Raw genomic sequence first — 114,377 nt, 5'->3', positions numbered from 1 at the left:
CCGCTTCACCCATTACGATCTCAAGGAACAACGCGCCGGAACGATCATCGAGGTGTCGTTGAATGCGGTGAACAATGTCCGCCTGATGACGGCCCCGAATTTTCAGCGGTTTACTGAGGTTCTCGATTTCAAATATATCGGCGGCGTGGCACGCAAATCGCCGATCAAGATCGCCGTTCCGGAAAGCGGTCACTGGCATGTCATCGTCGATATGGAAGGTCATCACGGGCTTGCGGAATCGTCCGTCAAGGTGATCGCCGCGCCGGCAAATCAGAAGACGCCGCGCGCCTCCTGAGGTTCGCCGGGCTTCAGCGCGGATTACGCTCTTTGCGAAGCTTCGCCCACCATTCCAGCCGCTTGCGGATATCGCGCTCGAAGCCGCGTTCCGGCGGATCATAGAAGATCTGGCGTCCCATCTTCTCCGGGAAATAATCCTGGCCGGAAAAGGCATCCGGCTCGTCGTGGTCGTAGCGATAGCCGTCGCCGTAACCCTCACCCTTCATCAGCTTGGTCGGCGCGTTGAGGATGTGCTTCGGCGGTAGCAACGAGCCGTTCTGCTTGGCGGCCTGGCTTGCCGCCTTGAAGGCGGTGTAGACGGCATTCGATTTCGGGGCGGTGGCGAGATAGACGCAGGCCTGGGCAAGCGCCAGTTCGCCTTCCGGCGAGCCGAGATACTCATAGGCATCCTTGGCGGCATTGCAGATCACCAGTGCCTGCGGATCGGCAAGACCGATATCCTCCACAGCCATGCGCACCAGCCGCCGGCCGAGATAGAGCGGGTCCTCGCCGGCATCGAACATGCGGGCGAGATAATAGAGCGCGGCATCGGGATCCGAGCCGCGTACGGATTTATGCAGTGCCGAGATCAGATTGTAGTGGCCATCCTGCGCCTTATCGTAGACCGGGGCACGGCGCTGGACGATGCGCGTCAGGCCTTCGGTATCGAAGCTCTCGCCTTCGCGCGCCGCGCGCCAGACTTCTTCGGCGAGCGTCAGCACGGCGCGGCCATCGCCGTCGGCCATGCGGATCAGGCTCACGCGGGCATCCTCCGTCAGCGGCAGCGGCTTCTGCTCGATCGTCTCGGCACGCTTCAGCAGTTCCTCAAGGCTTTCCTCGTCATGCGACTTGAAGGTGAGCACGCGGGCACGTGACAGCAGAGCGGCGTTGAGCTCGAAGGATGGGTTCTCGGTGGTGGCGCCGACGAGGATGACGGTGCCATCCTCCATGACGGGCAGGAAACTGTCCTGCTGGGCGCGGTTGAAACGATGGATCTCATCGACGAAGAGCAGCGTCTGACGGCCGTCCATACGCCGCAAACGGGCTGTCTCGAATACCTTCTTCAGATCGGCGACGCCGGAAAAGATCGCCGATATCTGCTCGAAGGCCAGGCCCGCCTCGCCCGACAGCAGCCGTGCGACCGTCGTCTTGCCGGTGCCGGGCGGACCCCAGAAGATCATCGAGCCGAGCGAGCCGCTTTCGATCATTCTTTTCAGCACGCCGTCCTCACCGGTCAGGTGTTCCTGACCGGTGACATCGGCAAGCGTCTTCGGCCGCAGCCGGTCGGCAAGCGGCCGCCTGGCGGCGACCTCCTCCGGAACGCGCGGCGCGAAGAGATCGTTGCTCATCGGAAAAATTGCCGGATGCGCTGGCCGTCACGCTCGATCTCGACCCGCCAGAGGCCGGGGTCACTATCGGCGATCTCGGACAGTTCGCTGGTCGTCTTCACATCGGTGCCGTTGATCGAGACGATGATATCCTTCTGTTCGAAACCGAGACGGGCTGCAGGCGAATCCTCCTTCACCTCGGATACGACGACGCCTGCCGATTCCGGCGGCATGCGCAGCTCGTCGGCGACCCGGGGCGACAGGTTCTCGACGACAGCACCGGTGAACGGCGTGTGCCCGCCGATCGTGCGCTGGTCGCGCGGCGAGGTTTCCGGGGCACGGGCGAGCGTCAGCGGCAGTTGCTCCTCGCGGCCGTTCTCAATGACGGTGAGCTTGACCGAATTGCCGAGACCGGCCGTCGTCAGCCGGTAGAGCAGCGCATCCGGGTGCTCGACGGAAATTCCATCGACGGCGGTGACGATTCCGCCGGCCTTCAGCCCGGCCTTGGCCGCCGGCCCACCTTCCGAAACCTTGACGACGAGCGCGCCGCGGGCCTTGTTCAGCCCCAGCGCCTCAGCCACTTCCGAGGTCACGGCATCGAAGCTTGCGCCGACATAAGGCCGCTCGAAGGATTTGACGCCGGCATCGGCCGACGCGAGGAAGACCTTGACCAGATTGGCAGGGATGGCGAAACCAATGCCGTTCGATCCGCCGCCGCGCGAGAAGATCGCCGTGTTGATGCCGATCAGCTCGCCCTTCATATTCATCAAGGCGCCGCCGGAATTGCCCGGATTGATCGAAGCATCGGTCTGGATGAAGAAACCGAACTCGTTCTTGATCACCTGGTTGCGGGCAAGCGCCGAGACGATACCGCTCGTCACCGTCTGGCCGACACCGAAGGGATTGCCGATTGCCAGCACGAGATCACCGACCTCGACCGTATCGGAATTGCCGATCGGCAATGTCGGAAAGCTTTCCTTGGTGTCGATCTTCAGCACGGCAAGATCGACACGGTCGTCGCGCAGCACCACCTTGCAGGGGAATTCGCGGCCGTCCGAGAGCGCCACCTTGATATCGTCGGCGCCCTCGATGACGTGATTGTTGGTCACGACAGTGCCGTTCGCCTCGACGATGACGCCGGAGCCGAGCGAAGACTGCTTCTCCGAACGGTTCGGCATCTGCTGGCCGAAAAATTGCTCGAAGAAAGGGTCGCCAGCAAAGGGCGACTGCCGCTGGACGGTCTTTTCCGCATAAACGTTGACGACGGCGCCTGACGTCTGTTTGACGAGCGGCGCGAAGGAGAGCTGCATCTGCATCTGGCTCTCGGGTACGGTCTTTGCCGTCTGCGCATGGGCCGCAGCCGTCAGAACGAGCATGAGAGCGAATAGCGAGACGGAGGCGCGCTTGAACAGGCCTTGCATGGGTATCCCTTGTGAATCCTCTTGAGGAACGTTTTAGAGCATGATGCCGAAAAGCGTGAGCGGTTTTCGGACGACATCATGCTCTAACTATTTAATTGCGAACAGGATTCAGATTTTAGGCCGAACCGGCCTAAAACCATCCTGTTCTGCGGCCCGACGCTAGAAAGGAAAGAGGGCGGAAGCATGGAAGAACAAGGCGAGAGGGCGTCTTAGGAACCGGTTGAACTCCATTATGAATTTGATTCAGGAAGATTGGCCATGCAACTGATATCAAAAGCCAAAAACTGGGCGAAGTCACTGAAGCGTGACATCGTCGCCCTATGGCTTGCCGCCCGCGATTCCCGCGTGCCGTGGCATGCCAAAGCGGTGGCCGGCGCCGTTGCAGCCTATGCGCTGTCGCCCATCGATCTCATCCCCGATTTCATCCCCGTCCTCGGCTATCTCGACGACCTCCTTATCGTGCCGCTCGGCATCGTGCTGGCGATCCGGCTCGTGCCAGTAGAGGTGATGAACGAGCTTCGTACGGAGGCGACAAGGCGCATTGAGCGTCCCTCCAGCTGGGTCGGACTGATCTTCATCCTTGCCGTCTGGCTCATGTGCATCATCTTCCTGGCTCTGGCACTGCGGAAGCTAGCCTGACCGGCAGCAATAGGAACATATGAATGATCACGACAAGAACGACGACAGCGGCCCTCGGCTTTGCGATCCTGCTCATTGCATCGAACCTGGCACAGGCAGCAAGCTTCGATTGCGATGCGAAAGAATTGAAGCCGGATGAAAAAGCGATCTGCGACAACCGCGCACTCAACGATGCCGACGTGAAGATGGTGACGACTTTCGATTTGCTCTCGGGCCTTCTGGCCATGGGTTCGCGCGGAACATTGCAGGACGAACAGACGGCCTGGCTGAAAAAGCGGCAGGAATGCGGAGCTGATGCGGCGTGTATCAAGGCTGCCTATGACGAGCGGCTGAAGCAGTTCGGCGAGACCTATAAAAACATCAACCGGCCGCTCTAGAACAGGATGATTTTAGGCCGGGTCGGCCTAAAATCTGAATCCTGTTCTACATTATAGAGTGAGAGCATGATGTCGTCCGAAAACCGCTCACACTTTTCGGCATCATGCTCTGAATCGACCGGTTGGAAGAGCTGCTAACTTTTCATCAACGGCTCGTAAGCTGAGGCTGCTCAGCGGGCGTTCAGATCGCGCACGGCACCGCGGTCCGCACTCGTTGCGAAGGCCGCGTAGGCCTTCAGCGCGGTCGTGACATTGCGCTTGCGGACTTCGACCGGGTACCAGCCCTTGGCGTCCTGCTCGGCGCGGCGGGCGGCGAGTTCAGTCTCGCTGACACGCAGGCTGATCGTGCGGTTGGGGATGTCGATGTCGATCATGTCGCCTTCGCGCACCAGGCCGATCGTGCCGCCATTTGCCGCTTCCGGCGAGGCGTGGCCGATCGAGAGGCCGGAAGTGCCGCCGGAGAAGCGGCCGTCGGTGATGAGCGCGCAGGCCTTGCCGAGGCCCTTCGACTTCAGATAGCTCGTCGGATAGAGCATTTCCTGCATGCCCGGGCCGCCCTTCGGACCTTCGTAGCGGATGACGACGACGTCGCCGGCCTTCACCTCGTTGGCAAGGATCGCCTTGACCGACGAATCCTGGCTTTCGAAGACGCGGGCGGGGCCGGAGAACTTCAGGATCGATTCATCGACGCCAGCGGTCTTGACGATGCAGCCGTCAATCGCAAGGTTGCCCTTGAGCACGGCAAGGCCGCCATCCTTGGAGAAGGGATGCTCGACCGAGCGGATGACGCCGTTCTCGCGATCGGTGTCGAGATCGTCCCAACGGGCTTCCTGGCTGAAGGCGACCTGGGTCGGGATGCCGCCGGGTGCGGCACGATAGAAGTTGCGCACGGTTTCGCTGTTCGTGCGGGTGATATCCCAGCGATCGATCGCATCGCCCAGCGTCTCGGCATGGACCGTCGGGCAATCGCGGTTCAAGAGACCACCCTTGTCGAGTTCGCCGAGGATCGACATGATGCCGCCGGCGCGGTGGACGTCTTCCATATGCACGTCACTCTTGGCGGGTGCGACCTTCGACAGGCACGGCACGCGGCGCGACAGCGCGTCGATATCGGCCATATTGAAATCGATCTCGCCTTCATGGGCGGCGGCAAGAATGTGCAGGACCGTATTGGTGGAACCGCCCATGGCGATATCGAGCGTCATGGCATTCTCGAAGGCCTGCTTGGAGGCAATGGTGCGCGGCAGCGCCTTGACGTCATCCTGCTCGTAATAACGGCGGGCGAGATCGACAATCAGATGACCGGCCTCGACGAAGAGGCGCTTGCGGTCGAGATGGGTGGCAAGCGTCGAGCCGTTGCCGGGCAGCGACAGGCCGAGGGCTTCCGTCAGGCAATTCATCGAATTGGCGGTGAACATGCCGGAGCAGGAACCACAGGTCGGACAGGCCGAGCGTTCGATGGTCTGGACGTCCTCGTCGCTGATCTTGTCATCGGCTGCGGCGACCATGGCATCGACCAGGTCGAGCGCATGCGTCTTGCCGTGCAGCACGACCTTGCCGGCTTCCATCGGACCGCCCGAGACGAAGACGGTCGGGATATTGAGACGCAGCGACGCCATCAGCATGCCGGGGGTGATCTTGTCGCAATTGGAGATGCAGACCATGGCGTCGGCGCAATGAGCATTGACCATATATTCGACGCTGTCGGCGATGAGCTCACGCGAGGGCAGCGAATAAAGCATGCCGTCATGGCCCATGGCGATGCCGTCATCTACGGCGATCGTGTTGAATTCCTTGGCGACACCGCCGGCCGCCTCGATCTCGCGGGCAACGAGCTGGCCAAGGTCCTTCAGGTGCACGTGGCCGGGCACGAACTGGGTGAAGGAATTCACCACCGCGATGATCGGCTTGCCGAAATCCGAATCCTTCATGCCCGTGGCGCGCCAAAGGCCGCGGGCGCCCGCCATGTTGCGGCCATGGGTCGTGGTTCTGGAACGGTAAACTGGCATCGGTGTCTTCCTCAACGTGTCGGAATTATCAGGCGAAGCCGGGCGACATGGAGCCTGCGGGCCGGGCAAACGCCGCTTTTTGGAATTGTCCTAATCCAATCGACGGGGGCTGTCACTACCGGGAAGCCCAAATCCGGTACGCCGGGGAGAAGCGCCATGAGGCCCATCGATCATATACGGTTCGACGCGACGTTTTGTTACAGCCTATTCCATCACGACCGAACACAAAAAATTGGCTTCCCGTCAGCAATATTCAAGGCTTAGACACTAATCTAGACATGCCGGCGGTTCGTTTAAGGGCTATATTTCAGGATATCCGCCGAGGAGGTTTCGACATGCCAAGCTATCGCCCACCGAAGATCGCGTCATCGGAGATTACGCCGCGCCAGATCTATGTGCGCCGTCGTGAATTCCTCGGTGCGGCAGCGCTTGGCGCCATGGCGCTCTACAGCGCCGGCAAGGCGAGTGCTGCGGCTCTCTCCGCCGTTGAGAGCAAGTACAAGGTCGACGAGAAGGCGACGCCGATCAAGGACGTCACGACCTACAATAATTTCTATGAGTTCGGCCTCGACAAGGGCGATCCCGCAGCTCTTTCTAGCGATTTCAAGCCGCTGCCGTGGACGATCAAGGTTGACGGCATGGTCAAAAAGCCAGGCACCTTCGACCTCGAGGCGTTGATGAAGGAATTCCCGATCGAGGAGCGCACCTACCGGATGCGCTGCGTCGAGGCCTGGTCGATGGTCATCCCCTGGGACGGCTTTCCGCTGGCATCGCTGCTCGACAAGGTGGAGCCACTCGGCAGCGCCAAATACGTCGCCTTCGAAACCGTGGTGCGGCCGGAGGAGATGCCTGGGCAGAAAGGTTTCTTTCAGTCGCTCGACTGGCCCTATGTCGAGGGTCTGCGCCTCGATGAGGCGCGCCATCCGCTGGCGCTGCTGGCCGTCGGGCTCTATGGCGAAACGCTGCCGAACCAGAACGGCGCACCGATCCGCCTCGTCGTGCCGTGGAAATACGGCTTCAAGGGCATCAAGTCGATCGTCAGGATCACACTCACCGACCAGCAGCCGAAGAATACCTGGCAGGTCACCAATCCGCAGGAATACGGCTTCTACGCCAACGTCAATCCAGCGGTCGACCATCCCCGCTGGAGCCAGGCGAGCGAACGGCGCATCGGCGAAAGCGGCTTCTTCGGCGCCGGCCGCCACCCCACCCTGCCCTTCAACGGCTATGCCGACGAGGTGGCAAGCCTTTATGCCGGCATGGACCTGAAGGCGAATTTCTGATGGCGGAACTGTCGCTCGCCATCCCGAAGCGCTGGCAACCCGCCTCCGTCTGGCTGCTTTATGTCGTCGGGCTCGTGCCTGCGGCCTGGACTTTCTATCTCGGAGCGACCGATCAGCTCGGCGCCGATCCAGTCAAGACCTTCGAGCTCTTCCTCGGCATCTGGACGATCCGTTTCCTAATCCTGACCCTTGCCGTTTCCCCTGCCCGTGAGCTCTTCGGCTGGAACTATCTGCGCTATCGCCGCGCGCTTGGCCTGCTGACTTTCTACTACGCGCTGATGCATTTCACCGTCTACATGGTGCTTGACCAGGCGATGGATATTTCCGCCGTCATCAACGACGTGCTGAAGCGCCCCTTCATCATGTTCGGCATGGCCGGGCTTGCGATGCTCATTCCGCTGGCGCTGACATCCAACAATCTCTCGATCCGCCGCCTCGGCAAGAACTGGATCTGGCTACATCGCCTCGTCTATATCATCGCCGCCTGCGGGGCGCTGCACTTCGCGCTCTCGACCAAGATCCTCGACCTCGAGCAATATATCTATGTCGGGCTGATCATCGCGCTCATCCTCTACCGCTCCTACCGGCCGATCGCACGCAACAGGCAGAAGGGCAAAGGGCGGACGCGCAATCGCGCAGTGGCGTCTGTTCGTGAGACGGCAGGTTAGCGGCGAGGAGACAAGGCCGCCCGATGTGCGGGATCGAAGGCGCAAGCCGTGGCTATGCCGATTGCATAGGCCAGCATATTCCAAAGCGAAAATACCCGACCAAGCAGCAGGGCGCCTGCCGTGGTCAGCCGAAACGCATCGAGCCAGGGCGTGTGATAAAGCCGGAACAATTCCACCGAGATCGCTATGAAAAGCGCTGTAACAGCAATTGCTGCCGGCCGTGACCTTGCGACAAACAGCGCCACGAGCAGATAGACCATCGCTCCCCAGAGTGCCGATCCACCATATTTGACGACAATGAAGGGCAGATCGGCCGCATAGCCAAACCGTCTGAGCGCCAGCCCGAGCGCAATAACCGCAAGCAGGGCTATGAGACGGAGGAACTGCACTCGACGACGATTTTCAAAGACTTCGCCCAAATGAACCTGTCCTATCTGCACCTCAGCCGGTTGAACGGCTGATCTGAAAAGAAGCGCGGCGCTGTCGTGCACAAACAAAAACAGCCGGGCTTCGCAGCCCGGCTGTTCTGTTTCCGCCGGAGCGGAGGATTTAAGCGGCGACGGCCTGCTCTTCAGCAGCGACGCGGGCCTTGTCTGCAGCGCCCTTGGCATAGGCGTCGCGATCCACGAATTCGATCACGGCCATCGCGGCATTGTCGCCCTGGCGGAAGCCGGCCTTCATGATGCGCAGGTAGCCGCCGTTGCGGGTGGCGTAACGCGTTGCGATCGTGTCGAACAGCTTCGCGACGACAGCGGCATCGCGGATCTGCGAGATCGCCTGACGGCGAGCGTGCAGGTCGCCGCGCTTGCCGAGCGTGACGAGCTTCTCGACGATCGGACGGATTTCCTTGGCCTTCGGCAGGGTCGTGACGATCTGCTCGTGGGTAATCAGCGAAGCCGCCATGTTGGCGAACATCGCCTTGCGGTGGCTTGCAGTTCTATTCAGCTTGCGGCCGGCTTTACCATGGCGCATTGCTATTCTCCTTTAATGCAGGTGCCCTTACGCTAAGTGGGCCTGCCGTTTCCTGGCACATGCAGGCGATCGGCCTGCTGTTTGACGGGGAAAGGCAGCCGAAAGAGCCTGCCTTTTGTTTTTTCAGTATTGATCTTCGTAACGCTTGGCGAGATCTTCGATGTTCTCGGGCGGCCATGCCGGCACTTCCATGCCGAGGTGCAGGCCCATGGAAGCGAGAACTTCCTTGATTTCGTTCAGCGACTTGCGACCAAAATTCGGTGTGCGGAGCATTTCTGCTTCGGTCTTCTGAATGAGGTCGCCGATGTAGACGATGTTGTCGTTCTTCAGGCAGTTTGCCGAACGGACCGACAGCTCGAGTTCGTCCACCTTCTTCAGGAGAGCCGGGTTGAAAGCGAGTTCGGTGACTGCTTCCTCTTCGGTTTCCTTCTGCGGCTCGTCGAAGTTGACGAAGACGCCAAGCTGATCCTGGAGGATGCGCGCCGCAAAAGCGACGGCGTCTTCGCCGGTGATCGAGCCATCGGTTTCGATGGTCATGTTCAGCTTGTCGTAGTCGAGAACCTGTCCTTCGCGGGTATTTTCAACCTTGTAGGACACCTTCTTGACCGGCGAGTAGAGGCTGTCGACCGGGATGAGACCGATCGGAGCATCTTCCGCACGATTGCGTTCGGCCGGAACATAGCCCTTGCCGTTGTTGACGGTGAATTCCATGCGGATCTCGGCACCCTCGTCGAGCGTGCAGATGACATGCTCGGGGTTGAGGATTTCGATATCGCCGACCGTCTGAATGTCGCCAGCCGTGACAACGCCAGGGCCCTGCTTACGCACGACCATGCGCTTTGCATCGTCGCCATCCATCTTGATGGCGATTTCCTTGATGTTGAGCACGATGTCCGTGACGTCTTCGCGGACGCCCGGAATCGAGGAGAATTCATGCAGCACGCCATCGATCTGCACCGCCGTGACGGCAGCACCGCGCAGCGAGGAAAGCAGAACGCGGCGAAGCGCGTTGCCGAGGGTGAGGCCGAAGCCGCGCTCCAGCGGTTCGGCAACAAGCGTCGCCCTGGTGCGCGAGCTCGAGGAGAACTCCACCTTGTTCGGCTTGATCAGTTCCTGCCAGTTCTTCTGAATCATGAGTTTGCCTTCCGTTCGTTGCCACCATCCAATCGTGGCAACCGAGCTTGAAAACCACCGGGAGCGCGCAGGCGCTCACCGGTGACGAGAGCGATGATCAGACGCGGCGCTTCTTGCGCGGACGGCAGCCATTGTGCGGGATCGGGGTCACGTCGCGGATGGACGTGATCATGAAACCTGCAGCCTGGAGCGCGCGCAGAGCCGATTCACGACCCGAACCCGGACCGCAGACTTCGACTTCCAGCGACTTCATGCCGTGCTCCTGGGCCTTCTTGGCGCAGTCTTCGGCAGCGATCTGGGCAGCGAACGGGGTCGACTTGCGCGAGCCCTTGAAGCCCTTGGCGCCAGCCGACGACCAGGCGATCGCATTGCCCTGCGCATCGGTGATGGTGATCATCGTGTTGTTGAAGGTCGAGTTGACGTGAGCGACACCCGACGAGATATTCTTGCGCTCGCGACGGCGAACGCGGACGGCTTCCTTAGCCATGGTATTCCTTTCGTTGATCTCTTCACCGCCGTAATGCCAGCGGCTACACCGGAACGGCGCCTATATGGTCCCGCTCCAAACTCAAAAGAGGCCGGCGCAGACCGCCAGCCTCCCCACCCCGGTTTCCCGGAAATTACTTCTTCTTGCCAGCGATTGCCTTTGCCGGACCCTTGCGGGTGCGGGCATTGGTATGCGTGCGCTGACCGCGGACCGGAAGGCCGCGGCGATGACGCAGGCCGCGGTAGCAGCCGAGGTCCATCAGGCGCTTGATGTTCATCGCGGTATCGCGACGAAGATCGCCTTCGACCTGATAGTCGCGGTCGATAGCTTCACGGATCTGAAGGACTTCTGCGTCCGTCAGCTGATGCACACGGCGTTCAGCCGGGATACCGACCTTCTCGACGATTTCCTGTGCGAATTTCGAACCGATCCCGTGAATGTAGGTCAGCGCGATGACAACGCGCTTCGCAGTCGGGATGTTGACGCCAGCGATACGTGCCACGCCTATTCTCCTTGCATTCCAGTTGCCATCCGGCAAGTGGGCTTCGTTATGCGGTCTTGAGAACCGCCCGTTCAGATTTACGTCCGTAACATGTCAAAACGACCGCACCCGGACTTCCCTGGGAAATCCGCGCCGATCGCATGGAATGTCGCGAGTTGGCGCGGTGTTTAGCGGAATCACTGCTGAAAAGCAACCGTTCCGCCAAGTTTATTTTCAAAGCCTTAAAGCTTGGAAAGAATGCTTTCGACCTCGGCGGTCACCTGATCGATTTCTGCCATGCCGTCCACGGACTTGAGTTTGTCCTTGGCATGGTAATAGCCGATCAGCGGCGAGGTTTCCTTGTAGTAGACCTCGAGACGCTTGATCATGGTCTCGGCGTTGTCATCAGGACGGCGTTTGAAGTGAGTCGAACCGCACTTGTCGCAAACACCTTCCTTGGCCGGGAGCTTGTCAGTGTCATGATAGACAGTGCCGCACTGAATGCAGGTATATCGACCATCCACCCGACGGATGAGTTCCTTGTCGTCGACGCGAAACTCGATAACCACTGAGAGGTCAAGACCCTTGGACTTTAGCATCCCCTCGGTGGCATCGGCCTGCACGAGTGTGCGAGGAAAACCATCGAGAATGAAGCCGTTGGCGCAATCGGGCTGATCGATTCGCTCAGAGACGATGGCGATGACGATCTCATCAGAGACGAGTTTGCCGGCGTCCATGACCGCCTTGGCGCGTTTCCCCACCTCTGTGCCAGCTTCGGTAGCAGCACGCAGCATGTCTCCAGTGGAAAGCTGCGGAATGCCGTGCTTTTCCACGATCCGCTGGGCCTGGGTTCCCTTACCCGCGCCCGGCGGCCCCAAAAGGATAAGTCTCATCGCCCCCTCTTTCCTCCACGCAACTTCGATTTCTTGATCAGGCCTTCGTATTGCTGCGCGATCAGGTGACCCTGGATCTGTGCAACCGTATCAAGAGTTACGCTAACCACGATCAAAAGCGAAGTCCCACCAAGGGCTAATGGAATGCCGGTTTGCGACACCAGAATCTCTGGGAGGATGCAGACGAAGACGAGATAGAGCGCACCGATCACCGTGATTCGGGTCAGCACGTAGTCGATATATTCGGCGGTGCGCTCGCCCGGACGGATGCCGGGAATGAAGCCGCCATGCTTCTTCAGATTGTCGGCCGTGTCCTTCGGATTAAAGACGATGGCCGTATAGAAGAAGGCGAAGAAGGCGATCAGCGCGCCGTACAGCGCCATATAGAGCGGTTGACCGTGGCCGAGGGCCGCGACGATCGATGTCACCCAGGAGGGCATTGCCGAGGTGTTGGCGAAACCGGCGACCGTTGCCGGCAGCAGCAGCAGCGACGACGCGAAGATTGCCGGAATGACGCCTGACGTGTTCAACTTCAGCGGCAGATGCGAGGTATCGCCCTGGAACATCCGATTGCCAACCTGACGCTTCGGATACTGGATCAGCAGCCGGCGCTGGGCGCGCTCGACGAAGACGATGATGCCGATGACGGCGATCGCGACGATGATGACGAGCAGAATGAGGAAGGTCGACAGCGCCCCGGTGCGGCCGAGTTCAAGCGTGCCGGCAAGAGCTGTCGGAAGGCCGGCGGCGATGCCGGCGAAAATGATCAGCGAGATGCCGTTGCCGATGCCGCGCGAGGTGATCTGCTCACCGAGCCACATCAGGAACATCGTGCCGCCGAGCAACGTCAGAACGGTGGAGACGCGGAAGAACCAGCCGGCCTCGACGACGAGGCCTTGGCCGCTTTCAAGGCCGGCGGCAATGCCATAGGCCTGGAGCGCACCGAGGATAACGGTACCATAGCGGGTATACTGGTTGATGATCTTACGGCCCTGCTCGCCTTCCTTCTTCAGGTTTTCGAGCGCCGGCACGACCGAGGTCATGAGCTGCACAATGATCGAAGCGGAGATATAGGGCATGATGCCGAGCGCAAAGATCGCCATGCGCTGAACAGCGCCGCCCGAGAACATGTTGAAAAGGCCGAGAATGCCGCCTGACTGGCCGCGGAAAGCCTGGGCATAGGCTTCAGGATTGAGGCCTGGAAGCGGAATATGCGTGCCGAGTCGATAGACGAGGAGAGCTGCCAGTGTGAACCACAAGCGCTTCTTCAAATCCTCGGCTTTGGCGAAGGTCGAAAAATTGAGGTTGGATGCCAATTGTTCCGCTGCAGAAGCCATGCGTTTCTCCGCGCTACCAATTCCGGCGTCTCTGGGGGACAGACCGGACCCGGAATCAGTATGAAATTATTCAAAACCGGGCTCAGGACGGATTGCGGCGCAACCCCTTGCCTCACCCTTGTTTTCGAGTCTTACCGGCATGACGCGGGCGCGCCAGCCAAGTTTTTGTGAGGCCCACATATGGGAGCAAAATCGCCCGGTGTGAAGCACTCCGGGCGATATATCATCAGATTATTTATTCGGCTGCAGCGGGAGCCGAAAGCAGCGTCACGGTGCCGCCGGCCTTTTCGATCTTCTCGACGGCAGGCTTGGAGGCGCCTGCAACGACGATGGTGATCTTGGCCTTGATCTCGCCGTCGGCGAGAACGCGAACGCCGTCCTTGACGCGGCGGATGACACCAGCAGCCTTGAGGGCAGCTGCGTCAACGGTCGTCTTGGCATCGAGCTTGCCGGCGTCGATCGCCGTCTGGATACGGGCCAGCGACACGACAACAAAATCGGAAGCGAAAATGTTGTTGAAGCCACGCTTCGGCAGGCGACGATAGATCGGCATCTGGCCGCCTTCGAAGCCGTTGATGGCGACGCCTGAACGGGACTTCTGACCCTTCACGCCGCGACCACCAGTCTTGCCCGAGCCCGAGCCGATACCGCGGCCGAGGCGCTTGCGGCTGTGGGTCGAGCCTTCGTTGTCCTTGATTTCATTGAGTTTCATGAGCGTTTCCTCCGTCTCACTTCTCGTCGACGACGCGAACGAGATGCTGGACAGCACGGATCATGCCACGAACGGAAGGAGTATCCTCCAGCGTGCGGCGACGGTGCATCTTGTTCAGTCCGAGACCGATCAGCGTGCGCTGCTGGACATCCGGACGGCGAATCGGGCTGCCGATCTGTTCGATCGTGACAGTCTTCGCTTCAGCCTTCTTAGTAGCCTTGGCCATCTGTCAAACTCCTCTTATTCTTCAGAGGCGTTGCCGGAGGCGCTACGACGAGCCTGCAGCGTTGCATACTTGATGCCGCGCTGAGCTGCGATGTCCTTCGGGTGAACCTGGTGCTTCAGAGCGTCGAAGGTGGCGCGAACCATGTTGTAGGGGTTCGACGAACCGGTCGACTTGGCGACGACGTCGTGCATGCCGAGTGTTTCGAATACGGCGCGCATCGGACCGCCCGCGATGATGCCGGTACCGACCTTGGCCGAGCGCAGCAGAACCTTGCCGGCGCCGTGGCGGCCGTGAACGTCGTGATGCAGCGTACGGCCGTCACGCAGCGGTACGAAGATCAGTTCGCGCTTAGCGGCTTCGGTTGCCTTGCGGATGGCTTCCGGTACTTCACGTGCCTTGCCATGGCCGAAGCCAACGCGGCCCTTCTGGTCGCCAACGACGACGAGTGCTGCAAAACCGAAACGACGGCCGCCCTTGACGACCTTGGCGACGCGGTTGATCGCGACAAGCTTGTCGACGAATTCGCTATCGCGCTCTTCACGGCTCTGGCGGTCGTCCCGCTGCGGCCTTCTTTCCTGTGCCATTGTCCTCTTCCTTTTTCTTTTCCGGGTGCAATCGGCAAACAAATGTGGACCGCATTAGCCTCCCCTTTCGGAGAGTGCCTGCGGTCCGGCGAAAATCCGGCCGGCGCTTGAGGCGTCCGGCCGGAAACTGATCAGAAGGTGAGACCGCCTTCGCGGGCCGCTTCGGCGAGAGCCTTGATGCGGCCGTGATAGATGAAGGCGCCACGGTCGAACACGACTTCCGTAACACCGGCCTTGGAGGCCCGCTCGGCGAGGAGCTTGCCCACAACGGTAGCGGCGGCGGTATCGGCACCGGTCTTCAGAGAACCGCGCAGATCCTTCTCGAGGGTGGAGGCAGACGCGAGCGTCTTGCCGGCCACGTCATCGATGACCTGGGCGTAGATGTTCTTCGAGGAGCGATGAACCGACAGGCGCGGACGGCCATTGGCCACCGACTTGAGATGACGGCGCACGCGGTTGGCACGACGTGCAAGTGCTTCTTTCCTGCTAGCCATTTCGCGTGATCCTTACTTCTTCTTGCCTTCTTTGCGGACGATCCGCTCGTCAGCGTACTTGACGCCCTTGCCCTTGTAGGGCTCGGGACCGCGATATTCGCGGATTTCGGCGGCAACCTGACCGACCTGCTGCTTGTTGATGCCGCTGACGACGATTTCCGTCGGCTTCGGAACAACGATCGAGATACCGACCGGCGGCTCGTAGATCACGTCGTGGCTGAAACCGAGGGCCAGCTGCAGGTTCTTGCCCTGCATGGCGGCGCGGTAACCGACGCCGTTGATTTCAAGCTTGCGCTCGAAACCGTCCTTGACGCCCTTGAAGATGCCTTCGATCATCGTGCGGGACATGCCCCACTTTGACCGCGCATCCTTGGTCTGGTTCACCGGCGTCACGACGACGGCGTTATTTTCAAGCTTGAGGCTGATTTCGTCGTTAGCAACGAAAAACAGCTCGCCCTTCGGGCCCTTTGCAGTCACCTTCTGGCCATCGACCGTAGCCGTGATCCCAGCAGGCACCTGAACGGGCTTTTTACCGATACGAGACATGTTTCAATCCTGTCTGTTCGCTATGGAGATCCCTGCCCAATCTTAGAAGACCGAGCAAAGAACCTCGCCACCAACGTTCTGTTCGCGAGCCTGGTGATCGGCCATCACACCCTTCGGAGTCGAAAGGATGGTGATGCCGAGACCGTTCGCGACCTGCGGAATGGACTTGACCGAGACATAAACCCGGCGGCCCGGCTTGGACACACGGCCGATCTCACGGATCACCGATGCGCCTTCATAATATTTCAGCTCGATGCTGAGTTCCGACTTGCCATTGCCGAAATCGACAACGGAATAGCCACGGATGTAGCCTTCGGACTGCAGAACATCGAGAACACGTGCACGGAGCTTCGAAGCAGGCGTCGAAACCGACGACTTGCGGCGAGAAGCACCGTTACGGATGCGAGTGAGCATATCGCCCAACGGATCAGTCATTGTCATGTAACCTGCTCCTTACCAGCTCGACTTGACGATACCCGGCACCTTGCCGAGATTGCCGAGTTCACGCAGCGCAATACGCGACATGCGCAGTTTGCGGTAATATGCGCGCGGACGCCCCGAAACTTCGCAACGGTTGCGAATACGGGTCTTCGATCCATCACGCGGCAGGGATGCCAGCTTGATCGAGGCCTTGAACCGCTCTTCGATCGGAAGAGCCTGGTTCATGATGATCGCCTTCAACCCAGCCCGCTTAGCGGCCTGGTTAGCGACCGTAGTACGGCGGCGCTTGTTCTTTTCAACTGCGCTTGTCTTCGCCATGTCAGGTTCCTTTTCTACGCTCGTCGTTACGGTTATTGACGGAACGGGAAGCTGAACTCTTTCAGAAGAGCCCGTGCCTCGTCGTCGGTCGTCGCCGTCGTGCAAACGATGATGTCCATGCCCCACATCTGATCAACCTTGTCGTAGTTGATCTCAGGGAACACAATGTGCTCCTTGATGCCCATGGCGAAGTTGCCACGGCCGTCAAAGCTTTTCGGGTTCAGGCCGCGGAAGTCGCGAACGCGCGGGAGCGCGATGTTCACGAGACGGTCCATGAACTCGTACATGCGGGCGCCGCGCAGGGTGACCTTGGCGCCGATCGGCATCTGTTCGCGGACCTTGAAGCCTGCGATAGAGTTACGTGCGCGGGTGATGACCGGCTTCTGGCCGGCAATCGCTGCGAGGTCGGCGGCAGCCACCGTCGGCTTCTTCGAGTCAGCGGTCGCTTCGCCGACACCCATGTTGATCACGATCTTGTCGAGCTTCGGGATCATCATCTCATTGGCGTAGGAGAACTGCTCCTGCAACGCCTTGCGGATGCGCTCGACATATTCCTTCTTGAGCCGCGGCTCATATTTTGCCTCAGCCATCGATCACTTCTCCAGAACGCTTGGCCACACGGACCTTCTTGCCGTCAACAACCTTGAAACCGACGCGGGTCGGCTTGCCATCCTTGTCGATGATTGCAACGTTGGACAGGTGAACCGGGGCTTCCTTGTTGATGATGCCGGCTTCCTGGGTCTGCGTCTGGCGCTGGTGGCGCTTGACGACGTTGACGCCACGAACAACGGCACGATCTTCCTTCGGCATGACCTGGACAACTTCGCCGGTACGGCCCTTGTCCTTGCCAGCGAGCATGACGACCTTGTCGCCCTTACGAATCTTCTGCATCGCTTCGCTCCTTACAGTACTTCGGGAGCCAGCGAGATGATCTTCATGTGGTTCTTGGCGCGAAGTTCGCGCGGAACCGGTCCGAAGATACGGGTGCCGATCGGCTCTTTCTTGTTGTCGATGAGGACTGCTGCGTTGGTGTCGAAGCGGATGACGGAGCCATCTGCACGACGGATGTCCTTGGCGGTGCGAACGACAACCGCCTTCATCACGTCACCCTTCTTCACACGGCCGCGCGGGATCGCTTCCTTGATCGAAACGACGATGACGTCGCCGATCGAGGCATACTTGCGCTTCGAGCCGCCCAGCACCTTGATGCACATGACACGACGTGCGCCGGAATTATCCGCGACGTCGAGGTTTGTTTGCATCTGAATCATATCAGGTCGCCTTCTTGGTTTACCGGAATGGTTGGGCTAGCCCCCTACTCCGGCTTATGAAAATTTTCGCCGGCCGAGCTGCCGTGAGGCAGCACAGACGCGGCAATAGCTGAATAGCGCGGGGTCGATCGTGCCAGGGTGGTTTCCCGAACGGGACCTTCCGTGCGCTCAAAGCAAAAGAACGCCCGGCATTCGAGCGTTCTGACGCTGCTTCATACAGATATTTCGGCGAGACGCAAGGCCTCGCGCAAAATTCTGTTACTTGCCCTGGGCGGAAATCACCGTCCAGCGCTTGTCCTTGGAGATGGGCGCGCATTCCTCGATGGATACGGTATCGCCGATCTTGTACTGGTTGTTCTCGTCGTGGGCCTTGTACTTCTTGGAACGACGAACGGTCTTCTGGAGCAGTGGGTGAGCGAAACGACGCTCGACACGAACCACTACCGTCTTCTCGTTCTTGTCGCCAACGACGACGCCCTGCAGGATGCGCTTCGGCATATTTTTCTTCCTTTAGGCCTTAACTTCTGCCGCCTTCTGGCGGGCAATGGTTTTCACGCGGGCGATGTCCTTGCGAACTTCGTTGATGCGCGAGGACTTTTCGAGCTGGCCGGTCGCCTTCTGAAAGCGCAGGTTGAACTGCTCCTTCTTCAGCTTGGCAAGCTCGTCCTTGAGTTGGTCGGCGGTGAACGCGCGAACGTCTGAGGCTTTCATGAGCTCATTCCTTACTCTGCAATGCGCTGAACGAAGCGCGTCTTGACCGAGAGCTTGGCAGAGCCGAGGCGAAGCGCCTCACGGGCGATTTCTTCGCTGACACCGTCGATCTCGAACATCATACGGCCGGGCTTGACCTTGCATGCCCAGTATTCAACGGAGCCCTTACCCTTACCCATACGGACTTCGGTCGGCTTTTTGGTTACCGGAACGTCCGGGAACACGCGGATCCATACACGGCCGGCGCGCTTCATATAACGCGTGATCGCGCGGCGGGCCGCTTCGATCTCGCGCGCGTTGACGCGGTTGGGTTCCTGTGCCTTCAAGCCGAATTCGCCGAATGCCAGGTCAGAACCGCCCTTGGCGACGCCCTTGATGCGGCCCTTGAACTGCTTGCGGTACTTGGTACGCTTTGGCTGCAACATTTTCTTATTCTCCGAACTTCTCTGCCACGCGCGCTATCAAGCGTTGTCGCGGCGACGGTCTCTGTCGCGGTCACGATCACGGCTTGCCGGACCCTGGGCGTCACCTTCCATCGCGCGGCGCTCGGAAGCCATCGGATCATGCTCAAGGATTTCGCCCTTGAAGATCCAGACCTTGATGCCGCAGATGCCGAAAGCGGTTTCTGCTTCAGCCGTGCCGTAGTCGATGTCTGCGCGCAGCGTGTGCAGCGGCACACGACCTTCGCGGTACCATTCCGTACGGGCGATTTCAGCGCCGCCGAGACGGCCGGCGCAGGTGATCTTGATGCCCTCGGCGCCAAGACGCATCGCGGACTGAACGGCGCGCTTCATAGCGCGGCGGAAAGCCACGCGACGCTCGAGCTGCTGGGCGATCGACTGAGCGACCAGCGTCGCATCGACTTCGGGCTTGCGCACTTCGACGATGTTGAGGTGCGTTTCCGAATTCGTCATCTCCGACAGCTTCTTGCGGAGCTTGTCGATGTCTGCGCCCTTGCGGCCGATGATCAGGCCCGGACGTGCCGAGTGGATCGTGACGCGGCACTTCTTGTGCGGACGCTCGATAACCACCTTGGAGATCCCGGCCTGCTTCAGTTCGCTCATGACGAACTTGCGCATCTTCAGGTCTTCGTGCAGCAGTTGGCCGTACTCGGCATTGTCCGCAAACCAGCGGCTATCCCAGGTACGGTTGATGCCGAGGCGGAAACCGATTGGATTGATTTTCTGACCCATTATGCGGCCTCCTCTGCTGCCTGCACTTCACGAACCACGATCGTCAGGTGCGCGAAGGGCTTTTCAATGCGCGACGCGCGACCGCGGCCACGAGCGTGGAAACGCTTCATGACGATCGACTTGCCGACATAGGCCTCGGCGACAACCAGCGAGTCGACGTCGAGATCGTGGTTGTTCTCGGCATTGGCGATCGCAGACTCAAGCGTCTTCTTGACGGCGCCTGCGATGCGCTTGCGGGAAAACTCCAGCTCAGCGAGTGCGCGCTCGACCTTCTTGCCGCGGATAGCCGCAGCAACCAGGTTGAGCTTCTGGGGGCTGACGCGGAGCGTGCGGGCGACTGCTTGCGCCTCGTTGTCCTTCAGCCGGCGTTCGGCTTTTGCCTTGCCCATTGTTACTTCCTCTTCGCCTTCTTGTCCGCGCCGTGACCGTAGTAGGTGCGGGTCGGAGAGAATTCACCGAATTTGTGACCGACCATGTCTTCATTGACGCTGACCGGGATATGCTTGCTGCCGTTGTAGACGCCGAAGGTGAGACCGACGAACTGCGGCAGGATCGTGGAGCGACGGCTCCAGATCTTGATCACTTCACTGCGACCGCCTTCACGAACCTTCTCAGCCTTCTTGAGAAGATAGCCGTCAACGAACGGACCTTTCCATACTGAACGAGCCATTGGAGACTTCCTCTCTTACTTCTTACGCTGATGACGCGAGCGCATGATCATCTTGTCGGTCGACTTGTTCGACCGGGTGCGCTTGCCCTTGGTCGGCTTGCCCCACGGTGTCACCGGATGGCGACCACCGGAGGTGCGGCCTTCGCCACCGCCGTGCGGATGGTCGACCGGGTTCATGACGACACCGCGGTTATGCGGGCGCTTGCCGCGCCAAACGGTACGACCGGCCTTGCCGTCGTTGATGTTGGCGTGATCAGGGTTGGAGACGGCGCCGATCGAAGCAAGGCAGGAGCCATGAACGAGACGCTGTTCACCGGAGTTCAGGCGAAGGATCGCCATGCCCTGGTCGCGGCCGACGAGCTGTGCGTAGCCACCGGCGGAGCGGGCGATCTGACCACCCTTGCCCGGCTTCATTTCCACATTGTGGATGATGGAGCCGACCGGGATGAACTGCAGCGGCATGGTGTTGCCGGGCTTGACGTCGACAGCCTTCTCGGAAGCGATGACCTTGTCACCGGCAGCGAGGCGCTGAGGAGCGATGATATAAGCCTTCTCGCCGTCAGCATAGTTCACCAGCGCGATGAAAGCCGTGCGGTTCGGATCGTATTCGATACGCTCGACCGTGCCTTCGACGTCGAACTTGCGACGCTTGAAGTCGATCAGACGATAGGTGCGCTTGTGACCACCGCCGATGAAGCGGGCGGTGATGCGACCGAGGTTGTTACGACCGCCGCTCTTGGTCAGACCTTCCGTCAGCGCCTTGACCGGCTTGCCCTTGTAGAGGGCCGAGCGGTCGACGATGACCAGCTGGCGCTGGCTCGGGGTGATCGGATTGAAAGTTTTCAATGCCATTTTCTTATACCTCAGAGACCGGTGGAGACGTCGATCGTCTGGCCTTCAGCCAGCGTCACAACAGCCTTCTTCACGTCCTTCTGCTTGCCGACGAAACCGCGGAACCGCTTGGTCTTGCCCTTGCGCAGCAGAGTGTTGACAGCCGTGACCTTGACGCCGAACAGCGCCTCGACCGCAGCCTTGATTTCCGGCTTCGTCGCCTGCTTGGCGACATTGAATACAACCTGGTTGTTTTCGGATACCAGCGTGGACTTTTCGGTGATCGCCGGAGAGACGATCACATCGTAGTGGCGAAGATCGGTCACTTGAATCGCTCCTCTAGCGCTTCAACCGCAGCCTTGGAAAGCACGAGCTTGCCGCGGCGCACGATGTCGTAAACGTTGATGCCCTGGATCGGCAGAACATCGATGTTCGGGATGTTCTGAGCTGCAAGCTTGAAGTTGCCATCAAGCTCTGCGCCGCCGATGAAGAGGGCGTTGGTCAGGCCGAGCGTCTCGAAAACGGACGCGAGCGACTTGGTCTTGGCTTCAGCGGCAACCAGGTTGTCGATGACGATGACGTCATCGGCCTTGATCTTGGCCGAAAGGGCGTGGCGAAGGCCGAGTGCGCGAACCTTCTTCGGAAGATCGTGCTCGTGGCTGCGGACAACCGGGCCGTGAGCCTTGCCGCCGCCGCGGAACTGCGGAGCGCGAGCCGAATGGTGGCGGGCGCGGCCCGTACCCTTCTGCTTGTACATCTTGGCGCCGGTGCGCGAAATTTCCGCGCGGCCCTTAGCCTTGTGCGTGCCCTGCTGCTTCTTGGCAAGCTGCCAGCGGATGACGCGGGCGAGAATGTCTTCGCGGGGCTCGAGGCCGAAAATCGCGTCCGAAAGGGAAACCTTCCCGGCGTCTTTTCCCTCGAGGGTCTTGACGTTGAATTCCATTGATCTGGCTCCCTTACTTCGCGGCCGACTTGACGGCGTCGCGCACGATGATCCAAGCACCCTTGGAACCAGGAACAGCACCCTTGATCAGGATCAGACCACGATCTTCGTCGGTCGAAACCACTTCCAGGTTCTGCGTCGTGACGCGCGTCTGGCCCATGTGACCAGCCATCTTCTTGTTCTTGAAAACCTTGCCCGGATCCTGGCGCGAGCCAGTCGAACCGTGCGAGCGGTAAGACACCGACACACCGTGCGTGGCGCGCAAACCGCCGAAGCCGTGACGCTTCATGGCGCCGGCAAAACCCTTGCCGATCGTCGTACCCGTCACGTCGACCAGCTGGCCAGCTGCGAAGTGACCCGCCTTGATCTCCGTACCGATCTCCAGCAGGTTGTCTTCCGAAACGCGGAATTCCGTGACCTTGGCCTTAGGCTCGACGTTGGCAATGGCAAAGTTGCCGCGCATCGCCTTCGACGTGTTCTTTACCTTCGCCTGGCCGGCACCGAGCTGAACTGCGGTATAGCCATTCTTTTCGACAGTGCGCGTGGCAACGACCTGGACGGCCTCCATACGCAGTACCGTTACCGGGACATGCTCGCCGGCGTCGTTATAGACGCGGGTCATTCCCACCTTCTGTGCAATCACACCTGAACGCATCGGTTCAATCCTTCTCACTCAGCCCGAAGACCCGAGGTCTCAGAGCTTGATCTCAACATCGACACCGGCGGCGAGATCGAGCTTCATCAGCGCGTCTACCGTCTGCGGGGTCGGGTCAACGATATCGAGAAGGCGCTTATGCGTGCGCATCTCGAACTGTTCGCGGCTCTTCTTGTCGATATGCGGGGACCGGTTGACCGTAAACTTCTCGATGCGGGTCGGAAGCGGAACGGGGCCCCGGACGCTTGCACCGGTGCGCTTAGCCGTCGATACGATCTCACGCGTGGAGGCGTCGAGAATCCGATGATCGAACGCCTTCAGGCGGATGCGGATATTCTGGCCGTTCATTCGACTTTATCCTTGTGTCTGTTATCCGCGTGTCACCACTTAGGGACACGACTTACCTTCAGTTACGTTAGCGGGCCACCGGTTTCAAAGATCGAGAGGGACACCGAGATCGGCGTCCCTATCCTTTCCTTGGGCCAGGTGGCCCAGCCGCTAATTACTCGACGATCGACGCGACGATACCGGCGCCGACGGTGCGGCCGCCTTCGCGGATAGCGAAGCGCAGCTTTTCTTCCATCGCGATCGGAACGATCAGCTCGACCGATACCGTGACGTTGTCGCCCGGCATGACCATCTCCGTGCCTTCCGGCAGCGTCACAATGCCCGTCACGTCGGTCGTGCGGAAGTAGAACTGCGGACGGTAGTTGGTGAAGAACGGCGTATGACGGCCACCCTCTTCCTTCGTCAGGATGTAGGCTTCAGCCATGAACTTCTTGTGCGGCTTGACCGAACCCGGCTTGCACAGAATCTGGCCACGCTCAACGCCGTCACGGGTAACGCCGCGGATCAGCGCACCGATGTTGTCGCCAGCCTGGCCCTGATCGAGCAGCTTGCGGAACATTTCAACGCCGGTCACCGTCGTCTTCGTCGTCGGGCGGATGCCGACGATCTCGACTTCTTCGCCAACCTTGACAATGCCACGCTCGACGCGGCCGGTCACAACCGTACCGCGGCCCGAGATCGAGAACACGTCTTCGATCGGCAGCAGGAACGGCAGGTTGATCGGACGCTCAGGCGTCGGGATGTAGGCGTCGACAGCAGCCATCAGCTCGCGGATCGAATCTTCGCCGATCTTCTTGTCCGAATCTTCGAGAGCAGCAAGTGCCGAACCCTTGACGATCGGGATATCGTCGCCCGGGAAGTCGTAGGACGACAGCAGTTCGCGAACTTCGAGCTCGACCAGTTCGAGAAGCTCGGCGTCGTCAACCTGGTCGACCTTGTTCAGGAACACCACGATTGCCGGAACGCCGACCTGGCGGGCCAGCAGGATGTGTTCGCGCGTCTGCGGCATCGGGCCGTCAGCGGCCGAGCACACCAGGATCGCGCCGTCCATCTGGGCAGCACCGGTGATCATGTTCTTGACGTAGTCGGCATGGCCGGGGCAGTCGACGTGGGCATAGTGGCGGGCCGGCGTCTCGTATTCAACGTGAGCCGTCGAAATCGTGATGCCACGCGCCTTTTCTTCCGGAGCCGCGTCGATCTGGTCGTACGCCTTGTACTCACCGAAGTACTTCGTGATCGCTGCCGTCAGAGACGTCTTACCGTGGTCAACGTGGCCAATCGTGCCAATGTTGACGTGCGGCTTGTTGCGCTCAAACTTACTCTTTCCCATTTTCGGGTCTCCGTTTTGCTAGTCCCCGAAGGGATCTAATTCTTGTTATCGGTCAATTGGTATTCCGGTCACTTCTGACCGGAATACTTTGCCTGGATTTCAGTTGCGACGTTCGACGGGACCGGCGAATAGTGATCGAAGGTCATCGTGTACTGGGCGCGGCCCTGGGACATGGAGCGCAGGTTGTCGACGTACTTGAACATGTTCGCGAGCGGGACGTTCGCGTTGATGACGACGGCGATACCACGGCTTTCCTGGCCCTGGATCTGACCGCGACGGGAGTTCAGGTCGCCGATAACGTCGCCGACGTAATCTTCCGGGGTGACGACTTCGACCTTCATCATCGGCTCGAGCAGCTGAGCGCCGGCCTTCCTGGCTGCTTCACGGAAGCAGGCACGCGATGCGATTTCGAAGGCGAGAACCGAGGAGTCGACGTCGTGGAAGGCGCCGTCGATGAGGGTCGCCTTGACGCCGAGCATCGGGAAGCCTGCGAGCGGACCCGAAGACAGAACGCTTTCGATGCCCTTCTGGACGCCGGGGATGTATTCCTTGGGAACGGAACCGCCGACGATCTTCGATTCGAACTTGAATTCGTCGCCTTCCGGGTTCGGTTCGAAGACGATCTTGACGCGCGCGAACTGGCCGGTACCACCGGACTGCTTCTTGTGCGTGTAGTCTTCTTCATGCGTCCTAGTGATGGTTTCGCGGTAGGCAACCTGCGGCGCGCCGACAGTTGCTTCGACCTTGAATTCACGACGCATGCGGTCGACGATGATGTCGAGATGCAGTTCGCCCATCCCGGCGATGATGGTCTGGCCTGATTCCTGGTCGGTCTTGACGCGGAAGGACGGATCTTCAGCAGCCAGGCGGTTGAGCGCGAGGCCCATCTTTTCCTGGTCGCCCTTGGTCTTCGGCTCGATGGCGATCTGGATGACCGGCTCCGGGAATTCCATGCGCTCGAGGATAACCGGCTTCAGCGGATCGCAGAGCGTGTCGCCCGTCGTGGTTTCCTTGAGGCCAGCGAGAGCCACGATGTCGCCTGCGAAGGCTTCTTCGATGTCTTCACGCGAGTTGGAGTGCATCTGCAGCATACGGCCGACGCGCTCGCGCTTGTCCTTGACCGTGTTGATGACCGAAGTGCCCTTCTCGAGCTTGCCCGAGTAGATGCGGGCGAAGGTCAGCGAACCGACGAAGGGGTCGTTCATGATCTTGAAGGCGAGCATGGAAAGCGGCTCGCTGTCATCGGCATGACGCTCGATTTCGGCTTCCGTCTTGAAGTCGATGCCCTTGATCGCCGGGATGTCCATCGGCGACGGCAGGTAGTCGACGACGGCGTCGAGCAGCGGCTGCACGCCCTTGTTCTTGAAGGCAGTGCCGCAGAACATCGGGTGAAACTTGACGTCAATCGTGCCGCGGCGAACCAGCGCACGGATCTGATCGTTGTCGGGCAGAATACCTTCGAGGTAAGCTTCGGTGGCGGCTTCGTCGATGTCGACGACCGTCTCGATCAGCTTTTCGCGATATTCTTCAGCCTTGGCCTTCATGTCCTCGGGGATCTCGACGACATCCCACTGGGCGCCGAGCGACTCGTCGCGCCAGATGAGTGCGTTCATCTCGACCAGGTCGATGACGCCCTTGAATTCGGTTTCTGCACCGATCGGGAGCTGCATGACGACAGCCGTTGCACCGAGACGGGTCTTGATCATCTCGACGGAGCGGTAGAAGTCCGCACCGGTCTTGTCCATCTTGTTGCAGAAGATCATCCGCGGGACATTGTACTTCTCGGCCTGACGCCAGACGGTTTCCGTCTGCGGCTCAACACCGGCGTTGGCGTCGAGCAGCGCGATGGCGCCGTCGAGAACGCGCAGCGAACGCTCGACTTCAATGGTGAAGTCGACGTGGCCGGGAGTGTCGATGATGTTGAAGCGGCGCGTTTTGCCGTCACGACCCTTCCAGTAGGTCGTGGTGGCAGCAGAGGTGATCGTGATGCCACGCTCCTGCTCCTGCTCCATCCAGTCCATGGTGGCTGCGCCGTCGTGAACTTCGCCGATCTTATGCGACTTGCCGGTGTAATAAAGAATACGCTCGGTGGTCGTGGTCTTGCCGGCGTCGATATGCGCCATGATACCGAAATTACGGTAGTCTTCGATCTTATATTCGCGAGCCATTGTGGACTGCCTTTCGATACCGTTCGGAATTACCAGCGATAGTGCGAGAACGCGCGGTTGGCGTCAGCCATCTTGTGCGTGTCTTCGCGCTTCTTGACGGCGGAGCCGCGGTTGTTGGACGCATCGAGCAGTTCGCCGGAAAGGCGGTCAACCATAGTCGTTTCATTGCGCTTGCGGGCAGCAGCGATCAGCCAGCGAATAGCAAGAGCCTGGCGGCGCTCCGGACGAACATCGACGGGGACCTGATAGGTCGCACCACCGACACGACGCGAGCGAACTTCAACGTGCGGGGCAATGTTCTCCAGCGCAGAATGGAAAACCGTGAGCGGCTCCTGCTTGGCCTTGCCCTGGACAACGTCGAACGCACCGTAGACGATGTTTTCAGCAACAGACTTCTTGCCGTCGAGCATGATGGCATTCATGAACTTGGTGACGACGAGATCGCCGAACTTCGGGTCCGGATTGATCTCGCGCTTTTCTGCTTTATGACGTCTGGACATATTTTGTCTCTTCAACCGTTAAGGCGCTTCATGACGCGGAGGACCTCGCGCAGCGCCGGATTATTCAAAAACCGAATTACTTCGGACGCTTCGCGCCGTACTTGGATCGGCGCTGCTTGCGGTTCTTGACACCCTGGGTATCGAGAACGCCGCGGATGATGTGATAACGGACACCCGGAAGGTCCTTGACGCGGCCGCCACGGATCATGACGACGGAGTGCTCCTGAAGGTTATGACCTTCGCCGGGGATGTAACCAATGACTTCGAAGCCGTTGGTCAGGCGGATCTTTGCGACCTTACGCAGAGCCGAGTTCGGCTTCTTCGGCGTCGTCGTGTAGACGCGCGTGCAAACGCCGCGCTTCTGCGGGTTCTCCTGGAGTGCGGGAACCTTGTTACGCTTTACGTTCGCCTGGCGAGGCTTGCGGATCAGCTGGTTTACGGTAGGCATTCAACCATCCCTTACGTTTTATCTCAGTACCCTTGCGGGCTTGAACTCGCGCCGTCTCCGGCAGTGACGCGCGCTTTCCGTCAATGCGCAAAATATGGCCCGATCCGCTTCCGCAGATGGACCACAAGGAGCAGAGGACGCATAGAATATGCGTCGTGCGTGCAGCATCATGACTTCAACGTGCGTTTAGAACCTTGTTTGAGGTGAACTTCAGGGCGAGTCGCCCCGAACAGCCAAGCCTCACATGGGATCTGATGGCCGGGGTACTACTGGTTTCCACCCGTCTCGTCAAGGCCGGTTAAGAAATAAACTCGCCGTATCGCCTTGATATGCCGGCCGAACGCCCTGTTTCATCCTTCTAGACGAATTCACGGCTGTGCCCCAAGATAAAAACTTGGGCATTGCAGCAAAAGCAGTTAAGGAATCAGCAAATGCGGCGTTCGGCCCTCACAGCAGGATTCGAGCGACCGAATCGTCAAAGAGCCGAAGGACGGGCGATGATCACGACACCTGATAACGACAATAATTTCGACGGCCCGATGATCTTCATCATCATCGGCAAGGGCTACGAGTCCGACGCCAGCGAAGGCATCGACCTGCACATCATGCTGAAGGCGCCTGACGACGACACTGCCGTACGCGAGGCCTTGAACGCCCTTGCCGAGGAAGGCTTCATCGAGGCAGATCTCGACCAGATCGGCATGCTGACCGAGGTCCCGGCCGAAGAGCCGCACGCCTCTGCCTACCAGGGCGCCATCGAAGGCGAAGTCGCGATCATCCGGTTCAACTGAAGGGCGCCGTTGCTGACGCTGCCAAGGCAGCATAAGCGGAAGCAGCCTCCCTCCCCGCCAAATAATAAGAGCAGATAAAACAAAACCGCCCGGATCGCTCCGGGCGGTTTTTCAATTTCATAGACTTCAGCTGCGGGTTATTCCGCAGCCGGAGCCTTTTCGGCCATGTCCTGCAGCATCGGCGTGGCAACGGCAGCACCCGTACCCTTGCGGCGCTCTTCGAGGATCATCTCGTCGCGCGACGTGGCGATGCGGCGGATCTGGGTCATGGTGCCGCCAGTGCCGGCCGGGATAAGGCGGCCGACGATGACGTTTTCCTTCAGACCCTGCAGACCGTCGGTCTTGCCGGCGATCGCAGCTTCCGTCAGCACCTTTGTCGTTTCCTGGAAGGACGCGGCCGAGATGAAGGACGGGGTCTGCAGCGATGCCTTGGTGATGCCGAGAAGAACCGGATCGCCATAGGCTGGTTTCTTGCCCTGCTCGATCAGGTGATCGTTGACGTCTTCGAGCTCGATCCGGTCGACATTGTCGCCGACGATATAGGTCGAGTCGCCTGCATCGGTGATTTCCACCTTCTGCAGCATCTGACGGACAATCACCTCGATGTGCTTGTCGTTGATGACGACGCCCTGCAGGCGGTAGACTTCCTGGATCTCGTTGACGAGGTAGGAGGCCAGAGCCTCCACGCCCTTGATCGCCAGGATGTCGTGCGGAGCCGGGTTACCGTCGAGGATGTAGTCACCCTTTTCGATATAGTCGCCTTCCTGAAGGTGGAAGGGCTTGCCCTTCGGAATCAGGTATTCGACAGGCTCGACACCGTCTTCCGCCGGCTCGATGATGACGCGACGCTTGTTCTTGTAGTCGCGGCCGAGGCGGATCGTACCATCGATCTCTGCGATGATGGCGTGGTCCTTCGGACGGCGGGCTTCGAACAGCTCGGCAACACGCGGCAGACCGCCGGTGATGTCCTTGGTCTTGGCGCTTTCGAGCGGCGAACGGGCGAGAACGTCACCCTGGGAGACCTTCGTGCCCGGCTCGACCGACAGGATCGCATCGACCGAGAGGAAGAAGCGGGCGTCACCACCACGGGAGAGCTTCGCGATATTGCCGCTGGCATCCTTGATGACGATCGCCGGCTTGAGGTCCGAGCCGCGCGGGGTCGAACGCCAGTCGATAACCTGACGCTTGGTGATGCCAGTCAATTCGTCGGTCGCTTCCAGAACGGAGAGACCGTCGACCAGATCTTCAAACTGAACGGTACCAGCCACTTCCGTCATCATCGGACGGGTGTAGGGGTCCCACTCTGCCAGACGCTGGCCGCGCTTGACCTTGTCGCCTTCGTCGACATGCAGCTTCGAACCGTAGGCCACACGCTGCGACGACCGCTCGACACCACGTTCGTCCAAGATCTGGACGGTCATGTTGCGGCCCATGGCAACGAGGTTGCCATCGGAGTTGCGCAGAATGTTGCGGTTCTTGATCTGCACCGTACCTTCGTACGAGGCTTCGAGGAACGACTGGTCGACCACGGTTGCCGTACCGCCAAGGTGGAAGGTACGCATGGTGAGCTGGGTGCCCGGCTCGCCGATCGACTGAGCAGCGATAACGCCGACGGCTTCGCCCATATTGACCGGCGTACCGCGCGCAAGGTCGCGGCCGTAGCAGACCGAGCAGACGCCCGTCTGGATTTCGCAGGTCAGTGCCGAGCGGATGCGGATCGACTGGATGCCGGCCTTCTCGATTTCGACGACGTCGGGCTCGAGGATCATCCTGCCGGCATCGACGATGCGCTCACCCGTGACCGGATGATCGATGTCGTCGAGCGCCGTGCGGCCGAGGATACGGACGCCGATCGAGGCAACCACCTGACCGGCATCGACGATTGCGGTCATGGTGAGGCCCGTCTGCGTTCCGCAATCGACATGCGTGACGATGCAATCCTGCGCGACGTCGACGAGACGGCGGGTCAGGTAGCCGGAGTTGGCGGTCTTCAGGGCGGTGTCTGCCAGACCCTTACGGGCGCCGTGCGTCGAGTTGAAGTACTCGTTGACGGTCAGGCCTTCCTTGAAGTTCGAGATGATCGGGGTCTCGATGATTTCGCCCGACGGCTTGGCCATGAGGCCACGCATGCCGCCCAGCTGGCGCATCTGGTTCGGAGAACCGCGGGCACCGGAGTGGCTCATCATGTAGATCGAGTTCATCGGCTTCTGGCGACCGGTCTTCTCGTCGAATTCGACCGCCTTAATGCGGGCCATCATCTCTTCGGCGACCTTTTCGGTCGCCTTACCCCAGGCGTCGACAACCTTGTTGTACTTCTCGCCCTGGGTGATGAGGCCGTCATTGTACTGCTGCTCGTATTCCTTCACCAGGTTTTCGGTGTCGGCAACGATCTTGGCCTTGGCATCCGGAATGACCATGTCGTCCTTGCCGAACGAAATGCCGGCGCGGCAGGCGTGGGCGAAGCCGAGCTGCATGATGCGGTCGCAGAAAATGACCGTGTCCTTCTGGCCGCAATGGCGATAGACCGTGTCGATCATCTTCGAGATGTTCTTCTTGGTCATTTCCTGGTTGCAGATATCGAAGGGCACCTTGCCGTTCTTCGGCAGCAGTTCGCCGATGAGCAGACGGCCAGGCGTCGTCTCATAGATCTTCGAGTAAGGCTTGCCATCCTCGTCGACCGACTTGAAGCGGCCGCGGATCTTGGTGTGCAGCGTCACGACCTTGCTTTCGAGGGCGTGATGCAGCTCGCCGAGATCGGAGAAGGCCATGCCTTCGCCCGGCTCGTTCTGGTTGAGGATCGACAGATAGTAGAGGCCGAGAACCATGTCCTGCGAGGGAACGATAATCGGCGCGCCGTTGGCCGGGTGCAGGATGTTGTTGGTCGACATCATCAACACGCGGGCTTCGAGCTGAGCTTCGAGCGACAGCGGCACGTGAACGGCCATCTGGTCGCCGTCGAAGTCGGCGTTGAAGGCCGTGCAGACGAGCGGATGCAGCTGGATCGCCTTGCCTTCGACCAGGATAGGTTCGAAGGCCTGGATGCCCAGGCGGTGCAGCGTCGGTGCGCGGTTCAAGAGAACCGGATGCTCGCGGATGACCTCGTCGAGGATATCCCAGACTTCCGGCTTTTCCTTTTCGACCAGCTTCTTGGCCTGCTTGACGGTCGAGGAGTAACCCTTGGCGTCGAGGCGGGCATAGATGAACGGCTTGAAGAGCTCGAGCGCCATCTTCTTCGGCAGGCCGCACTGGTGCAGCTTCAGTTCCGGACCGGTGACGATGACCGAACGGCCGGAATAGTCGACGCGCTTGCCGAGCAGGTTCTGGCGGAAGCGGCCCTGCTTGCCCTTCAGCATGTCGGAGAGCGACTTCAGCGGACGCTTGTTAGCACCGGTGATGACACGGCCGCGACGGCCGTTGTCGAACAGCGCGTCAACGGATTCCTGCAGCATGCGCTTTTCGTTGCGGATGATGATGCCAGGCGCACGAAGCTCGATCAGGCGCTTCAGACGGTTGTTACGGTTGATGACGCGGCGGTAGAGATCGTTCAGATCCGACGTCGCGAAACGGCCGCCGTCGAGCGGAACCAGCGGACGCAGGTCCGGCGGGATGACCGGAACGACCTTCATGATCATCCATTCCGGACGGTTGCCCGACTCCATGAAGTTCTCGACGATCTTCAGGCGCTTCATCAGCTTCTTCTGCTTGAGATCCGACGTGGTGTCGGCAAGCTCGGCACGCAGGTCGCCAGCGATCTTTTCGAGGTTCATCGAGGCCAGCATCTCGTAGATCGCCTCGGCGCCGATCATCGCGGTGAACTGGTCTTCGCCGTATTCGTCGACAGCGAGCATGTACTCTTCTTCCGAGAGGAGCTGGTGCTCCTTCAGGGCGGTCAGGCCCGGCTCGGTGACGATGTAGTTTTCAAAGTAGAGGACGCGCTCGACATCCTTCAGCGTCATGTCGAGCAGCGTCGAAATGCGTGATGGCAGCGACTTCAGGAACCAGATGTGGGCAACGGGAGCGGCGAGCTCGATATGGCCCATGCGCTCACGGCGAACGCGCGACAGCGTGACTTCGACGCCGCACTTTTCGCAGATGATGCCCTTGTACTTCATGCGCTTGTACTTGCCGCACAGGCATTCGTAGTCCTTGATCGGCCCGAAGATGCGCGCGCAGAACAGACCGTCACGTTCCGGCTTGAACGTACGGTAGTTGATGGTTTCCGGCTTCTTGATCTCACCGTAAGACCAGGAGAGGATCTTCTCCGGAGACGCGATCGAAATCCGAATAGAATCGAAATTCTGTGCAGGCACCTGCGGATTGAAAAGATTCATGACCTCTTGGTTCATGCCTGTCTCCTTCATGGGCTAAAGCGCCCTCAAAATGCGATGTCGGCGGCAATTTCCCGGGAGCCGCCTCCCTCGCTTAAACGAGAATAACCGCTGGATGCGGCGAAACTTCCCTCCCGGGCCGACACGGATACGGCGCCCGGTGGGACCGGCGTGCGCCGCATTGGCAGCGCACGCCCTATCAAGTGCTTACTCGGCCGCGTCGGGCAGCTGAGCTGCCTGCGCCTCGTCAAGCTTGGTGTTCTCGAGCTCGACGCTGAGGCCCAGTGAGCGCATTTCCTTGACGAGAACGTTGAAGCTTTCCGGAATACCGGCTTCGAACGTGTCGTCTCCTCGGACGATGGCTTCGTAGACCTTGGTGCGGCCGGCGACGTCGTCCGACTTCACCGTCAGCATTTCCTGCAGCGTGTAGGCCGCGCCGTATGCTTCGAGCGCCCAGACTTCCATTTCGCCGAAGCGCTGGCCGCCGAACTGCGCCTTGCCACCCAGCGGCTGCTGAGTCACGAGCGAGTAAGGACCGATCGAACGAGCATGGATCTTGTCGTCGACCAGGTGGTTGAGCTTCAGCATGTAGATGTAGCCCACCGTCACCTGACGGTCGAACTGCTCACCGGTACGGCCGTCATAGAGCGTCGACTGACCACTATCCTTGAGACCTGCCAGACGCAGCATGTCGTTGACGTCGGCTTCGTTCGCGCCGTCGAAAACAGGCGTCGCAATCGAAACGCCGCGCTTCCACTGGTCGGCGAGGCGCAGAACAGAGTCGTCGTCGAACTCATGGACCTGTTCGGCCTTGGGGCCGTCTCCGACGACATCGCCGATGGTCTTGCGCAGCGGCTCAATGTTGCCATTGGCCTTGTATGCGTCGATCAGTTCGCCGATCTGGCGACCCATGCCGGCGCAAGCCCAACCCAGATGCGTTTCCAGGATCTGGCCGACGTTCATGCGCGAAGGCACGCCGAGCGGGTTCAGAACGACATCGACATGCGTGCCGTCTTCGAGGAACGGCATGTCCTCCACCGGCACAATGCGCGAGACGACGCCCTTGTTCCCGTGACGGCCGGCCATCTTGTCGCCGGGCTGGATCTTGCGCTTTACGGCGACGAAGACCTTGACCATCTTCATGACGCCAGGAGGCATTTCATCGCCACGCTGGACCTTTTCGACCTTGTCCATGAAGCGCTGTTCGAGGCGCGACTTGGATTCGTCGTACTGGCCGCGAAGCGCTTCGAGCTCGCTCTGGACCTTTTCGTCTTCGACCGCGAACATCCACCACTGCGAGCGGGGATATTCGGAGACGACGGCGTTCGAAAGCTCGGCTCCCTTCTTGAAGCCCTTCGGGCCGGCGATGGAGGCCTGGCCACGCAGCATCTCGATCAGACGGCCGTAGACGTTACGGTCGAGGATCGCCTGCTCGTCGTCACGGTCCTTTGCCAGACGCTCGATTTCTTCGCGCTCGATCGCCATCGCGCGCTCGTCCTTTTCAACGCCGTGGCGGTTGAAGACGCGGACTTCGACGATGGTGCCGTAGGTGCCGGGCGGCATGCGCATGGAGGTGTCGCGCACGTCGGAGGCCTTTTCGCCGAAGATGGCGCGCAGAAGCTTTTCTTCCGGCGTCATCGGGCTTTCGCCCTTCGGTGTGATCTTGCCGACGAGGATATCGCCCGGCTGAACTTCGGCGCCGATATAGACGATGCCGGCTTCGTCGAGGTTCTTCAGTGCTTCTTCCGAAACGTTCGGAATATCGCGGGTGATTTCCTCAGGACCAAGCTTGGTGTCGCGCGCCATCACTTCGAATTCCTCGATGTGGATGGAGGTGAACACGTCGTCGGCAACGATACGCTCGGAGAGCAGAATCGAGTCTTCGTAGTTGTAGCCGTTCCAGGGCATGAACGCGACGAGCGCGTTGCGGCCGAGTGCCAGGTCGCCGAGATCGGTCGACGGGCCGTCGGCGAGGATGTCGCCGCGGTTGACCTCGTCACCGACGGTGACCAGCGGACGCTGGTTGACGCAGGTGTTCTGGTTCGAACGCTGGAACTTCTGCAGGCGGTAGATATCGACGCCGGATTTGCCGGCTTCGAGGTCTTCCGTGGCGCGGATAACGATACGCGTCGCGTCGACCTGGTCGACCACGCCGCCGCGGCGGGCGCCGATGGCGGCACCGGAGTCACGGGCAACGACCGGCTCCATGCCGGTACCGACGAACGGGGCTTCGGCACGCAGCAGCGGCACTGCTTGACGCTGCATGTTCGAGCCCATGAGCGCGCGGTTGGCGTCGTCGTTTTCCAGGAACGGGATGAGCGCGGCTGCGACCGAAACGACCTGCTTCGGCGAGACGTCCATCAGGTTCATGCTGTCGCGCGGGGCGAGCATGACTTCGCCGGCATGACGGCAGACGACGAATTCGTCGACGAAGGAACCGTCAGCGTTCATCTCGGCGTTGGCCTGGGCGACGTAATACTTCGCCTCTTCCATGGCGGAGAGGTAGAGCACGTCGCTCGTCACCTTGCCGTCGACGATGCGGCGGTACGGGCTTTCGATGAAGCCGTACTTGTTGACGCGGGCAAAGGTCGCAAGTGAGTTGATGAGACCGATGTTCGGGCCTTCCGGCGTTTCGATCGGGCAAATGCGGCCATAGTGGGTCGGATGCACGTCGCGGACTTCGAAGCCGGCGCGCTCACGGGTCAGACCGCCCGGGCCAAGAGCCGAAAGACGACGCTTGTGGGTGATTTCCGAGAGCGGATTGACCTGGTCCATGAACTGCGAGAGCTGCGAGGAACCGAAGAATTCGCGCACGGCAGCGGCGGCCGGCTTGGCGTTGATCAGATCCTGCGGCATGACCGTGTCGATCTCGATCGAGGACATGCGTTCCTTGATCGCGCGCTCCATGCGCAGCAGGCCGAGACGGTACTGGTTTTCCATCAGCTCGCCCACCGAACGGACGCGGCGGTTGCCGAGATTGTCGATGTCGTCGATCTCGCCCTTGCCGTCGCGCAGTTCGACCAGCATCCTGACCACGGCCAGGATGTCGTCCTTGCGCAGGATGCGGACGGTGTCTTCGACGGTCAGGTCGAGGCGCATATTCATCTTGACGCGGCCGACGGCGGAGAGGTCGTAACGCTCCGCATCGAAGAACAGCGAGTTGAACATGGCTTCAGCCGATTCCATGGTCGGCGGTTCACCCGGACGCATGACGCGGTAGATGTCGAACAGAGCGTCCTGACGGTTCTCGTTCTTGTCGGCTGTCAGCGTGTTGCGGATATAGGCGCCGACATTGATGTGGTCGATGCCGAGAACCGGGATCTCGTCGAAGCCGTTCGCCAGGATGATGCCAAGCGTCTTCTCGTCGATTTCGTCGCCGGCCTCGAGGTAGATTTCACCCGTCGAGTAGTTGACGATGTCGCCGGCGAGGTAGTTGCCATACAGATCGTCGTCGGCGGCCTTGAGGGCCTTCAGCCCCTTGTCGGACAGCGTGCGCAGCAGGCGCGGGGTCAGCTTCTTGCCGGCTTCCACGACGACTTCGCCGGTATCGGCGTCGACCATCTCGGTGATCGCCTTGGCACCCTTCAGCGTTTCCGGCTTGAAGGGAATGCGCCAGCCTTCGCCGTCGCGCTTGTAGAGCGACTTCGTGTAGAAGGTGTCGAGAATTTCCTCGCCGTCCATGCCGAGCGCCATCAGCAGCGAAGTGACAGGGATCTTGCGGCGGCGGTCGATACGAGCATAGACGATGTCCTTGGCGTCGAATTCGATATCGAGCCAGGAACCGCGATAGGGGATGACGCGCGCAGCAAAGAGCAGCTTGCCGGACGAATGGCTCTTGCCCTTGTCGTGATCGAAGAAGACGCCCGGCGAACGGTGCATCTGGGAGACGATGACGCGCTCGGTGCCGTTGACGATGAACGTGCCGTTGTTGGTCATGAGCGGCATGTCGCCCATGTAAACGGACTGTTCCTTGATGTCCTTGATCGACTTCGCGCCGGTATCCTCGTCAATATCGAACACGATGAGGCGCAGCGTCACCTTCAGCGGCGCTGCATAGGTCAGGTCGCGCTGACGGCATTCGTCAACGTCGAACTTCGGCGGTTCGAACTCGTAGGACACGAATTCCAGCATGGATGCGCCGGAGAAATCGGTGATCGGGAAAACCGACTTGAAAACGGCCTGAAGACCCTCGTCGGGTCGGCCGCCCTTCGGCTCTTCAACCATCAGAAACTGGTCGTAGGACGCCTTCTGAACCTCGATGAGGTTCGGCATTTCTGCGACTTCGGGGATCTTACCAAAAAACTTGCGTACGCGCCTACGACCGTTGAACGAAAGGGTCTGAGCCATCGTCGCTCCTTCAAAATCTTGCACCCGGGCCTGCAACGGACGGGAACCGATGGCCAGTCGATCCCGTCAATCAATGAGTAATTCAATCTCGTCCGACCCCAGAAAACGCTCAGCTCGGATTGCTGTGCTGCCCTCGGTGCGAGACCATCCTTTTGAAGAACCCATTACCCAAAAGCCGTTTCGACGCGGCTTTTGGGTAATTCGTTCAGAAAAACGGCAAATGGGAGGCAGTAAAGATACTGCCTCCCAAAGCAGTTCAAGATTACTTGACGTCGGCCTTGGCGCCAGCGTCTTCAAGCTTCTTCTTGATGTCAGCAGCTTCAGCCTTGTTGACACCTTCCTTGACAGCCTTCGGAGCGGCTTCAACGAGATCCTTGGCTTCCTTGAGGCCGAGACCAGTGATGGCGCGGACTTCCTTGATGACGTTGATCTTGTTGGCACCAGCTTCGACGAGGATGACGTCGAATTCGGTCTTTTCTTCTTCAACGACAGCAGCAGCAGCACCGCCGGCAGCGGCAGCAACAGCTACCGGAGCAGCAGCGGAAACGCCCCACTTTTCTTCGAGAAGCTTCGACAGTTCTGCAGCTTCCAGAACGGTCAGCGAGGAGAGGTCGTCAACGATCTTTGCGAGATCAGCCATTTTACTAGTTCCTTTGTTCGGTTCGAACCGGTTGATTATAAACAGCGAAAAACCGCCTTACGCGGCTTCGTCCTTCTTGGCGTAGGCCGCAAACACGCGGGCAAGCTGGCTTGCCGGTGCTGCAACAACCCCAGCGATGCGGGTAGCCGGTGTCTGGATCATGCCCAGCAGCTTCGCACGCAGCTCATCGAGCGAAGGCAGGGTCGCAAGCGACTTGACTGCTTCGGCGTTGAGCGTGGTTGTTCCCATGGCGCCACCCAGAACAATGATCTTGTCATTGGTCTTGGCGAAATCCATGACGACCTTCGGAGCGGTGATCGGATCGGTGCTGTATGCAATCAGCGTCTGACCCTTGAAGAGATTGGTCATCCCTTCCGCTTCCGTACCCTGAAGGGCAATCTTGGCCAGGCGGTTCTTCGCGACTTTGACGGTACCGCCAGCTGCACGCATCTTCGAACGAAAGTCGTTCATCTGCGCGACTGTGGCACCAGCATAGTGGGCCACGACAACTGATCCCGAAGCCTTGAAGACTTCGTTCAGTTCCGTGACGAATTCGCGTTTTTCCGCTCTTTCCACTGCCTATCTCCAGTTGGCGGGACCGAAAATGGGCCCGCCGGTTGCCTTTTGCCTCCTGGGATCATGCGAGATCCCAAGCGACGCTTGAGGATCCTGTCCCCCCGCGCTCTCGCGCCAATCAAGGCTAAAGAGGCACAAGGCATCCAAGGCTCGAACCGAGTTCCTAGAAGCGAACTTCATGCAATTCGGGTCTTACCCGTCTCATGCAGGCACAGTGATTAAGGGAAAACCACCTGCAATCTCGGACAGGATTCCGGATTTCTCCGGAATATTCCGGCCCCTTGCGAGGCCGGAAATTCAGTCGCCGGGCTTAAAGCCCGGCCATAAACTTACGCAGCCGGAGCACCGGTGACCGAGCCGGGCTCGATCTTGACGCCCGGGCCCATGGTCGAGGAAATCGCCACGCGCTTGACGTAGTTGCCCTTGGCGCCAGCCGGCTTCGCCTTGATGACTGCGTCAGCAAAGGCGCGGATGTTTTCTTCCAGAGCCTTGGCGTCGAACGAGGCCTTGCCGATACCGGCATGAACGATGCCAGCCTTCTCGACGCGGAACTCGACAGCGCCGCCCTTGGAAGCCTTGACGGCTCCGGCGACATCCATAGTGACGGTGCCGACCTTCGGGTTCGGCATCATGCCGCGGGGGCCGAGAACCTTACCGAGACGGCCGACGAGCGGCATCATATCGGGGGTGGCAATGCAGCGATCGAATTCGATCTTGCCGCCCTGGACGATTTCGACAAGCTCTTCGGCACCGACGATATCAGCACCGGCGGCCTTGGCTTCGTCAGCCTTGGCGCCACGAGCGAAGACGGCAACACGAACCGTACGGCCCGTGCCGTTCGGCAGGTTGACGACGCCGCGGACCATCTGGTCCGCATGGCGCGGGTCGACGCCGAGGTTCATCGAGACTTCGATGGTTTCGTCGAACTTGGCGACAGCCCGTTCCTTGACCATGCCAATGGCCAGGGTCAGAGCGTAGAGCTTGGTGGGATCAACACCTTCGTTGATCTTCTGCGTGCGCTTACCAGCCATGATCTTAACCCACCACTTCCAGACCCATGGCGCGGGCAGAGCCCTCTATCATCGCCATTGCACCTTCGATATCCGCTGCGTTCAGATCCTTCATCTTGGCTTCTGCGATCGACTTGATCTGAGCCTTGGTGAGGGAGCCGGCCTTGGCACCCTTGCCGGGCGTCTTGGAACCGGACGTGATCTTCGCTTCCTTCTTCAGCCAGTAGCTGACCGGCGGCTGCTTCATCGCGAAGGTGAAGGACTTGTCCTGGTAATAGGTAATGACGACCGGAATCGGCATGCCCTTTTCCATTTCCTGCGTGGCGGCATTGAACGCCTTGCAGAATTCCATGATGTTAATGCCACGCTGACCAAGCGCCGGACCAATCGGCGGGGACGGGTTTGCCGATCCTGCCTTGACCTGAAGCTTGAGCTGGCCTGCAACTTTCTTAGCCATATCTCTCTGCCTTTCATGAACGGCCGGTCGCCCGGCCCGTGATGCCGGATCTCTCCGGCGGCTGCGGTTGCGTGGTGCGGATCATTAGGGTCCGGCTAAGACCCCTCACCTTCCACGCGGATGCGGACAAGGTCCGCAGGAAACAGGCCGCAAGGGCCAGCCTCCAGTTTCTGCAATCAGACCTTCTCGACCTGAGCGTATTCCAACTCGACCGGCGTTGCGCGGCCGAAGATCGACACTTCCACCTTCAGGCGCGAACGCTCTTCGTCCACATCCTGAACCGTGCCGTTGAACGAAGCGAACGGGCCGTCGGAAACGCGGACCTGCTCACCGATCTCGAAGGTAATCGAGGCCTTCGGCCGCTCGACACCTTCCTGGACCTGACCGAGAATGCGCTCGGCTTCATAGTCCGGAATCGGAACGGGCTTATTGTCGGAACCAAGGAAACCCGTGACCTTCGGCGTATTCTTGATCAGGTGATAGGCTTCGTCCGTCAGATTGGCGCGAACCATGACATAGCCCGGGAAAAACTTGCGCTCGGAATCGACCTTACGGCCGCGACGCACTTCCACCACCTTTTCGGTCGGCACGAGGATCTTCTCGAACAGGTGCTCAAGCCCCTTCTGGCGAGCCTTGTTCTCGATATCTTCAGCCACCTTCTTTTCAAAATTGGAATATGCGTGGACGATGTACCAACGTGCCGCCATTTTCATCTCCACCCGTATCAGTTGCCGGTATTCAGCACGAAGCTCAGAGCCCAGCCAATCAGCTGGTCAGCGGCAAAGAAAAACAGCGCGGCGAAAACCACCATCACCAGCACCATGACCGTCGAGATCATGGTCTCGCGGCGCGACGGCCATGTAACTTTGGACGTCTCGGAGCGAACCTGCTGCAGAAACGTAAACGGATTGGATTTGGATGCCATCGACTGCCCACGCAATTACGGCGCGTAAAGCTGAAACTATCAGCCCCACGCACCGCGTGTCTGTTGAACCCTAAATAAACACCGATTTCCGAATACACAAGAGGGAAACCGAAGTTTAACGAAATTACTTGCCACCAATCAATCCCCGGCCGGAAATGCCGCGAGCATGTCCGCGCTGTCCCGCATCCAGGAAAATGGCAGGGGCAGTAGGGCTCGAACCTACGACCTGCGGTTTTGGAGACCGCCGCTCTACCAACTGAGCTATACCCCTTCATACCGATCATTCAGCGCCTGGGCCAAGGCCCGCAAATCGCTGCTGAAAAGCATGGCGCTCCCTTTAAGACGACGACACGGGATTGGCAAGCACGATTTTCGATTTTCAAGGCCATTCTCCTGATATGCGAGCGATCGGCCTTTCAGTCGCGGAACCACGGTCCATTCAGACCTTCACATATTTCCGCCAATCGTGTTCTTCCTTAAAACCCAGCACCTCGCGGATCTTGCGGTTGGAGAGCAGGCCCTCATATTCGCCGATCTCGCGGGTGAAGGGCACGTTCGGAAAGAATCGCTTCGCAAGCTCTTTCGATGGCGTATTGGCCGAGACGGTGTCGTTGGCGGCGTTGAAGACCTGGTAGCCGAGGCCGTCCTTCTCGATGCAGAGATGGCAGATCTGCCCGAGGTCGCGGGCGTCGATATAGCTCCAGGCGATTCGCTTGCGCATCTCGGGATTGGCGAAAAAGGTCGGAAACTTCTCGTATTCGTCAGGCTCGATGACGTTGCCGATGCGCAACGCATAGATGTCGAAGCCCGAACGTTCGGCAAAGGCGCGCGCCGTCTTTTCGTTGACCACTTTGGAAAGGCCGTAGGAATCCATCGGATTGACGTCGTAGTCCTCCTCTAGCGGGAACTGGTGGAAATCGCGATGGCCTTCGGCGAAGCAGACGCCGTAGGTCGTCTCGCTCGATGCGACGATGATCTTCCGGATGCCGAGTTTCACCGCCGCCTCGATGACATTATAGGTGCCCATCGTGTTGATACGGAAGGTTTCGTTGTCGGGCTTGATCAGGATGCGCGGGATGGCGGCGAAATGCACGACGGCGTCGAAGGGCTGTACGCCCCTGCCCGCGTCGAGATCGGGAAAATCGCGATGCATCGAAAGCGCGTTGAAGACCTGACCGCTATCGGTGATGTCGGCGATGAGATTGGTGACGCCGGGGCTATCGAGCGGCACGAGATCGAGGTTGTGAACCTCGTAGCCGGCATTGACGAGCCACGGCACCGCATGGCGACCTGCCTTGCCCGAACCGCCGGTGAATAGAATACGTCTCTTCATGGAATATCCTCCGCGTCATGAAATCGGAGGCATAGATAGACGCTTCCGCGCGAAGAGCAAGCGAGCGTCCTGCAAGGGTTCACCCCCGCGTCGCCAGGAGCATCCTATCCGGGAGCACCTGACCGATCATTTCCGATCACCGCAGAACCCTGCGATGTTCGGCAAAGGTCGTCACTTGACGACACTTACCTCGCCAATCTGCACTACGGCAGACTGAACAACTTCTTGCGGTATTGCAGCGATGAAAAACATCGTGAAAACATACATCGCGAATATCGTCGCAGCGAATGTGGCCTTTGGAATCATCCGGGCTCTCCTCTTTGCAAGGAGGAGTCTGGACTACATTGACCCAATCACAAACCGGTTTCTGAACGTGAGATGAACAAAATACTGTGACAGGCCAACTTAACGATATTTTTACAACACCTGTTAAACCTACAGGAAGCCATCAAAATGAAAAACCCCGCTGTTTCCAGCGGGGTCTTCATAATTGCGGATAACTCGAAAGTTACTCGACGATCGACGCGACGATACCGGCGCCGACGGTGCGGCCGCCTTCGCGGATAGCGAAGCGCAGCTTTTCTTCCATCGCGATCGGAACGATCAGCTCGACCGATACCGTGACGTTGTCGCCCGGCATGACCATCTCCGTGCCTTCCGGCAGCGTCACAATGCCCGTCACGTCGGTCGTGCGGAAGTAGAACTGCGGACGGTAGTTGGTGAAGAACGGCGTATGACGGCCACCCTCTTCCTTCGTCAGGATGTAGGCTTCAGCCATGAACTTCTTGTGCGGCTTGACCGAACCCGGCTTGCACAGAATCTGGCCACGCTCAACGCCGTCACGGGTAACGCCGCGGATCAGCGCACCGATGTTGTCGCCAGCCTGGCCCTGATCGAGCAGCTTGCGGAACATTTCAACGCCGGTCACCGTCGTCTTCGTCGTCGGGCGGATGCCGACGATCTCGACTTCTTCGCCAACCTTGACAATGCCACGCTCGACGCGGCCGGTCACAACCGTACCGCGGCCCGAGATCGAGAACACGTCTTCGATCGGCAGCAGGAACGGCAGGTTGATCGGACGCTCAGGCGTCGGGATGTAGGCGTCGACAGCAGCCATCAGCTCGCGGATCGAATCTTCGCCGATCTTCTTGTCCGAATCTTCGAGAGCAGCAAGTGCCGAACCCTTGACGATCGGGATATCGTCGCCCGGGAAATCGTAGGACGACAGCAGTTCGCGAACTTCGAGCTCGACCAGTTCGAGAAGCTCGGCGTCGTCAACCTGGTCGACCTTGTTCAGGAACACCACGATTGCCGGAACGCCGACCTGGCGGGCCAGCAGGATGTGTTCGCGCGTCTGCGGCATCGGGCCGTCAGCGGCCGAGCACACCAGGATCGCGCCGTCCATCTGGGCAGCACCGGTGATCATGTTCTTGACGTAGTCGGCATGGCCGGGGCAGTCGACGTGGGCATAGTGGCGGGCCGGCGTCTCGTATTCAACGTGAGCCGTCGAAATCGTGATGCCACGCGCCTTTTCTTCCGGAGCCGCGTCGATCTGGTCGTACGCCTTGTACTCACCGAAGTACTTCGTGATCGCTGCCGTCAGAGACGTCTTACCGTGGTCAACGTGGCCAATCGTGCCAATGTTGACGTGCGGCTTGTTGCGCTCAAACTTACTCTTTCCCATTTGAATGCTTCCTGTGAACGAAAATGGTGGCCCCGGCGAACCGGTTTAGTGCCGCCGTTTAAGGCTTTCGGCGACATTGCGCAAGACTTAATTGCAGACGCCATTCTTGGCCTGACAGCGCATATGGGAGACAATTCGCCGCCTGCAAGGCGATTCGCCAAAGCCCCCTCGAAAATCGCTGAAATCTTAGAGAAAATCGCATCGACCGCCTGAGACGCGCCATAGACGTTCGGCGTCGAGCGCCCTTCCCTGCCCGCCGACAGCCACAACCGTCAGCTTCTCCGCCAGCGCCGGAGACATCTCGGGACTACCGCGGCAGCGGTCGTATGAAGTCGAGTAGCGGAAACTGGAGCGGGTAGCGGGAATCGAACCCGCGTATTCAGCTTGGAAGGCTGCTGCTCTACCATTGAGCTATACCCGCGCGGGTGGTCCGATCCGATGACGAATGGTGGAGAGAGTTGGATTTGAACCAACGTAGGCTGAGCCAACGGATTTACAGTCCGTCCCCTTTAACCACTCGGGCATCTCTCCAGTTTTTCGTCCGGATCGCAAGACCAAGTTCGTCAGACTTCGAAGCGTTGCCGCCCGTCGTCTGCGCCGCGTATATGACCGGAGCATTTCAGTCTGTCAACACGATGACAACGGAAAAAACACGAAAAATTTCATTCGCCGCCGAAAGCCGGCATATGAAAGAAAGCCTATGCGGCAGCGAGCGCCATGGCTATAAAGCTGCATGAGCAAAGACAACAAATCCGGCGGCAAGACCGCGACAGACCCATCCGCCAAGGATACGCATTACGCCATTCTGCGGCGCGCCCACCGTGACGCCAAGCGCGAACGCGGGGAGATTCCGACGCCTCAACCGCAGAAGCGAAAGCGCGGCGGTGACGACTGGAAGCCGCCGGCGCTTGCGCCCGACCAGGTGCATCTCTATGGCCTGCATACGGTGCGTGCAGCGCTCGACAATCCCGAGCGCAAGAAGATCAAGCTGTTCGTAACGCAGAACGCACTGGCGCGCCTCGAAGTCGACGTCGAAGCGCTCGGCATGCCCTTCGAGATCGTCTCGCCGCAGGAGATCGACAAGGTGCTCGGCCCCGAGGCGATCCATCAGGGCGTCATGCTGGAAACACGGCCGCTTCCGGTCCGCCGGCTCGAAGCGCTGAAGGAAAGCCCTCTCCTGCTCGTCCTCGATCAGGTGACCGATCCGCACAATGTCGGCGCGATCATGCGCTCGGCCGTCGCCTTCAATGCGGGTGCGGTCATCACCACCCAGAGACATAGCCCGACCGAATCGGGCGTGCTCGCCAAGTCAGCCTCCGGCGCGCTGGAACTGATACCTTATATACAGGTGACCAATCTCGCCGATGCGCTCGGTGAATTGCACAAGCTCGGTTTCTCCACCATCGGTCTCGATTCGGAAGGGCCGGCGCCACTCGAAGGCACCTTCTCGGGCGAGAAGGTGGCGCTGGTGCTCGGCTCCGAGGGCAAGGGACTTCGGCAGAAGACGCGGGAAACCGTCAACGCACTTGCCCGTCTCGACATGCCGGGCGCGATCAAATCGCTCAACGTCTCGAACGCAGCGGCAATCGCGCTTTATGCGGCGCGGCTCCACCTGAAGGCATAGGCTGGCCCGCAGGCAGTCATTCAAAGTGCTACAGAGTCCCATGCGCGTCTGAAAAGACGCGCAGCGCTGTCGTCGCGACAAAGGGGAATTGTCATGATCCGTTTCATCCCTAGGCTCGCGGCTTCGGCGGCAGCACTCCTCGTCTGCGGTTTCGCATACGGGCAGGATATCGATCCCGATATTCTCAAAGCGCAGGCCGGGACATATCTCGTTGCCGCGGAAGACGGAGGAGCCGGATGCCGGCTGACGCTGGAAACCGGCGAAGCGATCGGCGGCTATTCGCTCTCCGGTCAGGACTCCTGCATCAAGCCGCTGCCGGCACTTGCCGAAGCCTATTCCTGGAATTTCGACGGCAATGGCGGCGTCATCCTGATCGATGCGACGCGCAAGGTGCTCGCTCGCTTCGTCGAGAACGAAGGTTCGCCGATGAAGACGGAGGATGGTGCGGCGCTGTTGCTGATCGCGGCCCCTGACGGCGTCGATCGCCTGCCGACCGTCAGCAGCCTTGCCGGGACATGGACGATGCAAAGACCGGACGGCGAAAGGCTCTGCGGCGTGACGCTCAACGGCGATGTCGATGCGGACGGCAACGCGCTGCTGTCACTTTCCGACGATTGCGCTGCCAATGTCGCCAGACTGAAGCTCGCAGTCTGGCATATCGAGGGTTTCGGGCTGACGCTGATGGGCCGTGACGGTTCGTCGCTTGGCTTCGACATGCGCGCCGACGGCAATTTCGATAAGTCGAAGGAGGAAGGTGGTAAGCCGCTTTCGCTCGTCCGCCGCTAACCCGCAGCCAGGCTCCGATGACGGAAAAATCCACTTTTGCCTTGGAATGACGCCCCGGGGCACTATGATCGGGCGATGTCCGGTTGTAGCGACCAGCTCAGAAGCAAGAAGGAACGATCCCTATCATGGCCATTCGACCGCTGATTTTCGGTATCCTCTTCATCGCGGTCTTCGTCGTGATTATCATCAGCATCATCTGGGTGGACACATCGCACCCCATCCACCAGCCCGATCCCCTGTCGCCGACGGCGCCCGGCCCCGCGACGCCGGGACAGGTACAATAATACTGGCAGGAACGCGGACGGCGATCATGCGTTAATCCCGTAATTGAACGAGGATTGAACGCTTATGCGCATAATGATCGCCGTCGTCGCCTTCATGGTCGCCTCCGTACTCAGCATCGCGATGATGTCGCCCTCCGGCGCTGGACAGACCGGCAATGGCGACAGGATCGAGGCGAGCGTCAACGAACCCGTCACTCAATGAGTAAGGCCCGGATGACCGGGCCTTTATCGTCAGCTGCGGTAGAGCCAGAACGGCATACCACGATCGCGATCGCGCCACTCGCGGCGCTCCTGCCAACGCTCGGCACGCCACCGCCGCCAGTGACGGCGATCATCGCGCCAGTCGGACCGGCGCCAATCGCGCCCATCGCGCCAGCCACGATCGTCACGGTCGCGATCGCCTCGCCAGCCACGGTCATCACGGTCGCGATCACCTCGCCAGCCATCACGTATTTGAACGATATCGCCCTGCGTCGACACCGTCGGCCGCTCGGCCGGCATGGCGGCGGCCGGTGCCACGGACGCGAAAGCCGCACCGACGGAAATGGTTGCGGCGAGAAAGAGATGTGCGAGCTTCATGGCTGTTTCCTCGTTGATGATGAGGCGAAGATAAGCGGACGCGGCTGAATTGGCGGTGAAGCAGCCCTTCACACGCGGTTCATCAAACGATACGTGCTGTCTGAAAAGTCTGCTGGTGCGATCGATCGAAGCAACGTCGAACCCAGGCTACGGTTTAGAAGGCGGTATCGTAGGGGAAAGATGGTGCAGCCAACCAGAGCATTCTGGAACCAGTCCGCCTTCGTTCCTGACGGAACTACGACGCGACAGCCTCCGCTTAGCTGCTCTCTTCGGCTCGCCGAGCCGAAGCTCACGGAGCGTAGGCTGGTGCCCCCGCCAGGGTTCGAACCCGGGACCCCCTGATTACAAATCAGGTGCTCTACCAACTGAGCTACAAGGGCAATAATTGCCCAACTAGCAGATTCTATGATTCTGTAAAGGGGAAATCCGTGTCTGCGTCGACTGGTCGGCTGCAGCTCAAAACGCTTGGCGATAGAAAACGCCCTTGTCGCACAAGGGCTTTATCCTTTAGCTAGGGTAGCATCATAAAGGGCATTGCATGGGCCGTTCATTTCAGACGCTTTCCTTTCTCGCCTCACCGACGACGGAGGCGCTTGCCGCGCGTGAGGAGTTGATTGGCCTCTATGGTGACGTACCGGCTGACGAAGCCGACGTCATCGTCGCGCTCGGTGGCGACGGTTTCATGCTGCAGACGCTGCACAACACCATGAACTCCGGCAAGCTGGTTTACGGCATGAATCGCGGCTCGGTCGGCTTCCTGATGAACGACTATCGTACAGACCGGCTTCAGGAACGAATCTGCGTCGCCGTCGAAAACGTCTTCCGGCCATTGCAGATGACGACGGCCAACGCCGACGGCACCAACTCGACGGCGCTCGCCATCAACGAGGTCTATCTTTTTCGCCAGTCCTATCAAGCCGCGAATCTGAGGGTTATGGTGGACGGGCGCGTGCGTCTGGAAGAACTGATCTGCGACGGGCTGATGGTGGCGACACCTGCCGGATCGACGGCTTATAATCTTTCCGCCCATGGCCCGATCCTGCCGCTCGAGGCGCCGCTGCTCGCCATGACGCCGGTCAGCGCTTTCAGGCCGCGGCGCTGGAGAGGTGCTCTGCTGCCGAACAAGGTGACCGTCGATATCGACATTCTCGAGCCGGAGAAGCGGCCGGTGAATGCGGTGGCCGACAATACCGAGGTCAAGTCGGTGCTGCATATCCGCATCGCCCAGTCGGAGCATGTGACGGCGCGCATTCTTTCTGATCCCGACCGCTCCTGGTCCGACCGTATTCTCGCCGAGCAGTTCAAGGATTGAGACGATGGCAATGCGACGGATATTGATGACCAGCCTCCTGCTTGCGGGATGGAGCATCACAGCGCAGGCCGCGCCGGCGCAGGATGCCCTCCTGCCGGCATCGGTGATTTTCGCGACCAGCACCGGCTATTGGGAGGACGACGGCAACGCACCTGATGTCGAGCGGGCACCGACGGGCGCCGAGAGCGTTGCCGGCTCCGAAGGAGAAGGGACGCAGCGCCACGGCTACTACAAGCTCTTTGCCGTGCGCCAGCCGGACAGAACCTCGAAGGTCTATCTGCAGCAGATTGCCCAGACCGAGGCCGGCCCGGCGATCGCCTCGACCATCGAGTTGCAGGAGTTCAGCGACCTGAAGCCTTACGTGACCGATATCCGCCCCGAGAATTCCAACGGCATCATCAAGCAGCCGGGGCTCTTCGCCACGGTCTATCTGAAGACCGACCCCGCCGCGGAGCCGGATGGCTGGACCGTGCTGATCGACGAATTCGGCGACATCACCGTTGAGAAGGCGACGAATTGAACGGCTGGGAATTGTTCAGGGGGGCATCCAAGAGATGAAACTGGGCTTTCGCGACGGCGTCCTCTACGACGAGAAGAGGTCGGACTGGGACGCCGCCGGACCCAGACCCATCAGTTGGTCCCTCTGGTACCCCGCCGCCGATGACGCGCGGAAAAGCGATATACCGGAAAGAAGCTGGTTCCAGAAAGCGGCCGTCGCCCGCGATGCACCCATCCGGCCGGAGGCCAGGCCCTATCCCCTTGTCCTGTTGTCGCATGGCACCGGCGGATCCGCGGCCGGGCTGGAGTGGCTGGCGCGACGCCTGGTCGATCGCGGATTTGCCGCGCTCGGCGTCAGCCATCACGGCAATACCGGCATCGAGCCCTATCGCGCTGAAGGCTTTGCCTGCCTCTGGGAGCGGGCGCCTGATCTCAGCTACATGCTCGACCACCGGGATGCGTGGCTCAGCGATCTCTCAGGCCATATCGATACGAACAGTGTCTTCGCAGCCGGATTTTCGGCCGGAGCCTATGGCGTGATGCTGCTGCTTGGCGCTATCGCCCAGTTCTCGCAGTTCGAACCATCGAGGATGAAGCCGGGTGGCGCGCGCGGACCGAGAGAATTTCCCGACCTTGCCGATCATATCCCGGCATTGCTGCGCACCAGCGATGTGTTTCGCGATTCGTGGTCCCGGATGTCGAAGTCCTACCGAGATGACAGAATCAGGGCCGCCCTCATCTGCGCGCCGGGTCGGTCCGTTCTCGGTTTCAGCGAGGAAAGCCTGAACGCTGTCGATGCGCCCGCCCTTATCCTGGTCGGTGATGCCGACAAGGCAGCACCGGCCGAAGAATGTTCGTCGTGGCTACATGCGCGGCTGCGGCGCAGCGTCCTTAAAATCTTCGGCGGCGGCCTTGGGCATTATGTCTTCGTGCCAGAGGGCACGGCGCTCGGCCTTGCCTTTGCGGCAGAACTCTTTACCGATCCCCCGGGCATCGAGCGCGCAGCCGTTCATGAAGAGATTGCCGATCTGTCGGCAGCGCTGTTTCAAGACAGCGGCATCATCGCGGAAAAGACGACGAATTGAGGAGCCCCCGGCGGTAAGACGCATTTGCTCCGCGCAGATGACCCTGCATGCAAATGCTGTCACCGATCCTGCTCTTTCACAGTGTCACCGGCGAAGGTTTCCTTCATCGCGCGAAGGATGATGACTGCCGAGGCCGCGCCTGGATCGATATGTCCGAGCGACCTCTCGCCGAGCCGGGCCGCTCTTCCCCGAGTTGCAACCATGGAACGGGTCGAATTCGCACCGGTTTCGGCCGCCTCCAATATGCTGGTCCACATTTCGAGGCTTCCGGCCGCCCGCGCCCGCGCAGTGACGGCGGCTTCGGTCGCGGGGATCCAGGCATCGAGCATCGTCTTGTCGCCGCGCTGGCCCTTTCCACGCTCCCTGATGCCGGCCGTCATCGCCTCGACGATCGCCGCCTGATCGGCGGTTGAAAGGTGTTGGTCCTCTTTCAGGACCTGGGCAGCCCTGCGAAATGCCGTGGCGTAAAGCGGTCCCGTGGATGCACCGACGGCATTCAGAAAGGCTGTCGCCGCCGACGTGAACACCTCTGATGGAAGCATGTGATCGAGGTCGAGTTTTGCGAGTTCCCCGTTCACCGCCGTGAAGCCGAGCACCATGGTGATTCCATGATCGGCGTCGCCGATAGCCCCGTCCAGATCCGAGAGACGGTCCTTCTCCGCCGTGATCGCAACGGAGATGCGATGAAACATCCTGCTAAGGTGGCGCGCCGCGCTTTCCGACATCATGATCCTCCCAGTTCGAGCAGGATGCGGCCCGTGTCAGCCGGGCGCATCGCTTATACCTTCAGTTCGCGACCCGCAGGAACGCGGTATCGCAAGGATGATGCAACAACTCCGTCAATTCCTGATCGAGGTGCAAGATCGATATGGATGCACCGACCATGTCGAGCGAGGTGCAATAGTGTCCCACCCAATTCGCCTCTATCGCGATGCCTTTCGCACTCAGCCGCTGCTCGACACGTCGGAAGAGAATATAGAGCTCCATCAGCGGCGTTGCGCCGAAGGAATTGACCAATACTGCGACGCGGTCGCCCGATGCCGGCTTCATTTCCGCGAATATGCGATCCATCACCCGATCGGTGATTTCATCGGCGGTCATCATCTTTTCGCGAATGACGCCGGGTTCACCATGGATGCCCATGCCGATCTCGATGTCGTCGGGGCCAATTTCAAAGTTGTGGCGACGGGTCTGGGGAAGCGAGCACGGTTCCAATGCAACGCCCATCGTAAATGTCCGTGCGTTGGCCTTGCGCGTCGCCGTTTCGCAGGCGGCAAGCGACAGCCCGCGGTCGCAGGCCGCTCCGGCGACCTTGAAGATGAAGAAATTGCCGGCGACGCCGCGCCGGCCCTCCCTGTCTTCCAGCGGCGATGAGGCGATGTCGTCCGTCGTCACGACCGTGCGGACCGCGATGTTTTCCTCCGCCGCCATCTCGGCTGCCATCTCGAAATTCATGACGTCGCCGGCATAGTTGCCGTAGACGAAAAGCACACCCTCTCCGCCGGACGCCGCCCTGGTGCATTGAAGGATCGGGCCGGGAGGCGGAGACGAGAAGATATTGCCGACAGCAACGGCATCGGCAAGCCCCTTCCCGACATAGCCGAAGAACGCAGGCTCGTGTCCCGTGCCGCCGCCGATCACAAGACCGACCTTGCCGGCGCGCGGTCCCGTCCGGGCAACGAGCGCACGGCGAGAACTGTCGACCGGCGCGAGATAGGCAGCGTGCGCCTTCACTGCGCCATAGAGCATTTCCTCGACGACCTCGTCGGGGTTGTTCAGAAATTTCTTGATGTGAGTGCGAAAACCGGTCGCTGACGGCGGCGTGCCAATTTCGACCCTCGGGCGCTGTAAAAGCTTCTGGTCGACCTCCGTCACACCGTCCGCATGCAGGATGCCGCGACCCGTCGCGGCGTCGGTGATCAGCACGTTGACATAGCCGCCGCGAAGGGCTGCGAGGATTGCCGGCACCTTGTCGAAACCGCCGGCGACAGCGATACGCAGACCGATCTTCTTCAGCATGTCGAGTGATATTCCGATCGTGCGGTCGTCAAGCGGCCCCGCGACCGGGCGGCCCTGCCCGTCGATGAAACGTCCGGCGACGATGCCTGCGGCATCCTTTGCCAGATATTGCTGCAACGATACCGATTCGAAGAATCCGCTGGTATGGATGGTCGAATTGGGGCGCATGGAGGCGATACCGAAAATCACCTTGTTGGCGTGTGAAAGCGCCTCGAACTGACTTTCGATCAATGGCTCGCGCAACAGGATATTGCGGACATCGGGAGCGGATACGATTGCCGGAGCTGCGATATTGATCAGCCGCGCGTCCACGGCATCGGCAAAGGCGGCTGCGCAAAGTTCGGGTGTATAGGCGAATGTCGCACTGGTTCCGCCGGTTGCCTGGACCACGGTGACGTCCTGCAGGCCACTTATCGAGGTCTGCTCACCGACCGCCATGACCGTGCGGCCCCAGACGACGGCCAGCGTATCACCGGATTTCACAAGCCTCTGCAGCGCTTGAGCGCCTGCGCGCCCGAGACGGTCGATGAGCGGGCGGGTATTGTCGTCGCTCGGAACGACGAGACAGTCCTGCAGACCGAAATGCCGTTTCAACTCCTGAGCAATCGTCAGCGAACTCAGGCGCGCCGGCTCGATGGAGATATTGACGATTCCGCGGGCGCGCGCATCGGCGAGATAGCTGTTCACCGTTGCCCGCGAAATTCCCATGGTATCGGCAATGTCGCCCTGCGTCATGCCGTCCTCATAATAGAGCCAGCAGGCCCAGACATAGGGATCATCGCCAAACCGCAGCGGGATGGGTTCCGACGCATCGTCAGCGCTGTTTCGCACGCTACCGTTCTTCCGCGCTGATGATGTCTTGACGGTCATGCTTCCTGGTTTCCCTGCGATGTTCAAATCGCCCGCGAAGATGAGCGCAAAGGCTCCGGTTTTCAACATTCTCCGCACAATGATTTCCGGCCGCCAACGCAGCCGGAAAGGTGATACTCGGGAGGATCACGGGGCTCTCACCAAAACCCGCTGTTTTTATGCGGATGGCCGAAGCCTTGCCTCTACGCCAAGCGCGAGCGACTGGAGGATCAGCGCGCAGGAAGTGGCGCCAGCATCCAGAACGCCAAGCGAACGTTCGCCGAGCCTGCTTGCCCGGCCGATCCTTGCCACCAGATCGCGGGTGCTGTCCCGGCCGGCCTCCGCCGCTGCGACGAGAACATTCAGCGATTCCGCAAACGACTTTCCGTCGCTATTGGCCAGATCGAACGCCTCTATGGCGGGCACGAGCGCATCGAGAAGGGTCTTGTCGCCCACTTTTGCGGACCCGATCGCCTGAATACCTTCAAGACCATTGTGCAGCATTGCGCTGAACATCCCCGCATCGATCTGCGCAGCCTTTTCGATCGTTTCAGCGAACTGAATGAACATGACGCCGTAGAGCGGCCCCATGGACCCGCCGATTTCCGTCATCAGCACCGTGCCGAGCGTGTCGAGAGCTTCGGCGAGCGACATGTCTGCGCCCTTGATCCGTTCGGCTGCCATGCCAAATCCCTTGGCCATGTTAACCCCATGATCGCCATCGCCGATCTTGCCGTCAATCTCGCTGAGATAAGCGCGATTCTCGATGATCCGATCCGCGAGCGAGAAAACGATGTCGCCTGAGGAAGCGTTGTCAAATTGCTGCATTCGCTTGGTCTCCCATCAAGGCATTGCCGGGCAGTGGACATCGACGTCGAGTAGCGTCTTCAACTCGTCGTCAAGCGCCATGACGGTCAGCGTCGCACCGACCATTTCCAACGAGGTGAAGTAATTACCGATATAGGTCTTGTAGATTTTCAGTCCGCGCCCGGTAATCTCGGTTTCGATCGTGTCGTGAAGGATATAAAGCTCGTTCAAGGGCGTCGCGCCGAGGCCGGAGACGATGACGGCCACTTCGGTTCCCGATGCCAGGCCGTGATCGTCCAGAACGATCCTGGCCATTTCGCGTGCGACCTCGGCGGCAGGCTTCAACGGCTCGACCCGGACCCCCGGCTCGCCGTGATGGCCAATGCCGACTTCCATCGTGCCCGGCGCAATCTGGAAGTTGGGATGCCCAACGGCGGGCAGCGTGCAGGGACCGAGGCCGATGCCGATGGAGCGGCAATTGTCGATCGCCCTTTGCGCTGTCGCCTGCACTTCCTCGAGGCTCGCCCCCTGCTCCGCTTTGGCGCCTGCGCATTTCCACATGAATATCTCGCCGGCGACGCCACGTCGCTTCTCGCGCTCGTCCGGTCCGGCCGAACATACATCGTCATTGGCGACGACGGTCGCGATCGTGATGCCCTCCTTGGCGGCAAGCTTGATCGCCATCTTCACGTTCATGTTGTCACCGGCATAATTGCCGTAGAGGCAGACGACGCCGTTGCCGCCATTGGCCTCGCGCGCGGCATCGAGAAAACTCTTGGCCGTCGGCGACGAAAACAGCTCACCCACCGCGACGGCATCCAGCATGTTGCGTCCGGTATAGCCGATAAAGGCGGGCTCATGGCCGGAACCACCGCCGGTGATGACGCCGACCTTGCCCGCGACGGGCGCATGGCGCGCAACGATGACGCGCGGATTGCCGTTGCCGAGCCTGACCATATCGGCATGCGCCTTGACGAAGCCCTTGACCGTATCCTCGACGACCTCGTCCGGATTGTTGATAAACCGCTGCATGGTTCCTCCTGTTTTCCGCGTGTCAGACAATGGTATAGCCGCCATCGATCAGAAGATCCGCGCCGTTGATCATCTCGGCGCCGCTCGATGCCAGAAACACCGCCGCCGCAGCGATCTCCTCGGGATAGGCGAAGCGTCCCGTCGGGATGCGCTTCTTCAGCTCCTCTCCGCGCGGGTTATCCCAGGCCTTTCTTCCAAGCTCGGTTAGAACCACCGTCGGCGAAATCGTATTGACGGTTATGCCGTATTTCCCCCACTCGGCGGCGAGCGTCTTGGAAAGGCCAATGACGCCGAATTTGGAGGCGCAATAGGCCACGTGCTGATCGATGGCGACCGTGCCGGCCTGCGAGGCGATATTGATGATCCTGCCGCCGCTGCCCGCCTTGAGCATGACCCGGCCTACAGCCTGACAGACGAGGAACGTTCCCTTGAGATTGATGTCTATGGTTCTGTCCCAGGCCTCCAGGGTGAGATCCTCGGCGGGGGCGAGCATGGCGACACCGGCGCTGTTGACGACGATATCGATATGGGCAAAGGCCGCCTGCGCCGCAGCGATGACGGCTTCCACCGATTGCGGGTTGGAAACGTCGCAGACGAAGGATTTCGCGCCATTTCCGAGGGCGTCGGCCTTGGATTTCGCGACCGTTTCATTGATGTCGATCACGCCGACGACCGCGCCCTTGGCGGCAAATGCCGATGCGATGGCATCGCCGATGCCGGAGGCGCCGCCCGTTACCAGGGCGACCTTGCCGCCCAGCGAAAAATTCAGATCAATCTGTTTTGAATCGGTCATGGATCTTTTCCCGGCTTGTCTGAGAAATGGGGCGGGCGCACCCGCCCCACACAATGGATTATTTACGTGTTGCGAGCAGCTTGTCGACATTGTCGGCCGTCACCGGCGTCCACGGCACATTGTAGTTCTTGTCCTTGCCGTCGTTCCACGGCATATCCTTGTAGGTCGCCCAGATATCGGACTGCGGCTTGTAGTCGCCCTTCTTGGCGTGGAAGATGGCCAGGTCGAGAGCGCCCTGAGCCTGTGCACGTGCGTCCTGCAGGATCGACGTCATCTCGCCGGCCTTGACGGCGCGAAGAGCGTCGGTGATGCCGTCGATGCCCGCGATCGCAAAGCTCTTCTCGTCGAGCCCCGCAGCCTTGATCGCCTCGATGGCGCCGAGCGCCATCTCGTCGTTCTGGCCGATCACGCCGTTGATCTGTTTCGGATGCGCGGTCAGCCAGTTTTCCATCAGCGTCTGCGCTTCGGCACGTGACCAGTTCGCCGTCTGGTCTTCGAGGACCTTCACGTCAGGGCATTCGGCGAGCGCCTTCTTATTGCCTTCCAGGCGCGAGATCTGTGCGGACTGACCGACCGGGCCTTCGAGGATGACGACATTGCCCTTGCAGCCGAGCTTGTCGAGGACGGTCTTGGCTTCCATGTAGCCCGAGATGGTATCGTCGGAACCGACATAGGAGGTCAGCAGGTCGGAATTGACGCGGGTGTTCGAACCGATCACCGGAATGCCGGCATCCACCGCCGACTGTACGGCTGCTGCGCCTGCATCGACGTCGATCGGTGCAAAGACGATCGCATTGTATTTCTGCGTGACCATCGTCTTGAACTGATCCTGCTGAACCAACGCGTCATAGCGACCGTCGAAAACAGTCAGCTCGACCTCCCCGCTCTTGACGGCCGGGTGCTCCTGCATCGCCGCCGCCCAGATCTGCATGAACTCCGCATTGAGGCCGTAAGGGGCTGCCCCGATCTTGATCTTTTCCTGGGCCACGGCCGACGAGGCCAGCAAAGCAGTCGCCGAAGCGAGCGCAATCATAAGCTTTCTCATCTCAATTTCCTCCACTTTAAGTTTTAGCGGCCGACATGGCTCGCCTCTGCAACAGGCCGGCAAGGGCCGGCACGGTTTCCGATGGGGCTCAGGCCCCGTAAGTTCGCTTCTGGTCGAGCATCACAGCGCCGACGATCAGGGCACCTTTCAGGACCTGCTGGTAGTAGGATTGGATCCCCATCAGATCGAGGCCGTTGTTCATGACGCCGATGATGAGCGCACCGATCAGCGTGCCCGTCACCCGGCCGACACCACCCGACAGACTAGTGCCGCCGATGACGACCGCCGCAATCGCGTCCAGCTCATAGGCAATGCCCGCCTGCGGCAGGGCCGATCCCGTCCGGGCGCTGAGCAGCATGCCGGCAAGACCGGCAAGACCGCCGGAAATGACATAGACAGTGAAACGAATGCGGCCGATGTCGATACCGGAGGTCTTTGCCGCATGCGGATTGCCTCCGACGGCATAGATGTAGCGGCCGAAGCGCGTCCGGCTGAGTATCCACCACGAAGCCGCGAAAACGACGGCGAGAATGATGACGGGGGCCGGAATGCCGAAGACGTCGCCGGTGCCGATCCACCGGAAGGCCGGCGTCAGCGCGGGAACGGGGCGACCGCCGCCATAGATCAGCGTCAAGCCGCGCGCGGCCGAAAGCATGCCAAGAGTGGCGACGAAGGCCGGAACGGAAAATCGCGAGACGATCGCCCCTGAAATCGCGCCGCAGGCAACGCCAACCAGGATGCCGACCGCAAGTCCGATGGCCACCGGATAGGGCGCACCGGCGATCGCCGCCGTAGCGGAGGTCGTCGAGAAGCTGGCGCTGACAATGCCGGCAAGCGCCACGACGGAGCCGACCGAAAGATCGATGCCGCGCGTCAGGATCACGAAGGTCATGCCGATGGCAAGCACGCCGTTGATCGAAGTCTGCAGGAGCACATTGGAAATATTGCCGCCGGTCAGGAAGAACTCGTTCGAGAACGAAAGGACCACCACGAGAAGCAGAAAAGCGAGAAAGATACCGTATTCCTGTATCAACAGCCGCCGCCGATCCGAACTGAACCAGCCGCCGGCATTGCTATCATCGCTCTCTGACACTCTTGCTCGCTCCTCTGGCGCCGTAAGGATGACCTGATCCTGATCAGGTCGATAGGTGGACGAGTGATTGGGCATCCGTTTCCTCCCGGCTGTAAATTCCCGCGCTCCTACCGGCGCGCATCACCATGATACGGTCCGACATGCCCAGAACTTCGTCGATTTCCGATGAGATCATCACGACCGTTCCGCCGGCCGCGGCAAAATCACAGATGATGCGGTAGATTTCGCGCTTGGCGCCGACATCGACGCCACGTGTCGGCTCATCGAGGAGCAGCACCTTCGGATTGCGCAGGAACCATTTTCCGAGCACCACTTTCTGCTGATTGCCGCCTGACAGGCCCGAGACCGGCATGGTGTCACGGGCGGCCTTGATCTGAAATTGCGCCTGGATCCGACGACTGGCCTCGGCCTCGCGACGGCGGCTCATGGCAAAGGAAGGGCTCATCTCCGGTAAGCTTGCCATACAGATGTTGGCGCGAACGGAGTCGGAGAGATTGAGGCCCGTCAGCTTGCGATCCTCCGTCACCAGCGCCAGGCCATTTGCCATCGCATCCGCCGGCTTCGACACGGAGATGCGGGCACCATCGACGACGATCCTGCCGTCGGAGGATTTTTCGAGGCCAAAAAGGCAATTGAAGATCTCGGTTCGGCCCGAGCCCATCAGCCCGTAGATGCCGAAGATCTCGCCCTTGCGGGCGGAGAAGGAAATGTCCTCGATCTTGTTCGGGCAACTCAGCGCCGTAACCTCGAGGCCGGTTTCGGATGTCGGCGTATTGGTCTTGACATATTCCTCGGCCAGTTCCCGGCCAACGATCATCCGGATGAGATCAGGACGGCTGATCTGCTTGAGGTCTCCGCTGCCGACATAGGCGCCGTCGCGAAACACGGTATAGGAATCGGCGATCTGGAAGATTTCCGAAAGCCGGTGCGAAACATAGACGATGCCACGTCCCTGCTCCTTCAGGCGCCGGATGGCCGCGAAGAGCTGCTGAGCCTCTTTCTCACCGATTGCCGAGGTTGGCTCATCCATGAAGATGACCTCGGCATCGTGGCTTAGCGCCTTGGCGATCTCGACGAGCTGCATCTGCGCAACGGAGAGGTTCATCATGTATTGGGTGGCGCGAATATCGAATTCGAGATCGTCGAGAAGCCCTTGGGCGGAGCGGTTCATCGTCCGGAAATCGATACCGCCGAAACGTGTCGAGGGCTCGCGGCCGAGATAGATGTTTTCCGCCACCGTCATGTGCGGAACCGGACTTAGCTCCTGCTCGATGATGGCAATGCCGGAGGCGAGCGCGTCGGCGGGACCGGCAAAGTCCACGTCCTTGCCACGACGGCGGATCGAGCCAGCATCGCGATTATGGATACCCATGAGGATCTTGAGAAAGGTCGACTTGCCTGCGCCGTTGCCGCCGCAAAGTGCGTGGACCGAGCCGGCGCGAAGTTCGAAGCGGCCGTCGCGCAATGCCGCGACACCACCAAAGGACTTCTTCAGCCCTTCCACATCCAGCAAAAGCTCCACCCTTTTCTCCTCCACACATGCACCGGCAACCGATTGGCGGGAGCCGATCGACATCGGTGATCTCCAGCCCCGATATCGACAATGACATTATTCGATATCGACTCGACAAATGTCAAGTCAGTGTCGAACATATAAATGCGAGGGCGGCTCAGCGGACCTTCCGCCATCGTCTCGAGGTGAAACGATAAGTTCTTACGCCGAACCAGAGCTATGATCGCCTCGACGATCGAGCCGCTGAAGCGCGCCGGACTTGCCAGCCTTCCAAAACAAAAAAGCCCCGTCTCCGGGGCTTTGTTACTTCAATCTATCGTCAATCCGATCAGTCGACATCCTCGACGACCGCATCGGCGGCGCCGCTGATGCGATGGGCAAGTGCTGCTTCCATGAACTCGTTCAGGTCGCCGTCGAGAACGTCGTCCGGCGCGCTGCTGGCGACGCCGGTGCGCAGGTCCTTGACCATCTGATAGGGCTGCAACACGTAGGAGCGGATCTGGTGGCCCCAGCCGATCTCCGTCTTGGAAGCGGCTTCGGCACTGGCGGCGTCCTCACGCTTCTTCAATTCGGCTTCATACATGCGGGCACGCAGCATGTCCCAGGCCTTGGCGCGGTTCTTGTGCTGCGAGCGCTCCTGCTGGCACTGCACGACGATGCCCGTCGGGATATGCGTGATGCGCACGGCCGAGTCGGTGGTGTTGACGTGCTGGCCGCCGGCGCCCGACGAACGATAGGTATCGATGCGGCAGTCGCTTTCGTTGATCTCGATCTGGATCGAGTCGTCGACAACCGGATAGACCCAGATCGACGAGAAGGAGGTGTGGCGGCGCGCATTGCTGTCGTAGGGCGAGATGCGCACCAGCCGGTGTACGCCCGATTCCGTCTTCAGCCAGCCATAGGCATTATGACCCTTGACGAGCAGTGTCGCGGACTTGATGCCCGCCTCTTCGCCATCATGGACTTCGAGAAGCTCGACCTTGAAGCGCTGGCGTTCGGCCCAGCGGGTGTACATGCGCAAAAGCATGTTCGCCCAGTCCTGGCTTTCGGTGCCGCCGGCGCCGGAATGGACTTCGAGATAGGTGTCGTTGCCATCGGCTTCGCCGGAGAGCATGGCTTCCACCTGGCGGCGCGCGGCCTCGGCCTTCAAGGCCTTCAGCGTGTCTTCGGCTTCCTTGACGACGCTCTGGTCGCCCTCTTCCTCACCAAGCTCGATCAGCTCGATATTGTCGTTCAGCTGCTGTTCGAGCTGCTTGACGCCGTTGATGCCGTCATCGAGCTGCTGGCGTTCGCGCATCAGCTTCTGCGCTTCGGAAGCGTCGTTCCAGAGGTTCGGATCCTCTGCCTTGTTGTTCAACCAGTCCAGCCGTCTTATCGCTTGGTCCCAGTCAAAGATGCCTCCTCAGCAGGGTGATAGCCTGCTTGGTTTCATCGACCACGTTTTCGATTTCCGCTCGCATTTTCCTGCTTCTCTGTCTCGGTCTTCTTCAGGTGCTGGTGACATAGAGACGCCCGCCGCGGATGTAAAGGGCCGCAGCGGGCGTATAAAATTCAGGCCCTCGGTCAGAACAGGCCGGGCGTGCCGGTCTGGACGGCCTGGTTCGCCTGCGGCGAAGTCTTCAGGATTTCCTCCGGCGCCATGGTGCTGTCCATGCCGATCACGGAGAAGCTGTCGGCCGGGCCGGTGCCGGGCTTGAAGGCCTCGATGATGGTGTTCGGATCGCCTTCGCCGGCCGCCATGCCGGTCTTGCGGTCGATCGAAATCAGGTTCATGCCTGATGGAATGACGAACTTCGATTCCGGCGTGTCCTTGACGGCAGCCTGCATGAATTCGTTGAAGATCGGGGCGGACAAGACGCCACCGGTGCCGCCGCGGCCGAGCGGGGCCGGCGTATCGAAGCCCATATAGAGGCCTGCGACCAGATCCGGCGTGAAGCCGACGAACCAGGCATCCTTCTCGTCATTGGTGGTGCCGGTCTTTCCGGCGACGTCGCGACCGCCGAGATCGATCTTGCCGGCAGCGGTGCCGCGCTGGATGACGCCCTGCATCATCGAGGTGATCTGGTAGGCGGTCATCGGGTCGAGAACGGTTTCGCGATTGTCGACGATATTCGGCTCTTCCTGGTTCTGCCAGTCGCCGGCGTTGCAGCCCTCGCAGAGACGCTCCTCATGCTTGAAGATCGTCTTGCCGTAGCGGTCCTGGATGCGGTCGATCAATGTCGGCTTGATCTGCTTGCCGCCATTGGCGATGACCGAATAGGCCGAGACCATGCGCAGCACCGTCGTGTCGCCGGCGCCGAGCGACATGGAGAGAACCGGCAGCATGTGATCATAGATGCCGAAGCGCTCGGCATATTCGGCGACGATGTTCATGCCGAGATCGTTGGCGAGGCGCACCGTCATCAGATTGCGCGAATGCTCGATGCCCGAACGCAGCGTCGACGGGCCGCCGGATTCGCCGCCGTAGTTTTCCGGCCTCCAGACCTGGCCGCCCGAGACGATCTCGATCGGCGCGTCCATGATGACCGAAGCCGGCGTATAACCATTGTCCATCGCCGCCGCGTAGACGAAAGGCTTGAACGAGGAGCCCGGCTGACGCATCGCCTGGGTGGCGCGGTTGAACTCGGACTGGGCGTAGGAGAAGCCACCGACCATGGCGAGCACGCGGCCGGTCTTCGGATCCATGGCGACCAGACCACCTTGCACCTTCGGCGGCTGCTGCAGGCGATAGGAGGTCGACGCGTTGTCACCGAGCTTTGCGACATAGACAACGTCACCGGGGGACACGGCGCCGACCGGCGATTTCGTGGTCTTGCGGGCGCCGTCGGCCGAACGGAAGGCCCACTGCATGTTCTTGGCGTCGATCGTGCCGCGCTGGCGATCGGCCTCAACCTTGCCGCTTCCATCCTTGCCCGGCTGTAGGCCGATGTCGACGTTCGAGTCGGATACGGCGAGTACCACGGCAAGCCGCCATTCCGGCACATCGGACAGTGCGGGAATATCGGCAAGCGCTTTGCCCCAATCACCGCTCGCATCGATCTGCTTGATCGGGCCGTGGAAACCGCGGCGCTCGTCGTAAGTGACCAGACCGTCCTGCAGCGCCTTGCGGGCAGCGAGCTGCATCTGCGGATCGAGCGACGTGCGCACCGAAAGGCCGCCCTCATAAAGGACCTTTTCGCCGTACTGGTCGATCAGTTGGCGGCGCACGGCTTCGGCGAAAAAATCCGAAGCAAAGAGCGAGGGGCCGGTGGTGCGGGCGGTGACGCCGAGCGGCTGCTTCTTGGCTTCCTCGCCGTCAGGCTGGCTGACATAGCCGTTCTCGACCATCCGGTCGATCACCCAGTTCCGACGCTCGAGCGCAGCTTCCGGATGGCGGAACGGATGGTAATTGGCAGGACCCTTCGGCAGCGATGCCAGATAGGCGGCTTCGGCGACGGTCAGTTCGGTGACGGATTTGTTGAAATAGGTGAGTGCTGCGCCGGCGATGCCATAGGAATTCAGGCCGAAAAAGATCTCGTTCAGGTAGAGTTCGAGGATCTTGTCTTTGCTGTAGGCCTGCTCGATACGGAAGGAGAGGATCGCTTCCTTGATCTTGCGGTCGATCGTCTGGTCCGAGCTCAAAAGGAAATTCTTGGCCACCTGCTGGGTGATTGTCGAGGCACCGACCGGGCGGCGGCCGGAACCGAAATTCTGCAGGTTGACGAGGATTGCGCGGCCGAGACCGGTGAGATCAACGCCCGGGTGATTGTAGAAATTCTTGTCTTCGGCCGACAGGAAAGCGGCCTTCACGCGGTCGGGAATAGCTTGGATCGGCAGGAAGAGACGCTTTTCCTTGGCGTATTCGGCCATCAGAGCGCCGTTGCCGGCGTGCACGCGGGTGGTCACCGGCGGCGCATAGCTGTTCAGAACGGCATAGTCCGGGAGATCCTTCGCGACATTGGCGAGATAGATGGCAATACCCGCCGCCGCGACCAGAAACAGGACGCAGGCCATTCCGAAGAAATATCCAAGAAGTCTAACCATATTTCAGCTACCGGTCTCTTCGATCTTCAATCGGCGCAGCCGCAACGATTGCACAGATCAAGGCAATTTGCACGTTGCGCGGCTTACTCTATGAGCGCTACCGCCACAAGCCGAATTCCGCGCCTCAGGCTGCGAAACATAAGCCGGAGTAACGGCGTGAATGTGAGCAAAATAGGGCTGTCTGCGCCGCATTCACCGCTGCGGCCGCGTTTCATTAGAACTGTCACATCCAAGCAACGCCCGGCGCCGCCGTCAATCTGAGGTATCTTGCTCAGAATTTGATTCATGCGGCGCACTTAAATCTTTGTTTTCATGCATGTCGCCGTACTGCAACCGCTACAGATCTTTAGGCGGCGGCCGTCAGCCGCCATTCGCCATGACGGCGGCGCGGTATCGCTTGACTGCGTCGGTCAAGAGACCGGCGATCTTGCCGCGCCAGGCCTCGTCGAGCAGCAGTTTCTCGTCCTCGGCATTCGAGAGGAAGCCGATCTCGAGAAGGATCGACGGCACGTCAGGCGCCTGCAGCACGCGGAAGCCGGCATGACGGTGCGGATTGTTGATGGTGCCAACCTGATCCTTGAAAGAATTCAGCACACTCTCGGCCAGCGAGATCGAGAAGGCCTGCGTCTCGCGCCGCGTCAGATCGAGCAGGATGTCGGCAACCTCCGGCGGCTCGGCGACCGTCTCCTTGCCGGCGATCTGGTCGGAGAGGTTTTCACGTTCAGCAAGGTCGGCGGCGAGCTTGTCGGATGCCTTGTCGGAGATCGTGTAGACGGTCGCGCCGCGGATATCCTTCTGCTTCAGCGTGTCGGCATGCAGCGAAATGAAGAGGCCGGCATGATTCTGGCGGGCGATCAGCACACGCTGCGAAAGCGACAGGAACTCGTCATCTTCGCGCGTCAGGAAAGCCTTGATGCCCGGTTCCTTGTTCAGCCGGTCGGTCAAGGCCTTCGCGAAGGCAAGCGTCACCTGCTTTTCCTCGGTCTTGGTGTCGACGCCGATCGCGCCGGTGTCGATGCCGCCATGGCCGGCGTCGACGGCGATGACGAAATCGCCGGGCGCAGCCTTTTGCGGTGCCGGAATGGCGCTCGTCGTCTGAGCCGCCTCAGTCCTGTCGCTCCAGGATTGCGTCTTCACCAGTTCGGCAAAGGCCTTCTTGTCGATCATCTCTGCATCGAGCACGAGGCGATGGCCGTTGCCCGTCTCATCGGCCTGCACCTTGGCAAGCGCCAGCTTCACCGGCCCTGTCGTCGTCAGCACGATGCGGGCGCTCTCTTCGTCCATCTTGCCGTAGCGGATATCCTTGAACAGGCCGCGGGCGGCAAGATCCTTCGCCGCAAAACCGAAGGCGGTCGCCGGCAAGTCGACGACGATGCGTTCCGGATTGGCGATATAGTGGACGGAGAAACGCGGCTCGCGATCGAAATCGATGACGATGCGGGTCCTTGCGTCGTCGCCGACGATGCGCGCGCCATAGGCAAGCAGCGGATCCTTGGCCTCGACGGAGCTGGCAGCTGCCGGCAGCAGACTAACGACCAGAAGCGCCGCCAGAACCCGCCTTGCGAATGTCGATCGCCGCGCTGCGGATTTCGCCGCGATCCGAGCCCTCTTAAACAATAAACCGCCACACCCTATCTGTATTGCGATGGACCCGACGCGGCTGCGGCCAACGTCCCTGTGACGAAACACCCGCTGCAGCCTGCCGAATCGCGATCACTTTATCCCCAGCTTCTATGCGTTGCGAAATCCATCAATATTATGGCACATTTGGCTTTTCCCTTGCTATTGTGACACAGAAAACATACAACGAATTTCAGGGTAAAGTGTTGACGGGATAGAGTCGCCGCGAAGGCTGCCAGCCAGATCAGGACCTGGCGCCACACCGGTCATCGTCCGCCGTCTCATGCGCTTAATCCCTAGAACTGGATCCTGATTTTCCGGCTTATTGTCGGAATTCATTGGTGGATCAGCCACCACGCTCTCAGGGAGCAAACTCATCGGACCCGAACGGGTCTTCGTATTTGTCGATCACGCTTGGTTGTTGATGGTTTCGCAGCAGGTTTTATCTGAAGTGTACAGGCCCCGGACCGAAATGGTTCCGGCTGCGGTCTGGCTGCTGCCCTCCCCCTCGCATCAGGCGCGACTTTCATTATCCGGCGCGGCTACAGTGGACCGCATTCTTTCTGTCTCAACAGCAGTCGGGAATGCGCTCTCGCGGCCACGCCGAGGAGCACAGCTTACATGGCAGACAAAATGCTTATCGATGCGTCTCACGAGGAAGAGACGCGCGTCGTTGTCGTTCGCGGGAACCGCATAGAAGAATTTGACTTCGAGTCCCAGCACAAGAAGCAGATCCGCGGCAACATCTATCTTGCAAAGGTAACGAGGGTCGAACCCTCGCTGCAAGCCGCCTTCGTCGATTACGGCGGCAACCGGCACGGTTTCCTGGCCTTCGCCGAAATCCATCCCGACTATTATCAGATACCGCTTGCCGACCGTCAGGCGCTGCTTCGGGCCGAAGCCGAGGAGCATCGCCGCGACGAAGACGTCGAGCATGTCGAAACCGCGCCGATGGTCGATCTTTCCAAGCAGGATCAGCCGGATGTCGGCATCGCGCCGGAAGCGGCTGCCGTAACGGAAGAGACCGCAGCGGTAGAGGCCGCGGCATCGCCCGAGGCCGCCGAGGAAGCGCCGGCCAAGAAGGCAAGGCCGCGTCGCAGCCGCAAGAAGGCAGCCGAACCGGTTGCCGAAACGACCGCGACCGAGGACGCTGTTCCCACAGACGTCGAAGCCGAAGGCGCGTCGAGCGTCGACAATGAGGATGACGGTTCGACCGGCGGCGCGATGGCCGCGATGGTGGAAACCGACTCGATCTCCGAGGACGTCGATACCAGCAAGCGTCGCCACGATGACGACGACGATGATGACGATCACGGTGAAGAAGAAGTCATCGAATCCGTCGGCGCCGAAGACGCGATGGAAGAAGTGCCGGACCGCGTGCAGCGCAAGCCGCGCAAGCAGTACCGCATCCAGGAAGTCATCAAGCGCCGCCAGATCCTGCTCGTGCAGGTCGCCAAGGAAGAGCGCGGCAACAAGGGTGCAGCCCTTACCACCTATCTCTCGCTCGCCGGCCGCTATTCGGTTTTGATGCCGAACACGGCGCGCGGCGGCGGCATTTCCCGCAAGATCACCAATCCTGCCGACCGCAAGCGCCTGAAGGAAATCGCGCGCCTGCTCGAGGTGCCGCAGGGCATGGGCGTCATCCTTCGCACCGCCGGTGCCAACCGCACCAAGGTGGAGGTCAAGCGCGACTTCGAATATCTGATGCGCCTTTGGGAGAACGTGCGCACGCTGACGCTGGCGTCCACCGCTCCCTGCCTCGTCTACGAGGAAGGCTCGCTGATCAAGCGTTCGATCCGCGACCTCTACAACAAGGATATCAGCGAAGTCATCGTTTCCGGCGAAGAAGGCTATCGTGAAGCGAAAGACTTCATGAAAATGCTGATGCCGAGCCATGCCAAGGTGGTTCAGCCCTATCGCGACATCCATCCGATCTTTTCGCGTTCCGGCATCGAGGCTCAGCTCGACCGCATGCTGCAGCCGCAGGTGACGCTGAAGTCCGGCGGCTATCTGATCATGAACCAGACCGAAGCGCTGGTTTCGATCGACGTCAACTCCGGCCGCTCGACCCGCGAACATTCGATCGAGGACACCGCGCTGCAGACGAATCTGGAGGCTGCAGACGAAGTCGCCCGCCAGCTTCGCCTTCGCGACCTTGCCGGCCTGATCGTCATCGACTTCATCGACATGGAAGAGAAGCGCAACAACCGCGCCGTCGAGAAGAAGCTGAAGGAATGCCTGAAGAACGACCGTGCCCGCATCCAGGTCGGCCGGATCTCGCATTTTGGCCTGCTCGAAATGTCGCGCCAGCGCATCCGCGCTTCGGTTCTCGAATCGACGACGCAGGTCTGCTCGCATTGCGGCGGCAGCGGCCATGTGCGTTCGCAGTCCTCCGTCGCCCTGCATGTCCTGCGCGGCATCGAGGAATATCTGCTCAAGAACACCACGCACAACATCACCGTGCGCACCACGCCTGACATCGCGCTCTACCTGCTCAACCACAAGCGCCAGACGATCATCGATTATGAGAGCCGCTTCGGCGTTGCGATCATCATCGATGCGGACGGCTCGGTCGGCGCGCAACATTTCGCGATCGATCGCGGCGAGCCGGTGGAAAACCCGGTCAAGATTGAAACCCTCTTCAACTTCGCAGCCATTCCCGAGGATGACGACGACGACATCGTCATCGAAGTGGATGAGGAGGAAGACGAGGAACTCGAGGAAAAGCCGGCCGTTTCCGAGCGGCCCGTCGCGGCCCGCGCGGAAAGCGAAGCCGACGGCAATCGCAAGCGCAAGCGCCGCAGGCGCCGCCGCGGCCGCAACGGCAATGCCGAACAGCCGCTATCAGCGACAGGCGAAGCCGGCGACGAGGATGAGGACGGCGACGACGAGGGTGGCGAAGGTGATGAAAACACCGAAGCCACGCCCGAGACACGTGCCGAAAGCGAGGAATCGCAGCGCCGCAAGCGGCGCCGTCGCGGCAAGCGGGGCGGCCGTCGCAATCGCGCCGAGGATGGTTCGGAACTGACGGCTGGCGAAGCCGGTGAAGACAATGGCGGCGACGAGGACGAAGGCGACGACGTTTCGAACGACGGCGCTCCGAGCGAAGCCGTAGCGGTCGAGGCGATTGCCGAACAGGCCGACGAAGGCCAGGCCGCGATGGCAGCCGTCGAGAGCGCGCCTGTCATAACCGAAGAGGTGAAGCCCGCCCGTGCCCGCGGCCGCCGCAAACCGGCCGCAGCGCCGGTTGAGGAACCGGTTGCAGAGACGGCCCCTGCGGTCGAGGCCGAACCCGAACTGGTAGAAGCCTCCGCCGATCTCGAAACATCGGTTCAGGAAGAGGCAAAGCCGGTTCGCGCCAACCGCGAATCCAACATCTCCTCCTCCGAGCCGACGGTGAAATCCACCCGCGTCGAGAATGTCGAAGGCGATGACGGCAAGCCGAAGAAAGCCGGCTGGTGGCAGCGCCGTGGCTTCTTCTGAACGCTGATTTTTGGACGTAAACACTGAAATCCGGCCGCGGCGACGCGGCCGGATTTTCGTTTATGGCGATGACATCGTCGCCGAGCTTGAACTGCCGTGACGTGGATGTGTATCTCTATGATAATCATACTCATGGGGCGCGATCATGCGGACGAATATCGGTATCGATGATGCCTTGCTCGACGCAACAATGACCACCACGGGACAAAAAGGCCACCGTCGACCAGGCTTTGCGAAGCCTCGTTGAGAGGCATCGCCGGAAAAATCCGATCGTAGATCTTGCAGGGATAGGCTGGGAAGGCGACCTCGGCGCGATACGTCGCGACCGGCCGGACGATAAACGATGATCGCCGTAGGACAATCCGATGGCCGAGCGTCTTGGCCTCGGGATCGCCTACCCCGCTGCGGTCAGGCCGCTGGCGGATAGAGCAGGTCGACGATGTAGCTGGCGTCGAAGCGGGAATCGAGCATGCCGTAGGTGGATCGCCAGCCGCCGGCAAGACGCGTCTCGATGAAGGCATCGGCAATGCGCCCTGCCCCAAGGCGATAGAGTTCGGCTGCACCGGCGGCGAGCGCCAGTTGCTCGACGAGCAGGCGCGCGGCGCCCTCGTCCTGTTCGCAAAGCGCGATTGCAGCGCGCAGCACGTCGATCGTCTTCTTGCCGGCAGGGCCGAGATCGCGGGCAAGGCCGGCGAAGACCGTTTCGAACAGATCCTTGCCGCGGTTCAGCACGCGCAGCACGTCGAGCGCCATGACGTTGCCGGAGCCTTCCCAGATGGCGTTGACCGGAGCCTCGCGGTAATGGCGGGCGATCGGACGCTCTTCGATGTAGCCGTTGCCGCCGATGCATTCCATCGCCTCGTAGATCAGCGCCGGTGCGATCTTACAGCACCAGTATTTGGCGACAGGCGTCATGACGCGGGCATAGGCCGCGTCCTCGGCGTTGCCGCGCGCCTTGTCGAAGGCGTCGGCTAGACGGAAGGACAGTGCCGTCGCGGCGGCAACATCGAGCGCCATGTCGGCGAGCACGCGCGTCATGATCGGCTGGTTGACGAGCATTTTGCCGAAGACGCTGCGGCCGCGGGTGTGGTGCACGGCTTCGGCGAGCGAGGCGCGCATCATGCCTGACGAGGCCAGCGCGCAGTCGAGCCGCGTCAGCGTCACCATGTCGAGGATGGTGCGGATACCGGCATCCGGACCACCGAGCAGAAAACCGAACGTGTCTGTAAACTCGACCTCGGAGGAGGCGTTGGAGCGGTTGCCGACCTTGTCCTTCAGCCGCTGGAATTGCAGCCCGTTGGCGGAACCATCCTCCAGAAGGCGCGGCACGAGGAAGCAGCCCATGCCCTCCTTCGTCTGCGCCAGCATGATGAAAGCATCGCTCATCGGTGCCGACATGAACCACTTGTGCCCGGACAGCCGGTAGATGCCCTCGCTGACCTTTTCGGCAGCGCTCCTGTTGGCGCGCACATCCGTGCCGCCCTGCTTTTCCGTCATGCCCATGCCGATGGTCACGGCGGATTTTTGCATGGCGGGCTTGTTCGACGAATCATATTTGCGCGAGAGAATTTTGGGCGCCCAGTCCTTCTGGACCGCGGGCGAAGCCGAGAGCGCCGCAACGGAAGCGCTCGTCATCGTCAGCGGGCAGAGATGGCCGGATTCCAGCTGCGACGTCAGATAAAACCGCGCGGCGCGAACCTTGTGGGCCTCGTCCTTGGCCTCGGTATCGGCCTGGGGATCCCAGACGGAGGAATGCAGGCCGACCGACATCGAGCGCCGCATCAGCGCATGCCAGGCAGGATGGAATTCGACGACGTCGAGGCGCTCACCGCGTGGACCATGAGTGCGCAGCTGCGGCGTGCCCTGGTTTGCCATGCGCGCCATCTCCTGCGCCTCTGGCGAGGTGACGTAGCGGCCCATGTTTTCCAGGTCTTCGCGGATGCCGCGCGGCAGGGCCGCCGTCAGATCGACGATCAACGGATCAGATCGATAGGCATTGATGCCGGACCACAGGCTCGGCTGGTTGAGTTCTGCGAGTTTGTCATCAGTCCGGTTGGCGGAGGTCATAATTCGCTTCTAGTGTAAGAACCCGGCAAAGGGAAACCGGAAGTTATGATTCGGTTCATTCTGCTCTATCGGAATTCGGGCGAAAATGCATGGGGACATAAGCCTTTGCCCACAGCACATGCTTGCCCCGGCGGGCAGCACTCTTTATAGACCCGCCAGAGACAGCAAGAGGCAGGGTCATGGTCTTTTTCCCCCACCGCCACCTCATCGGCATCAAGGGCCTCACCGAGCAGGATATCACCTATCTTCTCGACAAGGCGGACGAGGCCGTCAAGATCAGCCGCCAGAGAGAGAAGAAAACGTCGACGCTGCGCGGACTGACGCAGATCAACCTCTTCTTCGAGGCATCAACCCGCACACAGGCCTCCTTCGAGCTTGCCGGCAAGCGGCTCGGCGCCGACGTGATGAACATGTCGGTTGGCAATTCCTCGGTGAAGAAAGGCGAAACGCTAATCGACACGGCGATGACGCTGAATGCGATGCGCCCCGACGTGCTGGTGATCCGCCATTCGAGCGCCGGTGCCGCCGCCCTTCTCGCCCAGAAGGTCTCCTGCTCGGTCGTCAATGCCGGCGACGGGCAGCACGAACATCCGACCCAGGCACTGCTCGACGCGCTGACGATCCGCCGCGCCAAGGGCAAACTTTCGCGCATCATCGTGGCGATCTGCGGCGACGTGCTGCATTCGCGGGTGGCGCGCTCCAATATCCTGCTGCTCAACGCCATGGGCGCCCGCGTGCGTGTCGTCGCGCCCGCGACCCTCCTGCCGGCCGGCATCGCCGAGATGGGCGTCGAGGTCTTCCATTCGATGAAGGAAGGGCTGAAGGGCGCCGACGTGGTGATGATGCTGCGGCTGCAGCGCGAGCGCATGTCCGGCGCCTTCGTGCCTTCGGTGCGCGAATACTATCACTTCTACGGGCTCGACGCCGAAACGCTGAAAGCGGCGAAGGAAGATGCGCTCGTCATGCATCCCGGCCCGATGAACCGCGGCGTCGAAATCGCTTCGGAAGTGGCGGACGGGCCGCAGAGCGTCATCGCCGAACAGGTGGAAATGGGGGTCGCTGTGCGCATGGCCGTCATGGAGACGCTGCTCGTCTCGCAGAACCAAGGCCCCCGAAGCGATGGAATGATGGCATGAGCAACCCGATCGTCCTCAAGAACGTCCGCATCATCGACCCGTCGCGCAATCTCGACGAGGTGGGGACGATCATTGCCGAAAACGGCGTGATTCTCGCCGCCGGCGGCAAGGCGCAGAACCAGGGCGCGCCTGATGGAGCCGTCATCCGCGACTGCACGGGCCTTGTCGCGACGCCCGGCCTCGTCGATGCGCGCGTCCATGTCGGCGAACCCGGCGGCGAACACCGTGAGACGATCGCCTCGGTGAGCCGGGCGGCCGCCGCCGGCGGCGTCACCTCGATCATCATGATGCCGGACACAGATCCCATCATCGACGACATCGCACTCGTCGAATTCGTCAAGAAGACGGCGCGGGATACGGCCGCCGTCAACGTCTATCCGGCAGCCGCCATCACCAAGGGCCTTGCCGGCGAGGAGATGACGGAGATCGGCCTGTTGATGCAGGCAGGCGCCGTCGCCTTTACCGATGCCCATTCCAGCGTCCACGACACACAGGTGCTGCGCCGGATCATGACCTATGCGCGCGAATTCGGCGCCGTCATCTGCTGCGAAACACGCGACAAATATCTCGGCGCCAACGGCGTCATGCATGAGGGGCTTTTCGCCAGCTGGCTCGGGCTTTCCGGCATTCCAAAGGAAGCCGAGCTCATCCCGCTCGAACGCGATCTGAGGATCGCGCAGCTGACGCGCGGCCGTTATCACGCCGCGATGATCTCGGTGCCGGAATCGGTCGAGGCGATCGAGCGCGCCCGCAGCCGCGGCGCCAAGGTGACCTGCGGCATCTCGATCAACAATCTGGCGCTCAACGAAAACGACATCGGCGAATACCGCACCTTCTTCAAGCTCTATCCGCCGCTGCGCCCGGAAGACGACCGGGTGGCGATGGCCGACGCCCTTGCGAGCGGCGCGATCGATATCATCGTCTCCGCGCACGACCCGCAGGATGTCGATACGAAGCGCCTGCCCTTCGGCGAGGCGGAGGACGGCGCGATCGGCCTCGAAACCATGCTAGCGGCAGCCCTCAGGCTTCATCATGGCGGCCAGGTGAGCCTGATGCGTCTGATCGACGCCATGTCGACCCGTCCCGCTCAGATTTTCGGCCTGAATGCCGGCACGCTGAAGCCGGGCGCTGCGGCTGATATCGCGTTGATCGATCTCGATGAGCCTTGGCTTGTCGCCAAAGACATGCTTCTCTCCCGCTCGAAGAACACTCCGTTCGAGGATGCGCGCTTCAGTGGGCGGGCGGTTGCGACATACGTCTCGGGAAAGCTTGTCCACGCAATTTAGAACCGACACTATCGCCGTCCATCCCCCAGCGGGAGAAGGCTGACTCGAGGATAGGCCACGTAGAGGCTGAGGGGGCAAATGTTATCCAATCTCATGTCATGGCAGATCACGCTGCCGATCGCGCTTGCCGCCGCCATTATCGGCTATCTCTTCGGCTCGATCCCTTTCGGCCTGATCCTCACGCGCGCCGCCGGCCTTGGCGACGTGCGCAGCATCGGCTCCGGCAATATCGGCGCGACCAATGTGCTGAGAACAGGAAACCGGACGCTCGCCGCAGCGACGCTGCTGCTCGATGCGCTGAAGGCATCGGCCGCGGCCTGGGTCGTCGGCTATTTCCTCGGCGAGGAGGCCGCGATCATCGCCGGCTTCTTCGCCTTTATCGGCCATCTCTTCCCGGTGTGGATCGGCTTCAAGGGCGGCAAAGGTGTCGCCACCTATATCGGCACCCTGCTCGGCGTCGCGCCGATCATGGTCGTGCTCTTCGCTGCCGTCTGGCTGGCGGTCGCTTTCACCACCCGTTACTCCTCGCTGTCGGCGCTGGTCGCCATGCTTGTCATTCCGATTGCGCTATGGATACTGGGTAACGAAAAGGTTGCGGCTGTCATGGCGATCATGACCCTCATCTCCTACTGGAAGCACAAGGCGAATATTTCCCGCCTGATGAGCGGGACGGAAAGCAAGATCGGGGCAAAGGGATAATGGATGCGCTGAGCGCCGGACCAAAAGGCGTCGCGCTGACCGAACGGCAAAGAATTGCCTGGCTGCGCCTTATCCGTTCCGACAATATCGGCCCTGCCACCTTTCGCGACCTCATCAATCATTTCGGCTCGGCCGAGGCAGCGCTAGCCGCACTGCCGGAGCTTTCGGCGCGCGGCGGCGCCACGCGGGCAATCCGCATAGCCAGTGAGGCCGAGGCGCATCGGGAACTCGAGGCGGCGCGTCGCTTCGGCGCCCGCTTCGTCGGTATTGGCGAACCGGACTACCCGCAAGCGCTGAAGCAGATCGACGGCGCGCCGCCGCTTCTGGCCGTCAAGGGCGCGCTTGCCGCCGCCAGTCGGCCGGCCGTCGGCATCGTCGGCTCGCGCAACGCCTCGATCGCAGGCGCGAAATTCGCGGCGATGGTGGCGCGCGACTGCGGCCGGGCGGGTTACACAGTGGTCTCCGGCCTGGCGCGCGGCATAGACACCGCTGTCCACCGGGCAAGCCTCGACACAGGCACGATCGCAGCGCTCGCCGGCGGCCTCGACCAGCCCTACCCGCCGGAGAATATCGGCCTTCTCGAAGAGATAACCGGCGGCAATGGCTTGGCGGTGAGCGAAATGCCCTTCGGCTGGGAGCCGCGCGCCCGCGACTTCCCGCGCCGCAACCGGCTGATCGCCGGCATCGGGCTTGGCCTCGTCGTCATCGAAGCGGCGGCGCGTTCAGGCTCGCTGATCACGGCGCGGCTTGCCGGCGAGTTCGGCCGCCTGGTGTTTGCCGTGCCCGGCTCACCGCTCGATCCGCGCTGCCATGGCACCAACGGCCTGCTGAAGGACGGCGCTTCGATCGTCACCGCTCCCGCCGATGTCGTCGAGGCCTTGGCGCCGCTTGCGCAATTCGACCTGTTCCCGTCATCCATGGCGGAGGAACCCGCCCCTGATGGCAAGCCGATGTCGGTGCCGCCCGGGGATTCCGATCGAAACCGCATCATCGATGCGCTCGGGCCGACGCCGGTCGAGATCGACGACGTCATCCGCCATACCGGCCTATCGGCATCCGCGGTCTATCTCATCCTTCTGGAACTCGATATATCAGGCAGGCTGCACCGGCATCAGGGCGGCCTCGTCTCGCTTTCCGATTGAACCTGGGCACGACATCGGGCGGCGGCTTTCGAATTGCCGAACTCTGAGTCGAAAACCTTCTATAGCATATCTAAAATTGTATTTTGCCGATAATCTTCCTTTGGCTGCAGCGGACACAAGAGGTAAAATTGTAGCAAACCCCTTGACCGCAGCGATTTCCCTGTCCATGTCGGAGGGCCGATATCCATGTTGCGGTGTGTGTCGCGCTGGCTTCAACGCTGGCGTCGTTTCCTTTTTAGAGAATCATCATGAATGTTGTAGTGGTGGAATCGCCTGCCAAGGCCAAGACGATCAATAAGTATCTGGGTCCGGGATACAAAGTGCTCGCCTCCTTCGGCCATGTGCGCGATCTGCCTGCCAAGGACGGCTCCGTTCTTCCTGATCAGGATTTCGAAATGCTTTGGGAGGTCGATAGCGCCTCCGCCAAGCGGATGAAGGACATTGCCGACGCGGTGAAGTCCGCCGATGGCCTGTTTCTCGCGACCGACCCGGATCGCGAAGGCGAAGCGATTTCCTGGCACGTTCTCGACATGCTGAACAAGAAGCGCGTGCTGAACGGCAAGCCAGTCAAGCGCGTCGTCTTCAATGCGATTACCAAGAAGGCGGTGCTCGACGCGATGGCCGATCCGCGCGACATCGACGTGCCGCTGGTCGATGCCTATCTCGCGCGCCGCGCGCTCGACTATCTCGTCGGCTTCAATCTTTCGCCGGTGCTGTGGCGCAAGCTGCCCGGCGCACGTTCGGCCGGCCGCGTCCAGTCTGTGGCGCTGCGTCTCGTCTGCGACCGCGAATCCGAGATCGAGCGCTTCATTTCCGAAGAGTACTGGAACATCTCAGCGCTCCTGAAGACGCCGCGCGGCGACGAGTTCGAGGCAAGACTGGTTTCGGCGAATGGCAAACGACTGCAGCCGCGCGCAATCGGTAACGGCGAGGATGCCGGCCGGCTCAAGGCCTTGCTCGAAGGCGCGAGCTACGTCGTCGACTCTGTCGAGGCGAAACCGGTCAAACGTAATCCCGGACCGCCCTTCACGACCTCGACGCTGCAACAGGCCGCCTCCTCCAACCTCGGCTTCTCGGCCTCGCGCACCATGCAGGTTGCCCAAAAGCTCTATGAGGGCGTCGATATCGGCGGCGAGACGGTCGGTCTGATCACCTATATGCGAACCGACGGCGTGCAGATGGCGCCCGAGGCGATCGACGCGGCGCGCAGTGCCATCGTCGACCAGTTCGGCGAACGCTACATGCCGGAGAAGCCGCGCTTCTATTCGACCAAGGCGAAGAACGCCCAGGAGGCGCACGAGGCGATCCGTCCGACCGATTTCGACCGCTCGCCCGACCGTGTCCGCAAATTCCTCGATGCCGACCAGATCCGGCTCTACGAGCTGATCTGGAAGCGCGGCATCGCCAGCCAGATGGCGTCGGCCGAGATCGAGCGCACGACGGCTGAAATCACCGCCGACAACAAGGGCGAGAAGGCCGGGCTTCGTGCCGTCGGTTCGGTCATCCGATTCGATGGTTTCATCGCCGCCTATACCGACCAGAAGGAAGATGGCGAGCAGAGCGACGATGGCGACGAGGATGGCCGTCTGCCGGAGATCATTGCGCGCGAGGCGCTCGCCAAGCAGAAGATCAATTCGACGCAGCATTTCACCGAACCGCCGCCGCGCTATTCGGAAGCGACGCTGATCAAGAAGATGGAAGAGCTCGGCATCGGCCGCCCCTCCACCTATGCCGCGACGCTGGCAACGCTGCGCGACCGCGACTATGTGACGATCGACAAGCGCAAGCTGATCCCGCAGGCCAAGGGCCGGCTGGTGACGGCTTTCCTCGAGAGCTTCTTCACCAAATATGTCGAATACGACTTCACCGCCGATCTCGAAGAGAAGCTTGACCGGATTTCCGCCGGCGAGTTGAACTGGAAGCAGGTGCTGCGCGATTTCTGGAAGGATTTCTTCGCCCAGATCGAGGACACCAAGGAACTGCGCGTCACCAACGTGCTGGATTCGCTGAACGAGGCGCTGGCACCGCTCGTCTTCCCGAAACGGGAGGACGGCAGCGACCCCAGAATCTGTCAGGTCTGCGGCACCGGCAACCTGTCGCTGAAGCTCGGCAAATACGGCGCCTTCGTCGGCTGCTCGAACTATCCGGACTGCAACTACACCCGCCAGCTCTCCTCCGAAAACGGCGGAGATGCGGATGGTGCTGCGCTCAACGAGCCGAAGAACCTCGGCACCGATCCGACCACCGGCGAGGAACTGACGCTGCGTTCCGGCCGCTTCGGCCCCTATATCCAGCGCGGCGACGGCAAGGAAGCCAAACGGGCCTCGCTGCCGAAGGGCTGGAAACCCGAGGACATCGATTATGAAAAGGCGATGGCGCTGATCTCGCTGCCGCGCGATATCGGCAAACATCCCGAATCGGGCAAGATGATCTCGTCAGGCATCGGCCGCTATGGGCCGTTCCTCCTGCATGACGGTTCCTATGCCAATCTGGAAACCGTCGAGGACGTGTTCTCGGTCGGCCTCAACCGCGCCGTGACTGTTATCGCCGAAAAGGCGAACCAGGCACCCGGCCGGGGCGCGCGCGGCACACCGGCGGCACTAAAGACGCTCGGCGATCATCCTGATGGCGGCGCCATTACCGTTCGCGACGGCAAATACGGCCCCTATGTCAACTGGGGCAAGGTCAACGCCACACTGCCGAAGGGCAAGGATCCCCAGGCGATCACCGTCGAGGAGGCGCTCGCCTTGATCGCCGAGAAGGCCGGAAAGACACCTGTGGGCAAAGCGGCCAAGACGAAAGCCAAGCCGAAGGCAGCGGCCGCCGAAGCCAAGAGCACCAAGACGGCCGCCAAACCGAAGGCAACGAAGGCGAAGGCGCCCGCGAAATCGAAAAAGAGCTGACGTGAGCAGGATACCGCGCGAAAGAACAAATCCCGCGGGCAAGCGCCCGGGCAAGACCGGACACGCCAGCAAGGATGCTCCCGCCGTCGAGCCGCTGAACATCGTCCACGGCGCGCTGCCTTCACGCGAGGTGATTCTGCGCTTCATCGCCGATCATCCGCAGAAAGCGTCCAAGCGTGAACTCGCCAAAGCTTTCGGCCTGAAAGGCGATAGCCGCGTCGAGCTCAAGCAGATGCTGCAGGAGCTCGAGCAGGAAGGGATGCTGCAGAAGAACCGCAAGTCGCTGATCCGTCCCGGTGCGCTGCCGCCTGTCACCGTTCTCGATATCACCACACGCGACAAGGACGGCGATCTGATCGGCCGGCCGGCGGAATGGCCTGAGGATCAGGGCGTAGCGCCGGCTGTCGCCATCCGCCAGCAATCGCCCGCAGGCCGCCAGGGCAAGGGCAAGACGCCCGTCGCCGGGCTCGGAGACCGTATCCTGGCAAAAATCTTCCCGGCCGTCGATCGCGGCGGGCCGGCCTATACGGCGCGGATCATCAAGGTGATCGACAGGCGCCGCGGCGCGTCGATGGGCGTTTTCCGCACTGCACCTGATGGTGGCGGCCGGCTGCTGCCGATCGAACGGCGCGGCGAAGAGATGGTGATCGATCCCGACTTCACCGGCGGCGCTACCGACGGCGATCTGGTGGAAGTCGAGATCGCCCGTCTCGGCCGTTTCGGCCTGCCGCGCGCCAAGGTACTTTCCGTCGTCGGTTCCGTCGGTTCGGAAAAAGCGCTCTCGATGATCGCGATCCATGCCCACGGCATTCCGCATGTCTTCCCGCCGGCCGTCATCGCCGAAGCGGAAGCTGCAAGGCCCGCCACGATGTCGCATCGCGAGGATTGGCGCGACGTACCGCTGATCACCATCGACCCGGCCGATGCCAAGGACCATGACGACGCTGTTTATGCCGAGCTCGATCCCTCGCCCGACAATCCCGGCGGCGTCATTGTGACCGTCGCGATTGCCGACGTCTCCTGGTATGTTCGCCCCAATTCGCCGCTCGATCGCGAGGCGCTGAAACGCGGCAACTCCGTCTATTTCCCCGATCGCGTCGTGCCGATGCTGCCCGAGCGCATCTCCAACGATCTCTGCTCGTTGAAGCAAGGTGTCGACCGCCCGGCGCTCGCCGTGCGCATGAGCTTTTCCGGGGAAGGCCGCAAGATCGGCCACATCTTTCATCGCATCATGATGAAGAGTGCCGCCAAGCTCTCCTACCAGCAGGCGCAGGCGGCGATCGACGGAAGGCCGGACGATCAGACCGGCCCGATGCTCGAACCGATCCTGAAGCCGCTCTGGCACGCCTATGAGGTGATGAAGCGCGGACGCGACCGGCGCCAGCCGCTGGAACTCGACATGCCGGAGCGCAAGATCCTCCTGAAGTCCGACGGCACGGTCGACCGGGTGGTCGTGCCGCCACGGCTCGATGCGCATAAGCTGATCGAAGAGATGATGATCCAGGCGAATGTCTGCGCGGCCGAGACGCTCGAAAAGAAGCGTCAGCCGCTGATCTACCGCATCCATGACGGCCCGACGCTTGCCAAGCAGGAGATCCTGCGCGAGTTCCTGGCCACGCTCGGCATCTCGCTTGCCAAGGGCGGCAACATGCGCGCCAACAACTTCAACGGCATTCTGGCGAAGGCGGACGGCACGCCGCATCAGACCATGGTGAGCGAGATGGTGCTGCGTTCGCAGAGCCAGGCGATCTATGGCCCGGAGAATATCGGCCATTTCGGCCTCAACCTGATGAAATACGCCCACTTCACCTCGCCGATCCGCCGTTATGCCGACCTCATCGTGCATCGCGCCCTCGTCGGCTCGCTCGGCTTCGGCGAAGGCGGCATCACGCCCGAAGAAGAGGCCGCGCTCGACGATATCGCTGCCGAAATCTCGACCTTCGAACGCCGGGCCATGGCAGCCGAGCGCGAGACCGTCGACCGGCTGATCGCGCATCACCTCAGCGGTCGCGTCGGCGAGGAATTTGCCGGGCGGGTTTCGGGCGTGACGAAATCGGGAGTTTTTATCGCCCTGCCGGACTATGGCGCCGATGGTTTCGTCCCTATATCTACGCTCGGCAGCGATTATTTCATCTATGACGAGGCGCATCAGGCACTCTCCGGTGAAAAGACCGGGCTTGGTTATCGCCTGGGCGACAGCGTCACCGTCAAACTTGCCGAAGCGATCCCGCTTGCCGGTGCACTGCGTTTCGAGATGATCAGCGAGGGCCGTGAGATGCCGGCGGCGGTGCGCTCCTTCCATAAAGCGGGGCGCCGCGACAGGGGCCAGATTCGCAAGAAGCCCGGAACGAGGCCGCCGCGCGGACGGCACTAAAGCGCGTCGCAATCTTTCAGATTGGCTCCCCGCGCTGCAGGTCCTTGTTTTTACGCGTGTCGTTATCGCGAAACCGCTGCACAGTTTCGCGCGACATGTTTTAGATCCGAAGAGGAACATGCGATGAGCACACCGACCGATCCGGCCGCCGCCCGCTACGGCGATACGCCCGAGGTCGAGCGTCCGCTTGGGCGCTCCATCATGCGCGGGCTGATGAACCGCTGCCCGGCCTGCGGCAACGGCAAACTCTTTCGCGCCTTCCTGAAGCCGGTCGATCATTGCGCCGCTTGTGGCGAGGCGATGCATCACCAACGCGCCGACGATCTGCCGCCCTATATCGTCATCCTCGTCCTCGGCCACGTCGTGGTCGGCGGCTATATGCTGACCGACCTGACTTTCGTGCTGCCGGTCTGGGTCCATCTGGCCATCTGGGCGCCGATCACCGTCATCACCGCGCTTGCCTCGATCCAGCCGATCAAAGGCGGGGTCATCGGTCTGCAATGGGCGCTGCGCATGCACGGCTTCGGCGGCGAGAGTGATGGTCCGGACGATTATGACATCCCCGGCCGGCCGAATTAGCCCCTTCACCTTCCAGACATATTTAACGTGTAGTGCCAGCCCTCCACCGACCACCACCCGAATACGAGAGCCGGCGATCCTCAGACCTGACATGGTAAGCATTTCTTGCCCAAACGGGCTTTACATTCCGCAGACGGTCACTCACATCGGAAATACTGCGAAGCGGCATCCGTCACCTGGATTTGGCACGTCTGTGTCTATCTATCTGACGGGACCGACCGCTTCGTTCGCGCAGCTCTCTAAGGATGGATAAATGTCTCAACCGAGAACCGGCACACCGGGCGATGTCGAAGAAATCCATTGGCCTTCTCTGGTGGCAGCCATCTCGTCCATATCCGCCGTCGGCATAGCAATCGGCCTCGGTCTGCCCCTCCTCAGCATCATTCTCGAAAAACGCGGCATCTCGTCCACCCTGATCGGGCTCAACACGGCGATGGCCGGGGTCGCGGCGATGGCCGCCGCACCTGTTACCACCAGGCTTGCCCATAAATACGGCGTTGCGCCGACAATGCTCTGGGCCGTGCTGATTTCGGCGCTGAGCGCGCTCGGTTTCTATTACGCCCAGGATTTCTGGATGTGGTTTCCGCTGCGTTTCGCATTTCATGGCGCGACGACGACGCTGTTCATCCTCTCCGAATTCTGGATCAACGCCGCTTCGCCGCCTTCCAAGCGCGGTTTCGTGCTCGGCATCTATGCGACGGTGCTTTCCCTTGGCTTCGCCGCCGGACCATTGCTCTTTTCGATCCTCGGCAGCGACGGTATTTTCCCCTTCCTGATCGGCGCCGCCGCCATCCTGCTGGCCGCCATCCCGATCTTCATCGCCCGCGACGAAAGCCCGGTGCTCGAGGAAAAACCGGAGCTGCATTTCATGCGCTACGTTTTCCTGGTGCCGACGGCGACGGCGGCGGTGTTCATCTTCGGCGCAGTCGAAGCGGGCGGGCTGTCGCTTTTTCCGATCTTTGCCGTGCGCGCCCATTTCACCGAATCGCAGGCCGCACTGCTGCTCACCATGATGGGCGTCGGCAACGTCATCTTTCAGATTCCGCTCGGTCTGCTTTCCGACCGCATCGCCGACAAGCGGCCGCTTCTGGCCGGCATGGCGCTGATGGGCTTCATCGGCTCGATGATGTTACCGCTGCTGCTCAACAACTGGCTGCTGATGGCCGGGCTCCTGCTTTTCTGGGGCGGCTGCGTCTCAGGCCTCTATACGGTCGGCCTCAGCCATCTCGGCTCGCGGCTGACCGGCTCCGATCTTGCGGCAGCCAATGCTGCCTTTGTCTTCTGTTATGCGATGGGAACCGTGGCCGGGCCGCAGGCGATCGGCGCGGCGATCGATGTCGCTGGAAATAACGGTTTTGCCTGGGCGATTGCGGCTTTCTTCGGTCTTTACGCCCTACTTTCCGGCATCAGACTGATGTTCATTCGAAAACGGGCTTGACTTTTCGGGCGGGATTCGTAGTTTCGCGCCAGGATTTGCCGTGGAGCCCATCCGGCTTCCACGGCTTTCATTTTCTTAAAGGCAGGACGACCATGGCCAAGGCTACAACAATCAAGATCAAGCTGCTGTCGACAGCCGACACCGGTTTCTTCTACGTCACCACGAAGAACAGCCGCACGATGACGGACAAGATGACGAAGACGAAGTACGACCCGGTTGCGAAGAAGCATGTCGAGTTCAAGGAAACCAAGATCAAGTAATCACTTGGCCTGACGGATTTCAAAAAAGCGCGCGCCTTCGGGTTGCGCGTTTTTTATTGCCCGGATTGATCGTCTTTAAAAGATGATAGCGCAAACAGAAAAACGCCGCCCTTCCATCTTCGGGAAGTGGCGGCGTTTTCTTGAAAGGGGGTCGGCCAGCATGCAAAACGGCACGAGGAACCGCTATAACTTGCCTACTAGCCGACCGACCCCACGACCCAGGAGATGCGGCGGACCTGAGCATCATGGGGTATCGACAACTCCTCAACGGGAGCGCTTCTCTTATGAGCCGATAATTTGCGCAAAAATGAAAGAAAATCAACAAATTCTTAATGGTGAATGTTTGCAGCTTGATTCTATGGTTAAAAGTCCAGATTTGGGACATACAAAGATTTGTCGGCTCTGCTTGGACTCGAAGCGTAGCGCCTGACCTTTCGAAGAAATTCGACAATATAACTGAATAACTTACGCCTCCCCTCCCCTACGTGAGGTGACGTCGCCGCAATCTATTTGCCCCTGTTGGCGGCAGGCAGTTTTTATATTTTCCATTTCATTTTGAGCTACGGGCTGATGCTCTCAAGACTGTCGCGCGGCAACACATCCGCAGCAACGCAGCGAGTCCATTTTTGGGCTATTGAACTGCAAATTTTTCGTTCCGCCTTGCACAGGCGAAGGTTAAAAATCGGTAACAATTGGCTTACCGCGGTGGAAAACCCGCAAATGGCGCATATGGCGGCAAATGATTCGTCACGCGGCCGCGGCGACCACACGGTTGCGGCCGGTATTCTTGGCCTCGTAAAGAGCCAGATCCGCCTGTTTCATCAGCTGGCCCGGGGTCAGCACCGACGCAATACGCGAGGCGATGCCGAAGGAAGCCGTGACGCTCAGCGCTTCCCCGGAGTGTTTCAGCATGAAGGGAGCACTTTCGATCGCCGCGCGGAGGCGCTCGGCGACGGCGGCGGCAATTTCCGGCGAGGTGTCGGGCATCACGACGACGAATTCCTCTCCACCGTAGCGGCAGGCGAGATCGGCACCGCGGATGGTCGAACGGACGCGACTTGAAAATTCGCGCAGCACCTCGTCGCCGCCGTCATGACCGTAGGTGTCATTCACATGCTTGAAGCGGTCGATATCGGTGATCAGCACCGAAAGCGGCCGGCCCCGCGCCATCGAACGGTTGAAGAGCACGTTCAGGTGATTGTCGAGATAGCGCCGGTTATAAAGGCCGGTCAGCGGATCGGTCACGGCAAGCTCGATCGTCTGCTTGACGCTGGCGCGCAGGCGGTCGTTATAGCGCTTGCGGCGGATCTGCGTCAGGCTGCGGGCAACCAGTTCGTTGGGATCGACCGGGCGGATGATGTAGTCGTTGACGCCGAGATCGAGCGCGCGCACCACCATTTCGTCAGCGCCCTGCTCGGTGATGATCAGGATCGGCAGGAAGCGGGTGCGCTCCAGCGAGCGCAGCTGCGAGCAGAGGCGAAGCGGATCGTAATCGTCGAAGTTGGCATTGACGATGACGAGATCGAACGCGCTTTCGGCGGCCTCGAAGAGGGCGGCCTGCGGATCGGAGAGGGCAAGCACGTCGGCGACGGGCTTCAGCGCCTTGACGATGCGCTCCTGCGAATTGGCGCGACCGTCGACGAGCAGGACCTGAGCGGTCTCGTCGGCGCGGCCCTCGCCTGCCCGTGTGAGGTCATCGATGCCCATCGTATGAGCAGTGTCGGCGCGGATGCGCAGCTCATCGCTCAACGTCTTCAGCCGCAGCAGGCTCTTCACCCGGGAGATCAACTGCAGATCGTTGACCGGCTTGGTGAGAAAGTCGTCAGCGCCAGCCTTCAGGCCGCGTACGCGGTCGGTCGGCTGGTCGAGCGCGGTGACCATGACGACTGGAATATGGGCGGTCTTCTGGCTGGCCTTCAGGCGCTCGCAGACCTCGAAACCGTCTATGCCGGGCATCATGATGTCGAGCAAGATGAGATCGACCTGGTTGCGCTCGCAGATCGCCAGTGCCGTATAGCCGTCGGCGGCGGTCATCACGTCGAAATACTCCGCAAGCAGCCGCGCTTCGAGCAGCTTCACGTTGGCCGGAATATCGTCAACCACCAGTATTCGCGCAGTCATCAGCGTCTTTCCGATGCGTCAGGCATCGCCCAGATAGGTCTTGATCGTCTCGATGAATTTCGGAACCGAGATCGGCTTGGAAACATAGGCCTCGCAGCCGCCCTGGCGGATCCGCTCCTCGTCGCCCTTCATCGCGAAAGCCGTAACGGCGATGACGGGAATCACGTGCAGCTCGTCGTCTTCCTTCAGCCATTTCGTGACTTCGAGGCCAGAGACCTCGGGAAGCTGAATATCCATCAGGATGAGGTCGGGGCGATGCTTGCGCGCCAGATCGAGCGCCTCCATACCGTTTCTGGTCTGGATCGTCGTGTAGCCGGACGCCTCGATGAGGTCGCGAAAGAGCTTCATGTTGAGCTCGTTATCTTCTACAATCATCACCTGTTTGGGCATGACAAGCTGTCCCTACGTCCGTTCGCGCAGCGGTTCGTCCCATGAGAAAGGCACATGCGGACAAAAGCTGCGTGAAACCGATAGCGCACGCTACCGGTATTTGGTTGAAGAAAAGGTAACTTACCCAGCGAAATGCAAAGCAACTTCAAGACTTCGAAACAACAGGCTGCCGACCCACACGAAACGGCGATCGCCGTGCTCGGCTGGCTTGCCGGCGACCCCGACATGTTCGGCCGTTTCCTCGCCCTGACGGGGGTGGCGCCCGGCCAGGTGCGCAACGCCGTCAACGATCCGGGATTCCTTGCCGGCTTGATGGATTTTCTGATGAACCACGAACCGACGGCCATGGCCTTCTGCGCGGCGAGCGGAATCAGCCCAGAGACCGTGACGGCGGCCTGGCGGCATTTCTCGTCACCGGGCCTCGATTCCGGAGAATACTGACCGTGACCTCCGGGGAATTCGACATCTCGCATATCCACCTCGGCGAACGGCCGTTGATCGTCTGCGACGTCGACGACGTCGTGCTGCAGTTCATAGGTCCCTTCCAGCTTTTCCTTCAGAGCCAGGGTCACGCGTTTCTGCCGCGATCGTTCCGGCTGCACGGCAACATCGTCTCGCAAGCCGACGGCGTGGAGATCGAGGATCAAGAGGTCAGCCGGCTGATCGAGGAATTCTTCGAGGCACAAGAGCTGTGGCAGACGCCGCTCGACCGCGTCGTCGAAACGCTCGACCGGCTTTCGGAAGAGGCCGATGTGCTTTTCCTGACAGCCATGCAGCCGCGGTTCCAGAACCAGCGCCGTCGCCTGCTCGACAGGATGGGCCTGCTCTTTCCGCTGCTTGCCACCGAACAACCCAAGGGGCCGATCGTTCACGCATTGCATGCCAGCCGCTCCCTTCCCGTCGTCTTCATCGATGATATGGCGCGCAATCTGCATTCCGTTAGGGATCACGTCGCCGATTGCCTGCTGATTCACCTGATGCCGAACTCGCCCGTCCATCGTTTCGCACCGGTCGCCGCTGACGACATCACCCGCGCCACCGACTGGACGCATGCGGCCGAGCTGATCAAGGCGCATTTTGTTTCCGGCACCTTCACGCACGCAGTTCCAGCCGCATGAGCGGCCGACCGTCCTTGCGCCGTGCTATCGCCTCGAAACCGGCGGCATGGAAGATCGCCGTCGAGCCGATGCAGAGTGTCACGGATTTCGACTGCTTCACATGATCGATCGGACAGGCTTCGAGCAGCCGCGCTCCCTGGCGCCGCGCATGGTCGATCGCGCCGGCGAGCAGACGGTGGCTCATTCCCTTGCCGCGCAGTTTGGGCAGCAGGAAGAAGCAACTAACGGCCCAGATGGATGGATCATGCGCATCGCCCTCCTCCAGCGGCCGCGAGACGGTGCGCGGCGAATTGAACTGCGACACGTCGTGGCGCGGCCCGACCTGCACCCAGGCGACCGGCGCGCCTTCGGCATAACAGAGGATGCCAGGCGGCGGACCCGCCTTGATCCGCTCCCGCATATGCGCCTTGCGTTCGTCGGCCGCCATCTTCGTCCTCACCGCATGCGGCAGACGCAATGCGACGCACCAGCAGTTATAGAAGGCACCCTGCGGCCCGAACAGGGTTTCGAAATCGTCCCAGCGTTCTGCTGTCACCGGCTCGAAACGAAGGTCGTTATCCAAAGGCAAAGCTTCCACCCTCTCTTGTGACTCGGAAGCTTAAGGCGTAATCTCAGAATGTTCAATCTTTGTTCCCATGATGACGCCCACGCCTGACAAGACACCCGGCTTCTGTCGCGACTGCCTTGCCGAGCAGAAGAGCGAGGCGCGCCGTTGCGTTTCCTGCGGCAGCCCGCGCCTCGTGCGCCATCGCGAACTCTACGCATTGACGCTTGCGCATATCGACTGCGACGCCTTCTACGCAGCCGTCGAGAAACGCGACAATCCCGAGCTTGCCGACAAGCCTGTCATTATCGGCGGCGGCAAACGCGGCGTCGTCTCCACCGCCTGCTATATCGCCCGTATCCATGGCGTGCGGTCGGCCATGCCGATGTTCAAGGCGCTGGAAGCATGCCCTCAAGCGATCGTCATCCGCCCCGACATGGAGAAATATGTCCGGGTCGGACGGCAGGTGCGCGCCATGATGCAGGATCTGACGCCGCTGGTGCAGCCGCTATCGATCGACGAGGCCTTCCTAGAGCTCGGCGGCACCGAGAGGCTGCATCACGATCCGCCGGCGCGCACGCTGGCCAAATTCGCCCGCCGTATCGAAAGGGAGGTCGGCATCACCGTTTCGGTCGGGCTTTCCTATTGCAAATTTCTCGCCAAGGTCGCCTCCGATCTGCAGAAGCCGCGCGGCTTTTCGGTCATCGGCCGCGAGGAAGCGGTCGAGTTCCTGGCGCCGCGTCCCGTCACCACGATCTGGGGCGTCGGCAAGGCCTTTGCGGCGACGCTGGAGGCGGACGGCATCCGCACCATCAGCCAGTTGCAGCAGATGGAAGAAAACGACCTGATGCGCCGCTACGGCAGCATCGGCCAACGGCTCGCACGGTTGTCGCGCGGCATCGACGACCGCGAAGTGCATCTCAACGATGCCGCCAAGAGCGTTTCGTCGGAGACCACCTTCTTCGATGACATCTCGCGTTATGACGATCTGGTGCCGATCCTGCGCAACCTCTCCGAAAAGGTCTCCTGGCGGCTGAAGAAAAACGGCATTGCCGGCCAGACCGTGGTTCTGAAGATGAAGAGCGCCGATTTCAAATCGCGCACCCGCAACCGCAAGCTCGAAGACCCGACCCAGCTTGCCGACAAGATTTTCCGCACCGGGCTCGAGCTTCTTGAAAAAGAGACTGATGGTACGAAGTTCCGTCTGATCGGCATCGGCGTCACCGATCTCGGCGATGCCGCCCGCGCCGATCCGCCGGATCTGATCGACCAGCAATCGGGCCGGCGTGCGGCGGCCGAAGCGGCGATGGATAAGCTGCGCGACAAGTTCGGCAAGAAGACGGTCGAGACCGGCTATACGTTCGGCAACAGCAAGCGCGATCACTAACGCGTGAGGCCTGCCAGCCAGGCGGCCCATAAAATCTTCCTTAAACTTCGTCCCATAATGTGCCGGGCAAGTATTGCGTATGGTTGGGTCTCATGTTCTCGCGTCTCGTCTTCGGCCTCGGCTTGCTGTCGGCCACCGCACTCGTGCACCCCGCTCTTGCCGCGGATGCTGCGCGCACGCTGCAGATCTTCGTCTCGAAGGACAAGCAATCGCTTGCGGTCTATGATGGCACCGAGGTCGTCGCGACCTCGAAGGTCTCGACCGGCAAGGACGGCCACACGACGCCGAGCGGCATCTTCTCGGTGCTGGAAAAGCAGAAATACCACGAATCCAATCTCTATTCGGCGGCGCCGATGCCGTTCATGCAACGGCTGACCTGGTCCGGCATTGCGCTGCATGAATCCAATTCCGTGCCGCGTTATCCAGCCTCGCATGGCTGCGTGCGTATGCCCGGCGCCTTCGCAAAAATGCTCTATGGCATGACCGACCTCAGTGTCCCCGTCATCATCAGCGACGGTGAGCTGGTGCCGCGGCCAATCGAGCATCCGACCCTTTTCCGTCCAGATACGCCGACGGCAATGCCGCTGCTTTCGGATGTCGAACTGCGGCCCTCGATGCTCGACAGCCCCGAGAAGCCGGTGCAGGTGGCGATGAACGATACCGCTGCGATGCCGATGCCGGCAGTGCAGCCGATTGCAGCGACAGAACCAGAGCCGCCGTCCGAGCCGATCAGCATGCTCGTCACGCGCCGGACGCTGCGCGAGACGGTGATCGACATCCAAACCCTGCTCAACCAGCTCGGCTTTTCCGCCGGCAGTCCGGACGGCTTGCTCGGTCCGTCGACGGTGCAGGCGATCAAGGCTTTCAAGACGCTGCGGCCGGCGGAATTTGCCGCCGACAGGAGCCTGGTTTCCGACACGCTCCTCAGAGAAGCCTATGCCGCGGCTGGCAAGGGAGAGCCGCCCAACGGCGTTATCATGGTGCGGCAGTCCTTCAAGCCGATCTTCGAAGCGCCGGTGACGATCGCCGATCCGGGACTGGCGCTCGGCACACATTTCTTCACGCTGCATGCAGTCGATGAAAAGGCCGGCACCGCCGACTGGCTCGGCATCACGCTCGAGAACAATCTCTCCCGAGAAACGATGAAGCGGCTCGGCATCACCAATCAGGAAAGCTCGATCATTACAGGCAAGCCGATCGCCCGTTCGCTCAGCCGGATTACCATCCCCGATGAGACCCGCCGCAGGATCGACGCCCTCATCGCGCCCGGCTCGACGCTGACGATCTCCGATACAGGCCTCGGCCGGGAAACCGGCGAAGGCACGGATTTCATCACAATCACCCGCGGGTGACGCGGGGCTGATCAAACCAGTTCGACGTCGACGACGCCGGGGGCGGCACGAAGGGCGGCGGCGATCTCCGGCGTGATGCGGTATTTCTCCGACAGCGCCACTTCCACCTCGCGTTTGCCATCCTCCTTGATGACGATGAAGGAAACGAGGCCGTCGCCCTTGGCGTTCAGATGGCCGGCAACCATCCGCAGCGGTCCGGAATCGCGGACATAGACGCGCAGCGCCTTCTGCATCTGCAGCGACTTTTCCTCCAGCGACTGGATCGTCTGGATGCGCAGGCCGATGCCCTCCGGCCGCTCCTCGCCTGTCGCGGTCAGCACGAAGGATTTTCCCGACTCGAGAACGTCGCGATACTGGTTCAGCATTTCCGAAAACAGCACCGCTTCGAACTGGCCCGAAGAATCGGAGAAGACGATGATGCCCATCTTGTTGCCGGTGCGGGTTTTGCGCTCCTGCTTCGAGATGACGGTACCGGCAAGGCGCGCATTGGCCGCGCCCTGTTTGATGGCGGCGGAAAATTCGGCAAAGGTCTGCACCCGCATCTTCTGCAGGATGTTGTTGTAGGAATCGAGCGGGTGGGCCGTCAGATAGAAGCCCAGCACCTGGAATTCCTTGAGCAGCCGCTCGGAGGGGAGCCAGGGCGAGAACGGCGGCAGGGAGATCTTCTCAGGCCCCGACGTCAGCGTGCTGCCGAAAATGTCCGACTGGCCGCTCAGCTTGTTCTCCTGGGCACGCTGGGCATAACCGAGAACACGGTCGAGGCCGGCTGCCAGCTGGGCGCGGTCCATGTCGAAACAATCGAAGGCGCCGGCATAGATCAGGCTTTCGAGCACGCGACGATTGACCTGACGCGGATCGATGCGCAGGCAGAAATCCTCAATGCTGGCAAAGGGCTTGTCGCCGCGCACCTCGACGATATGGTCGACGGCGGATTCGCCGACACCCTTGAGGGCGGCGAGCGCGTAATAGATGCGGTTGTCGCCGGTCTCGAAATGGCGGAAGGAGCTCTGCACCGAGGGTGCGATCACCTCGATGCCGAGGCGCTTGGCATCCTGGCGGAAATCATTGACTTTTTCGGTGTTGGACATGTCGAGCGTCATCGAAGCGGCGAGGAATTCGACCGGGTAATGCGCCTTCATGTAGGCCGTCTGGTAGGAGACGATGGCATAGGCGGCGGCATGCGACTTGTTGAAGCCGTAATTGGCGAACTTCGCCAGCAGTTCGAAGATATTGTCGGCCTGCGGCTTCGATACGCCATTCCTAACGGCGCCAACGACGAAGCGTTCGCGCTGCTGGTCCATCTCAGCCTTGATCTTCTTACCCATGGCGCGACGCAGAAGGTCGGCTTCCCCCAGCGAATAGCCTGATAGTACCTGGGCGATCTGCATCACCTGTTCCTGATAAACGATGACGCCCTGGGTTTCCTTGAGCAGGTGGTCGATCATCGGATGGATCGATTCCAGCTCTTCGTCGCCGTGCTTGCGGGCATTGTAGGTCGGGATGTTCTCCATCGGGCCGGGACGATAGAGCGCCACCAGCGCGATGATGTCCTCGATGCAGTCCGGCTTCATGCCGATCAGCGCCTTGCGCATGCCGGCACTTTCCACCTGGAACACGCCGACCGTCTCGCCGCGCGACAGCATCTCGTAGGTCTTCTTGTCGTCGAGAGGAATGGCCGCGAGATCAACCTTGACGCCGAGCTTGGCGACGAAATCGACGGCGACCTTCAGCACCGTCAGCGTCTTCAGGCCGAGGAAGTCGAATTTGACCAAGCCCGCCTGCTCGACCCATTTCATGTTGAACTGGGTGACCGGCATATCGGAGCGCGGATCGCGATACATCGGCACCAGCTTGGAAAGCGGCCGGTCGCCGATGACGATACCGGCGGCGTGAGTCGAGGCGTGGCGGTAAAGCCCCTCGATCTTCTGGGCGATATCGAGCAGGCGCGCGACAACAGGTTCCTTCGCCGCCTCCTCCTGCAGCTTCGGCTCCTCCTCGATCGCTTTGGACAGCGGCGTCGGATTAGCCGGGTTGTTCGGTACGAGTTTGCAGATCTTGTCGACCTGGCCATAGGGCATTTCCAGCACACGGCCGACGTCACGAAGGGCGGCGCGCGCCTGCAGCGAACCGAAAGTGATGATCTGCGCCACCTGCTCGCGGCCATACTTGGCCTGGACGTAGCGGATCACCTCTTCGCGGCGGTCCTGGCAGAAATCGATGTCGAAGTCCGGCATCGAGACGCGTTCCGGATTGAGGAAGCGCTCGAATAGCAGCGAAAAACGCAAGGGATCGACGTCGGTGATCGTCAAGGCATAGGCGACCAGCGACCCGGCGCCCGAACCACGGCCGGGACCGACCGGAATGTCATGCTGCTTGGCCCATTTGATGAAGTCGGCAACGATCAGGAAGTAACCGGGAAACCGCATGCGCTCGATGACGCTAAGCTCGAAATCCAGCCGTTCGCGATAGTCCTTTTCCTCGTAACCCGCCGACATGCCGAGCGTTGCAAGCCGCATGTCCAGCCCTTCGACCGCCTGGCGGCGCAGCTCGCTCGCCTCGGCGCGTTCGGCCTCCTCGGCATCGTCGGTCGCACCGGTGAAGCGTGGCAGGATCGGCTTTCTGGTCTTCAGCACGAAGGAGCAGCGCGTGGCGATCTCGATCGTATTTTCCAGCGCTTCCGGCAGGTCGGCGAAGAGCTTGACCATCTCGGCCCGGCTCTTCAGATAGTGATCCGGCGTCAGGCGAAAGCGGCTGTCGTCGGAGACGATGGCGTTGTGCGCGACCGCCATTAGCGCATCATGGGCGTCGTAATCGTCGCGGGTCGGAAAGAAGGCCTCGTTGGTCGCCACCAGCGGCAGGTCGTGGGCATAGGCGAGCCCGATAATCTTCTGCTCGTGCCGCTTGTCATAGGTGCCGTGCCGCTGCAGCTCGACATAGAGCCTGTCGCCGAAGAGACGCTTCAGCGTGAGCAGCCGGGCTTCCGCCTGAGCGGGATGGCCTTCCTTGATGGCCACGTCGACCGGCCCGGTCAGCGCGCCGGTCAATGCGATCAGCCCTTCCGTGCCTGCCTCCTCCAGCCAGGAGGCACTGATATGAACGGCCTGGTTGCTTTCGCCGCCGAGATAGGCCCGACTGACGAGATCGACCAGCCGTTCGTAACCGGCATCCGTCGCAGCGAGAAGAACGATCGCCGGCAGCTTGACCAGGGCCTGCTGGCCGCCGCGCTTTTCCGTTTCCAACCCGTCTCCCATGTCGATCGAGACCTGGCAGCCGATAATCGGCTGCAGGCCTTCCTCCATCGCCTTCTGGGAGAATTCGAGGGCGACGAACAGATTGTTGGTGTCGGTAATTGCAATCGCCGGCTGGCTGTCGCCGGTCGCCTTATAGAGGATCTTCTTCAGCGGCAGAGCGCCCTCGAGAAGCGAATAGGCGGAATGGACCCTCAGGTGGATGAAACCCGGCGTACCGCCGATCGCCTCACCCGTTGAACCCTTTGCCGTATCCGCCATGACATGCCTTCCCAATCACCCGAATGAATCGGACGCATTGTCGGCATAGAGGGCGATGATGTCCAGAAGAAGTCCCGCGTCCGGACCGCATGATTGCCATGCGGTCCCCTGAAAACTTTAGAGCGCCATGACGATGAGCGAGAAGCTGGCAACGAACATTGCGATGGAGGTGAATGCTGCGATATCACGGATCATGTCAGTCATCGGGCTCTCCTTTACTCGTTATGTTTTCAATTTGTTCCATGTATGTTCTATTGTCAACAGGAATCTTTTCCTCCTTTCTTGTGTTTGAAGATCCCAGGAAATAGGCGACGAATCGGCTAGAGGGCCGGCGATCGAGGTGATCGGCAGCAGCCTTGCCCTTTCCCGATCCGCCGCTGATCGGTCATGGTGCTCAGGCGGCAGCCCTCCTCAGAGCGACTCCACTACTCCCGGCCTATGTTCACTTTCTGTTCTTTACATGCCAGGGATTATTTGCCAACATCGGGCCGAGAGGAGAATGACATGCTCGATATTGCGATGCTGAACGAATTCATCGTGGAGGCGAAGGCTACGACCTATGTGGGCGGCGGCGCGGCGCGCGCGCCCTGCCGGCCGAGCTCCCACGATATCGGTTACGAACGCGGCGACTGGCGCTATCTCGACAGCTATTTCGGCGGCACGGATTTCGCCGGACAGGAAGTGGTGTGGCTTGCCGACGAGCCCGTCTGGGCGATGAATTATTTTGGCTGCGTCATTGCGCCTGATCTCATCGACGGCGCAGCAGCCGGGACGGTGATCAAGACAGCACTTTCGGCGATGTATCGAGAGGGGCGGTTTCTTGGCGGAATGGAATTCGACCATCCGCTCGGCCGCTATATCGACCGCAGCGAAGGCAGCTGCGAGCGGTTCAGCGGCAGTGAATGCATCATGGTCGATGGCCAGAAGGCCTATATGCTCGACTACCGCGGCGGACTGGTTATCCCCTGATCGTGGCCCACTGCTGTCCTGTTAAGTGCATAATGTCCCGCCAGGAGGTCGGCGAGATCAGCCACTCGTCCGGCTGCCGCCACCTTTCTCCCCGTAAACGGGGCGAAGAGGATATGCCGCGACCCTTCAGTTCCTCGCCAATCTCTCGCATGGCACGTCCCCTCGCCCCATTTACGGGGTCCGAAAGACGGGGCGAGGCCAGTGGCTCGACCCCGGTAGGTTAGTTCTGAGGGGCAATCATCGGCGTCAACCTGACAGCCATGGACCGCAGTCTCAGAAATCGACGATCTTGCCGTCAGAGATCGTCACACGCCGATCCATGCGGCGGGCGAGCTCGTGGTTATGGGTAGCGATAAGGGCAGCAAGGCCCGACTGGCGCACCAGCGCTTCCAGCGCCTCGAACACGTAGCTTGCCGTTTCCGGGTCGAGATTGCCGGTCGGCTCGTCGGCAAGAAGCAGGGTCGGCGCATTGGCGACGGCACGGGCAATCGCAACGCGCTGCTGCTCGCCGCCGGAAAGCTCGCCGGGGCGATGCGAGCCACGATGGCCGATGCGCATGTAGTCGAGAAGCTGGCCGGCCCGCTCTCCGGCTTCCTTCCAGGAAAGCCCGGCGATCAGCTGCGGCATCATGATATTTTCGAGTGCCGAAAATTCCGGCAGCAGGTGGTGGAACTGGTAGACGAAGCCGATTTCGCTGCGGCGGATGGCGGTGCGTTTCTCATCGCTCAAGCCGTCGCAGGCATGGCCGTTGATGTTGACTTCACCGCCGTCCGGATGCTCCAGCAGGCCGGCGATATGCAGCAGTGTCGACTTGCCGGTGCCGGAAGGGGCGACGAGAGCGACAGTCTCCCCTTTCGATATCGAAAAATCTGCGCCCTTCAGGATCGAGAGCAGCGTATCGCCCTGCCCGTAATGGCGCTCGACGCCGGTAAGCTTGAGAACGACGTTGCGTTTCATGAAGGCGGCATTCCTTATTCGTAGCGCAGGGCCTGCACCGGATCGAGCCTGGAGGCACGCCAGGCCGGGAAGATGGTCGCGATGAAGGAGAGCGTCAGCGCCATGGCAACGATCGAGATCGTTTCGCTGAGATCCATCTCGGCGGGCAGCTGGCTGAGGAAATAGACCTGCGGATTGAAGAGCACGGTGCCTGAAATCCAGGAGAAGAACTGGCGGACGGATTCGATGTTGACGCAGACGAGAACGCCGAGCAGCACACCGGCAACGGTGCCGACGATGCCGATCGCCGCGCCGGTCATGAAGAAGATGCGCATGATTGCGCCGGCGCTGGCACCCATGGTGCGCAGGATGGCGATATCGCTGCCCTTGTCCTTCACCAGCATGATGAGGCCGGAGATGATGTTCAGCGCCGCGACGAGCACGATCAGCGTCAGGATCATGAACATGACGTTGCGCTCGACCTGCAGCGCCGAGAAGAAGGTCTGGTTGCGCTGGCGCCAGTCGGTGATGGCGATCTGGCGGCCGGCCGCCTCCTCCACCTTGGGCCGCAGATTGTCGATATCGTCAGGGTGATCGACGAACAGCTCGATCGACTGCACCAGTCCCTCGGCATTGAAATAGAGCTGCGCTTCCTCGAGCGGCATGAAGATGATCGAGGAGTCATATTCCGACATGCCGATCTCGAAGAGGCCGGAGATCTTGTAGGATTTGATGCGAGGGCTGACGCCCATCGGCGTAATGTCGCCATCCGGTGACGTCAGCGTAATGAGGTCGCCGACGCGCAGACCGAGCTGATCGGCCATGCGGGTGCCGATCAGCACACCCTGGCCGGAGGCATAACCCACCATGTCGCCTGATTTGATGTTGTCAGAGATCGTCTTAAGCTTGGTCAGGTCCTCGGCGCGGGCGCCGCGCACCAGAGCGCCGGTGCTGCCGCCGGCCTGGGCCGAAGCGAGCACCTGACCTTCCACCAAGGGGAGCGCCATCTTGACGCCCGGCACCGCGGCGAGCTTGCTGCTGAGGACAGGATAATCGGTGAAGGGGCCGTCGACCGGCTGGACGATCATGTGGCCGTTAATGCCGAGGATGCGCGAGACGAGCTCGGTTCGGAAGCCGTTCATGACGGCCATGACGATGATCAGTGTCGCAACGCCCAGCATGATGCCGACGAAGGAGAAGCCGGCGATCACCGAGATGAAGGCCTCCTTGCGACGGGCGCGCAGATAACGCCACGCCACGAGGCGTTCGAAGGTGGAAAATGGCTTGCCAGCCGGACCCAAGCCGGATTTTGAACTCCGGTCCACTGCTGCGTCTGCCATTTCGCCTCCGTTTCCTTAAGCCACGAACCGGTTGATCGCCGCTTCGATGGTCATCGTTTCGCGGGCGCCGGTCTTGCGGTCCTTCACTTCAACTTCGCCGTTGGCGACCGCGCGCGGGCCGGCGATGATCTGGACGGGCACACCGATCAGGTCGGCGGTCGCGAATTTCGTACCGGCCCGATCATCGGTATCGTCGTAGAGCACATCCTTGCCGGCCTTGGTCAGCGCGGCATAGATCAGCTCGCAAGTATCGTCACAGGCCTGATCGCCCGCCTTCATGTTGATCACAACGATATCGAAGGGAGCGACCGATGCCGGCCAGATGATTCCGTTGTCGTCATGCGATGCTTCGATGATGGCGGGAACAAGGCGTGTCGGGCCGATACCGTAGGAACCCATGTGAACGAAGTGTTCCTTGCCATCAGGTCCCTGCACTTTCGCACCCATCGGCTCGGAATATTTCGTGCCGAAATAGAAGATATGGCCGACCTCGATGCCACGCGCCGACAGGCGGTCGCCTTCCGGAACGGCGTTGAAGGCCGCCTCGTCGTGCATTTCCGAGGTCGCAGCATAGAGCGAGGTCCATTTGTCGAAGATCGCCTGCAGGCCCTCGACACTGTCGAAATCCGTGTGTGCACCAGGAATATCGAAATCGACGAAATCCTTGTGGCAGAAGACTTCGGATTCGCCGGTGTCAGCGAGGATGATGAACTCATGGCTGAGCTTGCCGCCGATCGGGCCGGTGTCGGCGCGCATCGGAATGGCGCGCAGGCCGAGCCGGTCGAACGTGCGCAGGTAGGCGGCGAACATCTTGTTATAGGAATGCTCCGCCCCTTCGCGCGTCAGGTCGAAGGAATAGGCATCCTTCATCATGAATTCGCGCGAGCGCATGGTGCCGAAGCGCGGGCGGATCTCGTCGCGGAACTTCAGCTGGATGTGATAGAGATTGAGCGGCAGGTCCTTATAGGATTTGACGGAAGAGCGGAAAATATCCGTCACCATCTCTTCATTGGTGGGACCATAGAGCATCGGCCGATCCTGGCGGTCCTTGATGCGCAGCATCTCCTTGCCGTAGGCGTCGTAGCGGCCGCTTTCCTGCCAGAGTTCGGCCGATTGCAGGGTCGGCATCGACAGCTCGATGGCGCCGGCGCGGTTCTGCTCGTCGCGGATAATGGCGTTGACCTTGTCGAGCACGCGCTTGCCGAGCGGCAGCCAGGAATAGATGCCCTGCGACTGCTGGCGGATCATGCCGGCGCGCAGCATCAGCCGGTGGGAGACGATTTCCGCTTCCTTGGGGTTTTCCTTGAGGATGGGCATGAAATAGCGGGACAGACGCATGGCGGATTCCGGAGCGGTTGAGATCCCGCAGCAGGCGGAATCGAAAGACCATTGTTAATGTCGGGAGCGTTCATAGCCGCTTCGCGGCAGGAAGGAAACCCGCAACGGATGCCGGCAACCTCCCGGAAGCGCATGTTCGCACCCGCAAAATGAAAGGGCATAAAAAAGCGCGTGTTTATAAGGACTTGAACCAAAATCTTGTCAACAGAAAAATTTTGCTAGAGTGTAGCAAAAATGCAAAAAAAGCTGATGACAAAGCCCAATGTTTGAGCTAGTTTTAGCTCACAAAACAGGCAGGAAGTTAAATTCTTGCCGAATTCGCGGTCAAGTCTTGGGAGGATCAGATCTTAGGCGCGCTCGTCGCAGCCCCGGCAACGGTTACAGATCACGCGATACTTAAAACAAGGCTTTTAGCCTTGTTTTTTTTTGGCTTTTCGGCCTCCACCCATTCAGAAATCCAGCCGGCTTCCGTAAGGGTATGGCCATCATTCCGTTACGAGAGCTCTTTGCCGCAACAGTATGACGCCGGTATGACGAAATTCGCTTTCAATAGGTTTACATCTGCTCAAAGTTTGAGCAAAAGCCAGGCTCAGTAGAAGCTGGGGCCGAGTTGCGGCAGGGCATCAAAGCCCCAGCCGAAATAGGTGTCGCAGACGTACCAGAGGCCGTAGACCAGGGCCGAAATCAGCGTCGTCAGCGAAAACACGAAAGCGGCGCGAAACCGGGTAGGCGCGCTCGGAACGGTGCCGAGCACGACATCATTGTCGTCCGCCTGGGTGCGCAGGCCGATCGGCAGGACGGCAAAAAGCGTCATCCACCAGATGATGAAGTAGACGGCAAATCCCTGAAGAACGATCTGGAGCATTATGGTTCCCGTTGATGCCGCGCTGATATCGCGTCCTTATACGGCGGAATGGCGGCCAACTCAAAGCGGACGAAACGTTTAGCCGCCCTCGGGTCACTCTGCCGCAGCAGGGCTCAGGCCTGTTCGAGTTCGATCAGCGTGCCGAAGAAATCCTTGGGGTGTAGAAAGAGTACCGGCTTGCCATGTGCACCGGTCTTCGGCTGGCCATCGCCAAGCACCCTTGCGCCCGCCGCGACCAGCCGGTCACGGGCAAGAAGGATATCGTCCACCTCGTAGCAGATGTGATGCATGCCGCCGGATGGGTTCTTTTCGAGGAAGGCTGCGATCGGCGAAGTATCGCCGAGCGGTTGCAGCAATTCGACCTTGGTGTTCGGCAATTCGACGAAGACGACGGTGACGCCGTGTTCCGGCAGAGCCTGCGGCTGCGATACGGCAGCGCCCAGCGTATCGCGATAGGCCGCCGTCGCCGCGGCCAGATCGGGCACGGCGATGGCGATATGGTTGACCCGGCCGAGCATGGTCAAACCTTGGTGACGAAGGCGGTGACAAGAGGTTTCTTGCCCCAGGTGTTGTTCGCGGCCGAGCGGATGGCGCGGCGCACGGCCTCCTGCAGCATGTCGATATCCTTGCGGCGGGCGCGCGGAATGCTCTCGATGGCGCTGACCGCCGCGTCGAAGAGCGTATCCTCCATATCCTCGCCCTCGTCATCGTAGGTCGGCAGGCCGATCGAAATGAGGTCTGGTTCGCCGACGATGTCATAGCGGGCGTCGAGCACGACGTTGACCGCGACATGGCCGACATAGGAGAGCTTCTTGCGCTCGCCGATGCCCATCTCGTCGAAATCGCCGATCAGCGTGCCATCCTTATAAATCCGGCCATGCGGCGCCTCGCCGATCACCTCGACGGGACCCGGCGCCAGCCGCAGGATATCGCCGTTGCGCACCCGCGGCACCAGTGCGATGCCGGATTGCTCGGCAAGTTCCTTATGCGCCGTCAGATGTGTTGCCTCGCCATGCACCGGCACGACGATCTTCGGCCGCGTCCACTCATACATCCGCTGCAACTCGTTGCGGCGCGGATGACCGGAAACGTGGACCAGCGCCTCGGTATCCGTGATGATGTGCACACCCTGCTCGACGAGGCCGTTCTTGATGTCCTGGATCGCCTTCTCGTTGCCGGGAATGGCGCGCGAGGAAAAGACGACGATATCGCCCGCCGCAAACGCCACATTGCGCATCTCGTCGCGCGAGAGCTTGGCAAGGGCAGCCCGCGCCTCGCCCTGGCTGCCGGTCAGGATGACGACGACCTTGTCGCGCGGGATGTAGCCGTATTCGTCCTCGGAGATGAAGGGCTTCACGCCTTCCATCAGGCCGATATCCTGGGCGACGTTGACGACGCGCTTCAGCGAACTGCCGAGCAGCAGCACTTCGCGGCCCGCCGCCTCGGCAGCTTCGGCAACGGTGCGGATACGCCCGACATTCGAAGAGAAGGTGGTGATCGCCACCCGGCCCTCGGCATTCTCGATGATCTTGCGCAGGCTTTCCGACACATCCTTCTCGGAGGGCGAAACACCGTCGCGCAGCGCATTGGTGGAATCGCACATCAGCGCTAGCACGCCCTCATCGCCGAGCTGGCGGAAACGTGTCTCGTCGGTCAGCGGCCCGAGCGAAGGCTCGTGGTCGATCTTCCAGTCGCCGGTATGGATGACATTGCCGACCGGCGTGCGGATCATCAACGACATCGGCTCGGGGATCGAATGGTTGACGGCCACACCTTCGATGCTGAAGGGGCCGACATTGATTGTATCGCCGGCTTTGAACGGCGTTACCGGCACTTCGCCGATCTTAGCCTTCTCGAAATTACGCTTGGCTTCAAGCAGACCTGATGTAAAACCAGAGGCATAGACCGGCACGTTGAGGCCGGGCCAGAGGTCGGCGAGCGCACCATAGTGGTCTTCATGCGCATGGGTGATAATGATCGCCTTGAGGTTCTTTCGTTCGCTGGCGAGGAAGCGGATATCGGGCAATACGAGGTCGACGCCCGGCAGGTCAGGCCCAGGAAAAGTGACGCCACAATCGACCATGATCCACTGGCGATGCTCGGGCGGGCCGTAGCCGTAGAGAGCGAGATTCATGCCAATCTCACCGACACCGCCCAGAGGCAGGAATACCAGTTCGTCCTGTTTCGCCATAATTTTCGTTTTTTCCGCTAACCAAAAAACACATCACCGGCAGCAATGGGCATTATCCTGCCAGCGCCGGTATCGAGCATCAACAAGCCATTATCATCAATTCCGGCGAATTGTCCGGAAATCGATCGGTCCGGCAAATTGACCGTAATCTTTTCGCCGATGCCGCAGGCGATGGCGCGCCAGAGCGTCGTGATCTCGCCGACGCCACGGCCCTGATCCCATATTTCAAGCACTTCCGCCGCGGCGGCGAAGAGATGCGCGAAGAGTTCTTCCGGCGAAGCCGCACTTCCCTGCTGACGCAGACAGGTAACGGGGTAGAGCGGATTGTCGGGCATTACCGAGATATTGATGCCGATGCCGACGATCAGCGCGTAACGGCCATCCGGCAGCCCCTCGCCTTCGACGAGAATGCCGCAGGTCTTCTTTCGGCCGATGAGGATATCGTTCGGCCATTTGACCTCGAGCGGTTCGGCGCCCAGTGGCAACACCCTGCGGATCGCCTGTTGCACGGCAACGGCGATCGCCAGCGGCAGCGAGCCCAGCCGCTCCATCGGCGCCGGGTCGATCAGGAGAAGAGAAGCGTAGAGATTGCCGCGCTCGGAAACCCAGAGCCTGCCGCGGCGGCCGCGACCGCCCGTCTGTCTCTCGGCGGTCACCCAGAGATTACCACCATCGCCCGCCCGAGCCCGGGCGAGGCATTCGCTGTTGGTAGACGATGTTTCCGACAGAGCTTCGTGCCTGAAATCGCCGAGCGATATCCGGCGCCGTCCGTCGGAAGCCATCAAAAGAGCGTCGCAGCGGCAAGCTCTGCCGCGCCGCCGATCGGGCCGCCGATGAGGACATAGGCGGTGACGAAGAGACCGGAGAGACCGAAGACCAGACGCAGCGCTCCAGAGACACGGGCGAATTCGCCGGTCGCCTCATCGAACCACATCAGCTTGATGACACGCAGATAATAGTAAGCGCCGACGACCGAGGCGAGAACGCCGATGATGGCGAGCGCATAGAGCTTGGCCTCGATGGCGGCAACGAAGACGAAGTACTTCGCGAAGAAGCCGGCGAGCGGCGGGATGCCGGCGAGCGAGAACATCAGCGCCGTCAGCACCACGGCCATGAACGGGTTCGTTGTGGAGAGGCCGGCGAGATCGTCGACATTTTCGACGACGGTGCCATCCTTGCGGCGCATCGACATGATGATCGCAAAGGTGCCGAGCGTCATGACCATGTAGATGACCATGTAAAGCATGACGCCGGTGACGCCGGTCTGGTTGCCGGCGGCAAGGCCGACCAGCGCATAACCCATGTGGCCGATCGAGGAATAGGCCATCAGTCGCTTGATATTCTTCTGGCCGATCGCGGCAAACGAGCCGAGCAGCATCGAGGCGATCGAGATGAAGACGACGACCTGCTGCCAGTCCGCCAGAACCGGCTGGAAAGCGGTGATGACGATGCGGGTCATCATCGCCATGGCAGCAACCTTGGGTGCTGCGGCAAGGAAGGCGGTGACCGGCGTCGGCGCGCCTTCGTAAACATCCGGCGTCCACATATGGAAGGGAACGGCCGAGATCTTGAAGGCGATGCCGGCGAGGATGAAGACCAAGCCGAAGATCAGGCCGAGCGAACGCGCGCCCTCGACGGACAGCGCCTGGGCGATTTCGGAGAAGTGGGTGTGGCCGGTGAAGCCGTAGACCAGCGACATGCCATAGAGCAGCATGCCGGAGGAAAGCGCGCCGAGGACGAAATATTTCAGACCGGCTTCGGTCGACTTCAGGCTGTCACGGTTGATCGCTGCGACGACATAGAGCGCCAGCGATTGCAGTTCCAGCGCGAGATAGAGCGAGATCAGGTCGTTGGCCGAGATCATCAGCAGGATGCCAAGGGTCGCGAGCACCAGGAGAACCGGGAACTCGAACTTGTCGAGCTGATTTTCACGGGCGTGGCCGATCGACATGAATATGGCGACCAGCGAACCGATCAGCGCCACCAGCTTCATGAAGCGCGAGAAGCCGTCGGCCATGTAGACGCCGCCATAGGCAAGGCCTTCTGCGGGCACGAAGAGCAGCCACAGGCCGGAGGCCAGGAGCAGGACGATCGCCAAGCCGGTGACGACAAGGCCCGACCGCTCGCCTGAGAAGACGCCGACCATCAACAGGACAAGGGCGCCGACCGCGAGGATGAGCTCCGGCACGGAAAGATGCAGACTGAGGAGAATTGTTTCAGCGGTCATGTCCAATAAGTCCCGTCATCATTTCATAGACAGCGCAACATTCTGCGCTGCGTGCACGGCGGCCGTGTAGTTGTTGACCAGCAGATCCACCGAGGCGGCCGTCGCATCGAAGACCGGAGCCGGATAAACGCCGAAGAAGATGGTCAGCGCGACCAGAGGGTAAAGGATCAGCTGCTCGCGTGGAGAAAGATCGAGCAGCGCCTTCAGCTTTTCCTTCTCCAGCGCGCCGAAGATCACCCGGCGATAAAGCCAGAGCGCGTAGGCAGCCGAGAGGATGACGCCGGTGGCGGCAAAGAGCGCTACCCAGGTGTTGACGCGGAAGACACCGATCAGCGTCAGGAATTCGCCGACGAAGCCCGACGTGCCGGGAAGCCCGACATTGGCCATGGTGAAGACCATCATCGCCACGGCATATTTCGGCATGTTGTTGACGAGGCCGCCATAGGCGTTGATCTCGCGGGTATGGGTGCGATCGTAGACGACGCCGACGCAGAGGAAGAGCGCGCCGGAGACGATGCCGTGCGAGAGCATCTGGAAGATCGACCCCTGAACACCCTGCATGTTGGCGGCAAAGATGCCCATGGTCACATAGCCCATGTGCGCCACCGAGGAATAGGCGATCAGCTTTTTGATATCGTCCTGCATCATCGCCACCAGAGAGGTGTAGATGATGGCGATCACAGACAGTGCGAAAACCAGTGGCGCGAAATAATCGGACGCCACCGGGAACATTCCGAGCGAGAAGCGGATGAGACCGTAGCCGCCGAGCTTCAGCAGCACACCGGCCAGGATTACCGAGCCAGCCGTCGGCGCCTGAACGTGGGCATCGGGAAGCCAGGTATGGACCGGCCACATCGGCATCTTCACCGCGAAGGAGGCGAAGAAGGCAAGCCATAACCAGGTCTGCAGCGCCGGCGGGAACTTGTAGGCGAGCAGCGCGGTGATATCGGTCGTGCCGGCCTGCCAGTACATCGCCATGATGGCGAGCAGCATCAGCACCGAGCCGAGCAGCGTATAGAGGAAGAACTTGTAGCTCGCATAGACGCGGTCCTTGCCGCCCCAGACGCCGATGATCAGGAACATCGGAATGAGGCCCGCCTCGAAGAAGACGTAGAAGAGCACGATATCGAGCGAAACGAAGACGCCGATCATCATCGTTTCGAGGATGAGGAAGGCGATCATGTATTCCTTCAGGCGCTTCTCGATCGAGAGCCAGCTCGCCAGCACACAGAAGGGCATGAGGAAGGTCGACAGGATGACGAACAGCATCGAGATGCCGTCGACGCCGAGGTGGTAGCCAATGCCGGTGCCGAGCCAGTCATGCTTCTCGAGCATCTGGAAGCCCGGATTAGCATTGTCGAAGCCGATCCAGATGAAGAGCGAGACGACGAAGGTGAAGACGGTAGTGATCAGCGAGATCCACAGCACGTTCTTCCGGCCGGTTTCGCTCTCGCCATTCATCAATAGCAGGAGCACCACGCCGACGAGCGGCAGGAAGGTGACCGTTGAAAGAATAGGCCAATCGGTCATCAGAAGGAACTCCCGAGCATCATCCAGGTAACGAGCGCCGCAATGCCGATCAGCATGGCGAAGGCGTAGTGATAGAGGTAACCGGTCTGCAGGCGGACCACGCGATCAGTGACGGCGACGACGCGAGCGGCGACGCCGTTCGGGCCGTAGGTATCGATGACTCCGACATCACCTTTCTTCCACAGGAAGCGGCCGAGCGCCTTGGCGGAGCGGACGAAGAGGAAGTCGTAGAGTTCGTCGAAATACCACTTATTCAACAGGAACTGGTAGAGCACGCGGTGCTGCTGCGCCAGGATGCGCGGCGTCTGCGGCGAGCGGATATACATGTACCAGGCGGTGACGAAACCGAGCACCATGGCGATGAACGGGCTCAAAGCCACGAGCGCCGGAACATGGTGGAACTCTTCGACCAGTTCGTTCTCGGCGCCGGTAAAGAGCGCCCCCTTCCAGAACTCGGCATATTCCTCGCCGTAGAACCGGCCTTCAAAGATCACGCCAGCAAGCACTGCGCCGATCGCCAGCAGATAGAGCGGCACAAGCATGACCTGCGGCGACTCATGCACGTGGTGCATCACCTCGTGCGAGGCGCGTGGCTTGCCGAAGAAGGTCATGAAGATCAGGCGCCAGGAATAGAAGCTGGTGAACAGAGCCGCGATGACCAGCAGTGAGAAGGCAAAGCCCGAGACCGGCGAATGCGATGCATAGGTCGCCTCGATGATCACGTCCTTGGAGAAGAAGCCAGCGAAGCCGATCGGCGTGAAGGGAATGCCGACGCCGGTGATCGCCAGCGTGCCGATGATCATCATCCAGAACGTCACCTTGATGTGCGGCCGCAGGCCGCCCATGTAGCGCATGTCCTGCTCACCATCGACGGCATGGATGACCGAGCCGGCGCAGAGGAAGAGCAGCGCCTTGAAGAAGGCGTGCGTGAAAAGATGGAAGATCGCCGCGCCATAGGCCCCTACCCCGAGCGCTACGAACATGTAGCCGAGCTGCGAGCAGGTGGAATAGGCGATGACGCGCTTGATGTCGTTCTGCACCAGGCCGACGGTTGCCGCGAAGAAGGCGGTGATCGCGCCGATCACGGTGACGACAACCAGCGCATCCGGCGACAGTTCGAAGAGCGGCGACATGCGGGCGACGAGGAAGACGCCGGCGGTGACCATGGTGGCGGCATGGATGAGGGCCGAGACCGGGGTCGGGCCTTCCATGGCGTCAGGCAGCCAGGTGTGCAGCAGGAACTGCGCCGACTTGCCCATCGCGCCCATGAAGAGCAGCAGGCAGATGCCGGTCAGCGCATGCGCCTTGTCGAGCTGCATGCCGAAGAGATTGAGGATCACCTCGCCCGCTTCGCCGCCGCCTTCATGCGGGGCGAAGTTCGAGGCATTGGCGAAGATCGTGTCGAGGTTGATCGAGCCGAACAGCACGAAGACGCCGGCAATGCCGAGCACGAAGCCGAAGTCGCCGACGCGGTTGACGATGAAGGCCTTCATCGCCGCGGCCGTCGCCGACGGCTTCTTGAACCAGAAGCCGATCAGCAGATAGGAGGCGAGACCGACGCCTTCCCAGCCGAAGAACATCTGGGCAAGGTTGTCAGCGGTCACCAGCATCAGCATGGCGAAGGTGAAGAGCGAGAGATAGGCGAAGAAGCGCGGGCGATGCGGATCGGTATGCATGTAGCCGATCGAATAGACATGCACCAGCGTCGAGACCGTGTTGACGACGATCAGCATGACGGAGGTCAGCGTATCCACACGCAGCGACCACGAGACGTCGATGCCGCCGGACTGGATCCAGCGCAGCACCTCGACCTTGATCGGGCCGCCTTCGGCATGACCCATGCCGACGGTGAAGAAGACGACCCAAGACAGGATGGCGGCGATGATCATCAGGCCGCTGGTGACATATTCCGAAGCCTTGGCGCCGATGGCGCGGCCGAAAAGGCCGGCGACGATCGCACCGATCAAGGGAAGAAAGACGATAGCCTTATAGAGGAACATGAGCCACTCAGCCCTTCATCATATTGACGTCTTCGACCGCGATCGAGCCGCGGTTGCGGTAGAAGACAACGAGAATTGCAAGACCGATCGCCGCTTCGGCAGCCGCGACCGTCAGGATGAACAGCGCGAAGACCTGGCCGACGATGTCGTTCAGGAAGGAGGAGAAGGCGACCATGTTGATGTTGACGGCGAGCAGGATCAGTTCGATCGACATCAGGATGACGATGACGTTCTTCCGGTTCAGGAAGATGCCGAAGACGCCGAGCGTGAAGAGGATGGCGCTGACCGTCAGGTAGTGGGAAAGTCCGATGACCATGTTCTTTGTTCCTTGACCTGCCTTTAGACGCCCTGCCCGGGCTTGACCGAAACCACCTCGACGGCGGTGGCGGGCGTGCGGGCAACCTGCCTGGGGATATTCTGCCGCTTGATGTTGGTGCGGTGTCTCAACGTCAGCACGATCGCACCGATCATGGCGACCAGAAGCACCAGACCGGCGATCTGGAAGAAATAGACGTAGTTAGTGTAGAGCACGTCGCCGAGGGCGGCCGTATTGGTGCGCTCGCTTAGCGCCGGGATCGGCATGGCGACTGATTTGGCGATCTCAGGCGAGATGACGCTGCCGCCGATGACGACGATCAGCTCGGCTGCGAGGATCACCCCGATCAGCCCGCCGATCGGCGCATATTCGAGAACGCCGGCCCTCAGTTCGGTGAAGTCGATATCGAGCATCATCACCACGAAGAGGAAGAGGACGGCGACGGCGCCGACATAGACGACAAGCAGGATCATCGCCAGGAATTCGGCACCGAGCAGCAGGAAGAGGCCAGCCGCATTGAAGAACACCAGGATCAGGAACAGAACCGAGTGAACCGGGTTCTTCGCCCAGATAACCATGAACGCCGACGCCACCGCGACAAAGGCGAAAAGATAGAAAAATAGAGCCTGCAGACCCATGTTGGTGCCTTTTTCATCTTCCCCGCGACAGGAGCAACTGCGCTCCACCGCGGCATTTCAAAATCTCAATCAGCGGTACGGCGAGTCGATCGCGATGTTGCGAGCGATTTCGCGCTCCCACCGGTCTCCGTTGTCCAGAAGCCGCGCCTTGTCGAAGTAGAGCTCTTCGCGGGTTTCCGTCGCAAATTCGAAATTCGGGCCTTCGACGATCGCGTCGACCGGGCAGGCTTCCTGGCAGAAGCCGCAATAGATGCACTTCACCATGTCGATGTCGTAGCGCACCGTGCGGCGCGTGCCATCATTGCGGCGCGGACCGGCCTCGATGGTGATCGCCTGGGCAGGACAGATCGCCTCGCAGAGCTTGCAGGCGATGCAGCGTTCTTCGCCGTTCGGATAACGGCGCAACGCATGCTCGCCGCGGAAACGCGGGGAAACCGGACCCTTTTCGAAGGGATAGTTGATCGTCGCCTTCTGGCGGAAGAAATAGCGCATCGACAGAAAGAACGCGCCGACGAATTCCTTGAGAAACAGCGAGCTGATGGAGCCGGACAAGCTTGCCATCTTCAACCTCCAATTTTGCCGGAAACGAGAGTGGGCATGATCATGCCCAACCCATCAGTTTCAGCACGAATGCAACGATGACGACCATGGCGAGCGACAGCGGCAGGAATACTTTCCAGCCGAGGCGCATGAGCTGATCGTAGCGGTAGCGCGGAACGAAGGCCTTGACCATCGCGAACATGAAGAACACCAGGCAGGCCTTCAGCGTGAACCAGATGATGCCTGGGACCCAGTTGAGGATCCAGATATCGACCGGAGGCAGCCAGCCGCCGAGGAAGAGGATCGTCGTCAGCGCGCACATCAGGCAGACGGCCGCATATTCGCCGAGCATGAACATCATGTATGGCGAGGAGCCGTATTCGACCATGAAGCCGGCGACGAGTTCCGATTCGGCTTCCGGGAGGTCGAAGGGCGGGCGGTTCGTTTCGGCGAGCGCCGAAATGAAGAAGATGATGAACATCGGGAAGAGCGACAGCCAGTGCCAGTCGAGGAACGACGCCGGCAGGCCGAGCATGGTGCCGAGGCCGGTATGCTGCGCATTGACGATATCGGTCAGGTTCAGCGAGCCGACGCAGAGAAGCACGGTGACGATGACGAAGCCGATCGAGACTTCATAGGACACCATCTGCGCCGCCGAGCGCAGCGCGCCGAGGAACGGATACTTCGAGTTCGAAGCCCAGCCGCCCATGATGATGCCGTAAACCTCGAGCGAGGAGATCGCGAAAATATAGAGGATGCCGACATTGATGTTGGCGATCACCCATCCGTTGGCCAGCGGCACCACCGCCCAGGTCGACAGCGCCAGAAGCACCGTCACCAGCGGGGCAAGCAGGAAGACCGCCTTGTTGGCGCCGGCTGGAATGACCGGCTCCTTGAAGACGAACTTCAAAAGGTCGGCGAAGGACTGGAACAGGCCGAAGGGACCGACGACATTAGGACCGCGGCGCAGTTGCACGGCCGCCCAGATCTTGCGGTCGGCGAGCAGTACATAGGCGATGAAGACGAGCAGGCAGACGAGAAGCAGCAGCGACTGACCGATCATGATGATCGCCGGCCAGACATAGGTCGAAAAGAAAGAATCCATAGTCCCCTGCCCTTACTCTGCCGCGACTTTGAAGTTGTTGCGGGCCAATGCCGAGCACTCCGCCATGACAGCCGAGGCACGCGCTATCGGGTTCGTCAAATAGAAGTCTTTCACCGGCGACGCAAACCCGGATTTGTTCATCTTGCCGGCTTTTTTCGCAACTGCGGCAATTTGGGCGCTATCGGTTTCGGCGATCTCGTCGATGGCGGCGAAATGCGGGAAAGCGGCATAGAGCCGGACACGCAATTCGCTGAGCGAATCGAAGGGAAGCTTCTTGCCGAGCACGTCGGAAAGGGCACGGATGATCGCCCAGTCCTCGCGGGCGTCACCCGGCGCAAAACCTGCGCGATTGCCCATCTGGACGCGGCCTTCGGTGTTGACCCAGGTGCCGGACTTTTCGGTATAGGCTGCGGCCGGCAGGATGACGTCGGCATGGTGCGCGCCGTTGTCGCCATGCGAGCCGATATAGACGGTGAGCTTGGCCTTCTTGGCGGTGAAGTCGAGTTCGTCGGCACCGAGCAGGAAGAGCACGTCCATCGCCGTCAGCATCTCGGCGGCATTGACGCCCTTGGCGCCCGGCACGAAGCCGAGGTCGAGACCGCCGACGCGCGAGGCAGCGGTATGGAGGACGGCAAAGCCGTTCCAGCCTTCGGCGATCGCGCCGACCGAGCCGGCGAGCTTGGCAGCACTGGCGAGAACGCCGGCGCCGTCGGTGCGCGCCAGCGCACCCTGGCCGATGATGATCATCGGCTTGGCGGCATTCTTCAGCACGTCCGCGAAGGCGTGGGTACCGTCGACCAGATCCTTCAGCGTGTCGGGACCGCCGCCGAGGTAATCATAGCTGTAGCGCAGTTCAGCACGCTCGCCGATGACGCCGATCGGGAACTTGCCGCGGCGCCAGCGCTTGCGGATGCGGGCGTTGAGGATGGCTGCCTCGAAGCGCGGATTGGCGCCGATGATCAACAGCGCGTCGGCCTGGTCGATGCCCGAGATCGTCGGGTTGAACAGGTAGCTAGAACGGCCGAGCGACGGATCGAGTGCCGCCCCATCCTGGCGACAGTCGAGATTGACCGACCCCAGCGACTTCACCAGTTCGGAGAGCGCATACATTTCCTCGACGGAAGCGAGGTCGCCTGATATCGCGCCGATCTTGTCGCCCGAGGTGGCGCCGACGGCGGCCTTGATTGCGCCGAAGGCTTCGGCCCAGGTGGCGGGCTGCAGGCGGCCGTCGCGGCGAACATAGGGCCGGTCGAGGCGCTGGGTCTTAAGGCCGTCCCAGATGAAGCGGCTCTTATCGGAGATCCACTCCTCGTTGATCGCTTCATTGACGCGCGGCAGGATGCGCATGACCTCACGGCCGCGAGTGTCGACGCGGATTGCCGAACCGACGGCGTCCATGACGTCGATCGATTCGGTCTTGTTCAATTCCCACGGGCGCGCGGTGAAGGCGAAGGGCTTCGAGGTGAGTGCGCCAACCGGGCAAAGGTCGACGACGTTGCCCTGCAGCTCGGAGGTCATCGCCTGTTCGAGATAGGTGGTGATCTCGGCATCCTCGCCGCGGCCGATCAGGCCGAGTTCGGAAATGCCGGCGACCTCGGTGGTGAAGCGGACGCAGCGCGTGCAGTGGATGCAGCGGTTCATCACCGTCTTGACGAGCGGGCCGATATACTTGTCCTCGACGGCGCGCTTGTCTTCCTGATAGCGCGAGGTGTCTATGCCGAAGGCCATCGCCTGGTCCTGCAGGTCGCATTCGCCGCCCTGGTCGCAGATCGGGCAATCGAGCGGATGGTTGATCAGCAGGAATTCCATCACACCTTCGCGGGCCTTCTTGACCATCGGGGTGTTGGTGAAAACCTCAGGCAGTTCGCCGTTCGGGCCGCCGCGGATGTCGCGCACGCTCATGGCGCAGGAAGCCTGCGGCTTCGGCGGGCCGCCCTTCACCTCGACAAGGCACATGCGGCAATTGCCGGCAACCGACAGGCGCTCATGGAAGCAGAAGCGCGGAACCTCGGCACCGGCATCCTCGCACGCCTGCAATAGCGTGAAATGATCCGGAACTTCGATCTCGTTGCCGTCAATCCTCAGTTTTGCCATCGTCGCTCAGTCCTGTTTCCCGTTTGCCTGATGACGGCAAACAAACCTATTTTTGCAACACTCTCATTGCCAAGCCGGATCTTTCGTCCTGCCGACATCTGATGTCGCCCAAATTCTCTGTCGCGCATTCCAGATCCGGAACCCGCACCGGCATCTTCAGGCCCCCGCCCGTCCGCCGACCTGCCCATCTTTCCGGCCGATCGACACGGCCGGATAGTTCATTTCTTTCTGCGGCTCCGCCCCGCCAGAACTTTCGCCTGGCCGGTCCAGTCGTCACGGCCGATGCGGCCGTTGAAGCCGAGTTCAGCGTCGAACCCGGCGATTTCCTCGTCGGTCCAGGCAGCGATCTCGGCAAAGCTGCGAACGCCCTTGGCGTTCAGCACCTGCTCCAGCTTCGGGCCGATGCCGGCAATCAGCTTGAGATCGTCGGCCTTCCCCCGCGCAACCGGTTTTGCCTTCACCGCCGGCTTTGGCTGGCTGGCCTTCGTTTGGCTGGGTGGGATCGACTCGCTGACCGGCTTGACGACAGTCAATGTCGGCCTTGCCTTCTTGTCGGCCGGCGGCTTGGTGAAAGCCTTGACCTCCGAGCGAATATTCTCCGGCCGGATATCGACATCGGGCTTCAGTTCGTCCGGCGGCGTGTCATCGAGGGCGGCGGCGACCTTGCCGGTCGTTTCCAGGGCGCTCTGCCAGGCACCGAAGAAAGCGCCGGCCATTTGGGTCGAGAAACCAAAGCCGATCGCCGTTGCGGCGGCAAAGGCTGCCGCGGGCTGCGCCATCAGCGGATGCACCGGCATCGCCCGTGCATTTTCCAGCATCTCGGCGGCTAGACGGCCGAAACCGGCCGCGAAATCGGCGACTTCTTCCTTCTTCCCACTCTTGGATGCGTTGTCCGCCATGATTATTCAGCCGCCTCCAGAACCGCACCGTGATCAAGCGCGCTCGCCGTATACTGGTCGATGCGCTTTTCGATCTCGGGACGGAAGTTACGGATCAGACCCTGCACCGGCCATGCCGCGGCATCGCCGAGCGCACAAATGGTGTGGCCTTCGATCTGCTTCGTCACCTGGAACAGCATGTCGATTTCGCGCTTCTGGGCATTGCCCTTGGCCATGCGCTCCATCACACGCCACATCCAGCCCGTGCCTTCGCGGCAGGGCGTGCACTGGCCGCAGCTCTCATGCTTGAAGAAGGCGGAGATACGGGCGATCGCCTTGATGACGTCGGTGGACTTGTCCATGACTATCGCGGCGGCCGTACCGAAGGAAGAGCCGACGCCGCGCAGGCCGTCGAAATCCATCGGGCAATCGATGATGTCCTTGGCCGGAACGATCGGGCAGGATGCCCCGCCTGGAATGACGGCAAGCAGGTTGTCCCAGCCGCCGCGAATGCCGCCGGCATGGCGGTCGACCAGTTCGCGGAAGGTGATGCCCATTTCCTCTTCAACCGTGCACGGCTTGTTGACGTGGCCGGAGAGCATGAACAGCTTGGTGCCGACATTGTTCGGACGGCCGATGGCCGAGAACCAGCCGGCGCCGCGGCGCAGGATGGTCGGCGCAACAGCGATCGATTCGACGTTGTTGACCGTCGTCGGGCAGCCGTAGAGGCCCATATTGGCCGGGAACGGCGGCTTCAGACGCGGCTGGCCCTTCTTGCCTTCAAGGCTTTCGAGCAGCGCGGTTTCCTCGCCGCAAATATAGGCGCCGGCGCCGTGATGGACGAAGATATCCATGTCCCAGCCGAGCTTGTTGTTCTTGCCGAGCAGGCCATAATCATAGCATTCGTCGATCGCCGCCTGCAGCGCTTCGCGCTCGCGGATATATTCGCCGCGCACGTAGATGTAAGCCGCATTGGCGCCCATCGCGAAACTCGCGATGACGCAGCCTTCGATCAGCGTATGCGGATCGTGGCGCATGATGTCGCGGTCTTTGCAGGTGCCAGGCTCGGATTCGTCGGCGTTGACGACGAGATAATGCGGCCGGCCGTCGCTTTCCTTCGGCATGAAGGACCATTTGAGGCCGGTCGGGAAACCGGCGCCACCACGACCGCGAAGGCCTGACGCCTTCATCTCATTGATGATCCAGTCGCGGCCCTTTTCGAGGATCTGCTTGGTGCCGTCCCAGTGGCCGCGACTCATCGCGCCCTTCAGGGATTTGTCCTTGAGGCCGTAGATGTTGGTAAAGATGCGGTCTTTATCTTGTAACATGCTTCACCTCTTACCGCGGCTTCTTGCCGAAGACCTTGATATATTCCGCTTCCCCGCCCTTGGCGAGCGCCTTGGCCTGCTTGACCCAGTCATCGCGTTCGATGCGGCCGCGGAAATTCAAATAGCCATCGACCCATTCGCGTTCGGCCTTCTTCCAGCCTGCGACCTGCGCGAAGGTGAAGATGCCGATTTCGTTCAACGTCGCCTCGATCTTCGGGCCGACACCCGAGATCATCTTCAGATCATCAGGTGCGGCGGGCTTTTCGATGCCGGCCGGCCGATTCTTGTCGGTCAGAGCAGGCTTTTCCGCCGAGGCGGCTTCAGCCTTGACGGCAGCTTTCGGCGCCGGTTCGGCAGCCGCCGTGCCTGATATCGGCTGCTGCTCGGCTGCCTTTGCGTTTTTCGCAGCCGCCTTCGGCGCCGTCGCCGGAGTCTTCAGGGCAGCATTGGTCTCGGCATCGGTGCTCTTCGGGCGGGCGGCCTCGGAGGGAGGAACCGGCGCGGCGTCGACTGGAGCCGATACGGTTTCGGCATCGGCCTTCTTGGCACGCGTCCTTGCCTTCGGCTCTTCCGTCGTCAGCGAGGTCAGGCCGCCTTCGGGCGCCGAAAACACCCGGTCGATCTGGGTGCCGGGCTTGATGCTGGCGCCATTGCCGGCGGCAAAGACGTCGATGATCTCTTCGAGACGCGCGGGCGTCAGGTCTTCATAGGTGTCCTTGCCGATCATCACCATCGGGGCGTTGACGCAGGCCCCGAGACATTCGACCTCTTCCCAGGATAGCGTGCCTTCGGCATTGCGCTCGAAGGCATGGGCATGGATCTTGCTCTTGCAGACCGACATCAGCGCTTCCGAGCCGCGCAGCATGCAGGGCGTCGTACCGCAGACCTGGACATGGGCGCGGGTACCAACCGGATGCAGCTGGAACTGCGTATAGAAGGTCGCGACCTCGAGCACGCGGATATAGGCCATATCAAGCATGTCGGCGATCTTTTCGATCGCCGCGCGCGTGACCCAGCCGTCCTGCTCCTGCGCCCGCATCAACAGCGGAATGACCGCCGATTGCTGGCGGCCGGCGGGGTATTTCTGGATCGTCTTGTCCGCCCAGACCGCATTCTCATCGCTGAAGGCGAATGCGGCAGGCTGAAATTGATCTTCGGCTAATCGACGAACGGACATTCTTTCTCACGCCTTGTCAGTTTAAGGTTCCACACCGCGAAGCGGTCAAAGACTGCATTTCGCAGGCATAGGCCGACTGGTCTTTTTGCATAAACACTACGAATTTGCTGCCGTTCGGAATGGCAGCCTTGATCTGATAGCCCTTGGACAAAAGCTCACCCATGGACGATTGCTGCGCCGGCGGCGTCTCTTCCTTATGGCCGAGCGGCGTGCCGAGGCTATCGGATTCCTGAGCCGAAACCCCGGATGCCGAAAGAAGGATAACGACGGCCAGCGGCAGAAGCTGCATCAGCGATCCACCTCGCCGAAGACGATGTCGAGCGAGCCGAGGACGGCCGCGACGTCGGCAAGCTGGTGGCCGCGGCACATG

110 protein-coding genes and 4 tRNA genes (2 of these 114 cut by a window edge) are annotated in these 114,377 nt (G+C 60.8%); 28 read left to right on the top strand and 86 right to left on the bottom strand.

What is annotated here, in order from left to right:
• Window positions 1-295, top strand: the 3' portion of a protein-coding gene (locus AC25BC_RS07615) for a DUF1883 domain-containing protein (RefSeq protein WP_003547605.1). The gene continues 17 nt to the left of window position 1, outside the view; only the last 295 of its 312 coding nucleotides appear in the window; its start codon lies beyond the left edge, outside the window; the stop codon is at window positions 293-295.
• A 13-nt stretch (window positions 296-308) separates the two neighbouring features.
• Here the strand turns inward: AC25BC_RS07615 and AC25BC_RS07610 are convergent, their stop codons facing one another.
• Entirely contained in the window at window positions 309-1,625 is a 1,317-nt protein-coding gene (locus AC25BC_RS07610) for a replication-associated recombination protein A (protein ID WP_012757032.1), read from the bottom strand.
• Window positions 1,622-3,025, bottom strand: coding sequence for a DegQ family serine endoprotease (locus tag AC25BC_RS07605; RefSeq protein ID WP_128439656.1), 1,404 nt, complete (start codon window positions 3,023-3,025; stop codon window positions 1,622-1,624). The genes AC25BC_RS07610 and AC25BC_RS07605 overlap by 4 nt, the downstream gene beginning before the upstream one ends.
• A gap of 258 nt (window positions 3,026-3,283) precedes the next feature.
• On the opposite strand from AC25BC_RS07605, the gene AC25BC_RS07600 reads away from it, so the two are divergent.
• The gene (locus AC25BC_RS07600; protein ID WP_128439655.1) at window positions 3,284-3,664 is read left to right on the top strand and encodes a YkvA family protein; all 381 of its coding nucleotides are present in this window, start codon (window positions 3,284-3,286) and stop codon (window positions 3,662-3,664) included.
• A 23-nt stretch (window positions 3,665-3,687) separates the two neighbouring features.
• A complete protein-coding gene (locus AC25BC_RS07595) occupies window positions 3,688-4,041 on the top strand; it encodes a lysozyme inhibitor LprI family protein (RefSeq protein ID WP_012757029.1) in 354 nt (117 codons plus the stop codon).
• A gap of 170 nt (window positions 4,042-4,211) precedes the next feature.
• Here AC25BC_RS07595 and ilvD read toward each other — a convergent pair whose 3' ends face one another.
• Complete coding sequence (gene ilvD, locus AC25BC_RS07590; protein WP_012757027.1) at window positions 4,212-6,050, bottom strand: dihydroxy-acid dehydratase; 1,839 nt, start codon at window positions 6,048-6,050, stop codon at window positions 4,212-4,214.
• Window positions 6,051-6,385: 335 nt separating this feature from the next.
• On the opposite strand from ilvD, the gene msrP reads away from it, so the two are divergent.
• Entirely contained in the window at window positions 6,386-7,333 is a 948-nt protein-coding gene (gene msrP / locus AC25BC_RS07585; protein WP_113546960.1) for a protein-methionine-sulfoxide reductase catalytic subunit MsrP, read from the top strand.
• Window positions 7,333-8,001 (top strand): protein-methionine-sulfoxide reductase heme-binding subunit MsrQ, encoded by a 669-nt coding sequence (gene msrQ / locus AC25BC_RS07580; RefSeq protein ID WP_012757025.1) that lies wholly within the window; start codon window positions 7,333-7,335, stop codon window positions 7,999-8,001. Before msrP ends, msrQ begins: the two co-directional genes overlap by 1 nt.
• Here msrQ and AC25BC_RS07575 read toward each other — a convergent pair.
• From AC25BC_RS07575 to rpsL, 32 genes are all read right to left on the bottom strand, one after another.
• The gene (locus AC25BC_RS07575; protein ID WP_017993649.1) at window positions 7,998-8,390 is read right to left on the bottom strand and encodes a ribosomal maturation YjgA family protein; all 393 of its coding nucleotides are present in this window, start codon (window positions 8,388-8,390) and stop codon (window positions 7,998-8,000) included. The two genes, msrQ and AC25BC_RS07575, sit on opposite strands and share 4 nt — an antisense overlap.
• Before the next feature lie 160 nt (window positions 8,391-8,550).
• Window positions 8,551-8,973 carry a 50S ribosomal protein L17 gene (gene rplQ, locus AC25BC_RS07570; protein ID WP_003547581.1) on the bottom strand — a complete coding sequence of 141 codons (423 nt, stop codon included), beginning with the start codon at window positions 8,971-8,973 and terminating at the stop codon, window positions 8,551-8,553.
• Between the two features lie 123 nt (window positions 8,974-9,096).
• Window positions 9,097-10,107 (bottom strand): DNA-directed RNA polymerase subunit alpha, encoded by a 1,011-nt coding sequence (locus AC25BC_RS07565; protein WP_003547579.1) that lies wholly within the window; start codon window positions 10,105-10,107, stop codon window positions 9,097-9,099.
• 97 nt (window positions 10,108-10,204) lie between these two features.
• Window positions 10,205-10,594 carry a 30S ribosomal protein S11 gene (gene rpsK / locus AC25BC_RS07560; protein WP_003547577.1) on the bottom strand — a complete coding sequence of 130 codons (390 nt, stop codon included), beginning with the start codon at window positions 10,592-10,594 and terminating at the stop codon, window positions 10,205-10,207.
• Between the two features lie 133 nt (window positions 10,595-10,727).
• A complete protein-coding gene (gene rpsM / locus AC25BC_RS07555) occupies window positions 10,728-11,096 on the bottom strand; it encodes a 30S ribosomal protein S13 (RefSeq protein ID WP_003547573.1) in 369 nt (122 codons plus the stop codon).
• 221 nt (window positions 11,097-11,317) lie between these two features.
• Window positions 11,318-11,968: an adenylate kinase gene (locus tag AC25BC_RS07550; protein WP_113546959.1), complete on the bottom strand. Its 651-nt coding sequence runs from the start codon at window positions 11,966-11,968 to the stop codon at window positions 11,318-11,320.
• Window positions 11,965-13,305, bottom strand: a complete 1,341-nt coding sequence (gene secY, locus AC25BC_RS07545; RefSeq protein WP_012757022.1) for a preprotein translocase subunit SecY — start codon at window positions 13,303-13,305, stop codon at window positions 11,965-11,967. The genes AC25BC_RS07550 and secY overlap by 4 nt, the downstream gene beginning before the upstream one ends.
• Before the next feature lie 235 nt (window positions 13,306-13,540).
• Window positions 13,541-14,017: a 50S ribosomal protein L15 gene (gene rplO, locus AC25BC_RS07540; protein WP_003547567.1), complete on the bottom strand. Its 477-nt coding sequence runs from the start codon at window positions 14,015-14,017 to the stop codon at window positions 13,541-13,543.
• 16 nt (window positions 14,018-14,033) lie between these two features.
• Entirely contained in the window at window positions 14,034-14,243 is a 210-nt protein-coding gene (gene rpmD, locus AC25BC_RS07535) for a 50S ribosomal protein L30 (protein WP_003547566.1), read from the bottom strand.
• A gap of 14 nt (window positions 14,244-14,257) precedes the next feature.
• Window positions 14,258-14,827: a 30S ribosomal protein S5 gene (gene rpsE / locus AC25BC_RS07530; protein WP_003547565.1), complete on the bottom strand. Its 570-nt coding sequence runs from the start codon at window positions 14,825-14,827 to the stop codon at window positions 14,258-14,260.
• Window positions 14,828-14,958: 131 nt separating this feature from the next.
• Window positions 14,959-15,321, bottom strand: coding sequence for a 50S ribosomal protein L18 (rplR, locus tag AC25BC_RS07525; protein WP_003547564.1), 363 nt, complete (start codon window positions 15,319-15,321; stop codon window positions 14,959-14,961).
• 12 nt (window positions 15,322-15,333) lie between these two features.
• A complete protein-coding gene (gene rplF, locus AC25BC_RS07520; RefSeq protein WP_003547563.1) occupies window positions 15,334-15,867 on the bottom strand; it encodes a 50S ribosomal protein L6 in 534 nt (177 codons plus the stop codon).
• A 42-nt stretch (window positions 15,868-15,909) separates the two neighbouring features.
• Window positions 15,910-16,308 carry a 30S ribosomal protein S8 gene (rpsH, locus tag AC25BC_RS07515; protein ID WP_003547562.1) on the bottom strand — a complete coding sequence of 133 codons (399 nt, stop codon included), beginning with the start codon at window positions 16,306-16,308 and terminating at the stop codon, window positions 15,910-15,912.
• Between the two features lie 12 nt (window positions 16,309-16,320).
• The gene (gene rpsN / locus AC25BC_RS07510) at window positions 16,321-16,626 is read right to left on the bottom strand and encodes a 30S ribosomal protein S14 (protein WP_003547561.1); all 306 of its coding nucleotides are present in this window, start codon (window positions 16,624-16,626) and stop codon (window positions 16,321-16,323) included.
• Between the two features lie 32 nt (window positions 16,627-16,658).
• A complete protein-coding gene (gene rplE, locus AC25BC_RS07505) occupies window positions 16,659-17,216 on the bottom strand; it encodes a 50S ribosomal protein L5 (protein WP_003547560.1) in 558 nt (185 codons plus the stop codon).
• On the bottom strand, window positions 17,209-17,517 hold the full coding sequence (gene rplX, locus AC25BC_RS07500) for a 50S ribosomal protein L24 (RefSeq protein ID WP_003547559.1): 309 nt from the start codon (window positions 17,515-17,517) through the stop codon (window positions 17,209-17,211). The genes rplE and rplX overlap by 8 nt, the downstream gene beginning before the upstream one ends.
• A gap of 11 nt (window positions 17,518-17,528) precedes the next feature.
• Entirely contained in the window at window positions 17,529-17,897 is a 369-nt protein-coding gene (gene rplN, locus AC25BC_RS07495; RefSeq protein ID WP_003547558.1) for a 50S ribosomal protein L14, read from the bottom strand.
• Window positions 17,898-18,155: 258 nt separating this feature from the next.
• Entirely contained in the window at window positions 18,156-18,395 is a 240-nt protein-coding gene (gene rpsQ, locus AC25BC_RS07490) for a 30S ribosomal protein S17 (protein ID WP_003547557.1), read from the bottom strand.
• A 12-nt stretch (window positions 18,396-18,407) separates the two neighbouring features.
• Window positions 18,408-18,608, bottom strand: a complete 201-nt coding sequence (rpmC, locus tag AC25BC_RS07485; protein WP_003558545.1) for a 50S ribosomal protein L29 — start codon at window positions 18,606-18,608, stop codon at window positions 18,408-18,410.
• An 11-nt stretch (window positions 18,609-18,619) separates the two neighbouring features.
• The gene (gene rplP / locus AC25BC_RS07480) at window positions 18,620-19,033 is read right to left on the bottom strand and encodes a 50S ribosomal protein L16 (RefSeq protein WP_003547555.1); all 414 of its coding nucleotides are present in this window, start codon (window positions 19,031-19,033) and stop codon (window positions 18,620-18,622) included.
• 36 nt (window positions 19,034-19,069) lie between these two features.
• Entirely contained in the window at window positions 19,070-19,801 is a 732-nt protein-coding gene (gene rpsC / locus AC25BC_RS07475; protein ID WP_003547554.1) for a 30S ribosomal protein S3, read from the bottom strand.
• On the bottom strand, window positions 19,801-20,190 hold the full coding sequence (rplV, locus tag AC25BC_RS07470) for a 50S ribosomal protein L22 (RefSeq protein ID WP_003547553.1): 390 nt from the start codon (window positions 20,188-20,190) through the stop codon (window positions 19,801-19,803). Before rplV ends, rpsC begins: the two co-directional genes overlap by 1 nt.
• Window positions 20,191-20,192: 2 nt before the next feature.
• Window positions 20,193-20,471, bottom strand: coding sequence for a 30S ribosomal protein S19 (gene rpsS, locus AC25BC_RS07465; RefSeq protein ID WP_003547552.1), 279 nt, complete (start codon window positions 20,469-20,471; stop codon window positions 20,193-20,195).
• 15 nt (window positions 20,472-20,486) lie between these two features.
• Window positions 20,487-21,323: a 50S ribosomal protein L2 gene (gene rplB / locus AC25BC_RS07460; RefSeq protein ID WP_012757021.1), complete on the bottom strand. Its 837-nt coding sequence runs from the start codon at window positions 21,321-21,323 to the stop codon at window positions 20,487-20,489.
• Window positions 21,324-21,334: 11 nt separating this feature from the next.
• Window positions 21,335-21,628, bottom strand: a complete 294-nt coding sequence (locus AC25BC_RS07455; RefSeq protein WP_003547550.1) for a 50S ribosomal protein L23 — start codon at window positions 21,626-21,628, stop codon at window positions 21,335-21,337.
• Window positions 21,625-22,245 carry a 50S ribosomal protein L4 gene (gene rplD, locus AC25BC_RS07450; protein WP_012757020.1) on the bottom strand — a complete coding sequence of 207 codons (621 nt, stop codon included), beginning with the start codon at window positions 22,243-22,245 and terminating at the stop codon, window positions 21,625-21,627. Before rplD ends, AC25BC_RS07455 begins: the two co-directional genes overlap by 4 nt.
• Before the next feature lie 13 nt (window positions 22,246-22,258).
• The gene (gene rplC, locus AC25BC_RS07445) at window positions 22,259-22,900 is read right to left on the bottom strand and encodes a 50S ribosomal protein L3 (RefSeq protein WP_487778546.1); all 642 of its coding nucleotides are present in this window, start codon (window positions 22,898-22,900) and stop codon (window positions 22,259-22,261) included.
• Window positions 22,901-22,939: 39 nt separating this feature from the next.
• Window positions 22,940-23,248, bottom strand: coding sequence for a 30S ribosomal protein S10 (rpsJ, locus tag AC25BC_RS07440; RefSeq protein WP_003547547.1), 309 nt, complete (start codon window positions 23,246-23,248; stop codon window positions 22,940-22,942).
• 154 nt (window positions 23,249-23,402) lie between these two features.
• Window positions 23,403-24,578 carry an elongation factor Tu gene (gene tuf / locus AC25BC_RS07435; protein WP_012757012.1) on the bottom strand — a complete coding sequence of 392 codons (1,176 nt, stop codon included), beginning with the start codon at window positions 24,576-24,578 and terminating at the stop codon, window positions 23,403-23,405.
• 68 nt (window positions 24,579-24,646) lie between these two features.
• A complete protein-coding gene (gene fusA, locus AC25BC_RS07430) occupies window positions 24,647-26,746 on the bottom strand; it encodes an elongation factor G (RefSeq protein WP_012757019.1) in 2,100 nt (699 codons plus the stop codon).
• Between the two features lie 29 nt (window positions 26,747-26,775).
• The gene (gene rpsG / locus AC25BC_RS07425) at window positions 26,776-27,246 is read right to left on the bottom strand and encodes a 30S ribosomal protein S7 (RefSeq protein WP_011651422.1); all 471 of its coding nucleotides are present in this window, start codon (window positions 27,244-27,246) and stop codon (window positions 26,776-26,778) included.
• Window positions 27,247-27,322: 76 nt separating this feature from the next.
• Window positions 27,323-27,694: a 30S ribosomal protein S12 gene (rpsL, locus tag AC25BC_RS07420; protein ID WP_003547537.1), complete on the bottom strand. Its 372-nt coding sequence runs from the start codon at window positions 27,692-27,694 to the stop codon at window positions 27,323-27,325.
• Between the two features lie 497 nt (window positions 27,695-28,191).
• On the opposite strand from rpsL, the gene AC25BC_RS07415 reads away from it, so the two are divergent.
• A complete protein-coding gene (locus AC25BC_RS07415) occupies window positions 28,192-28,485 on the top strand; it encodes a hypothetical protein (RefSeq protein WP_012757018.1) in 294 nt (97 codons plus the stop codon).
• A gap of 137 nt (window positions 28,486-28,622) precedes the next feature.
• Here AC25BC_RS07415 and rpoC read toward each other — a convergent pair whose 3' ends face one another.
• The 13 genes from rpoC to AC25BC_RS07350 all read right to left on the bottom strand — a co-directional run bounded on the left by rpoC (window position 28,623) and on the right by AC25BC_RS07350 (window position 44,316).
• The gene (gene rpoC, locus AC25BC_RS07410; protein ID WP_487778545.1) at window positions 28,623-32,831 is read right to left on the bottom strand and encodes a DNA-directed RNA polymerase subunit beta'; all 4,209 of its coding nucleotides are present in this window, start codon (window positions 32,829-32,831) and stop codon (window positions 28,623-28,625) included.
• A gap of 189 nt (window positions 32,832-33,020) precedes the next feature.
• On the bottom strand, window positions 33,021-37,160 hold the full coding sequence (gene rpoB, locus AC25BC_RS07405; RefSeq protein ID WP_012757017.1) for a DNA-directed RNA polymerase subunit beta: 4,140 nt from the start codon (window positions 37,158-37,160) through the stop codon (window positions 33,021-33,023).
• Between the two features lie 262 nt (window positions 37,161-37,422).
• A complete protein-coding gene (gene rplL / locus AC25BC_RS07400) occupies window positions 37,423-37,800 on the bottom strand; it encodes a 50S ribosomal protein L7/L12 (RefSeq protein WP_003547523.1) in 378 nt (125 codons plus the stop codon).
• Between the two features lie 57 nt (window positions 37,801-37,857).
• Window positions 37,858-38,376, bottom strand: coding sequence for a 50S ribosomal protein L10 (gene rplJ / locus AC25BC_RS07395; protein ID WP_012757016.1), 519 nt, complete (start codon window positions 38,374-38,376; stop codon window positions 37,858-37,860).
• A gap of 329 nt (window positions 38,377-38,705) precedes the next feature.
• Window positions 38,706-39,407 (bottom strand): 50S ribosomal protein L1, encoded by a 702-nt coding sequence (gene rplA, locus AC25BC_RS07390; protein ID WP_012757015.1) that lies wholly within the window; start codon window positions 39,405-39,407, stop codon window positions 38,706-38,708.
• Between the two features lie 4 nt (window positions 39,408-39,411).
• A complete protein-coding gene (rplK, locus tag AC25BC_RS07385) occupies window positions 39,412-39,843 on the bottom strand; it encodes a 50S ribosomal protein L11 (RefSeq protein WP_003547518.1) in 432 nt (143 codons plus the stop codon).
• A 176-nt stretch (window positions 39,844-40,019) separates the two neighbouring features.
• Entirely contained in the window at window positions 40,020-40,550 is a 531-nt protein-coding gene (nusG, locus tag AC25BC_RS07380) for a transcription termination/antitermination protein NusG (RefSeq protein WP_003547516.1), read from the bottom strand.
• A gap of 17 nt (window positions 40,551-40,567) precedes the next feature.
• Entirely contained in the window at window positions 40,568-40,768 is a 201-nt protein-coding gene (gene secE / locus AC25BC_RS07375; protein ID WP_003558522.1) for a preprotein translocase subunit SecE, read from the bottom strand.
• Window positions 40,769-40,963: 195 nt separating this feature from the next.
• A tRNA-Trp gene (locus AC25BC_RS07370) sits at window positions 40,964-41,039 on the bottom strand.
• Window positions 41,040-41,207: 168 nt separating this feature from the next.
• Entirely contained in the window at window positions 41,208-42,101 is an 894-nt protein-coding gene (locus AC25BC_RS07365) for an NAD-dependent epimerase/dehydratase family protein (RefSeq protein WP_012757013.1), read from the bottom strand.
• Window positions 42,102-42,609: 508 nt separating this feature from the next.
• A complete protein-coding gene (gene tuf, locus AC25BC_RS07360; protein ID WP_012757012.1) occupies window positions 42,610-43,785 on the bottom strand; it encodes an elongation factor Tu in 1,176 nt (391 codons plus the stop codon).
• A gap of 347 nt (window positions 43,786-44,132) precedes the next feature.
• Window positions 44,133-44,206 (bottom strand) — tRNA-Gly (locus AC25BC_RS07355).
• Between the two features lie 25 nt (window positions 44,207-44,231).
• Window positions 44,232-44,316, bottom strand: a tRNA-Tyr gene (locus AC25BC_RS07350).
• A gap of 202 nt (window positions 44,317-44,518) precedes the next feature.
• On the opposite strand from AC25BC_RS07350, the gene rlmB reads away from it, so the two are divergent.
• The 4 genes from rlmB (at window position 44,519) to AC25BC_RS07330 (ending at window position 46,681) form a co-directional block, all read left to right on the top strand.
• A complete protein-coding gene (gene rlmB, locus AC25BC_RS07345) occupies window positions 44,519-45,409 on the top strand; it encodes a 23S rRNA (guanosine(2251)-2'-O)-methyltransferase RlmB (protein WP_128439654.1) in 891 nt (296 codons plus the stop codon).
• 93 nt (window positions 45,410-45,502) lie between these two features.
• A complete protein-coding gene (locus AC25BC_RS07340; protein ID WP_128439653.1) occupies window positions 45,503-46,195 on the top strand; it encodes an AprI/Inh family metalloprotease inhibitor in 693 nt (230 codons plus the stop codon).
• Between the two features lie 125 nt (window positions 46,196-46,320).
• Entirely contained in the window at window positions 46,321-46,479 is a 159-nt protein-coding gene (locus AC25BC_RS07335) for a hypothetical protein (protein WP_003558513.1), read from the top strand.
• A gap of 64 nt (window positions 46,480-46,543) precedes the next feature.
• A complete protein-coding gene (locus tag AC25BC_RS07330) occupies window positions 46,544-46,681 on the top strand; it encodes a hypothetical protein (protein WP_012757009.1) in 138 nt (45 codons plus the stop codon).
• Between the two features lie 29 nt (window positions 46,682-46,710).
• On the opposite strand, the gene AC25BC_RS07325 is transcribed toward AC25BC_RS07330, so the two are convergent.
• Together AC25BC_RS07325 and AC25BC_RS07320 are read right to left on the bottom strand one after the other, a co-directional pair.
• Complete coding sequence (locus tag AC25BC_RS07325) at window positions 46,711-47,130, bottom strand: hypothetical protein (RefSeq protein WP_171815679.1); 420 nt, start codon at window positions 47,128-47,130, stop codon at window positions 46,711-46,713.
• Window positions 47,131-47,362: 232 nt separating this feature from the next.
• Window positions 47,363-47,438, bottom strand: a tRNA-Thr gene (locus AC25BC_RS07320).
• A 158-nt stretch (window positions 47,439-47,596) separates the two neighbouring features.
• Between AC25BC_RS07320 and AC25BC_RS07315 the strand changes: the two genes are divergently transcribed.
• Genes AC25BC_RS07315 through AC25BC_RS07305 form a run of 3 tightly spaced genes read left to right on the top strand, consistent with a single transcriptional unit; the run spans window position 47,597 to window position 49,953 of the window.
• Window positions 47,597-48,370, top strand: coding sequence for an NAD kinase (locus AC25BC_RS07315; protein WP_017993642.1), 774 nt, complete (start codon window positions 47,597-47,599; stop codon window positions 48,368-48,370).
• Between the two features lie 4 nt (window positions 48,371-48,374).
• Window positions 48,375-48,890 (top strand): hypothetical protein, encoded by a 516-nt coding sequence (locus tag AC25BC_RS07310; protein ID WP_012757006.1) that lies wholly within the window; start codon window positions 48,375-48,377, stop codon window positions 48,888-48,890.
• Window positions 48,891-48,924: 34 nt separating this feature from the next.
• Window positions 48,925-49,953 (top strand): alpha/beta hydrolase family protein, encoded by a 1,029-nt coding sequence (locus AC25BC_RS07305; RefSeq protein WP_017993641.1) that lies wholly within the window; start codon window positions 48,925-48,927, stop codon window positions 49,951-49,953.
• A 59-nt stretch (window positions 49,954-50,012) separates the two neighbouring features.
• On the opposite strand, the gene dhaL (AC25BC_RS07300) is transcribed toward AC25BC_RS07305, so the two are convergent.
• From dhaL (AC25BC_RS07300) to AC25BC_RS07250, 11 genes are all read right to left on the bottom strand, one after another.
• Window positions 50,013-50,678, bottom strand: coding sequence for a dihydroxyacetone kinase subunit DhaL (dhaL, locus tag AC25BC_RS07300; protein WP_012757004.1), 666 nt, complete (start codon window positions 50,676-50,678; stop codon window positions 50,013-50,015).
• Window positions 50,679-50,739: 61 nt separating this feature from the next.
• The gene (locus tag AC25BC_RS07295; RefSeq protein ID WP_012757003.1) at window positions 50,740-52,842 is read right to left on the bottom strand and encodes a bifunctional sugar-binding transcriptional regulator/dihydroxyacetone kinase subunit DhaK; all 2,103 of its coding nucleotides are present in this window, start codon (window positions 52,840-52,842) and stop codon (window positions 50,740-50,742) included.
• Between the two features lie 156 nt (window positions 52,843-52,998).
• Window positions 52,999-53,649, bottom strand: a complete 651-nt coding sequence (gene dhaL / locus AC25BC_RS07290) for a dihydroxyacetone kinase subunit DhaL (protein ID WP_012757002.1) — start codon at window positions 53,647-53,649, stop codon at window positions 52,999-53,001.
• Window positions 53,650-53,664: 15 nt separating this feature from the next.
• Window positions 53,665-54,660 carry a dihydroxyacetone kinase subunit DhaK gene (locus tag AC25BC_RS07285; RefSeq protein ID WP_012757001.1) on the bottom strand — a complete coding sequence of 332 codons (996 nt, stop codon included), beginning with the start codon at window positions 54,658-54,660 and terminating at the stop codon, window positions 53,665-53,667.
• 22 nt (window positions 54,661-54,682) lie between these two features.
• Window positions 54,683-55,453: an SDR family oxidoreductase gene (locus tag AC25BC_RS07280; RefSeq protein WP_012757000.1), complete on the bottom strand. Its 771-nt coding sequence runs from the start codon at window positions 55,451-55,453 to the stop codon at window positions 54,683-54,685.
• Between the two features lie 58 nt (window positions 55,454-55,511).
• Window positions 55,512-56,498, bottom strand: coding sequence for a substrate-binding domain-containing protein (locus tag AC25BC_RS07275; protein WP_128439652.1), 987 nt, complete (start codon window positions 56,496-56,498; stop codon window positions 55,512-55,514).
• Between the two features lie 88 nt (window positions 56,499-56,586).
• Window positions 56,587-57,591, bottom strand: coding sequence for an ABC transporter permease (locus AC25BC_RS07270; protein WP_011651405.1), 1,005 nt, complete (start codon window positions 57,589-57,591; stop codon window positions 56,587-56,589).
• 43 nt (window positions 57,592-57,634) lie between these two features.
• Window positions 57,635-59,113, bottom strand: a complete 1,479-nt coding sequence (locus tag AC25BC_RS07265) for a sugar ABC transporter ATP-binding protein (RefSeq protein ID WP_128439662.1) — start codon at window positions 59,111-59,113, stop codon at window positions 57,635-57,637.
• A 319-nt stretch (window positions 59,114-59,432) separates the two neighbouring features.
• Window positions 59,433-60,564, bottom strand: a protein-coding gene (gene prfB, locus AC25BC_RS07260; RefSeq protein ID WP_012756997.1) for a peptide chain release factor 2 whose coding sequence is annotated in 2 segments (ribosomal slippage) — window positions 59,433-60,494 and window positions 60,496-60,564 — 1,131 coding nt in all. Because the reading frame shifts where the segments join, the coding sequence is not laid out codon by codon here.
• Between the two features lie 103 nt (window positions 60,565-60,667).
• On the bottom strand, window positions 60,668-63,127 hold the full coding sequence (locus AC25BC_RS07255; protein ID WP_017993637.1) for a penicillin-binding protein 1A: 2,460 nt from the start codon (window positions 63,125-63,127) through the stop codon (window positions 60,668-60,670).
• A 360-nt stretch (window positions 63,128-63,487) separates the two neighbouring features.
• Window positions 63,488-64,744: an N-acetylmuramoyl-L-alanine amidase gene (locus tag AC25BC_RS07250; RefSeq protein ID WP_017993635.1), complete on the bottom strand. Its 1,257-nt coding sequence runs from the start codon at window positions 64,742-64,744 to the stop codon at window positions 63,488-63,490.
• A 624-nt stretch (window positions 64,745-65,368) separates the two neighbouring features.
• Here AC25BC_RS07250 and AC25BC_RS07245 point away from each other — a divergent pair.
• Window positions 65,369-68,230: an Rne/Rng family ribonuclease gene (locus AC25BC_RS07245; protein WP_012756994.1), complete on the top strand. Its 2,862-nt coding sequence runs from the start codon at window positions 65,369-65,371 to the stop codon at window positions 68,228-68,230.
• A gap of 408 nt (window positions 68,231-68,638) precedes the next feature.
• Here AC25BC_RS07245 and AC25BC_RS07240 read toward each other — a convergent pair whose 3' ends face one another.
• Window positions 68,639-70,297 (bottom strand): acyl-CoA dehydrogenase family protein, encoded by a 1,659-nt coding sequence (locus AC25BC_RS07240; protein ID WP_017993634.1) that lies wholly within the window; start codon window positions 70,295-70,297, stop codon window positions 68,639-68,641.
• A gap of 179 nt (window positions 70,298-70,476) precedes the next feature.
• On the opposite strand from AC25BC_RS07240, the gene AC25BC_RS07235 reads away from it, so the two are divergent.
• The 9 genes from AC25BC_RS07235 to rpmG all read left to right on the top strand — a co-directional run bounded on the left by AC25BC_RS07235 (window position 70,477) and on the right by rpmG (window position 82,114).
• On the top strand, window positions 70,477-71,433 hold the full coding sequence (locus AC25BC_RS07235; protein ID WP_012756992.1) for an aspartate carbamoyltransferase catalytic subunit: 957 nt from the start codon (window positions 70,477-70,479) through the stop codon (window positions 71,431-71,433).
• Window positions 71,430-72,719 carry a dihydroorotase gene (locus AC25BC_RS07230; protein WP_128439651.1) on the top strand — a complete coding sequence of 430 codons (1,290 nt, stop codon included), beginning with the start codon at window positions 71,430-71,432 and terminating at the stop codon, window positions 72,717-72,719. The genes AC25BC_RS07235 and AC25BC_RS07230 overlap by 4 nt, the downstream gene beginning before the upstream one ends.
• A gap of 78 nt (window positions 72,720-72,797) precedes the next feature.
• On the top strand, window positions 72,798-73,418 hold the full coding sequence (gene plsY / locus AC25BC_RS07225) for a glycerol-3-phosphate 1-O-acyltransferase PlsY (protein ID WP_012756990.1): 621 nt from the start codon (window positions 72,798-72,800) through the stop codon (window positions 73,416-73,418).
• Window positions 73,418-74,560 (top strand): DNA-processing protein DprA, encoded by a 1,143-nt coding sequence (gene dprA / locus AC25BC_RS07220; protein WP_128439650.1) that lies wholly within the window; start codon window positions 73,418-73,420, stop codon window positions 74,558-74,560. The genes plsY and dprA overlap by 1 nt, the downstream gene beginning before the upstream one ends.
• Before the next feature lie 248 nt (window positions 74,561-74,808).
• A complete protein-coding gene (gene topA / locus AC25BC_RS07215; RefSeq protein WP_012756988.1) occupies window positions 74,809-77,463 on the top strand; it encodes a type I DNA topoisomerase in 2,655 nt (884 codons plus the stop codon).
• Window position 77,464: 1 nt separating this feature from the next.
• Complete coding sequence (gene rnr / locus AC25BC_RS07210) at window positions 77,465-79,837, top strand: ribonuclease R (protein WP_128439649.1); 2,373 nt, start codon at window positions 77,465-77,467, stop codon at window positions 79,835-79,837.
• 123 nt (window positions 79,838-79,960) lie between these two features.
• Entirely contained in the window at window positions 79,961-80,416 is a 456-nt protein-coding gene (locus tag AC25BC_RS07205) for a DUF983 domain-containing protein (RefSeq protein WP_012756986.1), read from the top strand.
• A gap of 253 nt (window positions 80,417-80,669) precedes the next feature.
• A complete protein-coding gene (locus AC25BC_RS07200; RefSeq protein WP_012756985.1) occupies window positions 80,670-81,854 on the top strand; it encodes an MFS transporter in 1,185 nt (394 codons plus the stop codon).
• 92 nt (window positions 81,855-81,946) lie between these two features.
• Complete coding sequence (gene rpmG, locus AC25BC_RS07195) at window positions 81,947-82,114, top strand: 50S ribosomal protein L33 (protein ID WP_003547442.1); 168 nt, start codon at window positions 81,947-81,949, stop codon at window positions 82,112-82,114.
• 747 nt (window positions 82,115-82,861) lie between these two features.
• On the opposite strand, the gene AC25BC_RS07190 is transcribed toward rpmG, so the two are convergent.
• Window positions 82,862-84,235: a PleD family two-component system response regulator gene (locus AC25BC_RS07190; protein WP_012756984.1), complete on the bottom strand. Its 1,374-nt coding sequence runs from the start codon at window positions 84,233-84,235 to the stop codon at window positions 82,862-82,864.
• 18 nt (window positions 84,236-84,253) lie between these two features.
• A complete protein-coding gene (locus AC25BC_RS07185) occupies window positions 84,254-84,625 on the bottom strand; it encodes a response regulator (RefSeq protein ID WP_003547430.1) in 372 nt (123 codons plus the stop codon).
• 132 nt (window positions 84,626-84,757) lie between these two features.
• Between AC25BC_RS07185 and AC25BC_RS07180 the strand changes: the two genes are divergently transcribed.
• Together AC25BC_RS07180 and AC25BC_RS07175 are read left to right on the top strand one after the other, a co-directional pair.
• Window positions 84,758-85,066 carry a DUF3572 domain-containing protein gene (locus tag AC25BC_RS07180; RefSeq protein WP_012756983.1) on the top strand — a complete coding sequence of 103 codons (309 nt, stop codon included), beginning with the start codon at window positions 84,758-84,760 and terminating at the stop codon, window positions 85,064-85,066.
• 2 nt (window positions 85,067-85,068) lie between these two features.
• On the top strand, window positions 85,069-85,743 hold the full coding sequence (locus AC25BC_RS07175; RefSeq protein ID WP_012756982.1) for a hypothetical protein: 675 nt from the start codon (window positions 85,069-85,071) through the stop codon (window positions 85,741-85,743).
• Here AC25BC_RS07175 and AC25BC_RS07170 read toward each other — a convergent pair.
• Window positions 85,718-86,305: a GNAT family N-acetyltransferase gene (locus AC25BC_RS07170; RefSeq protein ID WP_032996306.1), complete on the bottom strand. Its 588-nt coding sequence runs from the start codon at window positions 86,303-86,305 to the stop codon at window positions 85,718-85,720. The two genes, AC25BC_RS07175 and AC25BC_RS07170, sit on opposite strands and share 26 nt — an antisense overlap.
• Before the next feature lie 76 nt (window positions 86,306-86,381).
• Between AC25BC_RS07170 and AC25BC_RS07165 the strand changes: the two genes are divergently transcribed.
• Both AC25BC_RS07165 and AC25BC_RS07160 read left to right on the top strand, forming a co-directional pair.
• Window positions 86,382-87,674, top strand: coding sequence for a DNA polymerase IV (locus AC25BC_RS07165; protein ID WP_026157318.1), 1,293 nt, complete (start codon window positions 86,382-86,384; stop codon window positions 87,672-87,674).
• 92 nt (window positions 87,675-87,766) lie between these two features.
• The gene (locus AC25BC_RS07160; protein WP_017993626.1) at window positions 87,767-89,026 is read left to right on the top strand and encodes a L,D-transpeptidase family protein; all 1,260 of its coding nucleotides are present in this window, start codon (window positions 87,767-87,769) and stop codon (window positions 89,024-89,026) included.
• A gap of 11 nt (window positions 89,027-89,037) precedes the next feature.
• Here AC25BC_RS07160 and dnaE read toward each other — a convergent pair whose 3' ends face one another.
• Window positions 89,038-92,535, bottom strand: a complete 3,498-nt coding sequence (dnaE, locus tag AC25BC_RS07155) for a DNA polymerase III subunit alpha (protein ID WP_017993625.1) — start codon at window positions 92,533-92,535, stop codon at window positions 89,038-89,040.
• A 504-nt stretch (window positions 92,536-93,039) separates the two neighbouring features.
• On the opposite strand from dnaE, the gene AC25BC_RS07150 reads away from it, so the two are divergent.
• A complete protein-coding gene (locus AC25BC_RS07150) occupies window positions 93,040-93,504 on the top strand; it encodes a DUF5680 domain-containing protein (protein WP_012756977.1) in 465 nt (154 codons plus the stop codon).
• 273 nt (window positions 93,505-93,777) lie between these two features.
• On the opposite strand, the gene AC25BC_RS07145 is transcribed toward AC25BC_RS07150, so the two are convergent.
• The 20 genes from AC25BC_RS07145 to AC25BC_RS07050 form a co-directional block, all read right to left on the bottom strand.
• Complete coding sequence (locus tag AC25BC_RS07145; protein WP_012756976.1) at window positions 93,778-94,461, bottom strand: ABC transporter ATP-binding protein; 684 nt, start codon at window positions 94,459-94,461, stop codon at window positions 93,778-93,780.
• A 14-nt stretch (window positions 94,462-94,475) separates the two neighbouring features.
• Window positions 94,476-95,780, bottom strand: coding sequence for a lipoprotein-releasing ABC transporter permease subunit (locus tag AC25BC_RS07140; RefSeq protein WP_012756975.1), 1,305 nt, complete (start codon window positions 95,778-95,780; stop codon window positions 94,476-94,478).
• 15 nt (window positions 95,781-95,795) lie between these two features.
• The gene (gene proS, locus AC25BC_RS07135; RefSeq protein ID WP_012756974.1) at window positions 95,796-97,118 is read right to left on the bottom strand and encodes a proline--tRNA ligase; all 1,323 of its coding nucleotides are present in this window, start codon (window positions 97,116-97,118) and stop codon (window positions 95,796-95,798) included.
• 589 nt (window positions 97,119-97,707) lie between these two features.
• Complete coding sequence (locus AC25BC_RS07130; protein ID WP_033180323.1) at window positions 97,708-97,983, bottom strand: DUF1467 family protein; 276 nt, start codon at window positions 97,981-97,983, stop codon at window positions 97,708-97,710.
• 113 nt (window positions 97,984-98,096) lie between these two features.
• A complete protein-coding gene (gene mce / locus AC25BC_RS07125) occupies window positions 98,097-98,501 on the bottom strand; it encodes a methylmalonyl-CoA epimerase (RefSeq protein WP_128439648.1) in 405 nt (134 codons plus the stop codon).
• A 2-nt stretch (window positions 98,502-98,503) separates the two neighbouring features.
• Window positions 98,504-100,174 carry a ribonuclease J gene (locus AC25BC_RS07120; protein ID WP_033180325.1) on the bottom strand — a complete coding sequence of 557 codons (1,671 nt, stop codon included), beginning with the start codon at window positions 100,172-100,174 and terminating at the stop codon, window positions 98,504-98,506.
• A 17-nt stretch (window positions 100,175-100,191) separates the two neighbouring features.
• Entirely contained in the window at window positions 100,192-100,956 is a 765-nt protein-coding gene (locus tag AC25BC_RS07115; protein ID WP_128439647.1) for a biotin--[acetyl-CoA-carboxylase] ligase, read from the bottom strand.
• Window positions 100,956-102,401, bottom strand: coding sequence for an NADH-quinone oxidoreductase subunit NuoN (nuoN, locus tag AC25BC_RS07110; RefSeq protein ID WP_128439646.1), 1,446 nt, complete (start codon window positions 102,399-102,401; stop codon window positions 100,956-100,958). The genes AC25BC_RS07115 and nuoN overlap by 1 nt, the downstream gene beginning before the upstream one ends.
• Before the next feature lie 18 nt (window positions 102,402-102,419).
• Window positions 102,420-103,931 (bottom strand): NADH-quinone oxidoreductase subunit M, encoded by a 1,512-nt coding sequence (locus tag AC25BC_RS07105; protein ID WP_017993623.1) that lies wholly within the window; start codon window positions 103,929-103,931, stop codon window positions 102,420-102,422.
• Window positions 103,931-105,931, bottom strand: a complete 2,001-nt coding sequence (gene nuoL / locus AC25BC_RS07100; RefSeq protein ID WP_012756967.1) for an NADH-quinone oxidoreductase subunit L — start codon at window positions 105,929-105,931, stop codon at window positions 103,931-103,933. Before nuoL ends, AC25BC_RS07105 begins: the two co-directional genes overlap by 1 nt.
• A gap of 7 nt (window positions 105,932-105,938) precedes the next feature.
• Window positions 105,939-106,247, bottom strand: coding sequence for an NADH-quinone oxidoreductase subunit NuoK (gene nuoK, locus AC25BC_RS07095; protein ID WP_003547388.1), 309 nt, complete (start codon window positions 106,245-106,247; stop codon window positions 105,939-105,941).
• A 23-nt stretch (window positions 106,248-106,270) separates the two neighbouring features.
• Window positions 106,271-106,885 carry an NADH-quinone oxidoreductase subunit J gene (locus AC25BC_RS07090; protein WP_003547387.1) on the bottom strand — a complete coding sequence of 205 codons (615 nt, stop codon included), beginning with the start codon at window positions 106,883-106,885 and terminating at the stop codon, window positions 106,271-106,273.
• A 69-nt stretch (window positions 106,886-106,954) separates the two neighbouring features.
• A complete protein-coding gene (nuoI, locus tag AC25BC_RS07085; protein ID WP_003547385.1) occupies window positions 106,955-107,446 on the bottom strand; it encodes an NADH-quinone oxidoreductase subunit NuoI in 492 nt (163 codons plus the stop codon).
• A gap of 40 nt (window positions 107,447-107,486) precedes the next feature.
• The gene (gene nuoH / locus AC25BC_RS07080) at window positions 107,487-108,530 is read right to left on the bottom strand and encodes an NADH-quinone oxidoreductase subunit NuoH (protein ID WP_128439645.1); all 1,044 of its coding nucleotides are present in this window, start codon (window positions 108,528-108,530) and stop codon (window positions 107,487-107,489) included.
• Between the two features lie 12 nt (window positions 108,531-108,542).
• Entirely contained in the window at window positions 108,543-110,624 is a 2,082-nt protein-coding gene (gene nuoG, locus AC25BC_RS07075; protein ID WP_128439644.1) for an NADH-quinone oxidoreductase subunit NuoG, read from the bottom strand.
• A gap of 218 nt (window positions 110,625-110,842) precedes the next feature.
• Window positions 110,843-111,523, bottom strand: coding sequence for a 5' DNA nuclease (locus tag AC25BC_RS07070; protein WP_128439643.1), 681 nt, complete (start codon window positions 111,521-111,523; stop codon window positions 110,843-110,845).
• A 2-nt stretch (window positions 111,524-111,525) separates the two neighbouring features.
• Window positions 111,526-112,830 (bottom strand): NADH-quinone oxidoreductase subunit NuoF, encoded by a 1,305-nt coding sequence (gene nuoF / locus AC25BC_RS07065; protein WP_003547378.1) that lies wholly within the window; start codon window positions 112,828-112,830, stop codon window positions 111,526-111,528.
• Between the two features lie 10 nt (window positions 112,831-112,840).
• Window positions 112,841-114,007 carry an NADH-quinone oxidoreductase subunit E gene (locus tag AC25BC_RS07060; protein ID WP_017993620.1) on the bottom strand — a complete coding sequence of 389 codons (1,167 nt, stop codon included), beginning with the start codon at window positions 114,005-114,007 and terminating at the stop codon, window positions 112,841-112,843.
• Window positions 114,008-114,023: 16 nt separating this feature from the next.
• On the bottom strand, window positions 114,024-114,296 hold the full coding sequence (locus tag AC25BC_RS07055; RefSeq protein ID WP_012756961.1) for a hypothetical protein: 273 nt from the start codon (window positions 114,294-114,296) through the stop codon (window positions 114,024-114,026).
• A protein-coding gene (locus AC25BC_RS07050) for an NADH-quinone oxidoreductase subunit D (RefSeq protein WP_012756960.1) crosses the window boundary here: on the bottom strand, window positions 114,296-114,377 show its final stretch. The gene runs 1,109 nt beyond the window's last position; the window shows 82 of its 1,191 coding nt (coding positions 1,110-1,191); the start codon falls outside the window, past its right edge; the stop codon is at window positions 114,296-114,298. The genes AC25BC_RS07055 and AC25BC_RS07050 overlap by 1 nt, the downstream gene beginning before the upstream one ends.

The organism is Rhizobium sp. WSM409, assembly GCF_057653825.1.
The sequence above is the reverse complement of the archived record's forward strand: the minus strand, read 5'-3'. Positions and strand labels throughout refer to the sequence as shown.

Bases quoted from the DNA above. Each gene is read 5' to 3' on its own strand.
- AC25BC_RS07610 (WP_012757032.1), bottom strand. From the start codon at position 1,625: ATGAGCAACGATCTCTTCGCGCCGCGCGTTCCGGAGGAGGTCGCCGCC.
- AC25BC_RS07605 (WP_128439656.1), bottom strand. From the start codon at position 3,025: ATGCAAGGCCTGTTCAAGCGCGCCTCCGTCTCGCTATTCGCTCTCATG.
- AC25BC_RS07600 (WP_128439655.1), top strand. From the start codon at position 3,284: ATGCAACTGATATCAAAAGCCAAAAACTGGGCGAAGTCACTGAAGCGT.
- AC25BC_RS07595 (WP_012757029.1), top strand. From the start codon at position 3,688: ATGATCACGACAAGAACGACGACAGCGGCCCTCGGCTTTGCGATCCTG.
- ilvD (WP_012757027.1), bottom strand. From the start codon at position 6,050: ATGCCAGTTTACCGTTCCAGAACCACGACCCATGGCCGCAACATGGCG.
- msrP (WP_113546960.1), top strand. From the start codon at position 6,386: ATGCCAAGCTATCGCCCACCGAAGATCGCGTCATCGGAGATTACGCCG.
- msrQ (WP_012757025.1), top strand. From the start codon at position 7,333: ATGGCGGAACTGTCGCTCGCCATCCCGAAGCGCTGGCAACCCGCCTCC.
- rplQ (WP_003547581.1), bottom strand. From the start codon at position 8,973: ATGCGCCATGGTAAAGCCGGCCGCAAGCTGAATAGAACTGCAAGCCAC.
- AC25BC_RS07565 (WP_003547579.1), bottom strand. From the start codon at position 10,107: ATGATTCAGAAGAACTGGCAGGAACTGATCAAGCCGAACAAGGTGGAG.
- rpsK (WP_003547577.1), bottom strand. From the start codon at position 10,594: ATGGCTAAGGAAGCCGTCCGCGTTCGCCGTCGCGAGCGCAAGAATATC.
- AC25BC_RS07550 (WP_113546959.1), bottom strand. From the start codon at position 11,968: ATGAGACTTATCCTTTTGGGGCCGCCGGGCGCGGGTAAGGGAACCCAG.
- secY (WP_012757022.1), bottom strand. From the start codon at position 13,305: ATGGCTTCTGCAGCGGAACAATTGGCATCCAACCTCAATTTTTCGACC.
- rplO (WP_003547567.1), bottom strand. From the start codon at position 14,017: ATGAAACTCAATGAAATCAAGGACAACGAAGGCTCGACCCACAGCCGC.
- rpmD (WP_003547566.1), bottom strand. From the start codon at position 14,243: ATGGCCAAGGCTACTAAGAAGGCTGAAGCGAAGACTGTCACGATCGAA.
- rpsE (WP_003547565.1), bottom strand. From the start codon at position 14,827: ATGGCACAGGAAAGAAGGCCGCAGCGGGACGACCGCCAGAGCCGTGAA.
- rplR (WP_003547564.1), bottom strand. From the start codon at position 15,321: ATGGCTAGCAGGAAAGAAGCACTTGCACGTCGTGCCAACCGCGTGCGC.
- rplF (WP_003547563.1), bottom strand. From the start codon at position 15,867: ATGTCTCGTATCGGTAAAAAGCCCGTTCAGGTGCCTGCTGGGATCACG.
- rpsH (WP_003547562.1), bottom strand. From the start codon at position 16,308: ATGACAATGACTGATCCGTTGGGCGATATGCTCACTCGCATCCGTAAC.
- rpsN (WP_003547561.1), bottom strand. From the start codon at position 16,626: ATGGCGAAGACAAGCGCAGTTGAAAAGAACAAGCGCCGCCGTACTACG.
- rplE (WP_003547560.1), bottom strand. From the start codon at position 17,216: ATGGCTGAGGCAAAATATGAGCCGCGGCTCAAGAAGGAATATGTCGAG.
- rplX (WP_003547559.1), bottom strand. From the start codon at position 17,517: ATGCAGAAGATTCGTAAGGGCGACAAGGTCGTCATGCTCGCTGGCAAG.
- rplN (WP_003547558.1), bottom strand. From the start codon at position 17,897: ATGATTCAGATGCAAACAAACCTCGACGTCGCGGATAATTCCGGCGCA.
- rpsQ (WP_003547557.1), bottom strand. From the start codon at position 18,395: ATGCCGAAGCGCATCCTGCAGGGCGTCGTCGTTGGCGACAAGAACGAG.
- rpmC (WP_003558545.1), bottom strand. From the start codon at position 18,608: ATGAAAGCCTCAGACGTTCGCGCGTTCACCGCCGACCAACTCAAGGAC.
- rplP (WP_003547555.1), bottom strand. From the start codon at position 19,033: ATGTTGCAGCCAAAGCGTACCAAGTACCGCAAGCAGTTCAAGGGCCGC.
- rpsC (WP_003547554.1), bottom strand. From the start codon at position 19,801: ATGGGTCAGAAAATCAATCCAATCGGTTTCCGCCTCGGCATCAACCGT.
- rplV (WP_003547553.1), bottom strand. From the start codon at position 20,190: ATGGGCAAGGCAAAAGCCGAACGCCGGCTGAAGGACAACGAGGCGCAA.
- rpsS (WP_003547552.1), bottom strand. From the start codon at position 20,471: ATGGCTCGTTCAGTATGGAAAGGTCCGTTCGTTGACGGCTATCTTCTC.
- rplB (WP_012757021.1), bottom strand. From the start codon at position 21,323: ATGGCATTGAAAACTTTCAATCCGATCACCCCGAGCCAGCGCCAGCTG.
- rplD (WP_012757020.1), bottom strand. From the start codon at position 22,245: ATGGAATTCAACGTCAAGACCCTCGAGGGAAAAGACGCCGGGAAGGTT.
- rplC (WP_487778546.1), bottom strand. From the start codon at position 22,900: ATGCGTTCAGGTGTGATTGCACAGAAGGTGGGAATGACCCGCGTCTAT.
- rpsJ (WP_003547547.1), bottom strand. From the start codon at position 23,248: ATGAACGGCCAGAATATCCGCATCCGCCTGAAGGCGTTCGATCATCGG.
- tuf (WP_012757012.1), bottom strand. From the start codon at position 24,578: ATGGGAAAGAGTAAGTTTGAGCGCAACAAGCCGCACGTCAACATTGGC.
- fusA (WP_012757019.1), bottom strand. From the start codon at position 26,746: ATGGCTCGCGAATATAAGATCGAAGACTACCGTAATTTCGGTATCATG.
- rpsG (WP_011651422.1), bottom strand. From the start codon at position 27,246: ATGTCCAGACGTCATAAAGCAGAAAAGCGCGAGATCAATCCGGACCCG.
- rpsL (WP_003547537.1), bottom strand. From the start codon at position 27,694: ATGCCTACCGTAAACCAGCTGATCCGCAAGCCTCGCCAGGCGAACGTA.
- AC25BC_RS07415 (WP_012757018.1), top strand. From the start codon at position 28,192: ATGATCACGACACCTGATAACGACAATAATTTCGACGGCCCGATGATC.
- rpoC (WP_487778545.1), bottom strand. From the start codon at position 32,831: ATGAACCAAGAGGTCATGAATCTTTTCAATCCGCAGGTGCCTGCACAG.
- rpoB (WP_012757017.1), bottom strand. From the start codon at position 37,160: ATGGCTCAGACCCTTTCGTTCAACGGTCGTAGGCGCGTACGCAAGTTT.
- rplL (WP_003547523.1), bottom strand. From the start codon at position 37,800: ATGGCTGATCTCGCAAAGATCGTTGACGACCTCTCCTCGCTGACCGTT.
- rplA (WP_012757015.1), bottom strand. From the start codon at position 39,407: ATGGCTGGTAAGCGCACGCAGAAGATCAACGAAGGTGTTGATCCCACC.
- rplK (WP_003547518.1), bottom strand. From the start codon at position 39,843: ATGGCTAAGAAAGTTGCAGGCCAGCTCAAGCTTCAGGTCAAGGCAGGA.
- nusG (WP_003547516.1), bottom strand. From the start codon at position 40,550: ATGGCGGCACGTTGGTACATCGTCCACGCATATTCCAATTTTGAAAAG.
- secE (WP_003558522.1), bottom strand. From the start codon at position 40,768: ATGGCATCCAAATCCAATCCGTTTACGTTTCTGCAGCAGGTTCGCTCC.
- AC25BC_RS07365 (WP_012757013.1), bottom strand. From the start codon at position 42,101: ATGAAGAGACGTATTCTATTCACCGGCGGTTCGGGCAAGGCAGGTCGC.
- tuf (WP_012757012.1), bottom strand. From the start codon at position 43,785: ATGGGAAAGAGTAAGTTTGAGCGCAACAAGCCGCACGTCAACATTGGC.
- rlmB (WP_128439654.1), top strand. From the start codon at position 44,519: ATGAGCAAAGACAACAAATCCGGCGGCAAGACCGCGACAGACCCATCC.
- AC25BC_RS07340 (WP_128439653.1), top strand. From the start codon at position 45,503: ATGATCCGTTTCATCCCTAGGCTCGCGGCTTCGGCGGCAGCACTCCTC.
- AC25BC_RS07335 (WP_003558513.1), top strand. From the start codon at position 46,321: ATGGCCATTCGACCGCTGATTTTCGGTATCCTCTTCATCGCGGTCTTC.
- AC25BC_RS07330 (WP_012757009.1), top strand. From the start codon at position 46,544: ATGCGCATAATGATCGCCGTCGTCGCCTTCATGGTCGCCTCCGTACTC.
- AC25BC_RS07315 (WP_017993642.1), top strand. From the start codon at position 47,597: ATGGGCCGTTCATTTCAGACGCTTTCCTTTCTCGCCTCACCGACGACG.
- AC25BC_RS07310 (WP_012757006.1), top strand. From the start codon at position 48,375: ATGGCAATGCGACGGATATTGATGACCAGCCTCCTGCTTGCGGGATGG.
- AC25BC_RS07305 (WP_017993641.1), top strand. From the start codon at position 48,925: ATGAAACTGGGCTTTCGCGACGGCGTCCTCTACGACGAGAAGAGGTCG.
- dhaL (WP_012757004.1), bottom strand. From the start codon at position 50,678: ATGTCGGAAAGCGCGGCGCGCCACCTTAGCAGGATGTTTCATCGCATC.
- AC25BC_RS07295 (WP_012757003.1), bottom strand. From the start codon at position 52,842: ATGACCGTCAAGACATCATCAGCGCGGAAGAACGGTAGCGTGCGAAAC.
- dhaL (WP_012757002.1), bottom strand. From the start codon at position 53,649: ATGCAGCAATTTGACAACGCTTCCTCAGGCGACATCGTTTTCTCGCTC.
- AC25BC_RS07285 (WP_012757001.1), bottom strand. From the start codon at position 54,660: ATGCAGCGGTTTATCAACAATCCGGACGAGGTCGTCGAGGATACGGTC.
- AC25BC_RS07280 (WP_012757000.1), bottom strand. From the start codon at position 55,453: ATGACCGATTCAAAACAGATTGATCTGAATTTTTCGCTGGGCGGCAAG.
- AC25BC_RS07275 (WP_128439652.1), bottom strand. From the start codon at position 56,498: ATGAGAAAGCTTATGATTGCGCTCGCTTCGGCGACTGCTTTGCTGGCC.
- AC25BC_RS07255 (WP_017993637.1), bottom strand. From the start codon at position 63,127: ATGGTTAGACTTCTTGGATATTTCTTCGGAATGGCCTGCGTCCTGTTT.
- AC25BC_RS07245 (WP_012756994.1), top strand. From the start codon at position 65,369: ATGGCAGACAAAATGCTTATCGATGCGTCTCACGAGGAAGAGACGCGC.
- AC25BC_RS07240 (WP_017993634.1), bottom strand. From the start codon at position 70,297: ATGACCTCCGCCAACCGGACTGATGACAAACTCGCAGAACTCAACCAG.
- AC25BC_RS07235 (WP_012756992.1), top strand. From the start codon at position 70,477: ATGGTCTTTTTCCCCCACCGCCACCTCATCGGCATCAAGGGCCTCACC.
- AC25BC_RS07230 (WP_128439651.1), top strand. From the start codon at position 71,430: ATGAGCAACCCGATCGTCCTCAAGAACGTCCGCATCATCGACCCGTCG.
- plsY (WP_012756990.1), top strand. From the start codon at position 72,798: ATGTTATCCAATCTCATGTCATGGCAGATCACGCTGCCGATCGCGCTT.
- dprA (WP_128439650.1), top strand. From the start codon at position 73,418: ATGGATGCGCTGAGCGCCGGACCAAAAGGCGTCGCGCTGACCGAACGG.
- topA (WP_012756988.1), top strand. From the start codon at position 74,809: ATGAATGTTGTAGTGGTGGAATCGCCTGCCAAGGCCAAGACGATCAAT.
- AC25BC_RS07205 (WP_012756986.1), top strand. From the start codon at position 79,961: ATGAGCACACCGACCGATCCGGCCGCCGCCCGCTACGGCGATACGCCC.
- AC25BC_RS07200 (WP_012756985.1), top strand. From the start codon at position 80,670: ATGTCTCAACCGAGAACCGGCACACCGGGCGATGTCGAAGAAATCCAT.
- rpmG (WP_003547442.1), top strand. From the start codon at position 81,947: ATGGCCAAGGCTACAACAATCAAGATCAAGCTGCTGTCGACAGCCGAC.
- AC25BC_RS07190 (WP_012756984.1), bottom strand. From the start codon at position 84,235: ATGACTGCGCGAATACTGGTGGTTGACGATATTCCGGCCAACGTGAAG.
- AC25BC_RS07185 (WP_003547430.1), bottom strand. From the start codon at position 84,625: ATGCCCAAACAGGTGATGATTGTAGAAGATAACGAGCTCAACATGAAG.
- AC25BC_RS07180 (WP_012756983.1), top strand. From the start codon at position 84,758: ATGCAAAGCAACTTCAAGACTTCGAAACAACAGGCTGCCGACCCACAC.
- AC25BC_RS07165 (WP_026157318.1), top strand. From the start codon at position 86,382: ATGACGCCCACGCCTGACAAGACACCCGGCTTCTGTCGCGACTGCCTT.
- AC25BC_RS07160 (WP_017993626.1), top strand. From the start codon at position 87,767: ATGTTCTCGCGTCTCGTCTTCGGCCTCGGCTTGCTGTCGGCCACCGCA.
- dnaE (WP_017993625.1), bottom strand. From the start codon at position 92,535: ATGGCGGATACGGCAAAGGGTTCAACGGGTGAGGCGATCGGCGGTACG.
- AC25BC_RS07150 (WP_012756977.1), top strand. From the start codon at position 93,040: ATGCTCGATATTGCGATGCTGAACGAATTCATCGTGGAGGCGAAGGCT.
- AC25BC_RS07145 (WP_012756976.1), bottom strand. From the start codon at position 94,461: ATGAAACGCAACGTCGTTCTCAAGCTTACCGGCGTCGAGCGCCATTAC.
- AC25BC_RS07140 (WP_012756975.1), bottom strand. From the start codon at position 95,780: ATGGCAGACGCAGCAGTGGACCGGAGTTCAAAATCCGGCTTGGGTCCG.
- proS (WP_012756974.1), bottom strand. From the start codon at position 97,118: ATGCGTCTGTCCCGCTATTTCATGCCCATCCTCAAGGAAAACCCCAAG.
- AC25BC_RS07130 (WP_033180323.1), bottom strand. From the start codon at position 97,983: ATGCTCCAGATCGTTCTTCAGGGATTTGCCGTCTACTTCATCATCTGG.
- mce (WP_128439648.1), bottom strand. From the start codon at position 98,501: ATGCTCGGCCGGGTCAACCATATCGCCATCGCCGTGCCCGATCTGGCC.
- AC25BC_RS07120 (WP_033180325.1), bottom strand. From the start codon at position 100,174: ATGGCGAAACAGGACGAACTGGTATTCCTGCCTCTGGGCGGTGTCGGT.
- AC25BC_RS07115 (WP_128439647.1), bottom strand. From the start codon at position 100,956: ATGGCTTCCGACGGACGGCGCCGGATATCGCTCGGCGATTTCAGGCAC.
- nuoN (WP_128439646.1), bottom strand. From the start codon at position 102,401: ATGACCGCTGAAACAATTCTCCTCAGTCTGCATCTTTCCGTGCCGGAG.
- AC25BC_RS07105 (WP_017993623.1), bottom strand. From the start codon at position 103,931: ATGACCGATTGGCCTATTCTTTCAACGGTCACCTTCCTGCCGCTCGTC.
- nuoL (WP_012756967.1), bottom strand. From the start codon at position 105,931: ATGTTCCTCTATAAGGCTATCGTCTTTCTTCCCTTGATCGGTGCGATC.
- nuoK (WP_003547388.1), bottom strand. From the start codon at position 106,247: ATGGTCATCGGACTTTCCCACTACCTGACGGTCAGCGCCATCCTCTTC.
- AC25BC_RS07090 (WP_003547387.1), bottom strand. From the start codon at position 106,885: ATGGGTCTGCAGGCTCTATTTTTCTATCTTTTCGCCTTTGTCGCGGTG.
- nuoI (WP_003547385.1), bottom strand. From the start codon at position 107,446: ATGGCAAGCTTGTCCGGCTCCATCAGCTCGCTGTTTCTCAAGGAATTC.
- nuoH (WP_128439645.1), bottom strand. From the start codon at position 108,530: ATGGATTCTTTCTTTTCGACCTATGTCTGGCCGGCGATCATCATGATC.
- nuoG (WP_128439644.1), bottom strand. From the start codon at position 110,624: ATGGCAAAACTGAGGATTGACGGCAACGAGATCGAAGTTCCGGATCAT.
- AC25BC_RS07070 (WP_128439643.1), bottom strand. From the start codon at position 111,523: ATGGCGGACAACGCATCCAAGAGTGGGAAGAAGGAAGAAGTCGCCGAT.
- nuoF (WP_003547378.1), bottom strand. From the start codon at position 112,830: ATGTTACAAGATAAAGACCGCATCTTTACCAACATCTACGGCCTCAAG.
- AC25BC_RS07060 (WP_017993620.1), bottom strand. From the start codon at position 114,007: ATGTCCGTTCGTCGATTAGCCGAAGATCAATTTCAGCCTGCCGCATTC.
- AC25BC_RS07055 (WP_012756961.1), bottom strand. From the start codon at position 114,296: ATGCAGCTTCTGCCGCTGGCCGTCGTTATCCTTCTTTCGGCATCCGGG.